This window comes from Pseudomonas sp. GD04091, from assembly GCF_029836165.1.
Classification (GTDB): domain Bacteria; phylum Pseudomonadota; class Gammaproteobacteria; order Pseudomonadales; family Pseudomonadaceae; genus Aquipseudomonas.
This window is the reverse complement of the sequence record NZ_JAOEBG010000003.1, coordinates 112,309-223,686: the sequence shown is the minus strand read 5'-3', so window position 1 is coordinate 223,686 and position 111,378 is coordinate 112,309. Positions and strand designations below refer to the sequence as shown.

At 64.7% G+C, this 111,378-nt stretch carries 113 protein-coding genes and 2 pseudogenes (2 of these 115 cut by a window edge); 34 read left to right on the top strand and 81 right to left on the bottom strand.

The window, feature by feature from the left end; all coding sequences use genetic code 11:
* Positions 1–157, bottom strand: partial view of a Tex family protein gene (locus N7422_RS06060; RefSeq protein ID WP_279805648.1) — the beginning only. Its footprint begins 2,168 nt before the window's first position; only the first 157 of its 2,325 coding nucleotides appear in the window; its start codon is at positions 155–157; its stop codon lies off the left edge, out of view.
* Positions 158–386: 229 nt separating this feature from the next.
* Between N7422_RS06060 and ompR the strand changes: the two genes are divergently transcribed.
* Together ompR and N7422_RS06050 are read left to right on the top strand one after the other, a co-directional pair.
* The gene (gene ompR, locus N7422_RS06055; RefSeq protein WP_279805647.1) at positions 387–1,127 is read left to right on the top strand and encodes a two-component system response regulator OmpR; all 741 of its coding nucleotides are present in this window, start codon (positions 387–389) and stop codon (positions 1,125–1,127) included.
* 94 nt (positions 1,128–1,221) lie between these two features.
* Positions 1,222–2,535 (top strand): ATP-binding protein, encoded by a 1,314-nt coding sequence (locus tag N7422_RS06050; RefSeq protein WP_279805646.1) that lies wholly within the window; start codon positions 1,222–1,224, stop codon positions 2,533–2,535.
* A 57-nt stretch (positions 2,536–2,592) separates the two neighbouring features.
* Here N7422_RS06050 and rimK read toward each other — a convergent pair whose 3' ends face one another.
* Positions 2,593–3,498, bottom strand: a complete 906-nt coding sequence (gene rimK / locus N7422_RS06045; RefSeq protein WP_046857513.1) for a 30S ribosomal protein S6--L-glutamate ligase — start codon at positions 3,496–3,498, stop codon at positions 2,593–2,595.
* A complete protein-coding gene (locus N7422_RS06040) occupies positions 3,495–3,977 on the bottom strand; it encodes an ATP-dependent zinc protease (RefSeq protein WP_279805645.1) in 483 nt (160 codons plus the stop codon). Before N7422_RS06040 ends, rimK begins: the two co-directional genes overlap by 4 nt.
* A gap of 109 nt (positions 3,978–4,086) precedes the next feature.
* On the opposite strand from N7422_RS06040, the gene N7422_RS06035 reads away from it, so the two are divergent.
* Positions 4,087–4,488, top strand: coding sequence for a S4 domain-containing protein (locus N7422_RS06035; protein WP_279805644.1), 402 nt, complete (start codon positions 4,087–4,089; stop codon positions 4,486–4,488).
* 30 nt (positions 4,489–4,518) lie between these two features.
* On the opposite strand, the gene N7422_RS06030 is transcribed toward N7422_RS06035, so the two are convergent.
* The gene (locus tag N7422_RS06030) at positions 4,519–5,319 is read right to left on the bottom strand and encodes a phosphatase PAP2 family protein (protein ID WP_279805643.1); all 801 of its coding nucleotides are present in this window, start codon (positions 5,317–5,319) and stop codon (positions 4,519–4,521) included.
* A gap of 108 nt (positions 5,320–5,427) precedes the next feature.
* Between N7422_RS06030 and hslO the strand changes: the two genes are divergently transcribed.
* The 3 genes from hslO to N7422_RS06015 all read left to right on the top strand — a co-directional run bounded on the left by hslO (position 5,428) and on the right by N7422_RS06015 (position 8,638).
* Complete coding sequence (gene hslO / locus N7422_RS06025) at positions 5,428–6,330, top strand: Hsp33 family molecular chaperone HslO (RefSeq protein WP_279805642.1); 903 nt, start codon at positions 5,428–5,430, stop codon at positions 6,328–6,330.
* A 179-nt stretch (positions 6,331–6,509) separates the two neighbouring features.
* Positions 6,510–8,051 (top strand): phosphoenolpyruvate carboxykinase, encoded by a 1,542-nt coding sequence (locus tag N7422_RS06020; protein ID WP_279805641.1) that lies wholly within the window; start codon positions 6,510–6,512, stop codon positions 8,049–8,051.
* A gap of 152 nt (positions 8,052–8,203) precedes the next feature.
* Entirely contained in the window at positions 8,204–8,638 is a 435-nt protein-coding gene (locus tag N7422_RS06015; protein ID WP_279805640.1) for a thioesterase family protein, read from the top strand.
* Here the strand turns inward: N7422_RS06015 and N7422_RS06010 are convergent.
* The 5 genes from N7422_RS06010 to fdhD all read right to left on the bottom strand — a co-directional run bounded on the left by N7422_RS06010 (position 8,628) and on the right by fdhD (position 14,324).
* Positions 8,628–9,284: a response regulator transcription factor gene (locus N7422_RS06010; RefSeq protein ID WP_279805639.1), complete on the bottom strand. Its 657-nt coding sequence runs from the start codon at positions 9,282–9,284 to the stop codon at positions 8,628–8,630. The genes N7422_RS06015 and N7422_RS06010 overlap by 11 nt on opposite strands.
* A gap of 118 nt (positions 9,285–9,402) precedes the next feature.
* Positions 9,403–10,212 carry a CheR family methyltransferase gene (locus N7422_RS06005; RefSeq protein ID WP_279805638.1) on the bottom strand — a complete coding sequence of 270 codons (810 nt, stop codon included), beginning with the start codon at positions 10,210–10,212 and terminating at the stop codon, positions 9,403–9,405.
* Between the two features lie 208 nt (positions 10,213–10,420).
* Positions 10,421–10,897, bottom strand: a complete 477-nt coding sequence (locus N7422_RS06000; protein WP_279805637.1) for a YMGG-like glycine zipper-containing protein — start codon at positions 10,895–10,897, stop codon at positions 10,421–10,423.
* Between the two features lie 245 nt (positions 10,898–11,142).
* Positions 11,143–13,488, bottom strand: a complete 2,346-nt coding sequence (locus N7422_RS05995) for an FdhF/YdeP family oxidoreductase (protein WP_279805636.1) — start codon at positions 13,486–13,488, stop codon at positions 11,143–11,145.
* A gap of 8 nt (positions 13,489–13,496) precedes the next feature.
* The gene (gene fdhD / locus N7422_RS05990) at positions 13,497–14,324 is read right to left on the bottom strand and encodes a formate dehydrogenase accessory sulfurtransferase FdhD (protein ID WP_279805635.1); all 828 of its coding nucleotides are present in this window, start codon (positions 14,322–14,324) and stop codon (positions 13,497–13,499) included.
* 174 nt (positions 14,325–14,498) lie between these two features.
* Between fdhD and lysM the strand changes: the two genes are divergently transcribed.
* On the top strand, positions 14,499–14,933 hold the full coding sequence (gene lysM / locus N7422_RS05985; RefSeq protein WP_279805634.1) for a peptidoglycan-binding protein LysM: 435 nt from the start codon (positions 14,499–14,501) through the stop codon (positions 14,931–14,933).
* A gap of 69 nt (positions 14,934–15,002) precedes the next feature.
* Here lysM and yrfG read toward each other — a convergent pair whose 3' ends face one another.
* Positions 15,003–15,665: a GMP/IMP nucleotidase gene (gene yrfG / locus N7422_RS05980; protein ID WP_279805633.1), complete on the bottom strand. Its 663-nt coding sequence runs from the start codon at positions 15,663–15,665 to the stop codon at positions 15,003–15,005.
* 64 nt (positions 15,666–15,729) lie between these two features.
* On the opposite strand from yrfG, the gene nudE reads away from it, so the two are divergent.
* Positions 15,730–16,296 carry an ADP compounds hydrolase NudE gene (nudE, locus tag N7422_RS05975; protein WP_194789652.1) on the top strand — a complete coding sequence of 189 codons (567 nt, stop codon included), beginning with the start codon at positions 15,730–15,732 and terminating at the stop codon, positions 16,294–16,296.
* On the top strand, positions 16,293–17,126 hold the full coding sequence (gene cysQ / locus N7422_RS05970; protein ID WP_279805632.1) for a 3'(2'),5'-bisphosphate nucleotidase CysQ: 834 nt from the start codon (positions 16,293–16,295) through the stop codon (positions 17,124–17,126). The genes nudE and cysQ overlap by 4 nt, the downstream gene beginning before the upstream one ends.
* A gap of 235 nt (positions 17,127–17,361) precedes the next feature.
* On the opposite strand, the gene N7422_RS05965 is transcribed toward cysQ, so the two are convergent.
* From N7422_RS05965 to rfbB, 7 genes are read right to left on the bottom strand one after another with little or no spacing between them, the layout of a single operon-like run.
* Positions 17,362–17,817, bottom strand: coding sequence for a YiiD C-terminal domain-containing protein (locus N7422_RS05965; RefSeq protein WP_279805631.1), 456 nt, complete (start codon positions 17,815–17,817; stop codon positions 17,362–17,364).
* The gene (locus N7422_RS05960) at positions 17,814–19,220 is read right to left on the bottom strand and encodes a sigma-54 dependent transcriptional regulator (protein ID WP_279805630.1); all 1,407 of its coding nucleotides are present in this window, start codon (positions 19,218–19,220) and stop codon (positions 17,814–17,816) included. The genes N7422_RS05965 and N7422_RS05960 overlap by 4 nt, the downstream gene beginning before the upstream one ends.
* A complete protein-coding gene (locus N7422_RS05955) occupies positions 19,217–21,031 on the bottom strand; it encodes an ATP-binding protein (RefSeq protein ID WP_279805629.1) in 1,815 nt (604 codons plus the stop codon). The genes N7422_RS05960 and N7422_RS05955 overlap by 4 nt, the downstream gene beginning before the upstream one ends.
* Positions 21,032–21,069: 38 nt before the next feature.
* Complete coding sequence (rfbD, locus tag N7422_RS05950) at positions 21,070–21,930, bottom strand: dTDP-4-dehydrorhamnose reductase (RefSeq protein WP_279805628.1); 861 nt, start codon at positions 21,928–21,930, stop codon at positions 21,070–21,072.
* Positions 21,927–22,472: a dTDP-4-dehydrorhamnose 3,5-epimerase gene (rfbC, locus tag N7422_RS05945; protein ID WP_279805627.1), complete on the bottom strand. Its 546-nt coding sequence runs from the start codon at positions 22,470–22,472 to the stop codon at positions 21,927–21,929. Before rfbC ends, rfbD begins: the two co-directional genes overlap by 4 nt.
* The gene (gene rfbA / locus N7422_RS05940) at positions 22,472–23,344 is read right to left on the bottom strand and encodes a glucose-1-phosphate thymidylyltransferase RfbA (RefSeq protein WP_279805626.1); all 873 of its coding nucleotides are present in this window, start codon (positions 23,342–23,344) and stop codon (positions 22,472–22,474) included. The genes rfbC and rfbA overlap by 1 nt, the downstream gene beginning before the upstream one ends.
* Positions 23,341–24,423, bottom strand: a complete 1,083-nt coding sequence (rfbB, locus tag N7422_RS05935; RefSeq protein WP_279805625.1) for a dTDP-glucose 4,6-dehydratase — start codon at positions 24,421–24,423, stop codon at positions 23,341–23,343. Before rfbB ends, rfbA begins: the two co-directional genes overlap by 4 nt.
* A gap of 189 nt (positions 24,424–24,612) precedes the next feature.
* On the opposite strand from rfbB, the gene N7422_RS05930 reads away from it, so the two are divergent.
* The 3 genes from N7422_RS05930 to N7422_RS05920 all read left to right on the top strand — a co-directional run bounded on the left by N7422_RS05930 (position 24,613) and on the right by N7422_RS05920 (position 29,149).
* The gene (locus tag N7422_RS05930) at positions 24,613–27,513 is read left to right on the top strand and encodes an aminotransferase (protein ID WP_279805624.1); all 2,901 of its coding nucleotides are present in this window, start codon (positions 24,613–24,615) and stop codon (positions 27,511–27,513) included.
* A gap of 145 nt (positions 27,514–27,658) precedes the next feature.
* Positions 27,659–28,765: an agmatine deiminase gene (gene aguA, locus N7422_RS05925; protein WP_279805623.1), complete on the top strand. Its 1,107-nt coding sequence runs from the start codon at positions 27,659–27,661 to the stop codon at positions 28,763–28,765.
* Between the two features lie 186 nt (positions 28,766–28,951).
* A complete protein-coding gene (locus tag N7422_RS05920; RefSeq protein WP_279805622.1) occupies positions 28,952–29,149 on the top strand; it encodes a hypothetical protein in 198 nt (65 codons plus the stop codon).
* A gap of 189 nt (positions 29,150–29,338) precedes the next feature.
* Here the strand turns inward: N7422_RS05920 and N7422_RS05915 are convergent, their stop codons facing one another.
* On the bottom strand, positions 29,339–31,429 hold the full coding sequence (locus N7422_RS05915) for a TonB-dependent siderophore receptor (RefSeq protein ID WP_279805621.1): 2,091 nt from the start codon (positions 31,427–31,429) through the stop codon (positions 29,339–29,341).
* A 541-nt stretch (positions 31,430–31,970) separates the two neighbouring features.
* Between N7422_RS05915 and N7422_RS05910 the strand changes: the two genes are divergently transcribed.
* A complete protein-coding gene (locus N7422_RS05910) occupies positions 31,971–33,290 on the top strand; it encodes an OprD family porin (protein WP_279805620.1) in 1,320 nt (439 codons plus the stop codon).
* Between the two features lie 30 nt (positions 33,291–33,320).
* Here the strand turns inward: N7422_RS05910 and N7422_RS05905 are convergent, their stop codons facing one another.
* From N7422_RS05905 to tssA, 15 genes are all read right to left on the bottom strand, one after another.
* Positions 33,321–34,991 carry an FMN-binding glutamate synthase family protein gene (locus tag N7422_RS05905; protein ID WP_279805619.1) on the bottom strand — a complete coding sequence of 557 codons (1,671 nt, stop codon included), beginning with the start codon at positions 34,989–34,991 and terminating at the stop codon, positions 33,321–33,323.
* Positions 34,992–35,144: 153 nt separating this feature from the next.
* Entirely contained in the window at positions 35,145–35,810 is a 666-nt protein-coding gene (locus N7422_RS05900; protein ID WP_279805618.1) for a hypothetical protein, read from the bottom strand.
* A gap of 2 nt (positions 35,811–35,812) precedes the next feature.
* Positions 35,813–40,186, bottom strand: a complete 4,374-nt coding sequence (locus N7422_RS05895) for an RHS repeat-associated core domain-containing protein (RefSeq protein ID WP_279805617.1) — start codon at positions 40,184–40,186, stop codon at positions 35,813–35,815.
* Positions 40,187–40,195: 9 nt separating this feature from the next.
* Entirely contained in the window at positions 40,196–40,630 is a 435-nt protein-coding gene (locus N7422_RS05890; RefSeq protein WP_279805616.1) for a DcrB-related protein, read from the bottom strand.
* 12 nt (positions 40,631–40,642) lie between these two features.
* Positions 40,643–42,580, bottom strand: a complete 1,938-nt coding sequence (locus N7422_RS05885; RefSeq protein WP_279805615.1) for a type VI secretion system tip protein VgrG — start codon at positions 42,578–42,580, stop codon at positions 40,643–40,645.
* Between the two features lie 11 nt (positions 42,581–42,591).
* Positions 42,592–45,267 carry a type VI secretion system ATPase TssH gene (gene tssH / locus N7422_RS05880; RefSeq protein ID WP_279805614.1) on the bottom strand — a complete coding sequence of 892 codons (2,676 nt, stop codon included), beginning with the start codon at positions 45,265–45,267 and terminating at the stop codon, positions 42,592–42,594.
* Positions 45,260–46,309 carry a type VI secretion system baseplate subunit TssG gene (tssG, locus tag N7422_RS05875; protein WP_279805765.1) on the bottom strand — a complete coding sequence of 350 codons (1,050 nt, stop codon included), beginning with the start codon at positions 46,307–46,309 and terminating at the stop codon, positions 45,260–45,262. The genes tssH and tssG overlap by 8 nt, the downstream gene beginning before the upstream one ends.
* Complete coding sequence (gene tssF / locus N7422_RS05870; RefSeq protein ID WP_279805613.1) at positions 46,273–48,135, bottom strand: type VI secretion system baseplate subunit TssF; 1,863 nt, start codon at positions 48,133–48,135, stop codon at positions 46,273–46,275. Before tssF ends, tssG begins: the two co-directional genes overlap by 37 nt.
* A complete protein-coding gene (tssE, locus tag N7422_RS05865) occupies positions 48,132–48,647 on the bottom strand; it encodes a type VI secretion system baseplate subunit TssE (RefSeq protein WP_279805612.1) in 516 nt (171 codons plus the stop codon). The genes tssF and tssE overlap by 4 nt, the downstream gene beginning before the upstream one ends.
* Positions 48,641–49,060 (bottom strand): hypothetical protein, encoded by a 420-nt coding sequence (locus N7422_RS05860; RefSeq protein WP_279805611.1) that lies wholly within the window; start codon positions 49,058–49,060, stop codon positions 48,641–48,643. The genes tssE and N7422_RS05860 overlap by 7 nt, the downstream gene beginning before the upstream one ends.
* Positions 49,057–49,491, bottom strand: coding sequence for a type VI secretion system amidase effector protein Tae4 (locus tag N7422_RS05855; RefSeq protein ID WP_279805610.1), 435 nt, complete (start codon positions 49,489–49,491; stop codon positions 49,057–49,059). Before N7422_RS05855 ends, N7422_RS05860 begins: the two co-directional genes overlap by 4 nt.
* A 73-nt stretch (positions 49,492–49,564) precedes the next feature.
* The gene (locus N7422_RS05850; RefSeq protein ID WP_279805609.1) at positions 49,565–50,053 is read right to left on the bottom strand and encodes a type VI secretion system tube protein Hcp; all 489 of its coding nucleotides are present in this window, start codon (positions 50,051–50,053) and stop codon (positions 49,565–49,567) included.
* Between the two features lie 183 nt (positions 50,054–50,236).
* Positions 50,237–51,730, bottom strand: coding sequence for a type VI secretion system contractile sheath large subunit (gene tssC / locus N7422_RS05845; RefSeq protein ID WP_279805608.1), 1,494 nt, complete (start codon positions 51,728–51,730; stop codon positions 50,237–50,239).
* Positions 51,731–51,741: 11 nt separating this feature from the next.
* On the bottom strand, positions 51,742–52,257 hold the full coding sequence (gene tssB / locus N7422_RS05840; RefSeq protein ID WP_279805607.1) for a type VI secretion system contractile sheath small subunit: 516 nt from the start codon (positions 52,255–52,257) through the stop codon (positions 51,742–51,744).
* Between the two features lie 72 nt (positions 52,258–52,329).
* Entirely contained in the window at positions 52,330–53,361 is a 1,032-nt protein-coding gene (gene tssA, locus N7422_RS05835) for a type VI secretion system protein TssA (protein WP_279805606.1), read from the bottom strand.
* A 397-nt stretch (positions 53,362–53,758) separates the two neighbouring features.
* Between tssA and tagH the strand changes: the two genes are divergently transcribed.
* From tagH to N7422_RS05755, 16 genes are all read left to right on the top strand, one after another.
* Complete coding sequence (gene tagH / locus N7422_RS05830) at positions 53,759–55,093, top strand: type VI secretion system-associated FHA domain protein TagH (RefSeq protein ID WP_279805605.1); 1,335 nt, start codon at positions 53,759–53,761, stop codon at positions 55,091–55,093.
* 49 nt (positions 55,094–55,142) lie between these two features.
* The gene (gene tssJ / locus N7422_RS05825) at positions 55,143–55,640 is read left to right on the top strand and encodes a type VI secretion system lipoprotein TssJ (protein ID WP_279805604.1); all 498 of its coding nucleotides are present in this window, start codon (positions 55,143–55,145) and stop codon (positions 55,638–55,640) included.
* Between the two features lie 15 nt (positions 55,641–55,655).
* Positions 55,656–56,990, top strand: a complete 1,335-nt coding sequence (gene tssK, locus N7422_RS05820; protein WP_279805603.1) for a type VI secretion system baseplate subunit TssK — start codon at positions 55,656–55,658, stop codon at positions 56,988–56,990.
* A 178-nt stretch (positions 56,991–57,168) separates the two neighbouring features.
* Positions 57,169–58,479 (top strand): DotU family type VI secretion system protein, encoded by a 1,311-nt coding sequence (locus N7422_RS05815; RefSeq protein WP_279805602.1) that lies wholly within the window; start codon positions 57,169–57,171, stop codon positions 58,477–58,479.
* The gene (gene tssM / locus N7422_RS05810; RefSeq protein ID WP_279805601.1) at positions 58,476–61,982 is read left to right on the top strand and encodes a type VI secretion system membrane subunit TssM; all 3,507 of its coding nucleotides are present in this window, start codon (positions 58,476–58,478) and stop codon (positions 61,980–61,982) included. Before N7422_RS05815 ends, tssM begins: the two co-directional genes overlap by 4 nt.
* The gene (gene tagF, locus N7422_RS05805; RefSeq protein WP_279805600.1) at positions 61,979–62,635 is read left to right on the top strand and encodes a type VI secretion system-associated protein TagF; all 657 of its coding nucleotides are present in this window, start codon (positions 61,979–61,981) and stop codon (positions 62,633–62,635) included. The genes tssM and tagF overlap by 4 nt, the downstream gene beginning before the upstream one ends.
* Complete coding sequence (locus N7422_RS05800) at positions 62,632–63,351, top strand: protein phosphatase 2C domain-containing protein (protein ID WP_279805599.1); 720 nt, start codon at positions 62,632–62,634, stop codon at positions 63,349–63,351. Before tagF ends, N7422_RS05800 begins: the two co-directional genes overlap by 4 nt.
* Before the next feature lie 7 nt (positions 63,352–63,358).
* A complete protein-coding gene (locus N7422_RS05795) occupies positions 63,359–66,334 on the top strand; it encodes a serine/threonine-protein kinase (RefSeq protein ID WP_279805598.1) in 2,976 nt (991 codons plus the stop codon).
* Positions 66,334–67,038: an ABC transporter ATP-binding protein gene (locus N7422_RS05790; RefSeq protein ID WP_279805597.1), complete on the top strand. Its 705-nt coding sequence runs from the start codon at positions 66,334–66,336 to the stop codon at positions 67,036–67,038. Before N7422_RS05795 ends, N7422_RS05790 begins: the two co-directional genes overlap by 1 nt.
* Complete coding sequence (locus N7422_RS05785) at positions 67,038–68,240, top strand: FtsX-like permease family protein (RefSeq protein WP_279805596.1); 1,203 nt, start codon at positions 67,038–67,040, stop codon at positions 68,238–68,240. The genes N7422_RS05790 and N7422_RS05785 overlap by 1 nt, the downstream gene beginning before the upstream one ends.
* Positions 68,233–69,999: an SUMF1/EgtB/PvdO family nonheme iron enzyme gene (locus N7422_RS05780; protein ID WP_279805595.1), complete on the top strand. Its 1,767-nt coding sequence runs from the start codon at positions 68,233–68,235 to the stop codon at positions 69,997–69,999. Before N7422_RS05785 ends, N7422_RS05780 begins: the two co-directional genes overlap by 8 nt.
* Positions 70,000–70,077: 78 nt before the next feature.
* On the top strand, positions 70,078–71,004 hold the full coding sequence (tagQ, locus tag N7422_RS05775; RefSeq protein WP_279805594.1) for a type VI secretion system-associated lipoprotein TagQ: 927 nt from the start codon (positions 70,078–70,080) through the stop codon (positions 71,002–71,004).
* A 308-nt stretch (positions 71,005–71,312) separates the two neighbouring features.
* Complete coding sequence (gene sctE / locus N7422_RS05770) at positions 71,313–72,173, top strand: type III secretion system translocon subunit SctE (RefSeq protein ID WP_279805764.1); 861 nt, start codon at positions 71,313–71,315, stop codon at positions 72,171–72,173.
* The gene (locus N7422_RS05765) at positions 72,170–72,595 is read left to right on the top strand and encodes a hypothetical protein (RefSeq protein ID WP_279805593.1); all 426 of its coding nucleotides are present in this window, start codon (positions 72,170–72,172) and stop codon (positions 72,593–72,595) included. Before sctE ends, N7422_RS05765 begins: the two co-directional genes overlap by 4 nt.
* Positions 72,596–72,774: 179 nt before the next feature.
* Complete coding sequence (locus N7422_RS05760; protein WP_279805592.1) at positions 72,775–72,966, top strand: type II toxin-antitoxin system HicA family toxin; 192 nt, start codon at positions 72,775–72,777, stop codon at positions 72,964–72,966.
* A gap of 17 nt (positions 72,967–72,983) precedes the next feature.
* Positions 72,984–73,391, top strand: a complete 408-nt coding sequence (locus tag N7422_RS05755; protein ID WP_279805591.1) for a type II toxin-antitoxin system HicB family antitoxin — start codon at positions 72,984–72,986, stop codon at positions 73,389–73,391.
* Between the two features lie 6 nt (positions 73,392–73,397).
* Here N7422_RS05755 and N7422_RS05750 read toward each other — a convergent pair whose 3' ends face one another.
* From N7422_RS05750 to N7422_RS05735, 4 genes are all read right to left on the bottom strand, one after another.
* Entirely contained in the window at positions 73,398–74,078 is a 681-nt protein-coding gene (locus N7422_RS05750; RefSeq protein ID WP_279805590.1) for an outer membrane beta-barrel protein, read from the bottom strand.
* Between the two features lie 179 nt (positions 74,079–74,257).
* Positions 74,258–75,403, bottom strand: coding sequence for a copper-containing nitrite reductase (gene nirK, locus N7422_RS05745; protein WP_279805589.1), 1,146 nt, complete (start codon positions 75,401–75,403; stop codon positions 74,258–74,260).
* Between the two features lie 475 nt (positions 75,404–75,878).
* Positions 75,879–76,811: a hypothetical protein gene (locus tag N7422_RS05740; protein WP_279805588.1), complete on the bottom strand. Its 933-nt coding sequence runs from the start codon at positions 76,809–76,811 to the stop codon at positions 75,879–75,881.
* A gap of 425 nt (positions 76,812–77,236) precedes the next feature.
* Positions 77,237–77,377 (bottom strand): hypothetical protein, encoded by a 141-nt coding sequence (locus N7422_RS05735; protein WP_186687448.1) that lies wholly within the window; start codon positions 77,375–77,377, stop codon positions 77,237–77,239.
* 392 nt (positions 77,378–77,769) lie between these two features.
* On the opposite strand from N7422_RS05735, the gene N7422_RS05730 reads away from it, so the two are divergent.
* Positions 77,770–78,564: a hypothetical protein gene (locus tag N7422_RS05730; protein ID WP_279805587.1), complete on the top strand. Its 795-nt coding sequence runs from the start codon at positions 77,770–77,772 to the stop codon at positions 78,562–78,564.
* Positions 78,565–79,019: 455 nt separating this feature from the next.
* Here N7422_RS05730 and N7422_RS05725 read toward each other — a convergent pair.
* The 19 genes and pseudogenes from N7422_RS05725 to N7422_RS05635 all read right to left on the bottom strand — a co-directional run.
* Positions 79,020–79,139 (bottom strand): annotated as a pseudogene (locus N7422_RS05725) (integrase); the annotation flags it as partial.
* 893 nt (positions 79,140–80,032) lie between these two features.
* Positions 80,033–81,361 carry an integrase arm-type DNA-binding domain-containing protein gene (locus tag N7422_RS05720; RefSeq protein WP_129933811.1) on the bottom strand — a complete coding sequence of 443 codons (1,329 nt, stop codon included), beginning with the start codon at positions 81,359–81,361 and terminating at the stop codon, positions 80,033–80,035.
* 318 nt (positions 81,362–81,679) lie between these two features.
* A complete protein-coding gene (locus tag N7422_RS05715) occupies positions 81,680–82,822 on the bottom strand; it encodes an integrase (RefSeq protein ID WP_279805586.1) in 1,143 nt (380 codons plus the stop codon).
* Complete coding sequence (locus tag N7422_RS05710; RefSeq protein ID WP_279805585.1) at positions 82,819–83,034, bottom strand: DUF4224 domain-containing protein; 216 nt, start codon at positions 83,032–83,034, stop codon at positions 82,819–82,821. The genes N7422_RS05715 and N7422_RS05710 overlap by 4 nt, the downstream gene beginning before the upstream one ends.
* Positions 83,035–83,152: 118 nt before the next feature.
* Positions 83,153–83,494, bottom strand: a complete 342-nt coding sequence (locus N7422_RS05705; RefSeq protein ID WP_279805584.1) for a hypothetical protein — start codon at positions 83,492–83,494, stop codon at positions 83,153–83,155.
* A complete protein-coding gene (locus N7422_RS05700) occupies positions 83,491–83,739 on the bottom strand; it encodes a hypothetical protein (RefSeq protein WP_279805583.1) in 249 nt (82 codons plus the stop codon). The genes N7422_RS05705 and N7422_RS05700 overlap by 4 nt, the downstream gene beginning before the upstream one ends.
* Before the next feature lie 61 nt (positions 83,740–83,800).
* Positions 83,801–85,483, bottom strand: a complete 1,683-nt coding sequence (locus tag N7422_RS05695; protein WP_279805582.1) for a DNA cytosine methyltransferase — start codon at positions 85,481–85,483, stop codon at positions 83,801–83,803.
* Complete coding sequence (locus N7422_RS05690) at positions 85,473–85,673, bottom strand: hypothetical protein (protein WP_279805581.1); 201 nt, start codon at positions 85,671–85,673, stop codon at positions 85,473–85,475. Before N7422_RS05690 ends, N7422_RS05695 begins: the two co-directional genes overlap by 11 nt.
* Entirely contained in the window at positions 85,670–86,236 is a 567-nt protein-coding gene (locus tag N7422_RS05685) for a hypothetical protein (protein WP_279805580.1), read from the bottom strand. Before N7422_RS05685 ends, N7422_RS05690 begins: the two co-directional genes overlap by 4 nt.
* Before the next feature lie 63 nt (positions 86,237–86,299).
* On the bottom strand, positions 86,300–86,668 hold the full coding sequence (locus N7422_RS05680; RefSeq protein WP_279805579.1) for a hypothetical protein: 369 nt from the start codon (positions 86,666–86,668) through the stop codon (positions 86,300–86,302).
* Positions 86,669–86,718: 50 nt separating this feature from the next.
* Positions 86,719–86,934 (bottom strand): hypothetical protein, encoded by a 216-nt coding sequence (locus tag N7422_RS05675; protein WP_279805578.1) that lies wholly within the window; start codon positions 86,932–86,934, stop codon positions 86,719–86,721.
* Positions 86,931–87,284 (bottom strand): hypothetical protein, encoded by a 354-nt coding sequence (locus tag N7422_RS05670; protein ID WP_279805577.1) that lies wholly within the window; start codon positions 87,282–87,284, stop codon positions 86,931–86,933. Before N7422_RS05670 ends, N7422_RS05675 begins: the two co-directional genes overlap by 4 nt.
* Positions 87,285–87,298: 14 nt before the next feature.
* Complete coding sequence (locus N7422_RS05665; protein WP_279805576.1) at positions 87,299–87,571, bottom strand: hypothetical protein; 273 nt, start codon at positions 87,569–87,571, stop codon at positions 87,299–87,301.
* 49 nt (positions 87,572–87,620) lie between these two features.
* Positions 87,621–90,332 carry a toprim domain-containing protein gene (locus N7422_RS05660; RefSeq protein WP_279805763.1) on the bottom strand — a complete coding sequence of 904 codons (2,712 nt, stop codon included), beginning with the start codon at positions 90,330–90,332 and terminating at the stop codon, positions 87,621–87,623.
* A gap of 14 nt (positions 90,333–90,346) precedes the next feature.
* The gene (locus tag N7422_RS05655; protein ID WP_279805575.1) at positions 90,347–90,592 is read right to left on the bottom strand and encodes a hypothetical protein; all 246 of its coding nucleotides are present in this window, start codon (positions 90,590–90,592) and stop codon (positions 90,347–90,349) included.
* A 71-nt stretch (positions 90,593–90,663) separates the two neighbouring features.
* The gene (locus N7422_RS05650; RefSeq protein ID WP_279805574.1) at positions 90,664–91,038 is read right to left on the bottom strand and encodes a hypothetical protein; all 375 of its coding nucleotides are present in this window, start codon (positions 91,036–91,038) and stop codon (positions 90,664–90,666) included.
* Positions 91,035–91,334 carry an ogr/Delta-like zinc finger family protein gene (locus tag N7422_RS05645; protein ID WP_054895360.1) on the bottom strand — a complete coding sequence of 100 codons (300 nt, stop codon included), beginning with the start codon at positions 91,332–91,334 and terminating at the stop codon, positions 91,035–91,037. The genes N7422_RS05650 and N7422_RS05645 overlap by 4 nt, the downstream gene beginning before the upstream one ends.
* Complete coding sequence (locus N7422_RS05640) at positions 91,331–91,804, bottom strand: YmfL family putative regulatory protein (protein ID WP_279805573.1); 474 nt, start codon at positions 91,802–91,804, stop codon at positions 91,331–91,333. Before N7422_RS05640 ends, N7422_RS05645 begins: the two co-directional genes overlap by 4 nt.
* A 29-nt stretch (positions 91,805–91,833) precedes the next feature.
* On the bottom strand, positions 91,834–92,046 hold the full coding sequence (locus N7422_RS05635) for a DNA-binding protein (protein WP_279805572.1): 213 nt from the start codon (positions 92,044–92,046) through the stop codon (positions 91,834–91,836).
* A gap of 86 nt (positions 92,047–92,132) precedes the next feature.
* On the opposite strand from N7422_RS05635, the gene N7422_RS05630 reads away from it, so the two are divergent.
* The 3 genes from N7422_RS05630 to N7422_RS05620 all read left to right on the top strand — a co-directional run bounded on the left by N7422_RS05630 (position 92,133) and on the right by N7422_RS05620 (position 93,103).
* On the top strand, positions 92,133–92,453 hold the full coding sequence (locus N7422_RS05630; RefSeq protein ID WP_279805571.1) for a helix-turn-helix transcriptional regulator: 321 nt from the start codon (positions 92,133–92,135) through the stop codon (positions 92,451–92,453).
* A 9-nt stretch (positions 92,454–92,462) separates the two neighbouring features.
* Positions 92,463–92,813: a DUF2511 domain-containing protein gene (locus N7422_RS05625; RefSeq protein WP_279805570.1), complete on the top strand. Its 351-nt coding sequence runs from the start codon at positions 92,463–92,465 to the stop codon at positions 92,811–92,813.
* Between the two features lie 128 nt (positions 92,814–92,941).
* A complete protein-coding gene (locus N7422_RS05620) occupies positions 92,942–93,103 on the top strand; it encodes a hypothetical protein (RefSeq protein ID WP_279805569.1) in 162 nt (53 codons plus the stop codon).
* A gap of 38 nt (positions 93,104–93,141) precedes the next feature.
* Here the strand turns inward: N7422_RS05620 and N7422_RS05615 are convergent, their stop codons facing one another.
* The 25 genes and pseudogenes from N7422_RS05615 to N7422_RS05495 form a co-directional block, all read right to left on the bottom strand.
* The gene (locus N7422_RS05615) at positions 93,142–94,419 is read right to left on the bottom strand and encodes a phage late control D family protein (RefSeq protein ID WP_279805568.1); all 1,278 of its coding nucleotides are present in this window, start codon (positions 94,417–94,419) and stop codon (positions 93,142–93,144) included.
* On the bottom strand, positions 94,416–94,856 hold the full coding sequence (locus tag N7422_RS05610; protein ID WP_197866095.1) for a phage tail protein: 441 nt from the start codon (positions 94,854–94,856) through the stop codon (positions 94,416–94,418). The genes N7422_RS05615 and N7422_RS05610 overlap by 4 nt, the downstream gene beginning before the upstream one ends.
* A 6-nt stretch (positions 94,857–94,862) precedes the next feature.
* On the bottom strand, positions 94,863–97,499 hold the full coding sequence (locus N7422_RS05605) for a phage tail tape measure protein (RefSeq protein WP_279805567.1): 2,637 nt from the start codon (positions 97,497–97,499) through the stop codon (positions 94,863–94,865).
* The gene (locus N7422_RS05600) at positions 97,489–97,608 is read right to left on the bottom strand and encodes a GpE family phage tail protein (RefSeq protein WP_081263144.1); all 120 of its coding nucleotides are present in this window, start codon (positions 97,606–97,608) and stop codon (positions 97,489–97,491) included. The genes N7422_RS05605 and N7422_RS05600 overlap by 11 nt, the downstream gene beginning before the upstream one ends.
* An 8-nt stretch (positions 97,609–97,616) precedes the next feature.
* Positions 97,617–97,928 (bottom strand): phage tail assembly protein, encoded by a 312-nt coding sequence (locus tag N7422_RS05595; protein WP_279805566.1) that lies wholly within the window; start codon positions 97,926–97,928, stop codon positions 97,617–97,619.
* Between the two features lie 24 nt (positions 97,929–97,952).
* The gene (locus N7422_RS05590; protein ID WP_279805565.1) at positions 97,953–98,468 is read right to left on the bottom strand and encodes a phage major tail tube protein; all 516 of its coding nucleotides are present in this window, start codon (positions 98,466–98,468) and stop codon (positions 97,953–97,955) included.
* Between the two features lie 14 nt (positions 98,469–98,482).
* Positions 98,483–99,655, bottom strand: coding sequence for a phage tail sheath protein (locus tag N7422_RS05585; protein ID WP_279805564.1), 1,173 nt, complete (start codon positions 99,653–99,655; stop codon positions 98,483–98,485).
* An 87-nt stretch (positions 99,656–99,742) separates the two neighbouring features.
* On the bottom strand, positions 99,743–100,162 hold the full coding sequence (locus N7422_RS05580; RefSeq protein WP_279805563.1) for a phage tail assembly chaperone: 420 nt from the start codon (positions 100,160–100,162) through the stop codon (positions 99,743–99,745).
* A 2-nt stretch (positions 100,163–100,164) separates the two neighbouring features.
* A complete protein-coding gene (locus N7422_RS05575; RefSeq protein ID WP_279805562.1) occupies positions 100,165–101,619 on the bottom strand; it encodes a phage tail protein in 1,455 nt (484 codons plus the stop codon).
* Positions 101,603–102,223: a phage tail protein I gene (locus N7422_RS05570; protein ID WP_279805561.1), complete on the bottom strand. Its 621-nt coding sequence runs from the start codon at positions 102,221–102,223 to the stop codon at positions 101,603–101,605. The genes N7422_RS05575 and N7422_RS05570 overlap by 17 nt, the downstream gene beginning before the upstream one ends.
* Positions 102,220–103,134, bottom strand: a complete 915-nt coding sequence (locus tag N7422_RS05565) for a baseplate assembly protein (RefSeq protein WP_279805560.1) — start codon at positions 103,132–103,134, stop codon at positions 102,220–102,222. Before N7422_RS05565 ends, N7422_RS05570 begins: the two co-directional genes overlap by 4 nt.
* On the bottom strand, positions 103,131–103,475 hold the full coding sequence (locus N7422_RS05560; RefSeq protein ID WP_279805559.1) for a GPW/gp25 family protein: 345 nt from the start codon (positions 103,473–103,475) through the stop codon (positions 103,131–103,133). The genes N7422_RS05565 and N7422_RS05560 overlap by 4 nt, the downstream gene beginning before the upstream one ends.
* The gene (locus tag N7422_RS05555; protein ID WP_279805762.1) at positions 103,472–104,041 is read right to left on the bottom strand and encodes a phage baseplate assembly protein V; all 570 of its coding nucleotides are present in this window, start codon (positions 104,039–104,041) and stop codon (positions 103,472–103,474) included. Before N7422_RS05555 ends, N7422_RS05560 begins: the two co-directional genes overlap by 4 nt.
* 61 nt (positions 104,042–104,102) lie before the next feature.
* A complete protein-coding gene (locus N7422_RS05550) occupies positions 104,103–104,558 on the bottom strand; it encodes a phage virion morphogenesis protein (protein WP_279805558.1) in 456 nt (151 codons plus the stop codon).
* Entirely contained in the window at positions 104,551–105,084 is a 534-nt protein-coding gene (locus N7422_RS05545; protein WP_279805557.1) for a phage tail protein, read from the bottom strand. The genes N7422_RS05550 and N7422_RS05545 overlap by 8 nt, the downstream gene beginning before the upstream one ends.
* On the bottom strand, positions 105,068–105,334 hold the full coding sequence (gene lysC, locus N7422_RS05540; protein WP_279805556.1) for an Rz1-like lysis system protein LysC: 267 nt from the start codon (positions 105,332–105,334) through the stop codon (positions 105,068–105,070). The genes N7422_RS05545 and lysC overlap by 17 nt, the downstream gene beginning before the upstream one ends.
* Positions 105,255–105,623: pseudogene (locus N7422_RS05535) on the bottom strand (LysB family phage lysis regulatory protein); the annotation flags it as partial. The gene lysC and the pseudogene N7422_RS05535, both read right to left, overlap by 80 nt.
* Positions 105,623–106,417 carry an N-acetylmuramidase family protein gene (locus N7422_RS05530; RefSeq protein WP_279805555.1) on the bottom strand — a complete coding sequence of 265 codons (795 nt, stop codon included), beginning with the start codon at positions 106,415–106,417 and terminating at the stop codon, positions 105,623–105,625. The gene N7422_RS05530 and the pseudogene N7422_RS05535, both read right to left, overlap by 1 nt.
* On the bottom strand, positions 106,414–106,728 hold the full coding sequence (locus N7422_RS05525) for a phage holin, lambda family (RefSeq protein WP_054895525.1): 315 nt from the start codon (positions 106,726–106,728) through the stop codon (positions 106,414–106,416). The genes N7422_RS05530 and N7422_RS05525 overlap by 4 nt, the downstream gene beginning before the upstream one ends.
* Positions 106,729–106,761: 33 nt before the next feature.
* The gene (locus N7422_RS05520) at positions 106,762–106,974 is read right to left on the bottom strand and encodes a tail protein X (protein ID WP_197866111.1); all 213 of its coding nucleotides are present in this window, start codon (positions 106,972–106,974) and stop codon (positions 106,762–106,764) included.
* A complete protein-coding gene (locus tag N7422_RS05515; RefSeq protein ID WP_279805554.1) occupies positions 106,974–107,168 on the bottom strand; it encodes a hypothetical protein in 195 nt (64 codons plus the stop codon). Before N7422_RS05515 ends, N7422_RS05520 begins: the two co-directional genes overlap by 1 nt.
* Entirely contained in the window at positions 107,168–107,629 is a 462-nt protein-coding gene (locus N7422_RS05510; protein WP_279805553.1) for a head completion/stabilization protein, read from the bottom strand. Before N7422_RS05510 ends, N7422_RS05515 begins: the two co-directional genes overlap by 1 nt.
* A gap of 105 nt (positions 107,630–107,734) precedes the next feature.
* Positions 107,735–108,433, bottom strand: coding sequence for a terminase endonuclease subunit (locus tag N7422_RS05505; protein ID WP_279805552.1), 699 nt, complete (start codon positions 108,431–108,433; stop codon positions 107,735–107,737).
* 11 nt (positions 108,434–108,444) lie between these two features.
* On the bottom strand, positions 108,445–109,452 hold the full coding sequence (locus N7422_RS05500; RefSeq protein WP_279805551.1) for a phage major capsid protein, P2 family: 1,008 nt from the start codon (positions 109,450–109,452) through the stop codon (positions 108,445–108,447).
* A 33-nt stretch (positions 109,453–109,485) separates the two neighbouring features.
* Entirely contained in the window at positions 109,486–110,340 is an 855-nt protein-coding gene (locus N7422_RS05495) for a GPO family capsid scaffolding protein (RefSeq protein ID WP_279805550.1), read from the bottom strand.
* A gap of 151 nt (positions 110,341–110,491) precedes the next feature.
* On the opposite strand from N7422_RS05495, the gene N7422_RS05490 reads away from it, so the two are divergent.
* Positions 110,492–111,378, top strand: the 5' portion of a protein-coding gene (locus N7422_RS05490) for a terminase ATPase subunit family protein (protein WP_279805549.1). The gene runs 871 nt beyond the window's last position; only the first 887 of its 1,758 coding nucleotides appear in the window; the start codon lies at positions 110,492–110,494; its stop codon lies beyond the right edge, outside the window.

Below are 111,378 nucleotides of genomic sequence, written 5' to 3'. Positions count from 1 at the left end.
GGCGCAGTTGGGTGTCATCCAGGCTGCCGGTCACTTCCTTGCGGTAACGGGCGATGAAGGGCACGGTCGATCCTTCGTCCAACAGGCCCACGGCCGCTTCGACCTGCTGTGGGCGCACGCCCAGTTCCTCGGCGATACGGCTGTTGATGCTGTCCATGAAAACCACCTGACAAATAGTGAATGCAAGGCCGCGGGAGGGCGTTCAGGCCCGGCGACGCAGGGTGAAAGCCGCGCATTATACCCATCGCGCCGGGCTTGCGGTGATGGCGCCGCGCCAGCCGACGACCGCGCCGAACTGGCGTCGAGGGAAAAATCTGCTAACAATGCACACGGCACGCGTGGCAATGGCTACGCCATAATGCGCGGCGATATCAGAGGAGTAATTCATGACCAGCAACGCAAACGCCGCAGAAGGCGACAAGATTCTCATCGTCGACGACGACCCGGGCCTGAGCAGCCTGCTGGACCGGTTCTTCACCAGCAAGGGTTACCGCGTACGTACCGTACCCAATGTCGAACAGATGGACCGCCTGCTGGCCCGTGAAGTGTTCAACCTGGTGGTGCTCGACCTGATGCTGCCCGGCGAGGACGGCCTGTCCGCCTGCAAACGGTTGCGCGCGTCGAACAACCAGATCCCGATCATCATGCTCACCGCCAAGGGCGACGAGCTCAGCCGTATCAAGGGCCTCGAACTGGGCGCCGACGACTACTTGGCCAAGCCGTTCAACCCCGACGAGCTGGTGGCCCGGGTCAAGGCCGTGCTGCGTCGCCAGGCCCCGAGCGTGCCGGGAGCGCCGGGCAGCGAGGAAGAAACCGTCACCTTCGGCGACTACGCACTGTCGCTGGCCACCCGCGAGCTCAAGCGTGGCGAGGAGACGCACATGCTGACCACCGGCGAGTTCGCCGTGCTCAAGGCACTGGTCATGCATGCCCGCGAGCCGCTGACCCGCGACAAGCTGATGAATCTGGCCCGTGGCCGCGAGTGGGACGCCCTGGAGCGCTCCATCGACGTGCAGATCTCGCGCCTGCGCCGGATGATCGAACCCGACCCGTCCAAGCCTCGCTACATCCAGACCGTCTGGGGTGTGGGCTACGTCTTCGTGCCGGATGGAAACGCCGGCAAATGAGCCTGCCGGCTCGTCAGGTTGCAGCAGGGCGACTCATGCGAGTCGCCCTGTTTTCGTCTATGGCGCCCGGCCTTTTCTGCACAGTAGTTGATCGATGAAAACGCCTCTCTGGTTCCCGCAAAGCTTCTTCGCCCGCACCCTCTGGCTGGTGCTGATCGTCGTGCTGTTCTCCAAGGCACTGACACTCGTGTACCTGCTGATGAACGAGGACGTGCTGGTCGATCGCCAGTACAGCCACGGCGTGGCCCTGACGCTGCGCGCGTACTGGGCGGCGGACGAAGAGAACCGCGACAGTATCGCCGAGGCCGCGGGGTTGATTCGTGTCACCGGATCCGGCGTGCCGGAAGGCGAACAGCACTGGCCCTACAGCGAGATCTATCAACGGCAGATGCAGGCCGAGCTGGGCGATGACACCGAAGTGCGCCTGCGCATCCATGCGCCGCCGGCCCTGTGGGTCAACGCGCCGAGCCTGGGCCCGGGCTGGCTCAAGGTGCCGCTGTACCCACATCCGTTGCGCGGGCAGAAGATCTGGAACGTGCTGGGCTGGTTCCTCGCCATCGGCCTGCTGTCCACGGCATCGGCCTGGATCTTCGTGCGCCAGCTCAACCAGCCGCTCAAGCGCCTGGTGTTCGCCGCCCGTCAGTTGGGCCAGGGGCGCAGCGTGCGCCTGCCGATCAGCGACACGCCCAGCGAGATGACCGAGGTGTACCGGGCGTTCAACCAGATGGCCGAGGATGTCGAGCAGGCCGGGCGTGAGCGCGAGCTGATGCTGGCCGGGGTCTCCCATGACCTGCGCACGCCGCTGACCCGGCTGCGCCTGTCGCTGTCCTTGATGGGCAACGACAGTGACCTCAGCGATGACATGGTCCGTGATATCGAGGACATGGATGCGATTCTCGACCAGTTCCTGGCGTTCATTCGCGACGGACGCGACGAGCCGGTGGAGGAAGTCGACCTCAACGACTTGATCTACGAAGTGGTGGCGCCCTACAACCAGCACAAGGAGCAGGTGCGCCTGTGCCTGGAGCCGATCCCGCCGTTCCCGCTGCGGCGGGTGTCGCTCAAGCGCATGCTGGGCAACCTGATCGGCAATGCCCTGCATCATGCCGGCAAGGGGGTCGAGGTGGCGGCGTATGTGTCAGGTGACCAGAGCGCGCCCTACGTGGTGCTCAGCGTGCTGGACCGTGGCACCGGGATCGACGAGTCGGAGCTGGAGACCATCTTCAACCCGTTCATTCGCGGTGATCGGGCGCGAGGCGGCAAGGGCACTGGGCTGGGGCTGGCGATCGTCAAGCGGATCGCCGCGCAGCATGGCGGGAATGTGGAGTTGCGCAATCGGTCCGGCGGCGGGATCGAGGCGCGGGTGAGGCTGCCGCTGGGCTTGTTGTTGCCGCGTAACGCCGTCTAGACGCATCGCGGGGCAAGTCGGGTCGCCGCACCGACCCGACTTGCCCCGCGATTGATTTCAACCTTTACCCTTGGTCCGCGTCTGGTTCGGCCCGCTGTTCTTCTCCAGGTGCTCGATGATCATCCCGGCGACATCCTTGCCGGTGGTCACTTCGATGCCTTCCAGCCCTGGCGACGAGTTCACCTCCATCACCAGCGGCCCATGGTTGGAACGCAGGATATCCACGCCCGCCACGCTCAAGCCCATCACCTTGGCCGCACGGATGGCGGTCATGCGTTCTTCCGGGGTGATCTTGATCAGGCTCGCCACTCCGCCACGATGCAGGTTGGAGCGAAACTCGCCGGGCTTGGCCTGACGCTTCATCGAGGCGATCACCTTGTCGCCCACCACGAAGCAGCGGATATCGGCGCCACCGGCCTCCTTGATGTACTCCTGGACCATGATGTTCTGCTTCAGGCCCATGAACGCTTCGATCACCGACTCGGCGGCCTTGGTGGTCTCGCACAGCACCACGCCGATACCCTGGGTGCCTTCGAGCACCTTGATCACCAGTGGCGCGCCGTTGACCATCTGGATCAGGTCGGGAATGTCGTCCGGCGAGTGGGCGAAGCCGGTGACCGGCAGCCCGATGCCACGGCGTGACAGCAGCTGCAGCGAGCGCAGCTTGTCACGCGAGCGGGCGATGGCCACCGACTCGTTGAGCGGATAGACACCCATCATCTCGAACTGGCGCAGCACTGCGCAGCCGTAGAAGGTGACCGACGCACCGATGCGCGGAATCACCGCGTCGAAGCCCTCCAGCGGTTTGCCGCGGTAGTGGATCTGCGGCTTGTGGCTGGCGATGTTCATGTAGGCCCGGAGTGTGTCGATCACCACCACTTCGTGGCCCCGTTGGGTGCCGGCCTCGACCAGGCGGCGGGTGGAATACAGACGCGGATTGCGCGACAGCACAGCGATCTTCATGCAGCACCTGTGACAGGGGAAAGGGTGGCCACAAAGGCCGGTTTGTCCTGGACGTACTTCAGGCCGGGGTTCACCACCAACTGGCCGTGGATCAGCGCCTTCGAGCCGAGCAGCAAGCGATAGCGCATGTTCTTGCGGCAGGCCAGGGTGAACTCGACTTCCCAGACCCGGTCGCCGAGCGCCAGGGGAGTGCGGATCACGTAGCGGGTCTGGGCGTGGCCATTGGAGCTTTTGATGGTCTTCATCGTCACCAGCGGCGCTTCGCAGCGGCGGTGGCGCAACTGCACCACCGAGCCCAGGTGCGCGGTGAAACGCACCCACGGCTGGCCATCGCGCTCGAAGGGTTCGACCTCGGTGGCATGCAGGCTGGAGGTACTGGCGCCGGTGTCGATCTTGGCGCGCAGGCCGGCGACACCGAGGCCGGGCAGGGCGACCCACTCGCGCAGGCCGATCACAGTCAGATGGTCAAATGTCTTCACAAAGCGTGCCCTGCGGATGAGGTGGTGAACTGTAATGACGGCACGGACTTTTTGCATCCGTCAGTCACGGTAGTACAGTTCCGTGAAAGACAGAGTTCGAGGAAAAACCATGGCACAAAAGCCTGAAGACGACGACAAGGTCCGCCTGGACAAATGGCTGTGGGCGGCGCGCTTCTACAAGACCCGGGCATTGGCCAAGGCCGCCATCGAAAGTGGCAAGGTGCACTGCCGGGGCGAGCGCTGCAAGCCGGGCAAGGAGCCGCGAGTGGGTGACGAATTCGTGCTGCGCACCGGCTTCGACGAGCGCACGGTGGTGGTCAAGGCGTTGTCGGTGGTGCGGCGCGGGGCACCCGAAGCGCAGACGCTTTACGAGGAGACGGCCGAGAGCGTGAAGCGCCGCGAGCAGGCAGCCGAGATGCGCAAGGCCGGAGCACTGGGCATGACCACCGATGGGCGACCGAACAAGAAGCAGCGGCGACAGATCCACCAGCTGCATGGCAGCTTCGAGTGACAGGAGCCGCAAAGCGGCTCCTGTGTCCGGTCAGGCGGCGCGGATCACGCTCATTCGCCCGACCAGCGGCAGCTTGCCGAGCAGACCGAACAGCGGCGCCGTCCAGCGCACCAGTGCCGCACTGGTCCTGGCCACCAGCGGCGTGTGGCAGCTCCAGCCGAGCGCCAGCACGGCCATCAGCAGGCCTCCGATGTAGTCGTCCTGGCCCCAGTGGGCGCCGGCCACCAGGCGCGGCATCATGAACAGCAGCGCCAGCGCCCAGATCACCAGATGCTGGATCAGGCGGCGGCTGAACAGGCTCATGAACAGCGCCCAGATCAGCAGCACCGAGGCATGATCGCCGGGGAAACTCTGGCTGGAGCGGTCCTTGAGTTCCCACTTCGATTCCAGGTTCGGGTAGTAGTCGCTCAGGTGCACGGCGTTGTCGAACACCATCGACGGGCTGTTGTGCTGCCAGCCCATTGCGCTGACCCACTTGGAAAACAGTGCGCGAATCACCACTAAGAGGAGTAGGGTGACCAGGAAGCCGAAAAACGCCTGGCGCACCTGGATGGCCTTGAATACCCAATCGCCGCGGATCAGCAGCGACAACATGATCAGACCGACCAGGATGTCGAAGGGGCGCAGGCTGCCGACCGTCCAGATCGATCGCCAGACCAGGTTGTCGGCCAGCGGGGCGTTGAGGCTGTGGAACAGCCATTCGTCGAAAGTCAGGCACAGGATCTGGCCAACGGGCCACAACCAGAAACACAGTAGTGCGATGGGCAGCAGGGTGCAGGCTGCCAAGGGTCCCCAGGACCACCTTGCTTGGAACAGTGGTCGATTCTCCATAAAATACCTCGATACCCAGCAGGAAATGAGCGCCTCATGAGCGCTCTGCGACGGACCTTTCAGTCTCCTGTAATTATTTTGTAATCATTTTTAGAAAGCCAGACAACCATGAGCGACTTGCCAGATACCGATTTCACCCAACGCTTCCTGTTCGACGACCGCGACGTACGTGGCGAAATGGTCGTTCTGGAGCGCAGCTACGCCGAGGTGCTGGCCAAGCACGCTTACCCACGGCCGGTCCAGTGCATGCTGGGCGAGCTGATGGCCGCCGCAGCCCTGCTGGTCGGCACCCTGAAGTTCGATGGACTGCTGGTCCTCCAGGCGCAATCCCAAGGCCCGGTACCATTGCTGGCCATCGAATACACCAGCGAACACGACATCCGCGGCCTGGCGCGCTATGAAGCCGAGCAGATCAAGGATGACGCGAGCCTTGCCGACCTGATGCCGGGTGGCCACCTGGTGCTGACCATCATTCCGGTCAATGGCCAGCGCTACCAGGGCACTGTCGAGCTGGACGGCAAGGACCTGTCGGAGTGTTTCACCAACTACTTCGTCATGTCGCAGCAGGTGAACACCTGCATCACCCTGGCTGCCGATGGCGCCCGCGCCCGTGGCCTGCTGGTGCAGCAGTTGCCGGCCGAGATCCACAAGGACAGCGAGGAGCGCGAGGAAAGCTGGGCTCACGTAAAAGCCCTGGCCAACACCGTGAAGGCCGAGGAACTGCTCGGTCTGGACAATGAAACCATGCTGCATCGCCTGTACCACGAGGATGCCGTGCGCCTGTTCGACATCCAGCCGCTGCGCTTCAAGTGCAGCTGCTCGCGCGAGCGCTCCGGCAACGCACTGGTAAGCCTTGGCGAGCATGACGCCAAGCAGTTGGTGCAAGAGTGCGGCGGCAAGGTCGAGATCGATTGCCAGTTCTGCAACGAGCGCTATTTCTTCGATGCAAGCGATGTGGCGCAATTGTTTGCCGGTGGTGGCACCGGCGCACCGTCAGAAACTCAGCACTGAAACGGTTAACTACAGGGGAAACTCCTGTCGAATTGCGCAAAAGCGCAGTTCTGACAGGAGGGGCCTACTTTTTTTGGGCGTTTCTGGCATAATCCGGCCACTTTTTTCGCTGTAGTAGTTTTTTCGAGACAACTACAAAACGTTTGGAGCACTCGGCCTCGGGCCGGATGGGGTATCTCATGACGCAAGCCAACAACACCGTGTACACCGACCTGAGCGTCGATGACCTGGTAAAAGAAGCGCTGCAACGCGGTGAAGGTGTGCTGGCCGATACCGGCGCACTGGTCGTCGAGACGGGTCACCGTACTGGCCGTTCGCCGGCTGACCGTTTCATCGTTGACGAACCGAGCACCTCTGCCGCCATCGCCTGGGGCCCGATCAACCGCAAGTTCCCGGCCGACAAGTTCGATGCCCTGTGGGACCGCGTCGAGGCGTTCAACAACGCCCAGGATCACTTCGTCTCCTACGTGCACGTAGGTGCCGCTGCCGAGCACTACTTGCCGGTCAAGATGACCACCCAGACCGCCTGGCAGAACCTGTTCGGCCGTTGCCTGTTCATCAATCCGGCCCAGTACAACCCGGCTGGCCGTGATGAGTGGCAAGTCCTCAACGTCGCCAACTTCGAGTGCGTGCCCGAGCGCGACGGCACCAACTCCGACGGCTGCGTCATCATCAACTTCGCCCAGAAGAAGGTGCTGATCGCTGGCATGCGTTATGCCGGCGAAATGAAGAAAGCCATGTTCTCGGTGCAGAACTTCCTGCTGCCGGCCGCCGATGTGCTGCCGATGCACTGCGCCGCCAACATCGGCGAGGCAGGCGACGTGACCCTGTTCTTCGGCCTGTCCGGCACCGGCAAGACCACCCTGTCGGCCGACGAGAGCCGTTACCTGATCGGTGACGACGAGCACGGCTGGGGCGAAGGCGTTGTCTTCAACATTGAAGGCGGCTGCTACGCCAAGTGCATCGACCTGTCCGAGAAGAACGAGCCGGTCATCTGGAAAGCCATCAAGCATGGCGCGGTACTGGAGAACGTCGTCCTCGACGCCAACCAGCACGCCGACTACGCCGATGTCAGCCTGACCCAGAACAGCCGTGCCGCCTACCCACTGGAGCACGTGGCCAAGCGTTCCGAGAAGAACCTGGGCGGTGAGCCGAACGCGGTCATCTTCCTGACCTGCGACCTGACCGGCGTGCTGCCGCCAGTGTCGATCCTGAACAACGAGCAGGCGGCCTACCACTTCCTGTCCGGTTACACCGCGCTGGTCGGTTCCACCGAAATGGGTTCGGGCGGCGGCATCAAGTCGACCTTCTCCACCTGCTTCGGCGCACCGTTCTTCCCGCGCCCGGCCGGCGAGTACGCCGAGCTGCTGATCAAGCGCATCAACGCCTTCGGCTCCAAGGTCTACCTGGTCAACACCGGTTGGACCGGCGGTGGCTACGGTGTCGGCAAGCGCTTCAGCATCCCGACCACCCGTGGCGTGATCGCCGCCATCCAGAGCGGCGCTCTGGTCGGCGCCGAGACCGAGCACCTGGACATCATCAACCTGGACGTGCCGAAGGCCGTGCCAGGCGTCGAGACCGAGCTGCTCAACCCGCGCAACACCTGGGCTGACAAGGCCGCCTACGACGAAGCCGCCAAGGGCCTGGCCACGCTGTTCACCGAGAACTTCAAGAAGTTCGACGTTTCCGACGCCATCAAGGCCGCTGGTCCGCAGCTGTAAGCTGCTGCCGGTTCGGATGAAGAAGCCGCCCCCCGGGCGGCTTTTTCGTTTCTGCTGGCTGATGCCGTGCAGGGAGTACAGGCGCTTTCGCAATACAGGACGGCCAGAATCTGTTTCACTTGCGTGGCACACCTCTGCAAGCAGATGCCCTCATGACCGAATCCCCCCAACGCTCCGCCTTCTCACACTTGCACCCCATCCTCACTCGCCCGCAGGACAACGACCACAACGGTCACCTTGCCGGCTCGACCGTGCATGCCTTCTTCGAAACCGCCATCGACGCCTTCCTGGTCGAACAGGCCGAACTGGACCTGCGCGACGGCGAGCTGGCCGGCTTCGTGGTGAGCTCGGCGGCGGACTTCTTTGCCCTGCCGGGCTTCCCCGATGTGCTCGAGGTGGGCCTGGGCGTGACCCGGCTGGCGGGCAGCACCGTGGAGTTCCGCCTGGCGCTGTTCCGGCCAGGTGAAGCCGACGCCTGTGCCGCAGGGAGTGTGGTGAAGGTCTTCATCGAGCGGGCCTCGGGTCGGCCGGTGGCGTTGCCCGAAGCGCTGCAAGGGGTCCTCGCCGGGCTGTCGCTCAATCGTTGAGGCGGATGATCCCTTCACGCACGGCGAACAGTACCAGGCCGGGCACATCGTGAATCTGCAGGCGGTGCATGATCTGCGAGCGGTGCGCCTCGACGGTCTTGATGCTCAGGCCCAGCCCTTCGGCGATGGAGCGGGTGGTCTCGCCGCGAGCGATCAAGCGCAGGATCTCCAGCTGGCGGGTGGTCAGCGGCGGTGTCTGGGCCTGGCTGGCAACGCGCTTGCGACTGTGCTTGAGCGCTTGGCCGATCACCATCGGCAGCACCGCCGACGACAGGTACTGACCGCCTCCGCGCAAGGCCTGCAGAGCCTGTTCCAGTTCGCTCACCGTGGCGTTCTTGAGCAGGAAGCCGTGGGCGCCGAGTTGCAGGCAGCTCATCACGTGCTCCAGTTCCGAGCGTGGCGAGAACATCAGCACGCGGCTGGCGGGCGCGCGGATGAACAGCTCCTGCAGCGCCTGCTGGCTGTCCAGTTCGCCGCTCATGTCGAGCACCACGATGTCTGGCTTGAGTTTTTCGGCCAGGCTCACGGCCGTCATGGCATCGCCGGTGTCGCCCACCACGACGAAGTCTTTCTTCTGTTCGAGCAAGGCACGCAGGCCAGCACGGAAGAGGGGCGAGTGATCGGCAAGCAGGATTCGGCAGGGCATGGATAAGGGCCTGTTTCGCAAGGGAAGGGGGGCGGCAGGCCTGCTCGTTCCGAAAGCGCACTGCCGCGCGGGCGCGCGATCAGTCCTTGTCTGCCGGTTGGCGCGGCAGTGCCTCTCATCATAGGCGTTCGAACACTGACGGCAGTAGCGGGCGCAGGGGCAGGCCGAAGGCGTGGATGCTTTCGCTATGACCGATTATCAGCAGGCCGCCGGGACGCAGGTGCGCCAGCAGGCTTTGGAGCACCTCGCTCTTGTAGCGCGGCGCCAGGCTCGACAGCAGGTTGCGCAGCAGGATGACGTCGAAGCTGCCAAGGTATTCAGGCAATGGGCGAATCAGGTTGATCGCCTCGAAACGTACCCGTTCACGCAGGGCCGGCGCCATGCGCAGCCGGCCGGCCATCTCGCCGACGCCACACAGGCAGTGGCGGGCCAGCCAGCCCTCGGGAAAATAGCGAGCCTGGGCGATGTCGTAGATGCCGGCGCCGGCAGTTTCCAGCACGTATCGATCGAAGTCGCTGGCCAGTACTTGCCAGCCCGGATGACGCGCGTGCTCGGCGGCGACCATGGCCAGGCTCCAGGCTTCTTCGCCTGTGGCGCAGGCAGCGCTCCACAGGCGCGCCGGATGGTCGAGCTCGGCCAACCAGCGAACCAGGCATTCGAAGTGACGATGTTCACGGAAGAAGTAGCTGTCGTGGGCGACCAGCAGGCGCAGCAGCTGTTCGTGCTCGTCACCACCCTGGGGATTATCGAGCAGCGCGAGATAGCGCTCGAAATCCGTCAGGCCCAGGGCCTTGAGCCGCTTGTGCAGGCGCGCCGCGACCACGGCCCGGCGATCATCGGCCAACTGCACACCCGTGGCCAGCATGACCCGCTGGCGAATGTTCGCAAAGCAGGCTTCGCTGAGCAGGGGCGGGCGCCGGCTTGGCATCCTTCAGTCTCCCCAGGTTCGGAGAGAACAGGTGGGAGCGTTGAGGTTCGCGCGCATTCCCTGCGTCCTGTGCATGGTCGAAACGGCGATGATAACTAGTGGCCAGTAGCCTCCATATCGGGGTGGCCCCTAATCCTGGTGGCATGCGCAAACGAAAAGGCCCTGCCGGTGAGGGCAGGGCCTTAGGCGTCAGGCGTAAGCCTGGCGATCAGTCGCGCCAGTGGCGCTTGTGCTTGCGGTGCCCGTAATGGTGGCCGCGATCGTAATGGCGACGATCGTCGTAGCCGCGACGGTAGCGGCGGTCGTGGCGCTCGTCTTCGTCGGCCTTGTTGCCCATGTAGTTGCCCAGTGCGCCACCGGCGCCGCCACCGGCCGCCGCACCGATGTAGCTACCGGTGGTGCCGCCCATGGAGCGACCGACGACGTTGCCGCCCGCCGCGCCCAGCGCGCCACCGATGGCCGCTTCGCCACGCTGGCGCTTGTCGGCGCCGACCGCACTACCGGCTGCGCCACCCAGGCCCGCGCCGATGGCCGAGCCGGTGCTGCCACCGATGGACTGGCCGACGACAGAGCCCAGTACCCCACCCAATGCGCCGCCAATGCCGGCCTCGGTGGTGCCGCCTGCCATGGCAACGCCGCTGAGCAAGCTGAAAGACAACAACAGAATCGAGGAGTACTTCTTCATCAAGAGAGCCTCAGAGGGATGACGAGGCGGAATTTGAGGCTCGGCGAAGCGGCTGGCAACGGAAATCCGACGAATAGCACGAATTGTACACAATATTCTAACTTGTTGATTTATGTATGAAACTTTCTCGATTTTCGGCTGTCTGAGCTATTTATGACAAAGCCCTGAACCGTTGCGGAACAGGGCTTTTTTGTGGGCGGATTCTCGGAATCTACGCGGGTCCCTGTAGGAGAGCGGCACACGGCTCAGATAATGCGTCCGTCGTCCCGCGCTCGCTCCAGCTTGATGGCGATGAACTTCGAGGTCGGCGTGTGGCTGCCGTCACCGATGCTCTCCAGCGGCACCAGCGGGTTCACTTCCGGGTAGTACGCCGCCGCCTGGCCGGCGGGAATGTCGAACGCCAGCAGGGTGAAGCCATGCACCCGGCGTACATGTTCGTCGCCCCACAGCGACACGATGTCGACCTTCTGCCCCGGCTGGAAGCCCAGGCGAACGATGTCGGCCTCGTTGGCGAACAGGACGTTGCGCTGGCCGCGCACGCCGCGGTAACGGTCGTCCATGCCATAGATGGTGGTGTTGTACTGATCGTGCGAACGCATCGACTGCATGATCAGGTCCGGCAACTGGCCGCTGGCGCGCACGCGCTCGTCGAGCAGGCTGTCGGGCAGCAGGTTGGCCTTGAAGTTGGCGCGGCCGCTGGCGGTCTTCCACTGACGGCTGCCGGCGCTGTTGCCCAGGTAGAAGCCGCCGGGCAGACGCAGGCGCTCGTTGAAGTCGGCGAAGCCCGGGATGGTGTCGGCGATCAGCTCGCGGATGCGGTCGTAATCGGCCACCAGCCAATGCCAGTCCACCGGCTGCTGGCCCAGGGTGGCGGCGGCGATGCCGGCGACCACGGCGGGTTCGGAGCGCATCTGCCTGGACAGCGGCTTGAGCTGGCCGTTGGAGGCGTGGACCATGCTGAACGAGTCCTCCACCGTCACCGCCTGCGGGCCTTCGCCTTGCAGGTCGATATCGGTGCGGCCCAGGCACGGCAGGATCAGCGCCTGCTTGCCATGGATCAGGTGGCTGCGGTTGAGCTTGGTGCTGATGTGCACGGTCAGGTCGCAGTTGCGCAGCGCCTGAGCGGTGCGTTCGGTGTCCGGTGTGGCCTGGGCGAAATTGCCGCCCAGGCCGATGAACACCTTGGCCCGGCCTTCGAGCATGGCGTGGATCGCTTCGACGGTGTTGTGGCCGTTGTGGCGCGGCACCGGGAAGCCGAAGCGCTTTTCGATGGCGTCGAGCAGGAACACCGGCGGGCGCTCGTTGATGCCCATGGTACGGTCGCCCTGCACGTTGCTGTGGCCGCGCACCGGACACAGGCCGGCGCCCGGCACGCCGAGGTTGCCGCGCAGCAGCATCAGGTTGACGATTTCCTGGATGGTCGGCACCGAGTGGCGATGCTGGGTGATGCCCATGGCCCAGCACATGATCACGCGCTTGCCCCTGCGGTACATGCGCGCCGACAGTTCGATGTCGGCCAGGCTCAGGCCCGACTGTGCCTGGATCTGTTCCCAGGACGTGGCGTCGAGCACCGCCAGGTATTCGTCCACGCCGTGGCCGTGTTCGGCGATGAAGTCATGATCGAAGATCGCCGGTTCGCCGTTGGCCTGGGCTTCACGCTCCCATTGCAGCAGGAACTTGGCCATGCCGCGCAGCAGCGCCATGTCGCCCCCCAGCGCCGGGCGGAAGAACGCGGTGTTGGTCGGACGATCGCTGTTGGTCAGCATCTCCAGCGGGTTCTGCGGGTGCTGGAAGCGCTCCAGGCCACGCTCCTTGAGCGGGTTGACGCAGACCACCTGGGCGCCGCGCTTCACCGCGTCGCGCAGCGGGTCGAGCATGCGTGGGTGGTTGGTGCCGGGGTTCTGGCCCCAGACGAAGATCGTGTCGGCGTGCTCGAAGTCGTCGTAGGTGACCGTGCCCTTGCCCACCCCGACGCTCTGGCCCAGGGCCACGCCGCTGGCCTCGTGGCACATGTTCGAGCAGTCGGGGAAGTTGTTGGTGCCATAGGCGCGCACGAACAGCTGATACAGGTACGCCGCCTCGTTGCTGGCTCGGCCTGAGGTATAGAACTCGGCCTGGTCGGGGCTGGCCAGGTCGTTCAGGTGCCGGGCGATCAGGGCGTACGCGGCGTCCCAGTCGATGGGTCGGTAGCGGTCGGTGGTCGGGTCGTAGACCATCGGCTCGGTCAGGCGGCCCTGGTATTCGAGCCAGTAGTCGCTCTGCTCCAGCAGCGCGCTGACGCTGTAGCGGGCGAAGAACGCCGCGTCCACGCGCCGCTTGGTGGCTTCCCAGTTGACCGCCTTGGCGCCGTTCTCGCAGAACTTGACCATACCGCTCTCGGGCGAGTCGCCCCAGGCGCAGCCAGGGCAGTCGAAGCCGCCGTTCTGGTTGGTCTTGAGCAGGGCGCGGATGTTCTTCAGGGCGTTGTCGCTACCCACCCAGGCCTTGGCCACGCTGCGCAGCGCGCCCCAGCCGCCGGCAGGGCCGGGGTAGGGCTTGTAGCGGGGAGGGGAGGCGGGGGCGTTGTCTGGCAGTTTTTCGTAGGAGGTCACGGCTGTTGCTACTCCGCCGCAGGGCTGAACACCCGCGGTGCGCTGTGTTTGGGCAGGTGGATGAGATTGAGGTTGTGCTTGCGTGCCCATTGCAGGGCCAGGCCGGTGGGGGCCGAGAGACTTACCAAGGTCTGGATGCCGGCGCGCAGGACTTTCTGGATCAGTTCCAGGCTGCAGCGGCTGGTGACGATGGCCAGGCCACCCTCTGTGGCGATGCGCTGGCGCAGCAGGGCGCCGATCAGCTTGTCCAGGGCGTTGTGCCGGCCAATGTCCTCGCGGCCCAGCAGCAACTGACCTTCGCGGTCCATGAACAGCGCCGCGTGCACCGCGCCGCAGTGCTGGCCCAGCGGCTGGAAGGCATCGATGCGCTGACGCAGGTCGTTGAGCCAGTGCGCCGGCGGCAGTGGCGCGCCGGGCAGCACGTTCAGTTCGGGCAATGCCTGCTCCAGGGCCTCGACGCCGCACAGGCCGCAGCCGCTGGTGCCCGCCAGCTGGCGGCGCTGGTTCTTCAGGTTCCAGAACGCGCGGCTGGAGATCTCCAGGTCGGCGTAGAGCGCCGAGCCGCTGCCGGAGAGCTTCACATCGTAGATTTCATCGGTGCCGGCAACGATCCCGCTGCCGACGCTGAAGCCGACGGCGAAGTCTTCCAGGTCGGTTGGGCTGACCAGCATCACCGCCTGGTTCAGGCCGTTGTAGACGATGGCCAGGGCCACTTCCTCGGCCAGCGGCGTGCTGGCGCTCGTCGTGTCGCAGAGCTGGAAATAGTCGTAGGTGTTGCTGGCGGCGGGCAGGGCAAGAGGCGTGGACGCCGCGCAGACCGGGGGCTTGCTGTTCATCGGAGCGAATACCGGCGGCAGTTTGACCCCACAAGCCTAGGCCGCTGGGCAGGTGCCGTCTAATCGCTAGCATCTATGCCGTGATAGAGCGCGTCGATTGGTCGCAGTGGGGCGGATTGGCCGATCCTGGCCTAGACTCCTGCTTCCATGGATTCACCATCGAAGGAGCACCACATGAGCCTGTTCAGTTTCGTGAAGGAAGCCGGCGAGAAGTTGATCGACCTGCTGACGCCTGACAAGGCAGAGGCCGCACTGAAGGATCACGTCAAGAACATCGGCTTGGGCAACCCGAACATCTCGGCCACTGTAGAGGGAGACAAGATCATCCTCAAGGGCGAGGTTGCCAGCCAGGAGGAGAAAGAGAAGATCATCCTGGCGGCGGGCAATATCGCCGGGGTGGCCTCGGTCGATGACCAGATCACCGTCACCGGGCCGGTGGCCCAGGCGGCGCGGTTCGTCGAGGTCGAGAAAGGCGACACCCTGAGCGCCATCTCCAAGCGGGTCTATGGCGACGCGAACAAGTACCAGAAGATCTTCGAGGCGAACAAGCCGATGCTGAAGGACCCCAACAAGATCTATCCGGGGCAGGTGCTGCGTATTCCAGACTGACGTCATTGCGGGTCAAGCCCGCTCCCACGACGAAGCGCTTGTGGGAGCGGGCTTGACCCGCGACAGGGCCTACAGCCCTGCCAACAACTCCCGGTAGTCTTCCACTGCCGCAAACTCCTGGGTATCTCGCGGTTCGGCCCGGCTATCGGGCTGGCGCACCGCCAGCAGATGCCCCACCCCGAACCGCCGCGCACTGCGCAGAATCGCCAGGGTGTCATCGATGAACAGGCTGCGCGCCGGTTCAAAACCGATGTCCGCCTGCAAGGCATCCCAGAACTGCGGACTCTCCTTCGGATACCCATAGTCATGCGAGCTGATCAGCCGTTCGAAATACGGCGCCAGCTCCACCCGCTCGAGCTTCAGCGACAGCGAATCGCGATGCGCATTGGTGATCATCACCACCCGCTTGCCCGCCTGACGCACGGCGGCGAGGAAGGTGTCGGCATCCGGCTTGAGGGCGATGAGGTCGGCGATCTCCTGCTTCAGTTCGCGGATCGGCAGGCGCAGTTCGCGGCTCCAGAAGTCCAGGCAGTACCAGTTGAGCGTCCCGGCATGCTGCTCGAACAGCGGACGCAGCTCCAGCTCGGCCATGGCTCGGCTCACGCCGTGCAGCTCGGCATAGCGCTGGGGCAGGTGCTCCAGCCAGAAGCGGTTGTCGTAGTGCAGGTCGAGCAGGGTGCCGTCCATGTCCAGCAGGACGGTATCGATGGCGGACCAGGGAAGAGCGGGCATGGGAAATTCTCGATCAGTCGGCAAGCCACGGTATAGTAACCCGTTCACGCCAAGGAGCCGCCCCATGCGCCAGAAACCCACCGTCCTCAGCCGCGAGATCGTCGCCAGCAGCCGTCTGTTCCGCGTCGAAGCCGTGCAGTTGCGCTTCTCCAACGGTACCGAGCGCACCTACGAGCGGCTGGTCGGGCGTGGCAACGGCTATGGCGCGGTGATGATCGTGGCCATGCTCGACGCCGAGCACGCGGTGTTGGTCGAGGAGTACTGCGGTGGCACCGACGAATACGAACTGTCCCTGCCCAAGGGCCTGATCGAGCCGGGCGAGGACGTGCTGGCCGCCGCCGACCGGGAACTGAAGGAGGAGGCCGGTTTCGGTGCGCGTCAGCTGGAGCACCTGACCGAACTGTCGCTGTCGCCCGGCTACATGAGCCAGAAGATCCAGGTAGTCCTGGCCACCGACCTGTATGAAGAGCGTCTGGAGGGCGACGAGCCCGAGCCGATGCGGGTCGACAAGGTCAACCTGCGCGAACTCTCGGCCCTGGCCATGCACCCGCAGTTCACCGAAGGCCGGGCGCTGGCGGCGCTGTACCTGGCCCGTGACCTGCTGATCCAGCGTGGGGTGCTGAGCGTATGAACGATCGGCAGTTGCTGTTGGAAGTGGTGAAGCTTGCCCGGTTGGGTGGCGAGGCGATCCTGCCGTTCTGGCGCGCCGATGTGGCGGTGACCAGCAAGGCCGACGATTCGCCGGTGACGGCTGCCGACCTGGCGGCCCACCGGGTCATCGCCGATGGCCTGCAGGCGCTGGCACCGCAGATTCCGGTGCTGTCCGAGGAAGACTGCGACATCCCGCTGGCCACCCGCGAAGGCTGGCAGCGCTGGTGGCTGGTCGACCCACTGGATGGCACCAAGGAGTTCATCGCCGGCAGTGAAGAGTTCACCGTCAACATCGCGCTCATCGAGAACGGCGAGGTGGTGTTCGGGGTGGTGGCGATGCCGACCAATGGTCGCTGCTATTTTGGCGGCCGCGACCTGGGGGCCTGGCGTGCGCAGCGCGATGGTGCCGCGCAGCCGATCCGGGTGCGAAACGCACCGCCGCAGGGTGCGAAGTTCACTGTCGTTGCCAGCCGCCGCCATTCCAGCCCGCAACAAGAGGCCCTGCTGGCCGGCCTGGGTGGCGCGGTGGGCGAACTGGAACTGGCCAGCATCGGCAGTTCGCTGAAGTTCTGCCTGTTGGCCGAGGGCAGTGCCGACTGTTATCCGCGGCTGGCGCCGACCTCGCAATGGGATACCGCGGCCGCGCAGGGTGTGCTGGAGGGGGCCGGGGGTGAGGTGATCGGGCTGGATGGGCTGGCGTTTCGCTATCCGGCGCGGGAATCGTTGCTCAATCCGTTTTTCCTGGCGTTGCCCGGCGCCGCCGAATGGCGACAGGCGCTCGTCGAGCTGGCGGGTGCGATCAAAGCTTGAGCTGTCGGGGCTGCTGCGCAGCCCATCGCGGAACAAGGCCGCTCTCATGGAATAAACCGTAACTTATTGATTTATCTAGGCCCTGTGGGAGCGGCCTTGCGTCGCGAAAGGGGCGCGCAGCAGCCCCAAATTCCGAGCTGCCATCGAAATTGCTGGGGGCTGCTGCGCAGCCCTTTCGCGACGCAAGGCCGCTCCCACAGGGGGACAGTTCCCTGCGCGACAGCGCCCCCCGCTTTCAGCGATGCAGTACGTACTGCCCACTGAATTTCACGGCAGGCTCGTCACTGCCCTCGTTGCTCACCACCGTCTCCAGCGTCAGCCGCGCCCGCCCGCGGCGCTGGTACATCGTCAGGAACCGCTCCCAGGTCTTCTCGTCCGGCGCCGGGCAACGCGCCACCGCCGCCCCGGTGACCGGCAGCGGGTAGCTGATCTGTCCTTCCTGGATGACGATATGCCCGTCATCGATCCCCAGTTCGCGCAGACGCAGGTGCAGCCAGCCCCAACCCACCAGTACCGCGCCGCAGTAAAGGCTGCCGCCGAACATGGTGCTCTTGTGGTTGACGTTGGGGGCCAGCGGCAGCTTCAGGCGCAGACAGTGCTGCTGCCAATCTATGACTTCCATCCCCATCTCGCGGGTCAGCGGAATGTCGCCGTGCAGCACGGCCTGCAGGTACTGGCTATCGGTGCTCATTGACGGTGGTCCTCCTGATCGTCGTGCCCGCCGCCGCCGTCGAAGCTCAGCCCGTGCTTGCGCAGCTTGTCGTGCAGGGTCTTGCGCGGGATACCGAGGGCTTCGGCAAGGCTGCGCATCGAGTTGTGCGGCTGGGTCAGCTCGGCGGCGATCAGCGAGCGTTCGAACTGCTCGACCTGCTCGCTGAGGTTGCCGGTCGGCACGGCTACATGGATGTCATTGACGGCTGGCGCCTGGCCATCGAGGGCCAGCTCCAGGCCGAGGGCGAAGCGTTCGGCGGCGTTCTGCAGCTCGCGTACGTTGCCTGGCCAGTCGTGACGCAGCAACAGGGCGCGTTGCGCCGGCTGCAGGCTGTGGGGCGGCAGGCCGTGGCGCTCGCTGGCGGCGTCGGCGAAATACTGGAACAGCGCGAGAATGTCATCGCCACGCTCACGCAGCGCCGGGATGCGCAGCGGCGCGACGTTGAGGCGGTAGTACAGGTCGGCGCGAAAGCGCCCCTGGTCGGCGGCCTGGCGCAGGTCTTCCTTGGTCGCGGCGATGATGCGGATATCCAGCGGAATCAGCTGGTTGCCGCCCAGGCGCTCGACCACCCGCTCTTGCAGCAGACGCAGCAGCTTGACTTGCACATCCAGGCTCATGCTCTCGATCTCGTCGAGGAACAGCGTGCCGCCGTTGGCGAACTCGAACTTGCCGATACGGCGCTTCTGCGCGCCGGTGAACGCGCCCGGCTCATGGCCGAACAGTTCGCTTTCGACCACCGACTCGGCCAGGGCCCCAGCGTTGATCGCCACGAACGGGCCATCACGACGGCTGGAGAGATCGTGCAGGGCGCGGGCCACCACCTCCTTGCCGGCGCCGGTCTCGCCGAGGATCAGCACATCGGCACGGGTACCGGCCAGGGCGCCGATCTGCTCGCGCAGGCGCTGCATGCCCGGCGACTGGCCGACCAGGCGCGTGCTCAGCTGCTGGCGGTCACTGAGGGCCAGGCGCAGGCTGCGGTTGTCCAGCACCAGGCGGCGCAAGGCCAGCGCGCGGCGTACGCTGTCGAGCAGGGCGTCGCTGGCGAAGGGTTTCTCGAGAAAATCATAGGCCCCGGCGCGCATGGCCTGCACCGCCAATGGCACATCGCCATGGCCGGTGATCAGCAGCACCGGCAGCTCGCTGTCGCGGGCATGCAGTTGCTCCAGCAGCTGCAGGCCGTCGATGCCGGGCATGCGGATATCGCTGACCACCACGCCGGGCCAGTCCTCCTCGATGCGCCCGGCCAGGCCTTGGGCGTCGGCCAGTGGCACGACCTTCAGCCCGGCCAGGTCCAGGGTCTGGCTCAGGGCCTGGCGCAGGTGTGGGTCGTCATCGACCAGGATCACCTGGGCGCGGCTGTCGATCAGTGTCTCGGTGGTCATGCCGAGGTGTCCTCCGAAGATTGCAGGTTGGCGCCGGGCTTGGCCACGCGCAGTTTCAGCGTCAGCTGGGCGCCCCCTTCCGGGTGGTTGCCCAGCAGCAGCTCACCGCCCAGCGCGTGCATCAGGCTTTCGCAGATGGCCAGCCCCAGCCCCAGGCCCTGGGTGCGGGTCTTGGTGGTGAAGAACGGCTCTTTGGCGTGCTCCAGGGCCTGACGGCTGAAGCCGGGGCCATTGTCGCGAATGTACAGGTAGACGCAGTCGTCCTGGCGTTCGGCACTCAGCCACAGCTTGCGTGGGTTGGCTTTTTCGGTGAGGGCGTCGAGGGCGTTGGCCAGCAGGTTGCCCAGCACCTGGCGCAGGCGGGTCTCGCCGGCCTGCACCCACAGCGTGGCCTCGGGCAGGTCGCGCACCAGTTCCACGGCCATGGCCCGGCGCCGCTTGGCCAGCAGCGCGAGGGCGTCGTCCAGTGCCGGTTGCAGGGCCACGCTTTCCGGAGCGTGCTGGTCGCGACGGGCGAAGGCGCGCAGATGGGTGATGATCGAGGCCATGCGCCCGGTCAGTTCGCCGATCAGCTTGAGGTTGCCGCGCACGTCCTCGGTGCGCTGATGGTCGAGGAGGATCTCGGCGTTCTCGGCGTAGCTGCGGATCGCCGCCAGCGGCTGGTTGAGCTCGTGGCTGATGCTCGCCGACATGGTGCCGAGCACCGACAGCTTGCCGGCCTGGACCAGTTCGTCCTGGGCGCGCACCAGTTCCTGCTGGGCGTTCTCGCGTTCGAGCACGGCGCTCTTGAGCCGGGTATTGAGGCCTTCGAGGTCGGCGGTGCGTTCGACCACGCGCTTCTCCAGCTCCTGGCGGGCGCGGGCCTCGAAGTCGATGCGGTCGATGTAGTGGCGACGGCGCTGCATCACCAGGCCTGCCAGGAGCATGGTCACCAGCAGTGCGCCGCCGCCGATGGCCATGACCGTCTGCACCGAGCGGTCGACCAGGGTGCGCGGGGCGAGAATGCTCACCTGCCAGCCGGTTTCCTTGATGTCGCGGGTCTGGGTGAGCCAGGCGTCGCGATTGAGGCTCAAGGGCTGCGGCGCCTGGGTCGGGTAGGGCTGGATGGCGACGATGGCCTGGCGTTCGGCCTCGGTCAGCTCGCGGGTGGCGCGGAAACGCCAGTCCGGGCGCGAAGTGAGCACCACCACGCCGTTCTGGTCGGTCAGCAGCAGCTGTTCCGGCGTGCGGCCCCAGAGGGTTTCGGTATGGTCGAGGTCGACCTTGACCACCAGCACGCCGATCACCTGGTCGCGGTCGTGCACGGCGGCGGCGAAGAAGTAGCCGCGCTTGGCCGAGGTGGTGCCCTGGCCGAAGAAGCGCCCCAGGTGGCCGTCCATCGCTTCGATGAAGTAGGGGCGGAAGGAGAAGTTGCGGCCGACGAAGCTGTCCTGTTTGTCCCAGTTGGAGGCAGCCAGGGTATTGCCGCTGACGTCCATCAGGTACATGACTTCGGCACCGGTCTGCTGGGTGATCTCCTTGAGCAGGCGGTTGGCGTTGGTTACCGCCTCGAGCCTGAACGGGTCGGCCAGCACACTGCGCAGGGCCGGCAGGTCGCCGAGGATCTGCGGCAGGGTTTCGTAGCGGTGCAGGGTGCCGAGCAGGTTGGCGACGTAGAGGTCGAGGGTCTGGCGGTTCTGCGAGGCCAGTTCGTCCTGGTAGTAGCGCTCGGCCAGATGGTGCAGCGGCCACAGCAACGGCGCCAGGCACAACGCCAGCAGGGCCAGGCTGCGCCAGCGGGGACGGCGGGGAGGCGTGGGTTTGGGAATCATGCGATAGGTGCGCCAGTGGAGTCTGGCGCAATTATGCGCTACTTGAGGCAGTCGATGAGCGCGTCTCGCCAATGCGGTTGGCTGACGTGCCACTCACGGGCCAGGCGTGAGCAGTCCAGCCGTGAGTTGAGCGGCCTTTGCGCCGCTGTCGGGTAGGCGCTGGACGGTACCGGCAGCAGATCGGCGCACGCGATGCCGCGAGCCTCGAGCTGGCCCGCGATGGCCTGGGCGAAGCCGAACCATGAAGTTTCCCCTTGGGCGGTCATGTGGTAGGTGCCCCAGGCGCCGGCCTGGCCGTTCTGCCAGCGCTCGACCAGTGCGCGGGTGCCGATGGCCAGGGTGGTCGCCCAGGTCGGTGCGCCGATCTGGTCGTCCACTACGCTCAGCGCCCTGCGCTCCTGCAGCAGGCGCTGCATGGTCAACAGAAAGTTGTGCCCCTGTCGCGAGTAGATCCAGCTGGTGCGCAGGATCAGGTGCGCGCCGCCAACGGCGGTGATCGCCAGTTCTCCGGCCAGCTTGCTGCGGCCATAGACATTCAGCGGGTTGGTTGCATCGTCTTCGCTGTAGGGCGTTGTCTTGCAGCCGTCGAACACGTAGTCGGTGGAGTAGTGGATCAGCGGGGTCCCCAGCCGTGCGGCTTCCTCGGCCAGCACCCTTGGCGCTTCGGCATTGATGGTGTAGGCCTGCTGCGTTTCGCTTTCCGCCCGGTCGACCGCGGTGTAGGCGGCGGCGTTGATGATCAGGTCGGGGGCCATCCGGCGCAGCGGGACGCGCAGTCGTTCCGGTTGGGAAAGGTCGAGCCCGTCGCGACCGACGCATCGCACGTCGCCCAGGCCGGCCAAGGTACACCGGAGTGCCTGCGCGACCTGGCCGCGATGGCCGCAGACGAGAATTTTCACTCGAACAGCTCGGCGTCCCTGAACCAGGTGCCGGCCTCATCCTTGGCAGACAGAATTGGCGGGCTCTGTATTCCCCAGTCAATCGCCAGATCAGGATCGTCCCAGCGAATGCAGCGTTCTGCTGCGGGGTTGTAGTAGTCGGTGGTCTTGTAGAACAGGTCGGCCGAATCGCTCAAAACCAGAAATCCGTGGGCGAAACCTGGAGGTATCCACAGCTGGCGATGGTCGGCGGCGCGCAGACGTGTGGCCACCCACTTGCCAAAGGTAGGTGAACGGCGACGCAGATCGACGCTCACATCCAGCACTTCACCTTGCAGCACGTGTATCAGTTTGCCCTGGGGGTTATCGATCTGATAATGCAGGCCACGCAGCACTGCCCGTTGCGAATGCGAGTGGTTGTCCTGCACGAAGCTGGCCTGAAGGCCAGCTTTTTCTGCAAACGCTCGGGCGTTGAAGCTTTCATAGAAGAAGCCACGGTCATCACCGAAGACCCTTGGCTCGATGACCAGAATGTCGGGGATATCCGTGGCGATGACGTTCATCAGGCTTCTTCGGCCAGCTTGCTCAGGTACTGACCGTAGCCGGTTTTCTTCAGTTCTTCAGCTTTGCTGAGCAGTGCGTCGCGGTTGATCCAGCCCTTGTGGAAGGCGATTTCTTCCAGGCAGGCGATTTTCAGGCCCTGCAGGTGCTCGATGGTCTGCACATACTGGGAGGCTTCCAGAAGGCTGTCGTGGGTGCCCGTGTCGAGCCAGGCAAGGCCTCGGCCCAGGCGCTCCACGCGCAGGTCGCCGCGCTCCAGATAGGCGTTGTTGACGTCGGTGATCTCCAGTTCGCCGCGCGGGGAAGGCTTGATGCCTTTGGCAATCTGCACCACATCGTTGTCGTAGAAGTACAGGCCGGTAACCGCGTAACTGGATTTCGGATCGACCGGCTTCTCTTCGATCGACAATGCGCGGCCTTCGCCGTCGAACTCGACCACGCCGAAGCGCTCTGGATCCTTTACCCAGTAGCCGAACACCGTGGCGCCGCTCGAGTGCTTGACCGCGCGCTGCAGCTGTTCGCTGAAACCCTGGCCATGGAAGATGTTGTCGCCGAGGATCAGGCACACCGAGTCGTTGCCGATGAATTCCTCACCGATGAGGAATGCCTGGGCGAGGCCATCGGGCGATGGTTGCTCGGCATAGCTGATGTTGATGCCGAACTGGCTGCCGTCGCCGAACAGCTGGCGGTACTGCGGCAGGTCATGCGGTGTGGAGATCAGCAGGATATCGCGGATGCCCGCCAGCATCAGGACAGAAACCGGATAGTAGATCATCGGCTTGTCGTAGATCGGCAGCAGCTGCTTGGAGGTGGCCAGCGTGATCGGGTGCAGGCGAGTACCTGAGCCTCCCGCGAGAATGATGCCCTTGGTCATGCGATCGAGTCCTTGTAATCGTTATTGCCCAGTCTTTCACGTTGGTAGCTGCCATCCTGGACGTGGCGGCACCACTCCAGGTTGTCCAGGTACCACTGCACGGTCTTGCGCAGGCCGCTCTGGAACGTCTCCTCCGGAACCCAGCCCAGTTCGCGCTCGATCTTGCTCGCGTCGATGGCATAGCGTTGATCGTGGCCCGGGCGGTCCTTGACGAAGGTGATGAGGTTCGCGTAGGCGGTAACACCGGCGGGATGTCGGGGTGCCAGTTCTTCGAGCAGCGCGCAGATGCTGCGTACGACATCGATGTTCTTCTGCTCGTTGTGGCCGCCGATGTTGTAGGTTTCGCCCACCTCACCCTCGGTGACCACCTTGAGCAGTGCCCGGGCGTGGTCCTCGACGAACAGCCAGTCGCGCACCTGCAGGCCATCGCCGTAGACCGGCAACGACTTGCCTTCGAGGGCATTGAGAATGACCAGGGGAATGAGCTTCTCGGGGAAATGGAACGGCCCGTAGTTGTTCGAACAATTGGTCAGCAGCACGGGCAGGCCATAGGTGCGGTGCCAGGCGCGAACCAAGTGATCCGAGGCGGCCTTGCTCGCGGAGTACGGCGAGCTCGGTGCGTAGGGCGTGGTCTCGGTGAACAGGTCGTCGACGCCGTGCAGGTCGCCGTAGACCTCGTCAGTGGAGATGTGGTGGAAGCGGAACGCCTTGCGCTCTTGCTCACCCAGTGCGTTCCAGTAGCCCCGGGTTGCCTCCAGCAAGCTGTAGGTGCCAACGATGTTGGTCTGGATGAAGTCCGATGGGCCATCGATGGAGCGGTCGACATGCGATTCTGCCGCCAGGTGCATGATGGCATGCGGTTTGAAACGGGCCAGCACGGCGCTGACGGTGGCCTGGTCGACGATATCGGCCTGGACGAATTCGTAGCGGCTATTGTTGGCAATGCTGGACAGGGACTCCAGGTTGCCCGCGTAGGTCAGCTTGTCGAGATTGAGGACTTCATGCTCGGTGTTGCTGATAAGGTGGCGTACCAGTGCCGAGCCGATGAAACCGGCCCCCCCGGTAATAAGAATGCGCATGGCGGGATCCCTTTCCTTCCATAAATGACAGTAGCTTGCGGGCCCATAGCTTGTCGGCTGACAGGGCTGTAGGCAAGTCGAATGCGCTCGGCAGCGCATCCCATACGACGAGCTGCGATTGTACGCTGCTGGCTTGCCAATTTGCCTGGCCGATGGCGATATATCCGAAAAAAAGCGAGGTCTCCGGCAATGTCCCTTTCCACCCTGATCCAGCGTTCCAGCCTGCCCGCCCCTCTGCTTGGCGAGGCCCAGGCCCATGCCCTGCTGCGGGGGCATTACGACCTGGTGGGAAGCGTGCAGTCACTGGGCAGCCAGCAGGACCTGAATCTGCGCCTCGACTGCGGCGAGACTTGCTACGTGCTCAAGGCCTGTCACGCCAGCTATGCGCAGGTGGAGCTGGAAGCCCAGCATGCCGCCCTGGGCAGTCTGCGCGAACAGGGGCTACCGGTGCCTGCGGTGCGCCCTGCCAGCAATGGCGAGGACCTGCTGGCGCTGGATATCGAGGGGCAGGCCTTGCGTGTGCGCTTGCTCGACTATATCGATGGCCAGCCGCTCACTCGCCTCGAGCACATGCCGCCGCGCCTCATGGCTGAGCTCGGGGCGCTTTGCGCGAAGGTTGACCGGGCCTTGGCCGGCTTCGACCATCCAGGCCTCGAACGCACATTGCAGTGGGATCCCCGCCACGCCCAGGCGCTGATCGAGCACCTGCTGCCGGTGCTGAAGGATCCGCAGCGCCATGCGCAGGTCGAGCAAGTCGCCCGTGTGGCGGCTGCGCGTCTGCTGCCGTTGGTCGAGCACTTGCCGCTGCAGGCCGTGCACCTGGACATCACCGACGACAACGTGGTCTGGGCCCGTGATGGCGAACGCCAGTGGCAGGTGCAGGGCGTCATCGACTTCGGCGACCTGCTGCGCACCTGGCGCATCGCCGACCTGTCGGTGACCTGCGCCGCGCTGCTGCACCATGCCGAAGGCGACCCGTCGCGCATCCTGCCGGCGATCAGTGCCTATCACGCCCTCAACCCGCTGCAGGACGCCGAACTGCGTGCCCTGTGGCCACTGGTGCTGAACCGCGCCGCGGTGCTGGTGCTCAGCAGCGAGCAGCAGTTGGCGGTCGACCCCGGCAACCAGTACACCCGTGACAACATCGCTCATGAATGGGAAATCTTCGACACCGCCTGCGCTGTGCCCGCCGCGTTGATGGAGGCGGCGATCCTGCAGGCGGCGGGCCGGGCGCCTGATACCGTCGACCTCGACGGCTGCGCCGCGCTGCTGCCGGAGCTGGCGGGGCAGTCGGTCGCGCGTATCGACCTCGGCGTGCTCAGCCCGCACTGCGAGGCCGGCAACTGGGAGCGACCGGGCTTCGACCAGCGGCTGCTCGCGGCCCAGCCGGGCCCGGCCTGCAGCCTGCACGGCCAGTACCGGCTGTCGCAGACCCATATCGACCGGCCCGATGAGCCCGCGACCTGCGCGCTGGGCGTGGAACTGAACCTGGCGCCCGGTACTGTGCTGCAAGCGCCCGAGGCCGGTGTCTGGCAGCGCCTGGGCGATGGCCGAGGCTGCCTGCGCACCGCACACTGGAACCTGTACCTCGATGGCCTGGAAGCTGCCCCTGCGCACGGCGAGGCGCTGGGCAAGGGCCAGGCGTTGGGCGCGAGCTGTGGCTTTCTCTGCGTGCAACTGTGCCTGGATGCCGAGACCCGGCCACCCTTCTTCGTCCGCCCCTCCCAGGCGGCCGCCTGGCTGGCCCTGTGCCCTTCGCCGCGGGCGTTGCTGGGCTTCGACTGCGACGCCGAGCCGCTGCTCGATCCCCAGGCCTTGCTGGCTCGCCGCGATGCCAGCTTCGCCCGCTCGCAGAAGCACTACTACGCGCAGCCGCCGCACATCGAGCGGGGCTGGCGCAACTACCTGATCGACATGCAGGGCCGTTCGTACCTGGACATGCTCAACAACGTCGCGGTGCTCGGCCATGGCCATCCACGCATGGTCGCCGAGTCGGCGCGGCAGTGGTCGCTGGTCAACACCAACTCGCGCTTCCACTATGCCGCCATCGCCGAGTTCTCCGAGCGCCTGCTGGAGGTGGCTCCGGAAGGCTTCGACCGAGTGTTCCTGGTCAACAGCGGCACCGAGGCCAACGACCTGGCGATCCGCCTGGCATGGGCCTACAGTGGCGGGCGCGACTTGCTCAGCGTGCTGGAGGCCTACCACGGCTGGTCGGTGGCCACCGACGCGATCTCCACGTCCATCGCCGACAATCCCCAGGCCCTGGAGACCCGGCCGGACTGGGTGCACCCGGTGGAAGCGCCGAACACCTTCCGTGGCCGTTTCCGCGGCGCCGACAGCGCCGCCGACTATCTGCGCGATGTCGATGCCAAGCTGGCCGACCTCGATGCCCGTGGTCGCCAGCTGGCGGGCATGATCTGCGAGCCGGTGTACGGCAACGCCGGTGGCATCTCGCTGCCGCCGGGCTACCTGCGTGAGGCCTACGCCAAGGTGCGCCAGCGAGGCGGGGTGTGCATCGCCGACGAAGTGCAGGTCGGCTATGGGCGCCTGGGAGAGCACTTCTGGGGCTTCGAGGAACAGGGCGTGGTGCCGGACATCATCACCATGGCCAAGGGCATGGGCAACGGCCAGCCGCTGGGCGCGGTGATCACTCGCCGCGAGATCGCCGAGGCGCTGGAGGCCGAGGGCTACTTCTTCTCGTCGGCCGGCGGCAGCCCGGTCAGTTGCCGTATCGGCATCGCGGTGCTGGACGTGATGCGTGACGAGGGGCTGTGGGACAACGCCAGGGACGTGGGGCGCCACTTCAAGGCACGCCTGCAGGCGCTGGTCGATAAACATCCGCTTGCCGGCGCCGCCCACGGCTCGGGTTTCTACCTGGGGCTCGAACTGGTGCGTGACCGACAGACGCTGGAGCCGGCGACCGAGGAGACCATGATCCTGTGCGACCGCCTGCGCGACCTGGGGATCTTCATGCAGCCGACGGGCGATTACCTGAACATTCTCAAGATCAAGCCACCGATGTGCACGACCCGCGCGAGCGTGGACTACTTTGTCGACAGTGTGGATCGGATTCTGGATGAGGGATTATGATGTCGATTTTTATCGGTTTGATTTTGTTGGTTATGCGAAATCGGTCTGTGTGTTGCCTTTGAAAGTCGATATTTATCGTATATAAATGTTCGCCATACAGCAGCGGGCCCCTGGCCCTCCGACAGTTGCCATCTAGAGGTCATCGATGAAAACCCTCAACTCGACTCCCCGCGCCGACGGCTTCCACATGCCCGCCGAGTGGGCCCCGCAGACCCAGGTGTGGATGGTCTGGCCCGAGCGTCCGGACAACTGGCGCCTGGGCGGCAAGCCGGCCCAGGCCGCGCACGTGACCCTGGCCAAGGCCATCGCCCGTTTCGAGCCGGTGACCGTGGCGGTGTCCGCCGGCCAGTACGAGAATGCCCGTCGCCAGCTCGACCTGCCGAACATCCGCGTGGTCGAGATCAGCAACGACGACGCCTGGGTGCGTGACACCGGCCCGACCTTCGTCGTCAACGACCATGGCGAAGTGCGGGGCGTGGACTGGGGCTTCAACGCCTGGGGCGGCTTCGATGGCGGCCTCTACGCACCGTGGAACCGTGACGAGGAACTGGCCGCCAAGGTCATGGAAATGGAGCGCGTGCAGCGTTACCACACCGAAGGTTTCGTGCTCGAGGGCGGTTCGATCCACGTCGATGGCGAAGGCACCCTGATCACCACCGAAGAGTGCCTGCTCAACCGCAACCGCAACCCGCACCTGAACCGCGAGCAGATCGAAGAGATCCTGCGCGAGCATCTGGCGGTCGAGACCATCGTCTGGCTGCCGGATGGCCTGTTCAACGACGAGACCGATGGCCACGTCGACAACTTCTGCTGTTACGTCAGCCCGGGCGAAGTGTTACTGGCCTGGACCGATGATCCCCAAGACCCCAATTACTCACGCTGCCACGCCGCGTACGAGGTGCTGAAGAATACCCGCGACGCCAAGGGCCGCGAGTTCGTGGTGCACAAGATGCCGATCCCCGGCCCGCTGTTCGCCACGCAAGAAGAGTGCGCCGGCGTCGATCACGTGGCCGGCAGCCAGGAGCGTGACCCGTCGGTGCGCCTGGCCGGCTCCTATGTGAACTTCCTGATCGTCAATGGCGGCATCATCGCTCCGAGCTTCGACGACCCCGCCGATGCCCAGGCCAGAGCGATCCTGGCCAAGGTCTTCCCGGACCATGAAGTGGTGATGATCCCTGGCCGCGAGCTGTTGCTCGGCGGTGGCAACATCCACTGCCTGACCCAGCAGCAGCCGGCGCCGGTCAAGCGCTGATCCGCCCGTCACCGAGAAGGCCCGTCGCATGACGGGCCTTTTTGTTTGCGGGCGACGGTCGGTGGGGCGCCATGGCACAGCTCTTGTATTGTTTTTCCATTGTGTTTCAGAGGGATAGCGTTACGCCGTTCTGTAACAAACCTTACGTAAGTTAGCCGCTCACGGGCCTAGGGAGTGCGTGTTGAAATGAATGCAGCAAGTGAGTCGGCTTTGCCCCCATCGGCAGTGAATCACGAATCGCTCAAGGTCTTGGCGCAGTGGTTGAAACACCATGGAAGCAACCGGGTCAGGAAGACCGACCCACGACGTCTGCTGGACGGGCGATACCCTCAGGGGCTGATCAGTGATGCCGAGCTTGAGGCTCTGCTGGCTGTCTGGCACTGACCGGGAAGGATCCTGTCGCAACGAAGAACGCCACCGCTTTCGCGGTGGCGTTTTCGTTTGGCGTTCAGGGCTTGCTGCAGGCAACGCGGTGCTTGGCACCGGCTATGCCGGTGTTCGCGGCTAAAGCCGCTCCTACAGGGATCGCGCCAGATTGAGGAGTCCCGAGCAAGCCAATCGCGCTACTGGCCCTCAGAAACTGTAGGTCCCGGTCACCACCAGGCTGCGCGGGTCGCCCACCTGGATCTGCCCGGCACTGGTCGCCGAGCTGTAGTAGGTCTGGTCGGTGATGTTGCTCAGTGCCGCGCGCACGTCCCAGTCATGGGTGCGGTAGCCCGCCAGGGCGTCCCAGCGGCCGTAGCCCGGCAGCTTCACGGTGTTTTGCGTATCTGCAAATCGGTCGCCGACCAACGTCAGGCCGGTTTCCGCATACCAGCCAAGCTCAGGTTTCCACGTCACGAACAGACTGGCGTTGCGTTTGGCGACATCGTAGATGCGATTCCCCTCCTGGCCACTGTTGTCCTTGACGATGGTCGCGTCCTGCAGGCCGACACCGCCACGCACATACCAGTTGCCAATCACGTTTCCGGTCGCCGTCAGCTCGATGCCTCTTGAGCGCTGCAGGCCGGTCAGCAGAATGGTTTCCCGGTCGATCGGGTCGCGGGTACGACGGTTGTACAGCTCGATTTCATACACTGCGAGGGTCGTGCTCAGGCGCTCGTCGAACCATTCGCTCTTGACGCCGATCTCCTTCTGGCGCGTCTGCTCGGGATCGGTGTGGTTGGTATTGCCGGCCGCCTGAGGCGTGACGCCGATCAGGCCACCACCGACAGGCGCATAGCTTCTGCTCCAGGAGGCGTAGAACGAATGGTCCTGCCATGGGGTGTAAACCACGCCCACCCGTGGGCTGACGCTGTTGTCCTCGACCTTTTCCGACAGATTGCTGAGCTTGCTGGTGGTTTCCACTTCAAAGCGGTCGAAGCGCACACCGGCCAGCAGCTGCCATTGATCGTTCAGGCGAATCTGGTCCTGCAGGTACAGGCCGGCGCTGTCGACATTGGTCAGGTTGTTGCTGGAGGCTCGCATCACCCCGTTGTGCTGATCGCGCTCGGTGGCCCCGCTCAGCGGCACCGAGGGCACGTTGACGCCCTGATCGAGTACCGAGTGGCGGCGCTGCTCGCCCACTTCCAGGCCCACCAGCAGCGTGTGTTCGAGGCCGAAGGTCTGCACGTGGCCTTCCAGCTCCACGGTGTTGTACAGGTTGCGGGTGTGCAGGTCCTGCTGCCAGCGCTGGCGACCAACCTGGCCGGTGGCGGGGGTGTAGCCGGTCAGGTAGGTGTTGTCGAAGTCGCTGTTCAGCTCGAACAGGCTGAAGGTGTGGCGCAGTTGCCACTGGTCGTTGAGCTCGTAGTTCAGCCGCGAGCGCAGCGACTGGGCGCGGTCGTCGATGTAGTCGCGCTCGGTGTCGCCGTAGGTGGTCTTGCGGCTGACATCGGCCGGGCGCCCGGTGAGCGGATTGCCGGGGATACCGCGGTCAGGGGTGCGGTTGTAGCGGCTGTACTCGTACTGCACCAGCCAGTTCAGGTCAGGGGTGAGCTGCCAGCTCATGGACGGGGCGAACAGCTGGCGGTGGTTGCCGTCGATGCCGTCGCGGAAGCTGTTCTTGTCTTCGTTTCCCAGGTTCAGGCGCAGGCTGAGGGTGTCGCTCGGGTCGGCGCTGAGGTCGGCGTACAGGCTGCGCAGGTCCTGGCTGCCGCCCTGGGCTTCGATGCTCGAGCGGCGGCCGTGTTCCGGCGCCTTGCTCACTCGGTTGACGATGCCGCCCTGGCTGCCGCGCCCATAAAGCACCGCCGCCGGGCCCTTGAGCACCTCGACCCGCTCGATGTTGTGCAGGTCGCGGGTGTACTGGCTGTCGTCGCGGACGCCGTCCAGGTAGAAGTCGTTGCTGGCTTCGAAGCCACGGATGCGCAGGCTGTCGAAGCGGGTGTCGGCGCCGCTGCTGACGTTGGGGATGCCTTCCAGTGCCTTGCCCAGGTTGCTGCTGCCGTAGTCCAGCACGTTGCGGGTCTTCACCGAGTCGATGGCCTGGGGCACGTAGCGCGCGGGCGTCGAGGTACGGGTCGCGGTGGTCACGTCCTTGACCCGTGGATTGTCCTCTTCGCGGGTGCTGTCGGCGGTCACCGAGGTTTCCGGCAGGGTGGTGGAGGCGGCACTGGCGAGGCCGGCGCTGCACAGCAGCGACAGGCCCAGGGTCAAGGGCGAAAGGCGGCAGGGAGCAAGCATCAGAAGCGTCCGGTAAAGGAGTGAGAAATTGGGCGCGAATGGTAATGCTTGCTATTTGCTGTTGCTCGCCTATTTGTAAATGGTTCTCTTTACATTTGTTTCAAGATGTTGCTATCCGTTTGGATGCTTTTCTCGATGATGACGGTTCCGATCGAGTGCTGTTGCAGGCGTCCGTTCCCACGACATTGCTGGTGATGCAGAGCGGATCGACATGACAGTTTTACGTTTGTCGCCTGCTTTCCACAAAAGAGACAAATTTGCGCTGACGCAGGGCAGATATGCATGGAAATGCACCAGCACGGACCTCGTTTTTGGTTATATCAACCTGCATTTCACGATTTTTTGACATGTATGAGCAGGCAGGGCTAGGATTCGGCGTCTACGCCTGCTGGCCATAACCTGGCCATGCGGCTGCAAGGTCCGCTGCAGAGCACCTGCGGGCCTTTCGGCTTGGATCCGCATAGCGTCGAACCTACGAAGGGGCGTTGGTTCAGGGCGTTCGAATGCAGAGCGTTTTTGATTACGAAATAAGGAAAATAACATGTTGAAAACCAGGATCAGCCTGGTCGCCTTGGCGATGATCGCCGCGACCCAGGCACAGGCCAATGAGCAGGCTGAAAGCAAAGGCTTCATCGAGGACAGCCACGCCAACGTCCTGCTGCGCAATGCGTTCATCAACCGTGACAAGAAGCACCACACCAACGACCAGTCCCAATGGGGCCAGGGCGTCATCGCCAACTTCTCCTCCGGCTTCACCCAGGGCACCGTCGGCGTGGGCGTCGACGCCTTCGGCCTGTACGCCGTGCGCCTGGATGGCGGCAAGGGCCGTAACGGCGGCGGTGGTATCGACTTCTTCAAGCGGCACAACACCGTCGATGCCGACGAACAGAGCAGCTCCGAGCACGACATCGCACGTGGCGGCGCGGCCGTGAAGTTCCGTATCTCCAACACTGTGCTCAAGTACGGTGACCAGATGCCGGCCCTGCCGGTCCTGCAGTACGACGACGCACGTCTGCTGCCGGAAAGCTTCACCGGCACCATGATCACCTCCAAGGAGATCAAGGGCCTGGAAATCAACGCCGGCCGCTTCACCCAGGAAGCGCGCAAGAGTGCCGAACGTCGTGATGGCGGTGGCCTGAAGTCGATCAACGTGCTCGGCGGCAGCTACAAGTTCACCGACAACTTCACCGCGTCGCTGTACACCGCCGACAACGAAGACGTGATGAAGAAGCACTACCTGGGCCTGAACTACGTCTTCCCGATCGCCAGCGACCAGTCCCTGACCCTGGACTTCAACGGCTACAAGTCGGACATCGACAGCAAGTACGTGCGTGCGGCCAAGCTCAACGGTGACTCCAACACCATCTGGAGCCTGGCGGCCACCTACGCCTATGGCCCGCACTCGTTCACCCTGGCGCACCAGCGCAGCACCGGCAGCACCGGCTACAACTACGGCTGGTACCAGAACGATGGTGGCGTGGGTGACGGTGGTTCGACCATCTACCTGGCCAACTCCTACTGGTCCGACTTCAACGCCGAGGACGAACGCTCCTGGCAGCTGGGCTACGGCCTGGACTTCGGCGCCTTCGGTGTACCGGGCCTGACCTACAAGCTGGCCTACGTGGTGGGTGACAACATCAACACCCGCAACGCGAAGAACCCGCAAGGCTTCGGTGAGGGCAAAGAGCGCGAGATCTTCAGCCAGGTTCGCTACGTGGTTCAGGAAGGCCCGGCCAAGGACCTGTCGGTCAAGCTGCGTGGCTCGTTCCTGCGTACCAACAACGCGGTCCAGCAGAACGGCTACAACGACGACGGCAACGAAGTTCGCGTATTCGTCGAGTACCCGATCAGCATCTTCTGATCCTGATCCCGCGTCACCCGCAGCCCCGGCCTATGCCGGGGTTGTTTCTTTGCGGCGCCCGGCGACCGTCGCTGGCGCAGCTTCCATGTTCCCCGTTTCCGGCGCAAAGCTGTCACTGCGCGCCATCCGCCACATCCGCGCATAGAACTCGCTGCCGATCGCGCCACTGAGCAGTTCGCCCGGCTTGAGGAAGGTATGCAGCTGCGAGAACAAGCCGATCTCGCTGGGGCTGATGCGCCGGGCCAGGTGCTTGGGCTTGAGCTCGCTGGGGTGGTCCAGGCCGGCGGCGGCGAGCATTTCGGCCAGGGCATGCAGGGTGTTGCGGTGGAAGCTCGCCACCCGCTCGGCCTTCTCTGGCACCACCAGCGCCCGCTGGCGCAGCGGATCCTGGGTGGCCACGCCGGTCGGGCACTTGTTGGTGTGGCAGCTCTGCGACTGAATGCAGCCGATGGCGAACATGAAGCCCCGCGCCGAGTTGACCCAGTCGGCGCCGATGGCCAGCACGCTGGCGATGTCGAAGGCGCTGACCAGCTTGCCGGCGGCGCCGATGCGCACGCGTTCGCGCAGGTTCAGGCCCACCAGGGTGTTGTGCACGAACATCAGCCCGTCGCGCAGGGGCACGCCCATGTTGTCGGAGAACTCCCGGGGCGCCGCGCCAGTGCCGCCCTCCTTGCCATCGACGACGATGAAGTCCGGGGTGATCCCCGTGGCCAGCATGGCCTTGGCGATGCCCATGAACTCCCAGGGGTGACCCAGGCAGAACTTGAAGCCCACCGGCTTGCCGCCGGACAGCTCGCGCAGCCGGGCGACGAACTGCAGCAACTCCCGCGGGGTGTGGAAGGCGCTGTGGGCGGCTGGCGAGATGCAGTCCTCGCCTTCACTCACGCCACGGGTGGCGGCGATCTCGGCGCTGACCTTGTGGCCGGGCAGGATGCCGCCATGCCCGGGTTTGGCGCCTTGGCTGAGCTTGATTTCGATCATCTTCACCTGAGCATCGGCGGCCTGCGTGGCGAAGCGTTCGGGGTCGAAGCGCCCGTCCTCGCCACGGCAGCCAAAGTAACCGCTGCCGATTTCCCAGATCAGGTCGCCGCCATGCTCGCGGTGGTACGGACTGATGCTGCCCTCGCCGGTGTCATGGGCGAAGCGGCCCAGACGCGCGCCCTTGTTCAGCGCGGCGATGGCGTTGGCGCTGAGGGCGCCGAAGCTCATGGCCGAGATGTTGAAGATCGAGGCCGAATACGGCTGGCTGCATTGCGGCCCGCCGATGCGGATCCGGAACGAAGCCGGGTCAGGCGTCGCCACGGGCAGCATGGAATGGCTGATGAACTCGAAGCCGGGCTTGTAGGCGTCGTTGAGCGTGCCGAAGGCCTTCTCGGCGCTCTCGTTCTTGGCCCGGGCATAGACCAGCGACCGCTGGGCGCGGGAGAACGGCAGCTTGTCGTCGTCGCCTTCGATCAGGTACTGGCGGATCTCCGGGCGGATGGTCTCGATCAGGTAGCGGATGTTGCCCAGGATCGGGTAGTTGCGTCGCACGGCGTGGTGGCGTTGGCGCAGGTCGTTGAGGCCGACCAGGCTGAGCAGGGCGGTGATGAGGGTGAAGGGCCAGAGCCAGGTGTGCTCGAGTAGCAAGGGTACGCTGGCGAGCGTGAAGATCAGGCACAGGAGCAGGCAGGCATAGCGGCTGGGGAGGGAGTCTTTCATGGGTCCATCGCAGGCGGGATGACCCGGCCTAGGATAGGCAAAGCCCGTGCGGGGAAAACCAGGGGTTTTGGTAAAAGACTGTTACTCGAAGCGGAGTTGCCTGGGGTGGTTCACATCGCCAGCTTTGACCGGGGCCCAGGCCCCGGTATCCATTCAGGTGAACTGGATGAAGAAGAAGCCGGCTTCATCGCCTTGCTTGCCGCGCCGTGCTTGTCTGTCGACATACAGGTAGCCGATTCCGTCCGAGAACAATCCCTCGTGGTGCGGGCTGGCGGCGGCCACATCGCTGTCGAGCAGTTGCATCAGGAACAGAAAGCGCTGGGGTTCGTAGATCGGGTCCTGCAGCCAGCAAGGCCGGCCGACGGGCTTGCTCAGGTCGATGCCGTTGTCCTCGTCTTCCAGTTCCTGTTCCTCTTCCTCGTCGCTGAACGGTTCGAACTGGATGTAGGCACGGTCCAGCAAAAGGGCGGTGGCGGGCGGGGCGATCGGCTGGTCGGCCAGTGCGTGCAGGATGACTCGGGTAAAGCCGTTGGCGCGTTTCTCGTCGAGCTCACTCTGCTGGTTGACGGTGTAGTGACGCTGGGTGGATCGACTGAAGCCGCCATCATGCTGACGCGCAGTGATGAACACCGTGATCGCCATGCCGGGCGGAACGAAGGTGACGGGCAGGAACTGTTCGGTCAACGTCACCAGCGGGGTCATCGGCTCACCCGTGTCCGGGCTCGACGGCCACAGCGAGATATCGTTGAGGCGGGCGCTGCCGCCGATCTGGCCGAGCCCGTGATCCTGGTCGGAAAGCACGATCTTTTGCGAGTTCATGGTCAATAGCACCCTTTGCTTTTGGCGAACTTGATGGCGGAGCGCCGCGCTGTTCTGAGCTGTTGCTGGGTGATCTTGCCTTTGACCACCAGCGAGTTGTAGATGGCTTGCGACATCAGCCGGATTTCTGCCCTGCCGCTCTTGAGCATCTGGTTGGGCTTGAGGCCAAGCTGCTTGCGCAGGCGGTTTTCTTCCAGGTGAACCGCGTCATGGTTCTTCGGGCTCAGGGCGATGGAGGGGTTGCCTCGCATGCGCCGTTTCTTCGGCGCCAGGCCGATGTCCTGAAGGTACTTGTTGCGCATCAGTTCATGGGCTTCGAGCCCGTCACCGCGATGCGCCTTGGCGCCGTAGCCGGCGGTTTCACCTTCCTTGAGCAACCCCCAGGGGTCGATCCACGTGAAAGGGGTTGGCGCATATTGGTAGAGATTGAGCCCACCTGCCAGGCCGATGGGGTCGGGTTGGGTGAAACGACCGACATCGGGATCGTAGAAACGGAACAGGTTGTAGTGCAAGCCCGTTTCGCGATCCAGGTACTGCCCCTGGTACCGCAGGTTCTGCTCCTCCAGCAGGCTGCCCACCCGTTGTTCCTGCCAGGTCCCCCCCCAGGTCAGGTGGCGCGCGGTCCACAGCGACTCCCCTTGTTCGTCGGTCAGCTCCTCGGGCATGCCGATGAGGTCGTTGTGGTAATAGCTCAGCTGCTGGCTCGGCCCCTGGCCGTCCACCCGGGCCAACGGCTCATGCTCGTCGTCCCCGTACAGGTACAGTGTGTGCAGGCTATTGCGCTGCTCCGTCAGCAATCGCAGCCCGTCCCAGCTGAAGCGTGTGCTGCACAGGACCTGCCCATCAGCTGTCGAGACCTGCTTTGCGGTACGACGCCCCAGTGGGTCGTAACGCATCTCGACGATTCGCTCGCGTCCGGGCTGCAGGTTGTGGATTCGGACCAATCGGTGATCGGCATCGTATTCGAACAACTGCGTGCCTCGCCTGCGGCTGCGTTTCTCCACCAGGCGGCCAAAGCCGTCATAGCGGTAGCGTTTGTCCTCGTAGGTGATCAGCCGGTTGTGTCGAACCAGGCCGACGCCAGCAAGGGATGGGTCAAGAAGGTTGGCGGCGGCATCATAGGCGAACGTTTCACGCTGGCCCGTCGGGCTGTCCTGCCGTGCACGGATGCGGCCGGTCCGGTCATGCTGCAGTGTCTGCAGGTACTGCGTCCCGGGGCGTTGCACATGACGGCTGCTCAGGTTGTCCGCATCATCCATTTCGAAGCGCTGCTGCGCTTCGGCCGGCAGGTTTTCGGGCAATGTACCGGGATGACGAAGTCGAGCCCTGAGGCGCCCGCTGCGGTCATACAGGCTGCGAGTACTCAGCTGTCCCTGGGTACGCAGGGTTTCACGGTGCAGGCGGTCGCGCTGGAAGTCACAGACCACCCGGCCATCCAGATTGAGCTGGTGCAGATGGCCGCTGCCGTAGTAAAGGCGATTGAGCCAGCGCCCATCGGCCAGGCGTGTGCGCTCGACATTGCCCAGCGGATCGTAGAGATGCTGCAGCGTGCCGTTCGGACCACGTTCTTCGCGCAGCTGGCCGAGGGCATCGTAGGTGAAGTCCAGTTGTTCGCTGTGGCCCTGAACGTCGGTGAAGCGTATGGCCAGTAGCTGGTCCAGCGGATCATGGCGATAGTCGGTGCGGCCCGAAGGGGTATGCCGGGCTAACAGGCGTCCACCGAGGTCATAGGTCATGTGATGGAGGATGGGCGTGTCCTGGCTGCCGGGCGTGGGGATGAACGTCACGTGGGTGAGGTTGTCCTGGCCGTCGTACTGGTATTCCCTGGCACTGGCGTCCACATTGCGCTCAACGACGAGCCGGTCGCCATCATCCCACTCGTAGCCGCTGGTCTCGCCATTCTCGTTACGCAGCGCGAGCAGGCGCCCAAGCGGGTCATAGTGGTAGGTCACTTCGCGCCCGAGTGGATCGATGTGCCGTTCCAACTGGCCACGCTTGTTTCGCTGGTATTGCGTCACATGGCCTGCGCTGTCGACATGGCGGATCAGCAAGCCATTGGCATCAAGCAAGCATTCTTCGCGGCGTCCGTCGGGTAGCACCAGGCCGACCAGGCGCCCCGAGGCATCGTGTCGATATTCGGTGCGCTCGCCCTGCGCGTCGACCAGGGTGTCGAGATGGCCGCGCGCGTCGTAGCTAAAGCGCGTGGTGTATCCCGAGCAGTCGGTCTGTCCGATCAGCAGGCCCAGGTCGTTCCAGCGCAGCTTGCGGGACCGGCCAGCGGCGTCGGTGATCTCGACCGGATTGCCATGGGCATCGTGGTGGTAGCGGGTGTGCTGGCCAAGCGGATCGGTTTCCCGGATGCAGTTGCCGCGGGGATCGTAGGCGAAGGTCCAATGGTTGCCGGCCGGGTCGGTATGGCTGCGGGGCAATGACCAGTGCTCAAGCCAGACGGTGGACTCTTTGCGCCCGAGGGGGTCGATGGTTTCGGCAAGGTTGCCGGACTCGTCGTAGAAGTATTGCCAGTCTGCCCCCCTCGGATCACTGGCCGCCAGCAACTGACGCTCATCGTTCCATTCGAAACGCCAGGTCTGGCCAAGGGCATCGGTGAAGGCGGTGATCTGGTACTGGCTGTTCCAATGGCGCACGCTGGTACGCCCCAGGCTATCGGTGACCTGGGTGATGCCTGCGGCGACATCGTAGGTGAAGTCGTAACTGTCACCCGCGTCGGTCCAGTGGCGGGACACTCTCCAGCCATCGGCATGGCGGGCCCATTCATAGAAGCAGCGCAAGCCGCTGCGGGTTCGATGCTCGACCATGCGTCGGGCCGGATCATAAGCGAAACTGCGCACTGGCCGGCCATCGCCATCGAACACCTGGGCAAGGTCACCCTGGCTGTCGTAACCATAGCTGGCCAGTCGTCGGAGGCTACCATCGGTGTCCTCACGCTCCAGCAGGCTGACACGTTGTGGCCATTCAGGGCTGTAGTGCAGCCGGATGCGCACCAGGTCGAAGGTGTCGCGCAACCGCAGGAGCCTGCCTTGCTCGTCGTAGTCCAGGTGTATGCGGTTGTCGTTGCGGTCACCAAGCTGGCTCAGGCGCAGAATGTCTGGCTGGCCGGGCGTAGGTTGGAACAGACGGTACTGCCCCTCACGACTTTCGGTCAGCAGTTCGCCGTTGAGCGCGCGGCGCACGCTCAGGCCTTCGCCGACGCTGAAGACCGCGTCACCGGGCGCGATCGGGCCCATGTCCACGACCCGTGCCTGCTCGTCGGTCAGCAGCAGCCGCTCACCGTGTTCGGCAGTCGACTCGATGCGCACGCGGACTTCGTACGGTACGCTCCAGCCGGCGCCGAACAGCCCGTCGACACGTTCGTCGTGACTGTTGTAGTAACGCTGCCAGTCCATCGGCAACATGGCCTGCACGCTGAAGTCGAGGTCGTCTTCGGCGCACAGTATCTTTGCGCCGGTCGGCGCGTGCACCGGATTGGGCGAGCCGGCGATTGCCCGGGTCAGCGCGCCGGTCACCTGGCCTGTGATGACGTTGCTTACACCACCGATCAGCATGCAGCCAAACTTGCTGTAGAACTTCCCCCCCCGCCCGCGCAGCAGCATCAGCGCCGTGATCGCCAGGCCGATCCCCGGCGTCTTGCCGCTGCGGATCTCGCGCACCACGATCGGCTCGCCGCCGATGCGCACGTTGTCCGACACCAGGCCGCCATCGACGATCACCGCTTCGCAGGTGCTGCGATCGCCGCTGCGGCAGGCCGGGTGGCCGTTGATCAATACCTTGCTGGACCCCTCGGCCAGGTACTGCGGCGGCATCGGTGGGTGCTTGGTGCACAGCACTTTGTCGTCGGGGGCTTCCTGGGTGTTGGGCGCGGGGCTGGCGACGGTCGGCCGCCACATCTGCGAGAAGAAACCCTTGGCCATGTCGAGGAAGGTCTCATCCGCTTCCTCGGCCTGGGCGCCGCCAGCGCCACCGGGGGCCGGGGCCGAGGGCGCGGTCACCACCCCGGCCGCACGCGCGGCGCGCTTGCCGTTGGTCTTGGTGTTGGGCGAGCCGCTGGCGATGTTGGCTTGCACCGATGGCGGGAACAGGAAGTTGCCAATGCCCTCGCATAATCGACTGAGCCCCGTGTCCGCGCCGGTCTTGGCCATGACCACGCCGACCACCAGCCCGACCACCGCGCCAAGCACGAAGCAGCCCAGGCCACCGGTGGCCACGGTGAGACCCAGCGCCGCGGCGACCGCGGCGGTGGCCAGGGCGCCGATGGCGATGTTGGCGGCGACTTCCAGCACCCCGCCGACGATGTCGGCCATCAGCGAGGTGTGCATCAGCGCGTCGCCTTCGCGGGCGGCCCAGAGTGCGTCGGACATGGTGACGGGTCAGCCCAGGTTGTCGAAGTCGATGGACTGCTTGATCGTCGCCCAGTGCGCCGCCTCCGCCTCGCCCAGCGGGGTCGGCTTGACGTAGCTCAGGGCGAACATCTTGCGCGTGCCCGGCAGCACCAGCGCCAACTGGTACTGGTAGACCTTCTCCTGGCCCTTGCTGAACTGGCTGCTCAGCTCGATCGCCTCGATCGGCTGGGCCGCGCCCACCTGGGTGGCGCGAGCCGGCTGGAACTGCAAGTCCTTGACCTGCTGCCGCAGGCGCTGCAGCTGGCCGTCGAAATTGCTCTGCAGGGTCTCGCCCTCCTCGAGCAGGCTGCGGCTGACGATCAGCGAGGTACCGAGGGCCTCGAAACGCAGGATGTTGATACTGGTGTCGCGCACCTGGGCGTCGGGCAGGGCGAAGCGGAATTCGTTGAGGCGATAGCTCATGGTGGGGTCTCGTTACTTGCCGGTGCCGGGGAAGAGGGCCTTCACCGCGCCGTCGATGGTCGTTTTCACGCCCTGGCTCTGCGGGTCGGTCTGCGCGCCGCTGCCCACGTTCAGGTCAAGGGTGCCGCCGGTGTTGATCTCGGCGTCCGCGTTGGCGTGGAAGCTGAACTGCTCGCAGCTGATGTTGATCTGGCCGCTGGCGTTGAGCTCGATCACGCTCTTGCCGCAGACCAGGCGCAGGTTCTCGCCGACCTCGATGAGGTAGCTGCTGCTGACGCTGTCGGTCTTGCTAGCGCCGACCAGCAGCATGTCGTCGCGGCGCACGGCGCGAATGCGGTCCTGGCCGATGGTGATGGTTTCGAGCATGCCGACGGTCTGGGTGCGATTGACGCCCACCGACAACGTTTCGCTCTGCTCCACTACCGTGTCCATGTTGCGTTCGGCGTGCACGTACAGCTGCTCGGCGCCCTTCTTGTCCTCCATGCGGATTTCGTTGAAGTTGGCCGGGCTGCCGCCCTTGCTCGAGCGGCTCTTCATGCCGCTCTGGGTGGCGCCGCCGGGCAGGTCGTAGGGCACTGTCTGTTCGGCGTTGTACACGCGGCCGGTGATGATCGGCCGGTCAGGGTCGCCTTCGAGGAAGCTGACGATCACCTCCTGGCCGATCCGTGGCACCTGGATTGAGCCCCAGTTCTTGCCCGCCGTGGCTTGCGATACGCGGATCCAGCACGAGCTGTTCTCGTTGGACTGGTCGTGGCGGTCCCAGTGGAAGTGCACCTTCACCCGGCCGTACTGGTCGGTCCAGATCTCCTCGCCGGAGGGGCCGACCACCACGGCGGTCTGCGGCCCTTTGACGATCGGCCTCAGGGTGCTGCCGACCGGGCGGTAGCTCTGCTGCGCGTCGATGCAGCTGAGGTTGCTTTCGAACTGCGCTGCACCGCTGCCACCGCCGCTCTCCAGGCGCTCCTGATGCACGTAGTAGCGGGCGGCGACGATCAGGTACTCGCGGTTCTGGTCCTGGCGGCTGAAGTTGCTCAGGCTGAACAGGTGGCCGCTGCCCAGGCCACGGGCATTGCCGCGCAGCTCGACCCGCTCGTGCAGGCTCTGCAGCGATTCCAGGCGGGTGCGGGCGTAGTGCTCGCCGTCCTGGCTCTGTTCGTAGGCGCCGGGATAGTCGTACAGCGGGTAGTCGCCGGCCTGGTGCGGCCGCGGCATGGCCGAGCGCACGTCGATGCGCGCGCTGGGGCGCTGGAAGTCGTAGTCGTTGAGTTCCAGCGAGCCGGGCTGGACTTCCTGGGCCAGGTGCCAGTCGTTGATATGGTCGCGCTCGCGGTGCTGGCCGTCCGGTGGGTAGTAGGGCACGGTCTCGTAGCCGGGCGCCTTCTGGTGCGCGCCGTAGGCGTCGGCCAGCACCAGCACGTGGCGCTCCTGTTCGTGGCGGAAGAAGTAGTAGATGCCTTCTTCCTCCATCAGGCGGCTGACGAAGTCGAAGCTGGTCTCGCGGTACTGCACGCAGTACTCGCGCTCGCGGTAGTTGCGGCTGAGCAGGTCCTCGAAATCCGAGAAGCCCAGGTCGCGGAACACCTGCTTGATGATCTGCGGCGCGCTCAGGTGCTGGAAGATCCGGCAGTCGCTGGTGCGCGTCAGCAGCCACAGCCAGGGGCGCAGGGTGACCCGGTAGGCGGCGAACTGGCCCTGGTCCACCGACTGGCTGCAGCGGGCGACGATACCGTGAAAGTGCCGCGACGTGGCGATGCTCTGCTGCACGCTCAGGCCCATGGGCTTGCCCAGCAGCTGGTTGAGGTCGATGGCCGGGTCGTCGCTGGTCAGCTGCAGCTCGTAGTCGAACAGGCGGCCGAGCTCCTCGCTGCCGCCCATCTCGGCCAGGATCAGCTTGTCCGGCCCCAGGGGGCTGTTGATCTGCGCCAGGCGCGTGAACTGCTTGAACAGCATGGTCGGTCCTGTCAGTCGGCGGCGCCGAAGTCATAGTGCAGGTCGTTGTCGCGGCGGCTGATGGCGACGCTGGCCAGCGGCTTGCCTTCGAGCATGCGCGTGAGGAACTCGCGGCTCATGTCCGGCAGCAGGCCGTTGGTGAGGATGGCGTCGATCATGCGGCCGCCGCTTTCGGTCTCGGTGCAGCGCGAGACGATCAGGTCGACCACGCCGTCGTCGTAGGCGAAACCGACCTTGTGCGTGCCTTCCACGCGCTTGCGGATGCGCTCCAGCTGCAGGCGGGTGATGGCCTTGAGCATGGCGTCGCTGAGCGGGTAGTAGGGGATGGTCACCAGGCGCCCGAGCAGCGCCGGCGGGAAGATCTCCAGCAGCGGCTTGCGCAGCGAAGTGGCCACGGCTTCCGGATCGGGCAGGGCCTGCGGGTCCTTGCAGATGTTGGCGATCAGCTCGGTGCCGGCATTGGTGGTGAGCAGGATCAAGGTGTTGCGGAAGTCGATCTGGCGGCCTTCGCCGTCTTCCATCACGCCCTTGTCGAACACCTGGAAGAAGATTTCGTGCACGTCCGGATGGGCCTTCTCCACCTCGTCCAGCAACACCACGCTGTACGGGCGGCGACGCACCGCCTCGGTCAGCACGCCGCCCTCGCCGTAGCCGACATAGCCGGGTGGCGCGCCCTTGAGGGTCGAGACGGTGTGGGCTTCCTGGAATTCGCTCATGTTGATGGTGATCAGGTTCTGTTCACCGCCGTACATGGCCTCGGCCAGTGCCAGCGCGGTCTCGGTCTTGCCCACGCCGGAGGTGCCGGCAAGCATGAACACGCCGATCGGCTTGTTCGGGTTGTCCAGGCCGGCGCGGGAGGTCTGGATGCGCTTGGCGATCATCTTCAGCGCGTGGTCCTGGCCGATGATGCGCTTGGCCAGGTGGCTGTCGAGGTTGAGCACGGTCTCGATCTCGTTGCGCGCCATGCGGCCCACCGGGATGCCGGTCCAGTCGGCGACCACCGAGGCCACCGCCTGGTAGTCCACGGTCGGCAGGATCAGCGGGCTCTCGCCTTGCAGGGCGGTCAGGCGCTGTTGCAGGTCGACGAGTGTTTCGCGCAGTTCATGGCTGCCCTGCACGTCCACTTCCTGGTCGACCACGCCGACCTGTTCGCGTAGCTGGGCGCGGGTGGCCAGCAGCTCGTCCACCAGGGCTTTCTCTTCGGCCCAGCGGCTCTCCAGGGCGACCAGGCGCTCGCGCTCTTCGGCCAGCAGGGTGTCGGCCAGGGCCTGGCGCTGCCCGGTCTTCACGCCGATCGCGGCTTCGCGGGCGATGATCTGCAGCTCGACTTCCAGTGCCTCGATGCGCCGACGACTGTCGTCCACCTCGGCCGGCACCGCGTGCAGGCTGATGGCGACACGGGCGCAGGCGGTGTCGAGCAGGCTCACCGATTTGTCCGGCAGCTGGCGCGCTGGGATGTAGCGGTGCGACAGCTTCACTGCCGCTTCCAGCGCCTCGTCGAGGATCTGCACCTGGTGGTGCTTCTCCATGGTCGAGGCCACGCCGCGCATCATCAGCAGGGCCTTGGCCTCGCTCGGTTCGTCGACCTGCACCACCTGGAAGCGGCGGGTCAGGGCCGGGTCTTTCTCGATGTGCTTCTTGTACTCGGCCCAGGTGGTGGCCGCCACCGTGCGCAGGCTGCCACGGGCCAGGGCCGGCTTGAGCAGGTTGGCGGCGTCACCGGTACCGGCCGCGCCGCCGGCGCCGACCAGGGTGTGGGCTTCGTCGATGAACAGGATGATCGGCTTGGGCGAGGCCTGCACATCCTCGATCACCTGGCGCAGGCGCTGCTCGAACTCGCCTTTCATGCTGGCGCCGGCCTGCAGCAGGCCGACATCCAGGCTGCGCAGTTCGACGTCTTTCAGTGCCGGTGGCACGTCGCCGGCGACGATGCGCAGGGCGAAGCCTTCGACCACGGCGGTCTTGCCCACACCGGCTTCGCCGGTGAGGATCGGGTTGTTCTGGCGGCGACGCATGAGGATGTCGACCAGCTGGCGGATCTCTTCGTCGCGGCCGACGATGGGGTCGAGCTTGCCGCTGCGGGCTTGCTCGGTAAGGTCGACGGTGAACCGCTTGAGCGCCTCCTGCTTGCCCATCGCCGCAGGCGCCACGGCGCCGCTGGCCTCACCGGGCGCGGCGGCGCTGAAGCCGTCGCTGGCGGCCAGGTTGTTTTCCGGCGAATCGCCCACGTATTCGTCGAAGCGTTCGCTCAGGGCTTCGATCTTCAGCTTGGCGAACTCGCTGGACAGGCCCAGCAGGGCGTTGCGCAGGCTCGGCGTCTTGAGGATGCCGACCAGCAGGTAGCCGGTGCGCACCTGGCTCTCGCCGAACATCAGGCTGCCGTAGACCCAGCCGCGCTCGACGGCCTCTTCCACCTGGGAGGACAGGTCGGTGATCGAGGTCGAGCCGCGCGGCAGCCGGTCCAGCGCGTCGGTCAGGTCGCGGGCCAGGCGCGCCGGCTCGACATTGAACTGGCGGATGATGCGGTGCAGGTCGCTGTCCTGCAGCTGCAGCAACTGGTGCAGCCAGTGCACCAGCTCGACGTAGGGGTTGCCCCGCAGCTTGCAGAACACCGTGGCCGCCTCGATGGCCTTGTAGGCGACGCTGTTGAGTTTGCCGAACAGCGCGGCGCGGCTGATTTCACCCATGGTCCTGACTCCTTGTGTGGGGCGCGTTGACCGGCTGCTCGGCGTAGTACCGGGCGAGCTTCAGGTCGTTGGCATCGTGCGAGGGTCGGCCAAGCCAGGTGTCGAACCCCAGGCGTCGGCCGGCATTGAGTTGCAGCGCGGGCACTTCGCCCTGCGCGAGGATGAGGTTGAGGTCCCAGTCCAGCTCCTGGCCCAGGTATTCGGCGACCCACGCCGCCAGCTCGACGAACGCCTGCCCGCCGGGGAGCAGGGCGTGGTACTGGTCGAGGGTCAGCGGGCCGAGGCACAGGCGGAACTTGTGCTGGCGGTCCCAGACGTAGCGGCCCAGGCACAGGTCCACGCCCAGGCGGTTGGCGCGCACGCCGAGCTGGCTGCGTTCGGGCAGCTCCAGCCACTGGCCGACGTATTCCTCGAGCGTCACCGGCACGCCGAAGTAACTCGACAGGATGCTGCACAGGCCGTCCGGATAGCGGGTCTGCGCCGCCAGGTGGCCGGACCAGTGCAGCTTGGCGGTGTCGGCCAGCGGTCCCTGGCCTTGCAGTTCCGCTTGGCCTCGTCCACTGAGGGCGGCCAGACGCGCGGCCCAGTAGTCATCGCCGGGGCGGTCGTGGCTGACGGTCGGCCGAGCCTCGGCCCAGGCGCGATAGAACAGGCTCAGCAGGCGGTGGTGGAAGATGTCGAGGAAGCGCTTGCTGGTCGGGTCGGCGTGATTGCGCTGGCGCTCGCGCATGTATTCGGTCAGGTGCAGCGGCAACGGGCCATTGGGGCCGCCGAGGCCGAAGAAGAACTGTTCCAGACGCGCCGGCCCGTCATCGTTGGCGGTGACCGAGGCCAGTGTCGCCGGGGCGAAGCCGCAGTCCAGGCGCTGGCCCAGGCGCACCGGCTCGTCGGCCAGCCGCTGCGAGTGGCCGAAGCGGGGCAGCTCGGGGTTTTCCGCCTCGAGGCGGCGCAGCGCCTGGAAGAAATCGTACTCCCAGGGCTCGGCCTGCATGGCCCGTAACGTGTTCACAGGGTCGGCCTGCGCCCGGGCTTGGCTTTCCAGCGCATGATCTCGCCACGTTCGCTGGTGCGCAGCACGGTTTCGGTGAAGCTGTTGATCGACACATAGCGGGTCAGGAAACGCTCGAAAACCGCCCCCAGCAGGAACACGCCGGTGCCGCGGAACGCGTTCTCGTCGAACGTCAGGGTGATCTCCAGGCCACGGCCGAAGACGATCGGGCCGGGCATCGGCAGGCGTCGGGTGCAGGGCTTGCTGCTGACCTCGCGCAGGCCGTCGATCTGCAACTGCAGGGCGCAGTCCTGTGGGTCGCCGTACAGGCGCAGCAGTTCGCGCAGAGCGGCGGCGCCCTGGCCCTGCTCGGCCAGGGACAGATAGTTCAGCGACAGCTGGCTGATCAGGCGCCAGGCGCGGTTGTCGTGGGCATGGCTGGCCTTGGGCCGACTGGGGCCGGCCAGGCAGCGCACGGCGGACACCGGTGCGCTGTCGGCCAGGCTGAAATCGCTGCGACCGTCGCCGACGTTCATGAACAGCGGCAGGTCGCGGTTGCTGCACAGCGCGCTGATGCCCAGCTGGCGCAGGTCGTGGCGGTACGGCGCCTGGTTGCCGTCGACCAGGCTGACGAAGGTCTCGCTGCCCATGTAGCTGGAGCGCGTGCCGTTGCGCCGCTGCTCGCTGGACAGCACCCGGGGTTCGCGGCGGACGATGTAGTAGGCCTGGTCGCGGCCATAGCGCGATGGGTCGCGCACCGCGTAGAACGGCAGGAACTCCTGGTCCGGCCCGGTGCCATGGCCGGTGACCCGCTGCAACGAGTGGATCTCGAAGTCGGTGGGCCGCGTGCGGTCGGCGATCACATGATGTTCATGGACCCGGTCGGTCAGGTGGAGGCGATCGACCCGGCGCGGGAACAGGTTGATCGCCGGGGTGCAGAACGGCACGAACTGGCCCGGGCCGACGCTGCTTTCCAGGCTCTGGTCGAAACGCTCGAACAGCACCAGCACTTCCAGTTCCTGACCGTCGCAGCGCTTGACCGCACGCTCCAGCCCGGCGAAATCGACGAACAGCAAGCGCTGCGGCAAGGCGAAATACTCCTGCAGCAGGCGGTAGCCCTGGAAGGCCTGGGGCACCACCGGCAACGCCGCTTCGCTGTCATCGAAACCACAGGGCAGCAAGGCTTGCTCGACCGGGATACGCTCGATCCAGTCGGCGCCCGGCTGGCGCACGAACACCGCGCAGGCGCTGCCCAGCAGTTGTTCGTAAAGGCGGAACGGGGTCTCGTCGGCACCATTGAGGTACAGCGGCAGGTGCGTCAGCGGCAGGCTGCTGAACGGGATCTCGGCGCCGCTGCGCAGGGTCAGGCGCAAGCCGGCGCGGGCCTTTGGCTCGCTGGCGGCCAGGCGACCGAGGACCGCGCCGGGGTTGCCGAAGTACTCGGCGCGGGCCACCTGCAGCGGCCACAGGGTGACGTCCTGGGTGCTGCGGAACTCGCAGGGCGTCTGCGAATTGCGTCCCAGGTTGGCGCGCAGCACGCTGTCGCGCGGCAACTGGAAACCGGCGGCCAGTGAGCCCTCGTCGGGGTCGGTGTGCATCTGCACCACGGTCATCGACGGCGTCGGCGCCAGGTAGTGCGGGTAGGCGATTTCCAGCAGGTTGTGGGTGAAGGTCGGATACTCGGCGTCGAGTTTGAGCTGCACCCGCGCGGTGAGGTAGGCGAAGCCTTCCAGCAGGCGCTCGACATAAGGGTCGGCGCACTCGATCCCGGACAGCGTCAGGCGCCCGGCGATCTTCGGGTATTCCTTGGCGAATTCCGCCGCGCCCTCGCGGATGTGCTGCAGTTCCTGGTTGTACAGATCGAGCAGGCGCGGGTTCATGCACGCCTCCGGCGTTCGGCGGGGGCCACGCGCACATGGCCGGACTCCAGGTCGACATCGGTCTGCAGCAGCAGGGGCAGGGCCGCCGGCTGGGCCCACAGGTCGCCCTCGATCTCGAAGCTCAGGGCGTTGGCGTTCATTTCGCCGGGCGCCGCCTGCGCGCGTACTTTCAGGGTATGGGCGAGGATGCGTGGCTCGTAGGTGGCGATGGCCTGGTGGATGATGCGCTCCAGCGCGGCCAGGTCGATGTTCGACGCGCTGTTGCCGGCCAGGGCCGGCAGGCCGTAGTTGACCACTGAGACGCCGGCCGGGGTGTTCAGGGTGTCGTGGCTGTCCAGCAGGGACGTGGTGTTGAGCAGCCAGGCCAGGTCGCGCAATACCGAGGCCTTGAGTTGCTGCAGGCTGAGCACGCGCTTGTCGGGGGCTTCCTGCGGGTTGCCCGGGTCATCGTCGGTCAGGCGATCCAGCAGCGAGGGCTGCAGGCGGTCGCGGGTGGCGATTTCGGCTACCACTGGAACAGCCCCACGAAGTTCTTCTGGTCCTCGACGCCGGTGTCGCACGACGCGCTTGGCGCCGCGATCGAAGCTTCGAGGCCTGTCTGGGTCAGGCGCACGGCGCGGGAGGTCTTCAGGCATTCGCCGTTGAGGGTCGGGTGCGGCCGCACGTGGGTCACCAGCACGATCGGCACGCCGTTGAACTGCTCGACCCGGGCCTCGCCGGCGCGATTCGGGCTCAGGCTGCACGGCCACTGCATGTCCAGCGCCAGGCTCTGATCGCCCTGGCTGAGGACGCACTGGCCGGCCCGTTCGCTCAGGCTGACTGGCGTACTGCCCATCGTGGCCTGGGTCAGCAGCCCCGGGTTATCGGCGTCGGCGCAGGCGCTCAGGCCCATCAGCAGCAGGCCGGCCAGGCTCAGGCGCTTCATGTCAGCTCCCAGAACCAGACCGCCTGGGACTGGTACGCGTCGTCATTGAAGCCCTTGGTCAGGCCGCGGTTCCACAGGTCGATATGATCGCCCGAGCGGTCCTCCCAGCGTTGCCCGTTACGCGCATAGCAATTGCGGTAGAAGATGATCCCGGTCTTGGTGCTGAGCTGGGCGCGGGCCTGAGCGCTACCGGCGATCTTCAGCGGGTAGAACAGCCGCCTTTCCAGCCAGTTGGCCAGGGACTCCGCGCCACGGGCGTGGCCATGGGCGCACTTGGGCTCGGTATAGGTCGACTTGTTGACCTTGATGCTCATCTCGCCATTGAGTGCGATGCTCATGCGGATGGCGCACTGGTTGTCCCAGGGGCCATCGCAGGGTGAGGACACTTTTGGATAGGCGTTCCACAGGTTGATGAAAGAAGGCTTGGCCATGATGTCCACCGTGGGCGGGTGACGTGTGCGGGGAGGGCACCCACGCGGCCTCAGGCAGCGCGGGCGCGGTCGGTCAGATCTTGACGTTGGAGCGGATGTTCCAGCCGTACTTGATCGGGCCGCCTTCCTTGGTGCCGTCGGCTTTCTGCGGTTGATAGTCGACGGTGACCTTGGCGAAGTTCAGGGTCACGTTCTCGGTCAGGCGGTCATCGCTGCCCGAGCCGCCGGTGCTCAGCGAGCTGATGATCACCTCTTCGAGGTTGATGATCAGGTACTCGACCTGGTTTTCCCCGCCGGCCTTGCGCACGGTGAGCTTGACCTTGTCGATGTGCTTGCCGCTGGAGCAGTGGGCCATCAGGTTGGGGCTGGACTTGTCGATGTACTTGGTGATCGACAGGTCCTGGATGTTGACCTTGCCCGAGCCGCCGCCGCTGCCCATGTGCATGTTGCCGGACTGGGACATGCCCCAGCTCCAGTTGAGCACGTCGATTTCGTCCTTGTGGGCCTTGTCCTGGGACTCGCCCTTGATGTCGCCGATCTTGATGAAAATATCTACAGCCATGATGTCCTCGGGATTTCGCGTCAGGTTGGCGGTTTGGTCCAGTTGGGCTGCTTCGCAGCCCTTTCGCGACGCAAGGCCGCTCCTACAGAAGCTGCGTCGGTCTCTCACTCAACACACGACATCGGCCCTCTGTGCAGGAGCGGCCTTGCGTCGCGAAAGGGCCGCGGAGCGGCCCCAAAGTCGTCAGGCGCTCTTGGCCGAAGGCAGCTTCGACACCAGGCGCAGCGACACGGTCAGCCCTTCGAGCTGGTAGTGCGGGCGCAGGTAGAAGCGCGAGTTGTAGTAACCCGGGTTGCCCTCGACTTCCTCGACCACCACTTCGGCGGCCGCCAGCGGATGCTGGGCCTTGGTGGTCTCGGTGGAGTGCGCCGGGTCGCCGTCGACGTAGTTGAGGATCCAGTCCTGCAGCCAGCGCTGCATCTCGTCCTTTTCCTTGAACGAGCCGATCTTGTCGCGAACGATGCACTTCAGGTAATGGGCGAAGCGGCAGGTGGCGAACAGGTACGGCAGGCGCGCGGCCAGGTTGGCGTTGGCGGTGGCGTCCGGGTCGTCGTATTCGGCCGGTTTCTGCAGCGACTGGGCGCCGATGAAGGCGGCGAAGTCGGTGTTCTTCTTGTGCAGCAGCGGCATGAAGCCGTTTTTCGCAAGCTCCGCCTCGCGGCGGTCGGAAATGGCGATCTCGGTCGGGCACTTCATGTCCACGCCACCGTCGTCGGTGGGGAAGGTGTGCGCCGGCAGGCCCTGCACTTCGCCGCCCGATTCCACGCCACGGATGCGCGAGCACCAGCCGTAGTGCTTGAACGAGCGGTTGATGTTCACCGCCATGGCGTAGGCGGCGTTGGCCCAGGTGTACTTGCTGCTGTCGGCGCCGTCGGTGTCTTCCTCGAAGGCGAAGGCCTCGACCGGGTCGGTCTTGGCGCCGTAAGGCAGGCGCGCCAGGAAGCGCGGCATGGTCAGGCCGATGTAGCGCGAGTCTTCCGACTCACGCAGCGAGCGCCAGCCGGCGTACTCCGGGGTGGTGAAGATCTTGGTCAGGTCGCGGGGGTTGGACAGCTCCTGCCACGAGCCCATGCCCATCACCGTCGGCGAGGCGGCGGAGATGAACGGCGCGTGCATCGAGGCGCAGACCTTGGACACCTCGCCCAGCAGCTCGACATCCGGCGGCGACTGGTCGAAGTAGTAGTCGCCCACCAGGCAGCCGTAGGGCTCGCCACCGAACTGGCCGTACTCTTCTTCGTAGAGCTTCTTGAAGATCGGGCTCTGGTCCCAGGCAGTGCCCTTGAATTTCTTCAGGGTCTTGTGCAGGTCGTTCTTCGAGATGTTGAGCACGCGAATCTTCAGCTGCTCGTCGCTCTCGGTGTTGTTGACCAGGTAGTGCAGGCCACGCCAGGCGCTTTCCAGCTGCTGGAAATCATCGTGGTGGATGATCTGGTTGACCTGGGCGGTGAGCTTGGCGTCGATGGCGGCGATGATCTGCTCGATCGAACCGATGGCATCGTTGGACACCAGGTTGGTCTGCGCCAGGGCCTGCTCGGCAAGGGTGCGTACGGCGCTCTGGACGGCTTCCTTGGCCCGCTCGGTCTTGGGCTTGAATTCCTGCAGCAGCAGGCTGGCGAAGTCGCTCGGGTCCTGGGTGGCCGCCTGGGGGGCCTGGCTGTCGCGCAACGGATCGTTCATGGTCGGTCTCCTCAGGCCTTCGGCTCGGTGTCGGCGGGTTTCGGCGCGCTGGCCAGGGCCTGGAGCAGGGCCTCGTCCTTGATCGCCTTGAGGATGATCTCCTCGGCGCCGGTCTTGCCGTCCATGTAGGTCAGCAGGTTGGCCAGCTGGGTGCGGGCCTCGAGTAGCTGGTTCAAGGCGTCGACCTTGCGCGCCACGGCGGCGGGGCTGAAGTCGTCCATGCTTTCGAAGGTGATGTCCAGGCTCAGGTTGCCTTCACCGGTCAGTTCGTTGGGCACGTTGAATGCCACGCGGGGCTTCATGGCCTTCAGGCGCGAGTCGAAGTTGTCGACGTCGACTTCCAGGAACTTGCGGTCGGCCACCGCCGGCAGCGGTTCGGCGGGCTTGCCGGCGAGGTCGGAGAGCACGCCCATGACGAACGGCAGCTGGACCTTCTTCTCGGCGCCGTACAGCTCGACGTCGTACTCGATCTGCACCCGTGGCGCACGGTTGCGCGCGATGAATTTCTGGGAGCTGTCTTTCGCCACGTTGTTCCTCCTGGTCGCCGATGCGGCGGCTCTGTTCGTTGCGGGCGTCGGTGTTTAAGCGGCGTCGAGGCGTCAGTCGCCTTCGGGGCCGCGCAGGTTCTCGAATTGCGACAGACCGTCGGGGATCAGGTCGCGGACGATGGTCGCGAAATCGGCGTCGACCAGGTTCTTCGCCCGGCGCAGCAGCACCGGCAGCGGGCTGGAGGGCTCGTGGCGGGCGTAGTACTGCAGCAGGCGTTCAAGGCTTTGCAGGACGTCGTCGCGGCTGTTGATTTCGCCTGGCCGCGCCGTGGGGCGGGCCGTGGCGACCGGGGCTGGCTGCGGGTCGTCGTCGGCGCCGTGCGCCGGCTCGTCCGTAGCGCTGTCGGCAGGGGCGGCGCCCTCGGGGCTGTAGTCGGCCAGCACCTGCTGGACCAGGCGCAGCGGCTGGCGCAACGCGGACAGGTCGACGCCGCTGGCCGAGCCGACCTGGTCATTGACCCGGCTTTCGATGGCGTCCAGGGCTTCGCGGGCCAGCTGCAGGGCCTGGCGACATTGCGCAAGCTGCTCGGGGTCGGCGTCGCGCAGGGCGGCGGCCAGTTCCTCGGCGCTCAGTTGCTCGCTGGCGAAATGCTGCACGCCCGCGGCATGCAGGGCGGCGCGCAGGGTCACCGGGCCGAAGGCGCGCGAGCGCACCAGCACGGCGTCGCGCAGCAGGGCGATGTTGGTGTCGCAGGTGAGGCCGGCCAGGGCGTTGACGCGCACGGTGGGGTCGTTGTCGTCGGCGGCGTCCAGCTGCGGATGCAGGTACAGCCAGTACTCGCCCAGCAGGTCGCGGATCAATTCGAGACTGGCGGCCAGGCCCGGCAGGCCGTGCAGGGCCAGGTTGGCCTGGACCAGGAAGTGGGTGATGCGCAGGTCCTTGCTGCGTTGCAGCAGGCTGGTGCAGGCCTGGTCGATATCGCGCCACTGGGGCGGTTCGGCGGCCTGCACGGCGTCGCCCATCACGCGCTCGGGGCGGCCCTGGGCATCACGCTCCAGTTGCAGGAAGTCGGGGTCGTATTCGAGGTCGTCGCCGCAGGGAAAGTCTGCGGAAACAGCGGCGAGCAGCAGCGGCGAGTTCACCAGAATTCGATCTCCATATCGGCCCTTGGCGAGGGCTTGCTATGCGCAAAGTTGCAAAGTGTGAACGCGCGCACAAACTTGTCAAAGAATGCGAAGTTGATATCAGTGTGATATCACCATGACACTCTCAAGTTGCGCATTTATGGTTTATTTCCAAATTGCTGTCAAGGTAAGCTAGCCGCCGCGAATAGTGACTGTGAACCAGTTGGCAGGTATTCACGGCCATTGGTCAGGTGCCATCAAAGTGCCTTTCCAATAGGGTTTAATACGACCTTCCGGATGATGATTGATGGTTTGCAGGCCTTTGATTTCAAGGCTTTCAGCGATCAGTAGGGTCGGGCTTGTCCATCCATTCATTTGAATGGATAAGCGCTTCATATATATGCAAGGAGGCATGATGGCACTTTGCCTGACTATTACCAGCTACCACAAGATTACCCCTGGGCAATGCCCGGAGAAGTTGCTGGAAACCGGTGCCATCAGTGTTGGGCGCGCGGCGGATAATGATTGGGTATTGCCCGATCCAGAGCGCCTTGTTTCCTCGAAACATTGTGTGATCCAGTTCAAGGAGGGTCGCTATTATCTGACCGATAACAGCACCAACGGTGTGGAATTGGTGCATGCCGGCATCCGACTGCGGCGTGGCAACAGCGAACCGCTGATGGATGGCGAAGTTATTCGAATTGGCGATTACGAGATCCAGGCACGGATCGATTCCGGCCTGTCGATCCCGCTCGCCGGACAACCCGACGTCCACAGTTTCGAAGCGTTGATGGCCAATCAACTGGCCACCCCGAACGCACCCATCGCTGGCGCGCCCGCCGCTTTCCTGCAAGGCGCGTCGAGCCACGATACCCTGCCGGATCTGTTCGACTTTCTCGGTCCCTCCAGTGTGCCGCCGATCAGCCAGCCCGATCATGTGCCGGCCCAGCAGCATGACTTTCGCCCACCCACGCCGGTTGCGCCGCCGCCCGAGCCGGCCCCCGCGCCAGGTGTGATCCCGGCCGACTGGGACCTGTGCGACGAAACACCGGCGCCCGCCCCACGGGCTGCTCCGGTCATTGCACCGCAGGCGTCTGCCGTCGCGTCGCCCCTGCCCGCGCCTGCTCCTGCCCAACCGGTCCCTGCCCAGCCTGTCGCCAGCGACGCGCTGCTCCAGGCGTTCCTGCGTGGCGCGGGCATCGAGCAGCTGCGCATCGACGCGGCCGACGCCGCCGCGCAGATGGAGGCCATCGGCCGCAGCTACCGGCTGATGGTCGAGGGCCTGATCGATGTGCTGCGCGCGCGCAGCAGCCTGAAGGGCGAGTTCCGCATGCAGCAGACCACCATCGCCCCGGTGCGCAACAACCCGCTGAAGTTCGCCCCCAACGTTGACGAGGCGCTGCTGTTGCTGCTGCGCGAGGGCAACCAGGCGTTCATGGCCCCGGACCAGGCGGTGCGAGACAGCTTCGACGACCTGCGCGCCCATCAGTTGGCGGTCATGGCGGGCGTGGAGGCGGCCATCAAGCACCTGCTCCAGCGTTTCGAACCGGCCCGCCTGGAGGAGCGCCTGGCGCCGGCCGCCGGGCTGGCGAAAATTTTCGGCGGCTCGCGCCAGGCCCATTGCTGGCAGCAGTTCACCGAGCTCTACAGCCAGATTTCCCGGGAAGCCGAGGACGACTTCCAGGACTTGTTCGGCCGCGAATTCAGCCGCGCCTACGAGGCCCACGGCAGCCGATTGCAACGTACCTGAGGCCAGCGCCCGGGATTTAGGAAGAACACAAGACGTCATGAGGACGAGCATGAGTGCAACACGACTGATCGCAGCCCTGGCCATGGTGCTGCTCAGTGCCTGCAGCAAGGACACGCCGAGCGAGGCCGCCCCCGTCGAGGCAGCGGCGGCTTCGGGCATCACCCTGTACTTCAGCGCCGCCGCCGGCCTCAACCCTGGCGCCAGCGGCCTGCCCGCGCCGGTGCGGGTGCGCATCTACGAGCTGAAGAACAGCGCCGCCTTCGCCCGCGCCGACTACTTCGCCCTTGCCGAACGCGCCCAGGCCACCCTGGCCGCCGACCTGATCGACCAGGACGAAGTCCTGCTCCAGCCCGGCGAGCAACTGCGTCTGGAGCGCCCGCTGGACCCGGCCACGCGCCAGGTCGGCCTGGTGGTCGGCTACCGCGAGGTCGACCAGGCCCAGTGGCGCAGCGTGCTGCCGGTGCCGCCCCGCGACTATCAGATCAGCCTCGATGTGCGTGCCGTGCGCAGCGCCGTGGCCACCCCACAACCTGAGCCTGCCCGCTAGGCAATCGGAGAAACCATGTCCTGGAACAATCGCGTGGTCTGGTCGGAAGGGATGTTCATCACGACCCAGCACTTCCAGCAGCACGACCGCTACCTGGAAAACTTCGTCGATGCCCGCAGTCGGCCGCTCAGCGCTGCCGCCTGGGGCTTCTGCGAGCTGCTCGTCGACCAGGGCCTGCTGGCCCAGGGCAAGCTGGCGATCCTCAGTGCCCGTGGCCTGCTGCCCGACGGCACGCCGTTCGATATCCCGCGCGACGACCTGCCGCCGGCGCCGCTGGAGATTCCCGACGCGCTGCGCGACGGCGTGATCTACCTGGGCCTGCCGCTCAAGCGTGCCGGCGCCCGCGATACCGTCGATGACGGCGACGCGCTCGATGGCGCGCGCTATGTCAGCCGTATCAGCGAAGTACGTGACGACAACGCCCCGTTCGAAAACCGCGCGCCGTTGGCCCTGGGCAGCCGCGCCCTGCGCCTGCTGCGCGCCGAGGATGGCCTGAGCGACTATGCCGCGCTGGGGGTGGTGCGTATCCGCGAAAAACGCGCCGACCGCGCCCTGGTGCTGGACGACAGCTACATCCCGCCGCTGCTCGATGTCTGCGCCAGCAACGTGCTGTCGAGTTTTCGTGGCGAGCTGCTGGGCCTGCTGCACCAGCGTGGCGAAGCCCTGGCCGGGCGCGTGGTGGCCTCGGCCAACGGCGGCGCCTCGGAGATCGCCGACTTCATGCTGCTGCAACTGGTCAACCGCGCGCAGCCGTTGGTCGAACACCTCAACCAGCTGACCCCGCTGCACCCGGAGCGCCTGTATAGCGAGCTGGTGGCCCTGGCCGGTGAATTCGCCACCTTCACCCGTGACGGGCGTCGCCCGGAAAGCTACCCGGTGTACCAGCACGACGACCTGGCGGCGACCTTCGCCCCGGTCATGGCCGCCCTGCGCGATGCCCTGTCGATGCTGATCGACAGCAAGGCCGTGGCCATCCCCCTGGTGGAGAAGGCCTACGGCATCCACGTCGGCATGCTCGCCGACCGCAGCCTGCTCGACAGCGCCAGCTTCATTCTCGTGGTGCGCGCCGACGTGCCCAGCGAAACCTTGCGCAGCCGCTTCGGCCAGCAGAGCAAGATCGGCTCGGTGGAACACATCCGCGACCTGGTCAACCTGCAACTGCCGGGTATCGGCCTGTTGCCGCTGCCGGTGGCGCCTCGGCAGATTCCGTTCCATGCCGGGTCCACCTACTTCGAACTCGACCGGGGCAGCGAGCACTGGAAGCAACTGCAGCATTCCGGGGGCTTCGCCTTCTACGTCGCCGGCGAGTTCCCCGGCCTGAACCTGGCCTTCTGGGCGATTCGGGGGTGATGCCGTGATGTCGGGTGCTCGACTTGATAATGCCGGGACCGCGTTGCGGTCCTTTCGCGACACAAGGCCGCTCCTACAGGGGAGCGCGAACGCCTGTAGGAGCGGCCTTGTGTCGCGAAAGGGCCGCAACGCGGCCCCCGATGCCACCCCCTATCCAAGGACCGGAGACTAAGCCGCGATGCAATCGGACGATCCGTTGGCCAATGACCGCACCCAGTTCATGCCTCGCCCCGGTGGCCGTGGTCCGCAGCCGGCCACGCCGGCATCGGCCGCGCCACCGCCGCCGCTGAATGTGCCCGCCGAACCGCTGGCGCCGGGGCAGGCCACGGGCCTGAACCCGCTGGAACAGGCGGCTGGCCCGTTGCTGGCGCTGCTGACGCGCCTGCGCAACACCATCGCCCACCCGGCGCCGGCCAGCCTGCGCGCGCAGTTGCTGGCCTACCTGCGCCAGTTCGAGGAGCGCGCCGAGGCCGCCGGGGTGCCGCGCAACGAGGTGCTGCTGGCGCGTTATGCGCTGTGCACCGCGCTCGATGAAGCGGTGCTCAGCACGCCGTGGGGCAGCGCCAGCGACTGGGGCAAGCAGAGCCTGCTGATCACCGTGCACAACGAGGCCTGGGGCGGCGAGAAGGTGTTCCAGCTGATGGAGCACTGCCTGCAGAGCCCGCGTGAGCGCCTGCACCTGCTGGAGCTGCTGTACCTGTGCACCAGCCTCGGCTTCGAAGGCCGCTACCGGGTGATGAACGATGGCCGCGCCCAGCTCGAAGCCCTGCGTGAGCGCGCCGCCGCGACCATTCGCAGCGCCCGTGGCGAGCTCGAACGCGAGCTGTCGCCGCACTGGCGCGGCGTGACCGTGGCCCGTGATCGCCTGGCGCAGTTCGTGCCGCCCTGGGTCGGCCTGGCGGTGGCCCTGGCGCTGCTGTTGCTGGTGCTGTTCGGCCTGCGCCTGAAGCTGGCGGCCGATGCCGAGCCGGTGTTCCGTGGCATCCATGCGCTGGGCGAGATCCCGGTGCAGGCCATGGACCGCCCGGTGGTGCAGCCCAAGCCTGTCGAGCGTCCGCGCCTGGCCGGCTTTCTGGCCGAGGACATCAAGGCCGGCCGGGTCGCCGTGGAGGACGCGGTGGACCGCTCGGTGGTGACCATCCGTGGCGACGAACTGTTCGCCTCGGCCAGCGCCAGCATCAAGAGCGACTTCCAGCCGCTGATGCTGCGCATCGCCGAGGCCGTGGCGAAAGTGAAAGGCAATGTGAAAGTCACCGGCCACAGCGACAACCAGCGCATCGCCACGATCCGCTTCCCGTCCAACTGGGCGTTGTCCCAGGCCCGCGCCGAAGAGGTGAAGGACATCCTCGCCGCCCGCACTGGCCAGCCCGGGCGCTTCACCGCGCAGGGCCTGAGCGACACCGAGCCGCTGGCGTCGAACGACAGCGCGCAGGGCCGGGCGAAGAATCGCCGGGTTGAAATTACCGTTCTGGCGGAGGGCGTCGAGTGAAGGCGTTTTTCAATGTTGTCATTCGCTGGGTGGTCCCGGTGCTGGGCCTGCTCGCCCTCAGCCTGATCATCTGGTTCCTCGGCCCGCTGCTCGATGCGCTGGTGCCGGCCGCGCCACGCGTGGTGCTGATCGTCCTGCTGTTCGCGGTGTGGATCGCCTACCGCGTGTGGCGCATCGTCCAGGCCCGTCGCCAGGCGGCCAAGGTGATGCAGAGCCTGGCCGCCGAGACCACGCCGGACCCTGCCAGCGTGGCCACCGCCGAGGAGCTGGCGACCCTGCGCCAGCGCATGGACGAAGCTCTGGTGCTGCTGAAGAAGGCGCGCCTGGGTGGTGACGAGCGGCGCAACCTGTACGAGCTGCCGTGGTACGTGATCATCGGCCCGCCCGGTTCCGGCAAGACCACCGCGCTGGTCAATTCCGGCCTGCATTTCCCGCTGGCGGCGCAGATGGGTGAAGGCGCCATCCGTGGTGTCGGCGGCACGCGCAACTGCGACTGGTGGTTCACCGACCAGGCCGTGCTGCTCGATACCGCTGGCCGCTACACCACCCAGGACAGCCACGCCCAGGTGGACAAGGCGGCCTGGCTGGGCTTCCTCGACCTGCTCAAGACTCAGCGCTCGCGCCGTCCCATCGATGGCGCGTTCATCGCCATCAGTCTGTCCGACCTGCTGCTGGGCAGCGATGCCGAGCGTGCCGCCCATGCCGCGGCGATCCGTACCCGCATCCAGGAGTTGTACAGCCAGCTGGGCGTGCGCTTCCCGATCTACCTGATGCTGACCAAGCTCGACCTGGTGCCGGGGTTCATGGAGTTCTTCGACAACCTGAGCAAGGAAGAGCGCGCGCAGGTGTGGGGCATGACCTTCCCGCTCGACGACGGCCAGCAGGGTGACGGGCCGTTGGCGCAGTTCGGCAGCGAGTTCGCCTTGCTGGAGCAGCGCCTGAACCAGCGTCTGGTCGAGCGCCTGCAACAGGAGCGCGACCCTGCCAGGCGCGACCTGGTCTACGGCTTCGTCCAGCAGTTCGCCGCCCTGCGCGGCAACCTCAAGACCTTCCTCGATGGCGTCTTCAAGCCCAACGCCTTCGAAGAGCGCGCCCTGCTGCGCGGCGTGTACTTCACCAGCGGCACCCAGGAAGGCAGCCCCATCGATCGCCTGATCGGCAGCATGGCCCAGAGCATGGGCCTGGATCGTGCTCACCTGGCGCGGCAGAACGGCACCGGGCGCAGCTATTTCATCGAGAAGCTGTTCAGCGCCGTGGCCTTCGCCGAGCGCGGCCTGGTCGGCAGCAACCCGAAGGTCGAGCAGCGGCGCAAATGGATCGCCCGGGGCGCCCTGGCCCTCAGTGTGGCCTTGGTTCTGGTGGTGGGTACCTTGTGGACCCTGAGCTATCGCGCCAACCAGCAGTACATCGCCGAGGTCGACAGCCGCCTCAAGCCGCTGGGCAAGAGTGTGCAGGAGCTGAGCCCGGCGCAGCGCAACGTGGTCGACGTGCTGCCGTTGCTCAACGGTGTGCGCCGCCTGGCCGAGGATCCGCCGGGCTGGGCCGAGGGCCTGGGGCTGTACCAGGGCGACATGCTCGAAGGGGAGTCCGACAGCGTCTACCGCAAGCTGCTGATCGCCATCTTCGCCCCGCGCCTGGTCACCCGCATCGAGGAGCAACTGTACGCAGGTGGCCCGTCCGACTACCTCTACGAAGGGCTCAAGGCCTACCTCATGCTGGCCGATGGCGAGCACTACGATCCCGAGTTCATCAAGGCCTGGATCACCCTCGACTGGGAACGCAGCCTGCCCCGGGACCTGGCCCCGGACCTGCGCCAGGCCCTGGAGCAACACCTGGTGGCACTGTTCGACAAGCGTCCGCCCAATGCCCGCCTCGATCAGCGCCTGATCGACGACACCCGCCGCCAGCTCCAGCAACTGCCGGTGGCCCAGCGTGTCTATGATCGGGTCAAGCGCCAGAAACTGCCGGCCGGGGTCAGCGACTTCCGCGTCAGTGACGCAGCCGGCCGGGATGCCGCGCTGGTGTTCCGTTTCAAGAACGGCAAGCCGCTGAGCGAGCCGCTGCCGGGCATCTTCACCGTCGAGGGCTATCGCAAGGCGTTCCTCGCCGCCAGCCTGGCTCACAGCGAGACGCTGGCCGAGGAGCGCTGGGTGCTGGGCCGCGAGGCCAGCGAGTCGGGCGACGCCAAGCGCCTGGCCGACGATGTGCTGCAGCTGTACTACCAGGACTACATCCGCACCTGGGACGCGCTGCTGGCGGACCTGGACTTCGTGCCGATCACCAGCGTCGGCCAGGCCGCCGATGTGCTGCGGGTGCTGTCCGGGCCGAGCTCGCCGATGAAGAAACTGCTGCAGGCGGTGGCCAAGGAAACCAACCTGGCGCAGCCGAGCACCCTCGACAAGGTCCAGGCCAAGGCCGAGCAGGCCGGTGTCGACCAGCTGCGCCAGCGTCTCGGTGGCCTGCTCGGCGACGCGCCATTGCCCAGCGACAACTCGGCCGCCCGCGAGGTGGACCCGGTGACCGCGCACTTCGCCGAGCTGGCCGCGTTGGTGGAAACCGGCGAGGGCACGCCTGCGGCCATCGATGGCCTGCTCACCGATCTCAACGCCCTCTATGTGCAGGTCAGCGCCATGGTCGGCGCCAGTGGCGAGGCGCTGCTGGGCGAGGCCAAGAACCAGGCCCAGGCCGCCGCCCAGCGTGTCGCCCTGGGCGCCGCGCGTCAGCCCAAGGTGGTGCAGAACCTGGTGAGCTCGGTGCTCGGCTCGACCCACAACATCGTCATGGGCGGGGTGCGCAACCAGCTCAACGCCGCCTGGACCAGCGAAGTGGTCAATGTCTACCGCCAGTCCCTCAGCGGTCGCTATCCGCTGGTGGCCGGCAGCTCGCGGGATGCCACCCTGGAGGACTTCGGCCAGTTCTTCGGCATCGGCGGGGTGATGGACAACTACTTCCGCAAGTACCTGCAGCCCTACGTCAACACGTCGAGCACACCGTGGAGCTGGCAGCCGGGCGCCGCGCAGAAACTGGGGATCAACAGCAACGTGCTGTACACCTTCCAGCGCGCGGCGAGCATCCGTGACGCGTTCTTCCGCAACAGCAACGGCGTGCAGCCCGGCGTGCGCTTCGAGCTCAAGCCGGTGGCGATGGACGCGAGCATCACCCAGTTCCTGCTCGACCTCGATGGCCAGCAGGTCAGCTACGACCATGGCCCGAGCCGGCCGGTGGCGCTGCAGTGGCCCAATCCGAACAGCATCGGCGTGGTGCGCCTGTCGATTTCGCCACCCTCGGCCACCGGCCGTTCCGGTCTGACCGTGGAAGGTCCCTGGGCCTGGTTCCGCCTGCTCGACCAGTCCGATCTGGTGGCCGGAAGTTCGCCGGAGCGCTTCAACCTACGCCTGCGCGTCGATGGCGCCAGCGTGTCCTACGAGCTGCGTGCCAGCAGCGCCTTCAACCCGTTCCGCAGCCGAGTGCTCAGCGGTTTCAGCCTGCCGGAGCATCTGTGAACGACGTGGGGTTCTACGGAAAACTGGCCAGCCGCGGTGACTTCGTCAGCCGGGGCCTGCCACGGACTTTCATCCAGCCCTGGGACCAGTGGCTGGCGGCGGGGATGCAGGCCAGCCAGCAGGCATTGGGCGAGCGTTGGCTCGAGGCCTACCTGGTCAGCCCCCTGTGGCGTTTCGCCCTGGCGCCGGGGCTGTGCGGGCCCGAGGCGGTCATCGGCGTGCTGATGCCGAGCATCGACCGGGTCGGACGGTATTTTCCGCTGACCGTGGCCCAGGTGCTGGAGCCGGGACAGCCGTTGGCGCCTGTGGTGGCCGGGGCCGAGGAAGGGTTCGAGGCGGTCGAGGCGGCGTTGCTGGCGACGCTTGAGCCGGGTGCGGCCTTTGAGGAGTTTGAAGCTGCTTTGCAGCCTTTTCGCGGTGCGAGGCCGCTCCTACAAGGACCGCGTTTGGCTGTGGGTGGGTTGCAGCGGTTGGATGCGACGACCCCGCAAGGGCGTGCGCTGGCCTTGGCCGAATGCGCCTGCGAGGGCATGAGCCTGTGGTGGGGCAGGGGTTCCGAACGTATCGCCCCGGGGTTGATGCGCTGTGCGGGCTTGCCCCGCAGCGAGGATTTCGCCGGGTTTCTACTGGGTAGCGAGGCGCGCAGCGAATGACCGACATGCAGTACACAGCGGCCAGCTACAGCCATGTCGGCATGGTGCGCAAGATCAACGAGGACGCCTGCCTGGAATTGACCTGGGCGGGGCTGTGGGCGGTGGCCGACGGCATGGGCGGGCACGCGGCGGGCGACTATGTCAGCAGCCTGGCGATGGACAGCCTGCGCAGCCTGCCGATGCTCGACTCGCTCGACGACTTCACCGGCGAGGTGCGCGACGGTCTTGCCTGGGTCAATGGCATCGTGCGCGAGGAAACCGTGCGCCGCGGCGTGGCGATGATGGGCAGTACCGTGGTGGTGCTGGCCGCCCGGGGTGAGCAGGCCATCGGCCTGTGGGCCGGCGACAGTCGTCTGTACCGGCTGCGCGAGGGTCGCATCGAGCGCCTGTCCCACGACCACAGCTACGTCCAGGAACTGCAGGACAGCGGCCTACTCAACGAGGCCGAGGCGCGGGTGCATCCGCGCGGCAACATCGTCACCCGCGCCATCGGCGTCGAGGATCACCTCGAGCTGCAGGCCGTCGCCCTGCAGGTGCGGCCCGGCGACACCTACCTGCTGTGCAGCGATGGCCTTAACAAGACCGCCGAGGACCACGAGATCGCCGACGTGCTCGGCCACGCCGATCCCTACGAGGTGGTGCGCAGCCTGGTGCACCTGGGCCTGACCCGTGGCGCTCCCGACAACATCACCGCCGTGGTCGTGAAGGCGAACTGAAGAAAACATGGACATGCAGATCCCCGGATTCGACATCGACAGCGAGCTTGGCCAGGGCGCCATGGCCAGCGTGTACCTCGTCACCCAGCGCTCCCTCGAGCGCAAGGTGGCGCTGAAGATCATGGCGGCGAGCCTGGCCGCCGACCCGACCTTCTGCGAGCGCTTCCTGCGCGAGGGCCGCACCCTGGCGCGGCTGGCGCACCCGAACATCGCCACCATCCACGACATCGGCAATGTCGGCGAGCTGTACTACATGGCCATGGAATACCTGCCCAGCGGCACGCTGAAGGAGCGCATCGCCGCGGGCCTGACGCCCGAGCAAGGATTGCTGTACGTCCGCCAGATCGCCCAGGCCCTGGGCTATGCCCACGCCCAGGGTCTGGTGCACCGCGATGTGAAGCCGGCCAACATCCTGTTCCGCGCCGACGGTACCGCCGTGCTGTCGGACTTCGGCATCGCCAAGTCGCTGGATGACCGTACCCAGTTCACCCAGGCCGGTTTCGCCGTCGGCACGCCGAGCTACATGAGCCCGGAGCAGGCGCGCGGCATGGAGATCGACGGGCGCGCCGACCTCTATGCGCTGGGCGTGGTGCTCTACGAGATCCTCGTCGGCAAGCTGCCGTACAACGGCACCGACGCGCTGTCCACGGCGCTCGCGCACCTGACCGAGCCTCTGCCGGAACTGCCCATCGAACATGGCCGCTACCAGGACATCCTGCGTGGCTTGCTGGCCAAGGATCCGAACGAGCGCTTCGCCGATGCGGCGGCGTTGCTCGCCGCGCTGGACCGCCTGACGCTCCAGGCGCCGATCGACGAGAACGAGAGCACATTGGTCCGCCCGCTGCCGATCCCGCCACCGGCTACCCCGAAGCCGGTGTCCATCGACATTCCGCAGGCCGCTGTCGTGCCTGAGCCCAAGCCTGCGCCTGCGGTGAAGTCCGGGTCGAACAAGCCCGCCAAGGCCGTGCTGGCGGTGGCTGTCGCGGCGGCATTGGGGCTGGGTGGCGCGTTCTTCTGGTTGCTCGGTGACAACGCGCCCGTGCCTGACACGCCTGTGGTGCAGGCGCCCGCCGACGGTGTGGCCCCGGCCGAGCCGAAGATGACGCCCGTCGCCACCACGGACGATGGCCGCCCACTGTTGATGCCAGGCAAGAAGACCCTGTTCCAGCGCGTGCTGACCAAGCCAGACGCCCAGCTGATGGCCCAGCCAGGTGACGCTTCGGGCGAGCAGTTGCCGGCCTTCTCCGTGCTCTACGTCTACCAGCGCAAGGACGTCGGTGGCCAGGCCTGGGTCCAGGTCGGCGCCGCCAGCGATGGCCAGCGCGACGGCTGGCTGCCGGCCGACCAGACCAGCGACTGGAAGCAGAGCCTGGTGCTCAAGTTCACCGAGCGCTCCGGCCGTTCGCCAGTGATGTTCATGCGTCAGGCGAACGACGTGCAGCACTTGCTCGACGACACCGGCAAGGCCCGCGACAGCCTGCTCAAGGCGCAGAACAACCCGGCGCAGGTGCCCCAGGTAATGGCCCTGGAGCCAGCGGCCAGCGCCGTGCCGCAGAATCAGTTCTACCTGATGCCGATCTTCGACTACCGCGAAAGCTTCGATGAAAGCGGCCAGCCGGTGCAGTTGCTCAACATCGCTTCCATCGACCCCGGCGCCAGCGCCCGCGATGGGGCGCCCAAGGCGGCTGGCGTGGCGGCGGTCGGCGACAACAGCTTCCGCACCGGCATCGTCCTGGTGGTGGACACCTCGGTGTCGATGCAGCCCTACATCGACCGGGTGCGCCAGGTGGTCAGCGAGTTGCAGCAGCAACTGGCGGCCCGTGGCGAGCTGGACAGCGTCAGCTTCGGCCTGGTGGGCTTTCGCAACAGCGTCAAGCGCACCCCGGGCCTCGACTACCTGAGCAAGACCCTGGTCAGCCTGGAGGAAGGCCGCGATCCGGCGCGTTTCCTCAAGGCCGCCTCGCAGGTCAAGGCCACCAGCGTGTCCAGCCACTCGTTCAACGAGGACGCCTTCGCCGGGGTGATGCAGGCGGTCGAAGGCATGGACTGGTCCGGCTATGGCGGGCGCCTCATCCTGCTGGTCAGCGATGCCGGCGCGCTGCGCAAGAACGACCCGTTCAGCAGCACCCAGATGAACGAAGCCGAAGTGCGCCAGGCCGCGTTGAGCAAGCAGATCAAGATCTACGCCCTGCACCTGCGCACCCCGGCCGGCGTGAAGAATCACGGCATGGCCGAGACCCAGTACCGCGTGCTGACGGCCGACAGCAACCCGCAGATCGGCGACCTCTATGTCGGCGTGCCGGGCGGCGAGGTCGGTGTGTTCGGTGACCGTGTGCGCGAAATCGGCTCGACCTTCGCCGAGCTGGTACACCAGGTGCGCAACCAGCAGCCACAGCCGGTGCCGTTGCTGACCTCGGCCTCGAGCCTGGCGGCCAAGTCCCAGGCCATCGGCTACGCCATGCACATGGACTTCCTCGGCCGCCACGGCGCCAGCCAGGCGCCGCAGCTGGTCAGCGCCTGGACCGCCGATCGCGACCTGACCAACCCGGCGCTGCCGACCCTGCAGGTGTGCGTGATGCTCACCAAGCTGCAGCTCAACGACCTGCAGCAATCGCTCAAGCTGATCGTCGATGCCGCGCGCAAGACCCGCAGCTCGCCGGGTGACTTCTTCAACGAGATCGCCAGCGCCAGTGCCTACATGAGCCGCGACCCCGGCGCGTTGCGCAAGGGCACCAACCTCGCCCAGGGCGGCGTGCTCGGTGAATACCTCGAGGGTCTGCCGTACCGCAGCAAGTCCCTGAGCATGACCCAGGACCTGTGGCTGTCGCTGTCGGTGGCCGAGCAGGAGGACTTCATCGACGAGCTGGACTCGAAGATCCGCTTGTACGAAACCTTCCACAACGACATGGCCAACTGGGTGCGCTTCGGCAATGCCGAGCCGGGTGATGCCCTGTACCGTGTGCCGCTGTCGACGCTGCCGTGATGATTCGCCTGGACGGGGTGCGCAAGACGCGCGGGCAGGGCGCCCAGCGTTACAGCCTGCGGATCGACCAGCTGCACCTGGCCGTGGGCGAGCGGGTGGCGCTGGTCGGCGCGAGCGGCTGTGGCAAGAGCACCTTGCTCGACCTGCTGGCGCTGGTGCTGGCCCCGGATGCCGCCGACGCGTTCACCCTGGGCGGCGAGGATGTCGCCGGGCTGTGGCGCGGCCGGCAGCTCGATCGCTTGGCAGACTTGCGCAGCCGCAACCTCGGCTACGTGCTGCAGGCGGGCGGGTTGCTGGGCTTTCTCGATGTGCGCGGCAATATCCGCCTGCCGCGCCAGTTGCTGGGGCTGGACGATGACGGCAGCGTCGAACGCCTGGCCGCGGCGCTGGATGTGCACGATCAGTTGGGCAAGAAACCCGCCATGCTGTCCCTCGGCCAGCGCCAGCGGGTCAGTTGCGCCCGTGCCCTGGTCCATGCCCCGGCCTTGCTGCTGGCCGACGAACCCACCGCGGCGCTGGACCCGGTGAACGCCGAGCGGGTGATGCAACTGCTGCTGCGCGAGGCCGAGGCGCGCCAGGTGACCTGCGTGGTCGCCACCCATGACGAAGCCCTGGCGCGCAATGCCGGGCTGACGGTGCTGCGCATGGCCTGCCGGCGCGATGCCGACGGCGGGGTCACCGCGACCCTGGAGAGGGCCGCCTGATGCGCCCGTTGCTGATCGCCGGCCTGGCCTGGCAGGACTACCGCAACGACGCGCGGCTGTCGGCGTGCAGCGTGCTGGCGCTGGTGGCGGTGATCGCGCCGCTGCTGGTGCTGTTCGGCTTGAAGTTCGGTCTGGTCGGCAGCCTGACCGAGCGCCTGCAGCGCGACCCAGGGGTGCGCGAGATCGTTCCGCTGGGCGGTGGGCGTTTTCGCGACGAATTCATTCAGGAGCTGGCGCAGCGCCCGGGCGTGGCCTTTGCCATCCCGCGCACCCGGCAGATCGCGGCCACCGCCGAGCTGCTGCTGCCCGCCCAGGGGCGCGGCGTGACGGTCGAGATGCTGCCCACTGCCAAGGGCGATCCGCTGCTTCAGCAGGTTGCGCCACCCAGCGAGCTACAGCAGGTGGTGCTGAGCTTCACCGCCGCGGAAAAGCTCGGCGCCAAGGTGGGTGACGCACTGTGGGCCAGCTTCAGCCGCCAGCAGGCCGGTCAGTTGCAGTGGCGACAGACACGCCTGCAGGTGATCGCCGTGCTGCCGCTGGCCGCCTTCGAGCGCGATGGCCTGTTCGCGCCGCTGGCGCTGCTCGAGGCGGTGGAGGATTACCGTGATGGTCGGGCCGTGCCGGCGCTGGACTGGCAAGGCGACGGGCAGGGCAGCGACCTGAAACGGGTGTACCCGGCGTTTCGCCTGTATGCCCGCGAGCTGAACGACGTCGAACCGCTGCGCCGCTTCTTCGCCGAACGCAAGCTGCTGGTCGCCACCCAGGCCGCGCAGATCGCCCAGGTGCAGTCGCTGAGCCGCAACCTCGACCTGGTGTTCTGGATCATCGCCAGCCTGGCCGTGACCGGGGCGGTGGCGGCCATCGCCGCCGGTGCCGTGGCGGCGGTGGAGCGCAAGCAGCGTGAGCTGGCGGTGCTGCGTCTGCTCGGCTTCGGCACCGCCGCGCTGCTGCTGTTCGTGATGCTCCAGGCGCTCTACAGCGGTGTGCTCGCCGCTGCCGTGGCGGGGCTTCTGTACCTGCTGGCCGAACACGGCCTGAATCGACTGTTCATGCAGGTGCCCGGCGAATTCGCCAGCCACCTGCTGCCCATGCACTACCTCGTCGCGCTCTGCGCCGTGCTGCTGGCCAGCACCGCCGCCGCCGCCCTGGGCGGCTGGCGGGTGGCGCGCATCGAGGCCAGCCAAGGAATCCGTGATGTCTGAGCGTCGCCTTGGGGCCGTTGCCCTGATCCTCACCACCCTGACCCTGGGCGCCTGCTCCCCGGCCGATGGCGACGACAAGGCAAGGCCGGCTGCGCAGTCCCAGCCCGGTGCAGACGGCAAGTTCGACAATCCCAAGCCGCTGCCGGGTGATGTCAGCCTGCCGCTGCCCTGCGGCGGCGAGCTGGTGTTCCGTAGCGTCTATGTGCTGGCCCAGGGCAGCCTCGACGACCGTGAGGTCAACCTCGGCTACCCGTTCAGCGAAGGCGAGGCCGGCTACAAGCAGTCGTTCATCTCCGGCTATCGGCGCGACTTCATCAACGGCCAGTTCAGCCTGCAGGACCTGGCGCCGCAATGGCAGAAGGCGGTCGGCCCGAGCCTGCCGAAGGTCGACAAAGGCAGCCCGCTGACGCCAATGATGTACTTCATCGGCAAGTACGAAGTGACCGCCCGCCAGTACGCCCAGGTGATGGCCCAGGCGCAGTCGCTGGCCAGTGGCGACGCGGCGCCGGCCTGCGAGACGACCAGCGACGCGGCGGGGCGCCTGCCCAAGGTCAAGCTGTCGCGCTTCGAGGCCGAGCGCTTCGCCGCCGTCTACAGTGCCTGGCTGATGAAGCATCACCGCGACCTGCTGCCGGTCAGTGGCCGTGGCAGCAAGGCCGAGGACGGTGGCACCGGTTTCGTGCGCCTGCCCACCGAAGTGGAGTGGGAATTCGCCGCCCGGGGCGGTTCGGCCGTCAGCCGCCAGGAGCTGGAAGGGCGGTTGTTCCCGCGCAAGGTCGAAGGCGCCGACAGCGAAGGGCCGCTGGCCGACTTCGCGGTGTTCAACCAGGTCGCCGGTGGCACCGGGCAGGCGGCGCGGCTGATGCCGGTCGGCACCCGGCAACCGAACCCACTGGGCCTGTTCGACGTGATCGGCAACGCCGCCGAGATGGTCCAGGAGTCGTTCCAGCTGGTGCACGCCGGGCGCCTGCAAGGCGCCTACGGTGGCTTCGTGGTCAAGGGCGGCAACTACCTCGAAGGCGAGGGCACCTTGTTCACCGGCATGCGCCGCGAGTACCCGCTGTTCGGCGCCGACGGCACCGAGCAGCGCAACGAGACCACCGGATTTCGCGTGGCCATCGGTGCCCTGTCGGCGCCGCGTTCGCGCTACCAGGAACTGTTCGAGCAGTGGCAGAAGGAAGGCCGCCTGGCCAGCCTGACCGACGACATCGACGCCGCCCAGGACCCGACCAAGCGCCTGGACAGCATCATCGCCGCCGCCACCGACCCGCGCCAGCAGGCCGAGCTTGGCCTGGTCAACGAAGAGCTCAAGCGCAATGTCTCGCTGATCGCCCGCCAGCGTGAAGAGGCGGCCGGCAACCTGATCCAGTCCGCCGCGTTGGTGGCCGAGACCATCAACAACTACAACATCCGCCTGACCAACCTGCGCAACACCCAGGCCAAGGCCGAAGCCGCGGGCGATCAGACCAGCGCGCGCATGTACGGCGCCGCCATCGCCAATGGCCGCGCCGCCCTCGACGGCGCCGTGGCGATCTACATCGACAACCTGTCCAGTGGCACGCGCTACACCGACGCGGTGATCCAGGCGCAGTTCCAGCGGGTCAGGGAAGAGCTCAATCGCAAGCCGGTCCTGGGCAACAGCCTGGTGACCCGCGCCACCCTGTTCGTCCGCCACGTCGGGGAGTACCGCCAGAACCGGCGGGCCGATCCGGCGACGATCCTCAAGGAGCTGCTGGCATCGGCCGCCCCGCGACCCTAAGGACAGCTTCCGCAGAAAGGACTCCCGGGTGGCACGAGGCCCCCGGATACCGAGAAACCCAAGAAGAGAAACCAGACCATGTTCACCCGCAAACCCCTGATCACTGCATCCCAGGCCCGTACCGCGCTGCTGCTGGCAGCCGGTTTCAGCACCGTGCTGCTGAGCGGTTGCGCCAGCTCGCCGGCTTCCAAGGTCGGCGCCACGACCAAGGTCGAGTACTACCCCAACTGCTACGAGCCGGTGCAGCACCTGCGCTCCACCGACGGTGACATGACCCGTTCGGTCGCCACCGGCGCACTGCTCGGCGCGGTCGGCGGCGCCCTGACCGGCGCGCTGGTCGACAAGGAAAACCGCGGTCGCAACGCCGCCATCGGCGCGGCCGGCGGCGCCCTGGTCGGCGGCGCCGCCGGTTACTACACCGAGCGCCAGAAGCAGATCAGCGACGACAAGCAGCGCATCGCCTCGTACGCCACCGACATCGACAAGAGCGCCGCCGACATGGACCGCACCACCGCGTACGCCAAGTCGTCCCAGGCCTGCTACCAGCGCGAGTTCGCCAGCCTGATCCAGAACCGCAAGTCCGGCCGCATCAACGACACCGAAGGCCGCAAGCGCCTGGCCGAAATCGTCGCCGGCCTGCAGGAGTCGAACAACCTGCTGAGCACGGTCAATGGTCGTCTGGGTGAGAACCTGAACAACTACACCCAGGCCTACGAGCAGGATCTCAAGCAGGTGGGTGTCGCGCGTACCGAAGTGGTCGCCGTGGCCGAGCCGCCGAAAGTGGCGAGCACCGGCAAGAAGAAAGATGTGAAGAAGGCCCAGCCGGCCAAGACCAATACCAAGGTGCCGCAGGAGGCCGTGGCCACCGAGAAGACCCTGCAGAACGCCAACGGCAAGAAAGCCGAGGCCCAGCAGGTAGCCAAGGCGGGTGTGGACCAGGTCAACGCCATGTGCCGCAACCCGGACATGGGTGACTGGGCTCCGGTGCCTTGCCCGAACGTTTGATACCGCGGCTGTCTCGGTAAGCCGGCTCCCACAACCACCGCGCGGCTCATGTAGGAGCCAGCCTTGCTGGCGAATCCGGCGACGCGGTGCCTGGCACCGGCTGTGCCGGTGTTCGCGGCTGAAGCCGCTCCCACAGGGATCGCGCCCAGTGCCAGCGGCCTGTGCTGTCTCTGTGGGAGCGGCGGTGCGCCGATGCGACTTGCCCGCGAAAGGGCTGCCTGGCAGCCCCGACGGCCCTGATCTTTGCGTAAGGAAATCGATTCGTGACAGACCTGCTCTCCAGTCCCCTGGGCAATAGCTCGCAGTTCATGGCGCGTCAGCGCCTGCAGGGTCGTATCGATCAGCAGAAGCTGTTCAAGGCCATTGATGCTGACCCTGGTATCGTTGGCGCTGGTGTCGTGTACATCGATGCCGACTACAACGTCATGACGCTGCGCGAGTTCCAACCGATCTGCAGTATCAAGCCCAAGCGCATTATTCTGCGTGAGGCGCCGCGCTACACCTCGCCCGAGCAGTTCATGAACCAGTTGCAAACCAACCCGCGCGAAGCGCGAGTGGTGAAGGAAGCGGTCAACACCACACTGTCTTGCGCCGGCGCAGTGCTGGGTTGGATCGTCATGTTCAGCGGCACAATCGCCGTGCCGTTTTCCGGTGGCGCGAGCCTGGCTCTGACCGTCGCCGGCTACGCCGCCGCCACGGCCAGCACCGCGCAGTGCGGCATCGGCCTGGTACGCACGGCCTTCGAGGCGACCGATCCGTCGCTTAACGATGCCATGGACCAGGAGGCGTGGTACCAGGCGGCGACACCGGTGCTCGATGCGGTATCGCTGATGGGCGTGGGCGCCTCAGGCCTGACGACCTTGAAGTTTCTTCAGGTGCGCAAGGCCGCTACCGGTACCAGTTGGTATCAGCTGACCCGCTCGCTGAGCCGCCAGCAACGCAAGGCGTTAACCACTGAGTTGTTGACCATCAAGCATCCAGCCTTGACGGCCAAGCAACTGAAACTCAGGCAGAGCGCGGGTGAACTGGTCAAGCGCTATACGCCCACCCAGATCAGTCATTCCACGCAAACGCTGATCAAGGATTCGGTGGGTGGGTTCATCGGCCTGTCTGGCAGTGGCACGGTGCAAGGATTGGCCGTCGGGCTTTACGAGGAGCTCAGCGAATGACACGGCAAGCAGAACTCAAGGCGTTTCTCCGGCGCTACTTTGGTGTATTCATCGGTGCATTCTTCGCTTCGATCATCGCCGTCGCCTGGACCTTTGCCCTGGCCTGGAGCACCTATTGCCGAAGTTGCTCCCAGGATGGCCTGTTCCCCCTGGGCCTTTATGGCCTGTTTGCGCTGTTCGTCCTGGGCCATGGTGCTGTGGTACGTGGGCGAGCCTGGGGGATGTGGCTGGTGGCCGGGATGTGCGTCGCCTGCATGATGATCACCGTGCCTATCTACGGGCACAGACCGAACCTGTTCATCTACACCGGCAGCCTGCTGGCGGCGTTGGTGGCCCTGCTGCTACTGAACAGCCGGCGTTATCGGGAAATGCGCCTGCGACTGGCGGAGTATCGGCAGCAGCGACGCCAGGCGCGTCGCTAGGGGCGTTGGAGGACTTTGCCGCCGGCAAGATCCCGCATCACTTCTCTGGTCCTGTCTCCAATTCCCCTCACCCTACTTGCCCTTGGGTCGCCCGCTCGTCGCCGCAGTGGGTATGGTGTTGATAACTTTGAATCGGTGGGTATACTAACCACCATTCGGCTAGCCCAAGGAATGGGTTCATGAACAGCCGTGAAATGATTTCGCTGATCAAGGCGGATGGTTGGTACTTGGTGCGTTCGAAAGGCAGCCATCACCACTTCAAGCACCCCGACAAACCCGGGCTGGTGACCATCCCGCACCCGACGAAGGACCTGCTGCCGGCCACCGCCGCCAGCATCCTGCGCCAGGCGCGGATCGGTTATGCCAGCTGAAGAGGAGACCCACTGCCATGTTGTTCCCCATCGCGATCCTCCCCGGTGACGACCAGCACGCCTGGGGCGTGGAAGTCCCGGATATTCCCGGCTGCTTCTCGGCCGGCGACGACCTCGACGACGCCATCGCCATGGCGCGCGAGGCGATCGAAGGCCACCTCGAACTGCTGGCCCAGGACGAGCAGGAAATCCCCAAGGCCAGCACGGTCACCATGCACGCGGCCAACCCCGCCTACGCGGGTTGTACCTGGGCACTGATCGATATCGACATCACCCGCTACCTGGGCAAGGCCGAAAAGCTCAATATCACCCTGCCGGCCTACCTGCTCACCCGCATCGACGCCTACGTGCAGAACCATCCGGAGCACAAGAGCCGCTCGGGCTTCCTGGCCGAGGCGGCGCTCAAGGTGTTGCAGGGCAGGTAGGTCCCGTCAGAGGGCGATGCGCATTTCGACGAACAGGCTCTGTTCGCTGAGCTTGCCCTTGAGCTGTTCGTCACGGGCGTTGATGCGGTTGGCGAAGGTATTGCGGCCGGTCTCGATCCTGCCCATGTCCACAAAGCGATAGCCACCACCCAGGGTGATCCTGTCGCTGAGGGCGTAGTCCAGGCCCAGGCCCAGGCTCCAGGCCAGGTTGTTCTGGCCGTTGCGGGCGAACTGACGCGATGGGTTGCCTTGATAGCCTTCGGACTGCACATGGGCCAGGCCCGCGCCTGCGCTCAGGTACCACGAGAGCGCGTTGGTCAGGGCGAAATCCTTGTAACCGTTGAGCATCAGCCGCTGGCTGTCGACTTTCATGCGGTTGACGTTGGCATCGAAGGGCGACCAGTAGGAGTCGAACTGGCTGTTCTTGCGCATGGTGTATTCGACCTCCAGGCGCCATCCCCCGTCGAAATGCTGCCCCAGGGCGATGGCACCGTTGAGGTCGCGATCGCTGCCGGGGCTCTTGATACGCTGATCGACACGAGGGCTGGTTAGCTTGGCATCGGCGAGCTTGTGCTCGGCGCCCTGCAGGCGCAGCGCCAGGTAGGTGGTGTCATCGGCCAGCGCCGGGACGGCACTGGCCAGCAACGCCAGGGCCAGGCCGTGGAGGGCGAAAGTCTTCTTGTTCATGAATCGGTTCTCGCAGGTAGCCGTTGGACGGGCAACGGTAAGGCGCCGGCGCCAGCGAGGGCTGTAGGGGTATTCGCCGATGGTCAGTGAATGTTCCGACGAGTGGGTGCGATTCGGTGAGGCGTTTGCCCGTCACGCACCGCCGAGGTTGCCAGCGGTGCGCAAGCTATCGTCGATCGCTAGCGGATCGGCCCAGGCGCCTCTAGTTGCTTCATCAAATCGTCGTTCCACTGCCCCTCGACCTGCACATGGGCGGCGGCACCGAGCATCACCGCCTCGATCAGGTTGTGATTGAGGTAGGTGTACAGGCCGGGCTGGCGGAAGGTGTACAGCGCCGCTCCCGCCGCGCCACCGGGGATGAACCAGGTTTCGAGGTTGCGCTGCGGCGGATTGGCGAACTTGCCCGAGGCCCAGACATAGTCGCCGTGACCACCGATCAGGTGCGGGCGAGTGTCGCGATTGGCCTGGGAATGGACGATCAGCACGCTCTCGCCGACCTTGGCGGTCAGCGCCTGCTTGCCGGTCAGGGCACCGACGCTGCCGTTGAACACCACGTGGGTCGGGACCAGCCCTTTCATCAACTGGCTCATGTCACCGAAGCTGGCCATGGGGTTGGCGTAGCGCTTGTACTTGCCGTCCTTGTCGCGGGGGATGTAGTAGTCCTGCTCGCCGATGTACCAGACCTTGTCGTATTGCAGTGGCCGGCCCTCGGCGTCCTTGAGGCCGTCGCGCGGCAGGACCATGATCGCGCCGTTCATGCCACACACCACATGCCAGGGGATCATCGCCCCCCCGGGCGCGCAGTGATACACGAACACCCCGGCGCGGTCGGCCTTGAAGCGCAGCTTCACCTGCTCGCCAGGCTTCACATGGGTCAGCTCGCCGCCGCCGAGGGCGCCGGTGGAGGCATGGAAGTCGATGTTGTGCATCATGCTGTTGCTGGCCGGATTGACCAGGGTGAGTTCCACGTAGTCGCCTTCGTGGACCACCATCAGCGGGCCGGGCACCGAGCCGTTGAAGGTCATGGCGTGGATGTAGGCGCCGGCGCTGTCGACGGCCAGTTCCTTCTCCTCGATGACCATGCGGAACTCGACGATCCGAGGCTGGCCCGGCGCACGCTGCGTGTGGGGATGGACGTATGGCGGCGCCACCAGCTCGACGCTCACCCGTTCCAGCTTCGCCAGGTCAACGGCCGGGGCGGCGGCGGGCGAGGAGGCCCCCGCATGGGCCAGGCCCACGCCCAGCACCGAGGTACCGACGCCAAGCAGCACGGTACCGGCGAGCATGCCACGCCGGGTCAGGGCTACACCTTCTTGCTCACTCATGGGACTTCTCCTTAAGTCGACGAAAGCCGTCGGGTGCAGGAATAGCCGCTTTGAATGTGGGGTTTATTGAGCGAAAACAAGAAGTGGAAGGTGTGGACAATCTGTCGCAGCAGGGGAGGGGGGGCTGAAACGAAAAAGCCTCGACAGATGTCGAGGCTTTTGGAGATGGTGCGGCACCAGACGAACGGCTTCTTGCTGTGAGGGCAGGGGATTCGCGGGGCTGGAATTCGGTGGAGTTTTTGGTGTACCTCAAAGAGGTACTATAAACAAATCAGCTAGTTATGGAATCTAGTGGAGTCAAATTGGGGAGTTATTAATCGTCATCCACGATGAGAATTATGAATGCATAACGCCGGGCACTCCCCCTGACTAGTCGTAGGCCATAGTCCTTGTGAAGGGAGATATCGCTGACTTACTCCAACCTGCCTATCGGCTTTCGCCTGCAAGTTGGTTTGTCGTAACGGGGCTCGTCGCTTCAAAAAATCTCGTTATCTTCTGGGCGAGAGTATATCTGCTCCGTATCTGTGGCGGTCTTTGTAGCATGTGGATCAGCGTCTCCTTCCTCGCTCTCTTCATCATCGCTCTCGTACCAACGACTAGTGTCAACAGTGAGGCTGCCCTGCACCATTTTGAGTGTTTCCTCGCTGGGGTTTGCAGCAGGGCAAATCATTTTGCAGATGAACGGGAAGGAAATATCGATCTTCGCACCGTCTCCACTGCGCCAGTCAGAGTTGGATCCGTATTGCAATTCGACTCCGACCATGCCTGCAACGTCGAAATGAACGGTGTCATACGTGATTCGGATTATCGTCTCGTCTACGTAAATCTCATCGATGAAATGATGAGTCGCCAGCTCGTCTATGGCCTGGATGGTATCGCGCAGAACCTCCTCCACCGCAGCATCATCAATCGCCTCGTGAAGCTTGTAGACGATGTCGTCATGGCAGCGTTTGATCGCATCGAACAGACCGGCAAAGGACTCGGTTGTCTCTTGGGCTAGTGCTTCTACCTGCTCAACAGGTAAATCAAAGACGTCTTCCTGGATATGCGTGTATCTGCTGAGACTGTCGATTGCGACCTTCAGGCGCTTGTTCATCTCACTGAGGTCGAGGCCCAAGGTCTCGTCCACGTACTCTTCGGAAAGACCACCGTGGACGGCGTAGGCAGCCCGTTCTGACCTAGCGATTTTTCCTTCTTCCTTGGTAATGTTCTTATACCAAGGGCACTTCACAACTTCAGCGTCAGGAGCAAGCCGATGCAAGAAATGCCTGCTGAGCTCACGCATCGCATAGGCAAAATTGTTGAATCGAAGCTGGTTACCTGTATCGGACAGGTTTCGCAGTGCGGCCGAATACAGGCTGTGTTCGAAGCTGCTGCCAGCGACAAGATTAACTATCCGTTGATCCATTTTCTCAATAGCTCCTAGTTTCGTAGATGTCTTCAAGCCTTAAAGATGGCTTGCTAAACGGATTATAAACTCGATCGCTTACGGATACGCGGCGTGACGGGTGAGCGCCTTGGATCTGCAAGTGCCTCCTAGGCTTTTTTGCGTTAGTCATTACTCCAACTGTGGATAAAAAAAGCCCCGCGTAAAGCGGGGCTTCTTCTTATCGCTTATGTTTCGTTCTGTCGACCAGAGTATAGGTCTGCCCTTTACCTGGCGTCGGGGGAAGCGGGGATCCCTTAGTGGCAGTTATTTCCGTCTTTGTCGTATCGTTGCGATACTGCCCTGAGACAGGAGTGGTGGTGCCCGGGTGAAGCTCTTTAGTGGATGCCATTATAGCGTTCCTCTGCGATGGTAGAACTGACGCCCTTAAGGGCGCCAGTATGCGGTCAGCGTTTCCGGCGGATCACGATTCGAAACGGCTGGCCATTGGCCCGCCGAATCACCTTTCCAGACTTGGTGCGGATCGTCATCCTGTAGATAACTTCGCATTCATCATCCGGCTGGCCGAACATGTCGAGCTGAGACATGGTCATACCCCTAATGGTGTGTTGGGCTCGAACACGAAACTCGCAACCTTGCATCGGCAATCAAACCGCATTACCATTACAAAGCTTTTCCCAAAAGCTAGCGAGAGACCTCTGGAGCCCTTTCAGATGTCTTTTACCCACCGGCCAAGTTGGCGCTTGGCCGGTATCCTCCTTGAAATTCCCTCTTCACTTATGCTTTCGAATCCAATCGAAGGCGTACCCGTGGGCTGGTCCTTCGTACTGGTTCCTCCAGTCTTGTCGCAAGTCTACCTTTCTATTTTTGCTCGTCAAGAGAAAAGTGTTTCTTTGGAGACTTGGCAGTCTTCCAAGTCTTGTTTGGTTCTTTGGTGTGTTGTAGTGTTGGCATGTCAGAAACCTTTTGGAGTCACATCATGGCCGTAAAGCAGCGTAGTCCGTCCTATCCCGGTATCACACTAGAAGCTGCGGTGGCGCGTGCCAAGGCCTTCCATAAGGCTGAGGGCAAGCATGAGGCGCTCGTTACTACCGCGGTAGCGCATTGGAAATATGGCCCCAAAAGCAGCGGTGGGCTGGTCACGGTCTCGTCCCTCAAGGCTTATGGTCTTATGGAAGATAAGGGAAGCGGACCTGATCGAAAGGTTTATCTGACTGCTTTAGGGCTGTCGATCGTTCAGGACGAGCGCATAGTCTCCCCAGAGCGTGATGCCGCCATCAAAACTGCAGCGCTTTCGCCCCAGATTCTCGCGGATTTATGGAATAGGTACGGTCTCGATCGGCCATCGGATGACACCGTGGCTCACTACTTGAGGGTAGAAAGGGAATACACAGCAACGGCCTCGACCGAGATCATCAAGGTCTACGAGGCGGCGATTAGCTTCGCGAAGCTGGATCGCGAGCCGCCAGGGTTAGTGGAGCCTGATAATTTCGATGATGAGTTGTTTGAGCAGGAGGCCGATGCAGAGCCTACCGCTATTAGAGATCATGCCCAGAAGAAGTCATCACCTGCGTTACAAGAGCTGACTCTGAGACCGGCCGTTTCACACGATGGCGAGGAGATCGCCAATGTGCGCGTATCCCGCAGTACTACGATTCGTTTGATCGCCAACGGTCCTTACTCCCGCCAAAGCATCGAGGCCTTGGTGGCACAGCTAAAGCTTGGCCTTGAACTCGGCTCGTATGATGACCTTGAGGAGGGCACTGACAGATAGGCCGTAGTTCAAGCTCGTAGGTGACGAGTGATGCGTCTTATAGCTATGGCAGTGAATGAAGAATTTTTCGAACGGAAAGGCAGGGTCAACGAAGTTTCTCGATGTCGCACCTGCCCTGCAGTATAGGTTCCTTCTGCGCGAGGCTTAGATGCGCGTTACGAGGAGTACCCGGCTTCTCCCAGTTCAACAAATTTCCCGTTACGAACGACCTTCACGATGTCGATAATCTTGATGATGTCGGTATGTGGCTAGCTTTCTTAGGTTAGTGGCATTCCGAGAGCTGGATCGCCCCTAGTTTCGTAGGGGCTCGTAAGCCTCAAGGGTAGCCTGCTCGGGCAGTTGCGAAACCCCCCGTTTGGGGCGTTCCTTCCTGCTCATCCTCATTGGAGGCTGTAGATAGTCTCGGGAGTGGGGCTGTCCCTGCCCAAAAACCGAAAACCCACAACACCTCCAGGCGCTTTGACCGTACCGTAATGTCCATCACCGAACATGCCTTTCAGCGCTAGCGGCCCTGCGTAGCTCAATTGTCTGCCGTAACCGAAATTGCGGCCATCGCGTCTACCCACCAATGCCATGTCGGTCACCTCATCTCTTGCTCTCCAGTCCTCGCCCCACGTCATCCCGCCAAGAATGCTGAGTGTTATCAGGGATCAAGGCCCCTGCGACCTGTGGGGAATGTCCACTACGCGGGACTGGCGGCTCCTTACGTCCGGGAGCTAGGGCATCTCATGATCTGGCCTCCTGAACACCGTTACCGGTGGGCGGGTGGAGGCAGCACTGGCTGACGAGACCAGCGCCTGAAGATCCTGAGCCATGTGCAAGCAGCAATGCGATGACCGGGGCATACCTGACCGTCAGTCAGGTGCAGTCCATTCCGTGGTCTGCGGCACCATCATCTACATCGCTGTTGCTGGTGACATCGGCGTTTGTCACGCCGATTGTCACGAGGGGGAATCCCGCAAAGCTATGTGCGATCAGGGCTGCAGCAGTGGTAGAAGTGCCCGTCTCTTTCTAGAGAAAGAGACGGGCACAGGTTGGCGCAGGATTCGGCCAAGCGGATAGGTTGCTGCAGGGCAGCGAGGTACGGTGTAGCTGGCGCACGAGCGCCATAGGATTAGAGAGCATCCATCACCGGGGAGGTGACCGGGCGAGCTGCCGGATGCGAATCGCCCTTGGGGAGAACCACCGCAGGAGCGGCGTGACCTTGAAGGCTCGGGTCACCTGGGGTGCTGTCATCGACAGCGCTTGCAACGTCAGTTCTACGCCTGTGGATAATTTTGGTCAACGCTCCAATTCTCGTGGCCTCTGGGGCTGTGCATGAAATTATCCACTGGTGGAAATCAGTGGTATCCAAAGGATCTGTGTCGGCTTTTAGCTTTGCAAAGCGAGGTCCATCCAAACAGGGCGGCTTTGCAGCCCTGTTTGGATGGACCCGAATTAAAGAGCGGCCAACAGCGATCTGGCGGGTTCACCGACGATTGAATGCGCCACGCCCACTTGGTAAGGGGGTGATGTTGTCCCCAGATGGATGGGCAAACTCATGTGGAGTGACATGCCCCGATCTGTTGGCATCGATGTAATTGCTCCACCACGCCATGATCAGCCTGCGCTGCTCCAAAAATTCGGCCTTGTGGATATAGGCGGCGCGCACGCGATTGCGTTCCTTGTGGCTCATCTGCCGCTCAATAGCCGCGTCTGTCCAAAGCCCTGACTCCAACAAGGCGCTACAGGCCATGGTCCTGAATCCATGTCCGCATACCTCCTTGGATGTGTCGTAGCCGACGTTGCGCAGCACCTGGTTAACCGTGTTCTCTGACATCGGCTTCCAGTACTTGTGGTCGCCGGGCAACACCAGTTCGGAAAAGCGACTCAAGCCGCGCAGCCGTTCAAGGATCGCGATGACTTGGGGAGAGAGCGGCACCATCTGTATGTCTCCGCTCATCTTGGTACCACGAGTGGAATTGCGCACGCCGTCGATTGGCTTACGGGTGTCCGGGATCTCCCACATCGCCCTTTGCAGGTCAAACTCATCCCAGCGCGCAAAGCGCAGTTCGCTGGAACGCACGAACACGTGCAGCGTCAGCAGTACAGCCAGTTTGGTTAGCTCACGGCCGTTGTAGTTGTCGATCCGGCTGAGTAGTTCGGGGAGGCGGTTGAGTGAGAGGGCAGGGCGGTGCACGGTACGCGGGGCATGAATCGACCCTGCCAGATCGAGCGCCGGGTTCTGGCTGATCTGCCGCGCCCGCTTCGCGCCCCGCATGATCGTGGAGAGATAATTCTGCACGCGCAGGGCAACGTCCATGGTGCCGCGCTCTTTGATACGCAGGGTGACCTCAAGCAGATCATGAGTATCGAGTTCAGCAATGGGGCGTTGGCCGATCAGGGGGAATACGTGGGTGCGCAACCGACTCATGACGGTCTTGGCATGTCCCTCCGTCCAGCGCCGGGACATTTCGGCGTGCCACTCCAGGGCGACGGTTTGGAAAAGCAGGGAGGCTCGTTGGGCAGCAAGCTTCGCTTTCTTCTTCTCTTCCATCGGGTCTAGGTTGTCGAGCAACAGCGCCTTGGCTTCATCGCGCTTGGTCCTCGCGACAGCCAGCGAGATGATGGGGTAGTTGCCGATGATCAGCGTGCCTTCCTTGCCGCTGGGCTTGAAGTAGCGCAATCGCCACGTTTTCACGCCGTTGGGTTTCACGAAGAGATACATGCCGCCACCGTCGAACAGCTTGTAGGCACGTTCGCGAGGTTTCGCCGTACGGCATTTGAGGTCGCTGAGAGGAACGGCTAGGCGTGGCATAAGGGTACGTTCTCCATGCAGGCAAGACGCTGTACCCTAAAAATGCCCCCGGGGATGGGGTATTTTGTTGGATCCCGACGGAGGGTCCTGGAACGAAAAAACCCGCCAAAGGGCGGGTTTTAGGGGCTTCCAAGGCATTCGGTGGAACGCGATGGAGCTGGATATGGTGCCGGCACCAGGAATCGAACCCGGGACCTACTGATTACAAGAACCCTGCTTACAGCATGTAAATCAATAGGTTACGTGTCTTTCTGGTACGTGCTGGGTGCGCGGAAAGCCAGAAACCATGCAGTCTCTGGCTGTATTGGTACGCGGGAATCAGTCGGCGGAAGGGGATACGCGGGGGAGGCTGAAGTCGTAGATGTCGAGCATGGCTTCATCGCGATGGCCGCTGGCGTCCTGCTTCTGCTTGCGGTCGCCAGGTGTGTCGGTGATGCCGCGACGTTTGAGGTCGTGCAACGCGAAGCGCTGCTCTTCGGTGATGACGCCGTCCTTGATCGCCCTGGTGATGAATCGCTGCCAGGCGCTGTCCAGGCTGCTCTTCTGCAACTGCCCGCCGTGGGCCGCCACTATAACGAAGCGGCGCTCGGCCAATGCTGGAATAGGGTAGGACTGGCTGGCCCATATACGACGCCTGTACGACTTGGCGCCCTCCCAGGCAGCGCGGAGCCTGGGCGTCCAGCACACCACGTTGTCACGGCTGCCCTTGCGCCTGTTCGTCTGGACGCCGTCATCCAGCTCGTTTGCATCGGTGAGTGTGACGGCCTCGATACCGCGCAGGCGACATAGGTAGGCCAGCTCCATCACGTAGCCTAGGTAAGCCGGGCAGGCACCAGGTTGTCCCCGTGTGAGCTGCCCCATGGCGTGTGCCCGTGCGATCAGTTCGCCCATGACCTTGGGGTTCGGAAGGCGGCGCTGCTTGCGCTCGGCCGGCGCCTCGATGCCCTGGGCGACATTGATATCAAGGTAGCCGCGGTTGCGGCCCCACTGCATGACCAGCCGCAGGTAGCGAAGAACGTGCGCGGCTTTCGAGGGGGTCCCCTCGTCGGCGATCCGGTCGACCAGGCGTTGCACTAGGGCCGATGTGAACTTGCGCACTGACAGTTCGCCGAGTGGCTTCTGCAGTTTGGTCGGTATCGCCAGCAGCACGTCGCGGGAGTATTCGTAGTCGTCGCGGGTTGTCTTTGCCAGCCGCTTGAACCGCGCGCTGGCGTGGAACTCCTTACACAGGTGGTTGAGGCTTTCCCGATCGATGCCGTTCCTCTCCTCCATGATCCGGTGCAGATCCCCGAGCGTCGCGGTACGGCCGGCGATGTTCATCCGCTTGCGGTTGCCGCCCTCGTCTCGCCAGGAGGTGTACCAGACGCCTTCCCACCGGTGGTCAAAAAAAACGGCCGCCGGAATGGCGGCCTGATCAATGTGAGCGGGGATGTGCGGGTTGTGTTTACGGGTCCGCCTCATAGGATCTCGCTGTCGTATTTCTCGGTGACCGGCGTCTTGCCGCCGGCCTGGTTGACCAGGTCAATGGTAGTCCAGGGACCATGGCGCCCCCAGAACCAGCGGATGCCCTGCTTTCGCAGGGCTTGCTCCACACCAGACCGACGAGTGTAACCCGTGAGTCGTTGCAGATCCTGGAAGGTCAGGATCGTGCCAGGTTGTTGGTGAGCGATCATACGGCTGGTGGCCCTTCGTCAGCGACTAGAAGCTCTCCCCGGAGTTTCTTGGCAGCTTTCGGCGGATGAACAGGACACGGCCAGCGCAGTGAGCCGTCGCCGGATGGGCAGGTGCAGGTCATTGCGTCACCTGCTTGCGGTAGCCGGCGTCGTAGAGCCGCATGGCTATTCCGCAGCCAGCAGTGCCCTGGATTACTCCAAGCACTTCGCACATCTCATTGATCTCCAGTTCGCGCCGCTCAGCCGCGATCTGCTCAGGCGTGCGGATGGGGCGGAAGAAGGAATGTTCGGCGCAGGCGCTCCACGTCCCACACTCGTAAGTGAACAGCGCGCTGGTACTACCGTTCACGTTCGGTTTGACCGCGAACACTTCAACTTTTTCCCATCCGCTTCCGCGCTTGTACTCGCACACCGTGCCGACCGGCGGCAGGCCTTTGCCATTCCAAAATTCGCTACTCACAGCTGATACCTCTCATCATTCCAGGCCGCTGGCGCGGCAGCGGGTGTTGGTTCGGGTTGGGTTTCGTGCGGTGAGAGCTGTTGCTCGCTGCTGGCCTGCAGTTGGCTGTCGGGGATGCAACTGATGCCGACGCCATTCAGCAGGTAGCAGGTAACGCCGCGCTGGCTGTCGTGCTGCACGTCGATGACGTTCTCGGCTGCGCTGGCTCCGGTGGCCAGCAGGAGACAGAAGGCGAGGCGGGTCATGGCTTTACCTCGGAAGTGGCTACAGCGGACGTTGTTTCGGCTGCCATGTCGGCAAAATAGATCAGTCATACGCCACCTCTTGTTGCGCAACGCTCAGGCCTACCGCGACTGGGCGAACCCAGATCGGCATGCTGCTAAGCATGAATGTCTCGCCCTGGGCGGCCAGGAGCAGGGTGGTGCCCATAACATGGGCGATTGCTTCGGCCGCCGCCGGCGGCACTGCGTTACCGATTCGCTCGCGCCAGGCCTGGTCGCTGAGACCGTCCAGTTCAAGCTGCTCTTCGGGCTCGACCAGGCTCTGCAGCGCTGCCAGTTCCAGGGTGGTGAATGGGCGATGCCAGGTTCCGTCGAGCGACTCGATTACACAGGTAAGCCGGTCGTCCGCCTCGGGAAGGCGAGGATCTGCAACACTCCAGCGGCCATTGTCGTGCATGGCGCTCGCTGACACGGCGCCGGCCGGGCCAGTCCAGGGCACGACGCCATAGTGGCCGCCAGTCAGGTAGGCATCGCCCTTGGTGCGGCGCATGCCCGGGCGCGGGTCCTGAACAGCAAATGCGCCTTGGCCTGTGGTGCTGCCAGCGATCACTGTGCCGGCCGAGCTGGCGTATGGGGTGACCAGGTACTTGCCGAAGCCGTTGCCCGCCCGCCGAGGGTCAGCAACGCTGAACGTCCCTTGGCCCGGGCTCTTGACCCCGATCACCGCGCCGCTGGTGTCCTGCCAACGTCGCACACCGTATTGCTGGTACTGCAGGGCTCCGGCCTTGGCGCGCGGGTCTGCCACAGAGAACTTGCCATTGGTTGGTCCGCTGCGAGCCGCCACGGTACCGGCCGACTCGGCCCAACCGTTCACGCCGAGGAAGCCGTCGCGGAACTGGGGCACGATGATCAAGTCGCGCAGATAGCCATCCTCGATCGCCAGGTCGTTCAGACTGCGCCAGTCCTTGCCGGCTTCGACCAGGGCGAGGCGAACCCAGGTCTTCCATTGCAGGGCCGGTACCCGGTGCATCGGGCCGGCCTGTTCGATGTCGCCGGCCAGCGGCATGCGCCCGAGGATGTCGCCAACGGCGCGGAGGTTCTTTTTCTCCGGCTCGTAGAGGAAGGGCGGCACCTTTTCGACATGGCGTGCCACCAGCAGGAAGCGCTTGCGGCTCTGGGCCAGGCCACCGATCACGCCACAGTCGTGGGTGGTTTCGGCAACCGCATAGCCGAAGTGGCTGAGCAGTGCGCCGATCTGGTCCAGCAGGTGCCGGCCGCGACTGGCCAGGCGCGGGACGTTCTCGAACACCAGCAGCGGTACCGGGTCGTCTTTCCAGGCTTCGCCGAACAGCCAGATGCAGCGCAGCGTTAGCTCGTTCAAGGCCTGGTACTTCGGGGTCAGGCTCATGGTTTCCGACAGCAGACCGCTTGCCCCCTTGCACGGGGAGCTGATGAAGACGGCGTCCGGCCTGCGGCCACCTGCTGCACGCCGGATATCCTCCGGCGTAGCCTCGCGCCAACCTGGTGGCGGCTCTTTGCCGTGAAAGCGGATGTACTGGTCGCGGGTGAACAGATCGATGAGGGTGCCCTTGACGCCCGACAGGCGCTCGAAGTCGGCCAGGCCGGCTGGGTCAACGTCCACGCCGCCGATGCACTCCCACTCCGCCTGCATGTTGCCGACGATGGGTTTGGCCCGGTTGAAGCCTTTGGCTCCGCCTCCCAGGCCGCAGCACAGGTGGAAGTGGTAAAGCTTGCGCTTAGCGAGCATTGCGACGGCCCCCTTGTGCCCGTTTGGCCTCGACGTTGGCCATGTAGGCTGACCAGTACGCAGATTGGCGCTGTTGGCGGAGCTGGCTGCAGCGCTGATGATTCCCGTGGGAGCGGGCCTTGTTGCAGATGTCGCAGTGGTTGGGCAGGTCCAGCGAGTGGCTGGCCAGGCGTGGGCGGGTCTGTTTCATTGGGTGCCCTCCTTGGCGGTGTAGAGCTTGGAGACCGTGTAACCCTCTTCGCCCCAGGCTTCGGCCAAGTTCGCATCCTGTGTCCAATCCATCACATGGCCGTCCTGCAGCTGGACGAACATGAAGGGCACCCGCTGCTCTGCCGGTTCGAAAGCAAGAAGCAGCCCAGCCATGTAGTCGATGGCTTGCATGGCGTCGTCGTCGCTTTCGCCGAACACCTCGCGAGCTGTCGCCTCAGCCCGTGAAACAGCAGCTTTCCAGCCTGCAGGTGGCTCCTCGGCAACCACATCGGCCTCCCAGCCGAGGGCACGACGTCGGCGCATGAGGTTGAGCGCGTCGGTGGCTCCCTGCGCCAAGCCGTGCCAGCTGCCTTCTGCCAGATCGTCCACGAACACCTCCAAGGCGTCCATGGCTGCCAGGCCATGGCCCAGGCTCCAGGCCACTACCTCGCCGCCGTCAACTTCACGGGGAACGGTCCGGCCAACTGCGCCACGGATTACAAGGGTGTCATAACGCAGTGTGTTAGCCTTCTGCGCGCCGACTTCGGGGGTTTCTACTTGCATGTCGTTTCTCCTTGGGGTTGGTCGGCGCCGGGGAGTTGCAGCTCCTCGGCGCCTCCCTTCTGCTTACTTGAGCTGGGTTGGCTTGCCGTCCGTGACGACGAAGAGGTCCACGTCGCGCAACCGGTACACACCACCCGGTCCGCCGACCACGACGTATTCACCGTGGGTAGGCTGCCCAACCGCTACCGGGAACAGCTGGTCGGTCTGGTGGGCGTACTCGCTGCATTTCTTGATCTGTGCATAGAGCTGTTGCCCACAAGGCATGCAGCCGTCCGGGCCATGGGCGGCTTCGAAGCCGAGCCAGGCGGCGCGCGTTTCGATGTTGGTGAGCGCGCCGTCGGCGCCAATCTTGAGGTCGTAGCCGCGATCCTCGGCCCAGACCTGAAAGGCCAGCTCCACGTTCAGGGCGTTCAGCGACTTGGTGTTCTGCATGTCGTTTCTCCATGGGGGCGCCTAGCAGTTGCAGCTGCCCGGCGCTTTGGTTACTGGCTGGCCGCGGTGGCCTGCATGTCGTTCTTGATGATCTCGATCACCTGGTCGCGGTCATCGGCGTAGGCAAAGGGCAGCGAGGAGCCAGGGCGAGTCACCGGGTACCGCGAGTGCGGCAGGCGACACTCGGCAACCGTGTAACCGCTGTCGGAGATCCAGCAGCGCGGGATGACCTGGTCGTCCGCGTTGCGCTTCGCCTGCCACTTCACGCCCAGTACTCGCGCAGCTGGTTGAAGATCATCCGGCCCCGCGGCAAGTAGTCCTGGACCGCTCTTTCGTTGAGGAAGGCCAGGTAGAGCACGCACAGGCAGTCCTCAAACACGCCGATGTCGAGGCTGCGCAGATCGGTAAGTGCAAAGGGGTGTGTTTGGGCGTCGTGCAGACCGAGTAAGAAACGGCCAACGACACGGCTTTCGCATGTTTCGCGTAGCGCGACAGGCACGAGGCGCGCGAGCGCCCGCGGCCCAGCCTCCAGAAGTTCCGTGCGCGTCTGGGCGCATTGGTACTGCACCAGGGCATCGAACAGGTTTTTCTCGCCTGCTGGTTGGGATTGGAGCATATCGTTCACCTTCATCAGTTGGCCGCGACGGCGTGGACGGTGACGCTGTTGCAGATGCGGTGTTTCACTCGGCGGAGGAACGCGAGCTGTTCCTCTCGGCATTCGTCGATGCAGATCACCTTGAGTCCACGTAGAGCAAGCTGCAGGACCTTTTCTTCGAGTTCCCGATCCGCATAGGCGGTACCAACCAAGATGTTGCTTTCCTTGATCCCTGCATTCTTCGCCGTTTGCCTGAGGCGAATGGTCTTGCCAGTGGCGGGAGCGCCGCGAGAAATGTGTAGTTGCATGTCGTTTCTCCTTGGGTTGAGCCAGGCGTTGCAGCGCCCGGCGAGTAAGTCAGGGCTGGAAGATCCAGCACCGAACGGTTTTGCCGATGAAGTCGCTGTCGTGGCGGCCGGAGTTGGTCGGTTTGTTAGCCTCCAGGAACTTCGGCGACTTGCTGGTCTTGAGCAGGCGTTTCAACTCGCCGAGCGCGGCGGGCATCTGCTGGCGCTCGTTGGCGGCTTTCTTCACGAACTCGTTGAGGTTCACTGCGATCAAGCCCTTGTTGCGCGAGTGGTTGAGCCCGTCGCCTTCGCCATCGAGGAAGTCGTAGAGGTCCCAGAACTCGCGCACGACCTTGTGATCCGCGTTGATGGTCTCTTGTCGCTGTACAGCCATCCGGCACAGTTCCTGGTGCACCAGTGCCCGGCGCTCCTCACCCAGCGGTACGACCAGGGCCAGGCCGTCGGTGATGCTGCGCAGCTGCGCGTGGTTCTTGGCGATCCGCACCGTGCGGATCTCTGGCATGGCCAGCAGCTCCTGCTCGTAGCCCCTGGTGCGTTCCTCCAGCAGGCGCAGGATCTCCTCCTCCTTCTGCAGCGCCTTGATGAGGAACCCGCTGATCTTCTCCATGGGCATGCACTCCAGTTCCTCGGCGTAGAGCTTCGTTTCCGGGGTGTGGTGCTCGCTGTTCAGCAGCACCTGGGCGATACGGGTCAGGATCGGGTTGGAGGCGGTGACCGCGTTGTTCTGGGCGATCATCACGCCGGCACGGAAGGGCGGCTCGCGGGTTTCGTTGCCGTTGTTCTTGACGCCAGTCGAGCGCACCGAGCGGCCGTTGTAGGTGGTCTTGATCTCGTCCCAGTCGTAGTGCTTGACCGGCGCGCCATCCTGCTGCTCGCGCTCAGACTCGATCAGCACCACCGGCAGGTTGGCCACCTGGGAGAAGTTGCGGGCACGGCCGGCAGCGGTACCTTTGGTGGGGTCGAAGCCTTCGTACTCGATGCGGCCGACGAGCTTCCACAGGAACTCGATCAGCGTGGACTTACCCGAGCCGCCTTCGCCGACCAGCTCCAGGAAGCACAGCGTTTTCTGCAGCTGGCGGATCTGCTCGGCGTGCAGGCAGGCCAGCCACCAGACCAAGACAACGGTGCCGCGCCCCCCGAAGCACTTCCAGAACGTCTCGAACCAGCCTGCGTTGTAGGCGTTCAGGTCAGTGTTGATGACCAGGTTCGGCGACATGCTCTGGGACTTGATGCTCAGCGGGCCAACGTCGAAGAAGTCCTCCTCGTTGAGCTTGTAGACGTTGCCCTGCGAGATCGCGATCTCGTTGAACACATAGGTTTTGTGTTCCTTGGAGTAGCCGATCCAGTCGATGGTGTTGACCTGTTTCAGGTCATCCATCTGCGGCTCAAGCAGTCGGATCAGTTGGGCGGCGCTGCCCGTGTACCAGCCGCCGTTGGACACGTTCAGCAGTCGCTTTGTGAACTCAGGTGCCGAGGCGAGTTGGGCTGCGGTGAAGGTGCTCTTGGTCACCGGCTTGCCGGGCCGCTCGATACGGAAGTAGTACCAGGCCTCGTCCGTCTGCTCGTTGCGCATGTTGTAGAGCGCCTGGAAGTAGCAGTTGGCGATACGGACCACAGAAGCCGAATCGCGCAAGGCCTTGTCCCGCTTCTGGCGTTCGGTCAGCGTGATGTCTTCTTGGTTTTTCGGGTTTTCCAGCTCGATCATCTTCCTGTCGAACCGGGCCATGTCGAACTTGAACCAGTAGAGGCGGCTGGCAAACGAGAAGGAAAACTCGCTCCGTGACTGCCAGTCGTACATGAGCAGGCCCTTCTCCTCTGGCGACTCGGCCAGCAGCAGGGCACCTTCATGGCGGGCACGTTTGAGGTCGGCCTGCACTTGGTCGTCGCGCTTGTCATCGTCCAGGTACTTCCAGCGCAGGTGAAGGTCGTTCCAGTCCACCTTTTTGCTGTCGGGCTGCGGGACCAGCGCGGCCTCGCACTTAAAGCCCATTTCCCGAGCTTCCTTCGCCCAGCGGCGGGCGTTGGCCTTGGCTACCGGCTCGTTATCCAGGGCCCAGATCAACTTGGGCGGGCGCCGGCCAGCCTCCTGGCAACTGCTCAGCAGGGCCTTCAACGACTCAGCTGGGAATGGGGAACTGGACATCATGGACACGGCATGGGCGCCGTTGTGCAGCAGGGCGATGGCGTCAAAGATCCCCTCGACGATCCACAGCTCGTCCACCTGGAGCAGGTCAAGGCTGGGCGGGCACCACCAGACACCGCTGTAGCCCGTCTTGCCTTCTCCAGTTGGCCGGAAGCGAGCCTTCATTTTTCCGAACCGGCTTGGCCTGTCGATCAGGCGCTCCCAGTAGCCACCCTTGTCGAGCGGGAAGCGGACCGTTGCGCTGCCGATCCCGAGCTTGGGGTCCCAGTACGTGTCCTGCGTGTACCATCCCTTGATCAGCTCTTCGCGGAAGCCGCGGTTGAATTCGAGGTACGCACGCGCGGTGGCGCTTGGGTTCTCATCCGTTGCCGGCGCGAGCTTGCTCCAGTCGTTGAACAGGTCGTCGTACAGGTCTTTGACATGCACGCGGTGGTTGCACTTCTCAGGCCGGCCGCAGACCAGCACCCAAGGGGCGTCATAGAAGGTGTACAGGGTTTTCTGCCCGCAGCCGTGCGCAGGGCATTTGCCCTTGCGCATGAACTTGGTGCCAGGCATGTGCTTGAGGCCGAAGTCGCGCTCCAGGCGCTGCTGAACGTCCTGGAGCAGCTTGTTCTCCATGGGGTGGGTCGTGGTCACTGCGCACGCTCCACCGGCACCGGGCCGAGGAGGTCCGCGAGCGCCTTGCTGGTCCTGCAGATGCCACGCAGGTGCGGGATGTCCTGCAAGACCTTGCGGCCCCGCTCGCCGGTCGGCACGTTGCGGTAGCAATCGGAGTACCAGACCCCCGCCATTTCGTTGGCATACTGCCCGGCAAGCCACAGCTGGTACTGCTTTGCCTGCTGCTCGTCGAGCGTGATTTGGATGGTGATGTTGCTCATTTCGGCCACCAGTGGAATGCAGTTTCCCCTTACCCACGCAGAACGGGGCATCGGGAAGGGGTTGGATCGGATTACTTGGAGGTGTCGCGGTGTTGCAGCAGGCGGCGCGGCAGGTAGCGTGCCGGCACCTGGTAGCGGTGCTGTGTCATGGTGTCCAGCAGGATCAGCTTCGGTCGGAAGATCCCGCTGGTGGCGCAGATGCCTACCAGCTGCAGCCGCTTGGTGGTCTTGCTTTCGAACTCAGCCACGGCCAGCTCGGCGATCCGCTGTACCAGGTGTGCAGGGACTTCCAGCGACTGCACCAGGTACTGCCGGCAGTTCTCGAACACCTGGTGGTCACCGGACAGGTGAAGACCTTCTCGGCGGAACAGGTACGCCACCGCAGCCTGCTGCATGGCTGCGCGGTAGTCGGTTTCAACGGTCGAGATCGATGCGATAGCGTTCATGCGTTCACAGCCTCCATATCCAGTTGGTCCAGCAGATCCGGGTGATCGTCGCCAGTGGCAGACTTCATCGCTTGGCGGCGCAGGGCCACGGTCGCAACAGGCAGGCGAACCGACGGGTTCGGCATGCCGCTCGGGCTCATTTCATGGGTCATTTCGAACTGGGCACGCACGGACCAGCCGCAGGCCTCGTTCACGCACTGCAAGTACGCAACGCGCAGAAAGATGTGTGTTCCCTCGCTGGTACGGATGCGCATGCGACCGCCGCAGTGAGGGCAAACGAGCTTGTAGGTGCTCAATGCACACCCCCTTTGCTGTGCAGCTGGATCGTCGCCATGACCTCCGCTTGGCGTGCTGCCAGATACCGGGTATGGGCTTGCATGATCGCCTTCGCCTCGTCTGGCTCGATGACGCCATCATCCAAGGCCTTGTCGATGATCTGATCGACCACGCCACGCTTGGCCGCGGTGCTCACTGCCCGGGCGTAGAGATCGATGTTGTCCAGTTTCTCCGGCCGGACGAGCGGCACGAACATGCCGCCATACAGGTGGGAAATGAACTCAGGGAGGAAGGTCGTTCCCGTGTCCCGTTCCAGCTGATGGATCTGGTCATAGCTCAGAGGCCGGCTGCCGGCGTTCTCGTAGACGTGGTTATCAAACCGTTTCAGCTCGTAGCCGAGCCGAGCCGCGGCGCTTTCGCGGCCGCCAGGGAATGCGCAGATCACTGCGCTAACCACCTGGCGAAGGGTTTCTAGAACTGGACGCTTCATGTTCTGGTTTCCTCCTTGAGCCAGGGGGCCTAGCTTGTTGTCACGGATTTCTTGATGCCCAGCAGCACTGCGGCGCGGTGGGACTCGCCTCGCAGGCACTTCTTCTGCCGATTCAAGACCGCATAGACGGTGGAGGGGTTTAGGTCGTTCTTCTCCGCCCATTCCTTGACTGACAGCCCTTGGCTAGCCAGGCGCTGGCGGGCCTCTGCACATGCTTGCTCGCTGGGGTAGGTGTTGTGCATAGTTCCGTTTCGTGTGATTTCGTGTGATTTCCAGAGAAGACTATTCAACGAATGTTGAATCGTCAAGCTCTTAAGGGGTCGTTTTGTTGAAAATCGGTGAAAGGCTGAGGGACGAGCGTGTCCGACTAGGATTCAACCAGTCGGAATTTGCTGCTTTCGCTGGGGTAGCCAAGACCTCGCAGTTCAACTACGAGAAGGGCGACCGAAGCCCTGATGCCGCTTACCTTGCGGCAGTGGCTGAGAAGGGGGTCGACATCCTCTACGTCGTCACTGGGCAGCGCTCTCCCACTGCTGAGGGTGCGCTGTCGGCCTCGGAGCTGGAGATCGTCCAGCAGGTGAGGTCACTGGAAGAAGAAGACCTCGGAGCGTTGAAACGCCTGCTCATGGCGTTCAGCAAGAAAAACTAGGAGCAAACAGTGAGAAAACGGAATTCAACGATCTGCCTGGCGACGGCATTTGTGCTGCTGGCTGGCTGTGGGGCTGGTAGCGACAAGAAAGAGACTGTAACGAGCAAGGAGTATGGCGAAGCCTGGCCGTTCACCGTGGACAGCGTCGACCTGCTTTGTGAAGGGCCTTCGCCGAAAGCCCTGGCACGCACAGCTGATGGAACTGTGTACGCGCTGAACGGCAGCGCACGCAGCCAGGCGAAGGAGAAGGGCTGGGCGGATGGGCAGACCATCACTAAGCCAAATCCGAAAATTCCGTCGATCAAGATGGACTACAGCGATATCGTGCAGCGGGCTCAGGCCCTTTGCGGGAAGCCGTAGGACCAGGCTGAATCTCTTGGTGGGGCTGGTGGCACGCTCGACCAAACCGAAAATCACTCCTTCCTAGGGTGCTTTGGTCGGTACCGATGTTGGTACCGGGCGCCCGAACGTGTGAAATGGAGTGAAACATGTCGGTAGTGAAACAGGTGGAGACCAACCAGCCCAAAGCAGTCGAGTCGCTTGAGCTGAACCAGCGCGAACGGATGGTCGTGCAGATGTTCAGGCAGCTTGATCCGCAAGGACGCGAGGACATCATCCGGTTCCTGGATGCTCTTCTCGCCGCGCGATAGACAAGGAGCCCGGCCGTGCGCCGGGTTCTTTGTTGATGCTACTGGGCTTGCTGCTGCATGCGCTTCCATTCGCGGTCCGCAGCCCGCCGCGCATTCTTCTCGTTCACGTACACGCGGCGCAGGCGCCTTGGCTTGGTCTGATCGCCGGCAGTGACTGACTTTTCTTTCCCCGAATCCTTGTCGCGGTAGAAGGCGATGACCCCCGTGTACTTGATCTTGCCGCGCACGCCGTCATCAAGCAGGCCTTCAACCGTGTCCTCTGGCAGCTTGCTTTCCAGCTCCAGGCTCATGGTGTAGCCGGCGTCGGCCGTCAGGCTGTGCTGGACGTTCCCGCCGTACCAGATGATTTCATCGATCTCCGACTTCACCCCCTGGAGCGTGTACGTCAGCTCCGGGATCAGGTCCGGCCGGCCCTTGGCCAGCGTATAGCTGAGCGTGGCGGCGCCTCGCTGCAGCCGGTTCAGCTCTGCCCGGGCGGCGCGCAGGGCAGATTGCTGGTCGCTGTAAGTGTGGCGTAGGTCCTTGAGGTTCTCGCCGCCACCGGCAATGGCCTCCTGTTTCTTGGCGCTGTTCACGTCGTAGTAGTAGGCCCGCACACCGTCATAGCTGTCGCGGTCGGCCTGCAGGAACCGGTGCTGGTCGCCGTCGGCGCGGGTGAGGGTGATGTGGGGCAGGTCCAGGCCGCTGGCGGTCTTGCCGCCGCCGGCCGGCATGCACACCAGGCAGCCGGCTTTCACGGTGGCCACCGCGTCGAAGTCCTCGCCCAGACGCGTCAGCAGGTTTGCGTCGGACTCATTGGCCTGGTCAAGCTGGGGGATGGCCAACCCGTCCAGGGCGCCGGAGATCGTCGCGGTGAGCCCATTGCCTTGGGCGATGTCGCCCAGGACTTCGCCCAGCGTGGTCGCGCTCCAGCTGCGTTCGCGCTTGGTCTTCAGGCCTTTGCGCAGATCCGCGGACCTGGCCCGGATACTGAGCACGTCCGGCGCGCCGCTGTGCTCGGTCTCGTCGACGATGTAGCTGCCCTTGTCCACCAGGCCGGTGTCGCTCCAGCCCAGCCACAGGCGCACTACGGCGCCGCGCGGGGGAATCACCAGCAGCCCGTCGTGGTCGCTGAGGGTCAGGTCCAGCTGGTCCGCTTCGAGGCCGCGATTGTCGGTGAGCTGCAGGCTCATGAGGCGCGGGCTGATCAGCTGAGCGATATCGCTGCCGTTGACGGTGATTCGGAATGCCGGCACCGGATACGCGGCATCGCGCTGCAGCCCGTCGTAGGTGTTCCGCAGGAAGCCGGTGACCTTGGCGATGGCGGCTTCGATCACAGCAGCTGCCTCAAGATGTTCACACCGCCAGCGATGCCGGCGCCGAGCATGTCGATGCGGCCGTCATCGATGCGCTTGAGGTTGAGGGTGAAGTCGATGCGCCGAGCGGCGCCGTCCTGGAAGAACAGCGTTCGGTTGTCGCCGAGGCTCTCGATCACCCACAGTCCCAGCAGGCGGCCGGTGCCCTCGACCAGAGGCCAGGCCTTGCCGGTGTCCGCCATATGCCGCAGGGCATCGAGCGCCGACGGAGTACCGGCCAGCTCCGGTAGGAGAAGGCCGGGGAGGGTGATGGAGTCCTCGCCACGGCCGAGGAACTGCCGGGACGGCTGTGCGCCGATGCGATTGCTGGCGGCATGGCGCCACTCGGTTTGCCGTTGCATCTCCTGGTAAGCCAGGGTGTGCAGGCTGAAGACGAACATGCCCAGGGCGAGCATCATGACGGGTTACTCCTGGTCGGTGAGACGGCTGCGCTGGCGGGCGGCCTTCTCGCTGTCAATGCGGGCCAGCTCGGCGCGGACCGCCCGGCCGATGGCCAGCGCGTCCATGCCCGGAGTGGGATGTATGTTGATCTCGTATGTGTCGTGGCTGTCGTAGCTCGCGGCCGGTGCTGCGCCCAGTGGTGCCCTGTCATCCATGGTGATGGGCGTGCCACCAGCGGCAAGCGGGCCACCGCCGTTGAACTCCGGTAGCGTGCCCTTGAGCGCGAATGTGCCGGCGTCCGTCAGCTGCTGGCCCATGCGGTTGACTGCCTCCAGCGGGGCCTTGGCACCGTCGTCCAGGCCCATGGCAAGGCCCTCGGTGGTAAACCCGCCCAGTTCGGCGAACACGCGGGAGGGGCTGTGAATCCCGAGCTTCTCCTTGAACCAGCCGATGGTGGAGTCGCCCAAGGCGGACACGGCGTCCTTGATCTGGCCCAGGCCTGACATCAGTCCGTTGACCAGGCCGTTGACGATCATGTTGCCGAACTCGGTGAAGCGGCTGGGCATGTCGACGCCCAGGTAGTTCAGCACTGCGGCGAAGGCCTGGTAGATCAGGCCGATGGGGCTGAAGTTGGCCAGCACGGTCAGGATGCCGCCGATGCCGGCGCCGAAGCCTGCGCGGATCTCCGTCCAGGCGTTGGAGAAGTACGCCTTCACCTGGTCCCAATTCTGGTAGATCAGGTAGGCGGCGCCGGCCAGGGCGGCGACCACGGCCGCAATGGCCAGGGCCACCGGGTTCGCTGCCAGGCCCCAAAGCGCGATGCTCACGGCGCGAATGGCGGTCAGCAGGCCGCCTTTCATCACGCCGACTAACCGGCCAACCACCGAGAACATGCCGGAACTCTTCACGCCGAACAGCGCCATGCCGTAGCGCACCATCGCGAATGGGCCGAGCAAGCTGGCCATGGTGATGGCCAGGCCGCCAAAGCCTGCAGCGAGCACCGCTACAGCAGCCACAACCTTCACCAGACCGCCAGCCAGTGCGGGGTTCTCCCGTGCCCAGGCGCCGACGCTCGCCGCGATTTCGCCCAGGGTAGTGATCAACTCCTTCAGCTCGGGGGCTACAGCTGCACCGAACTCTGCCATGGCGTTGGTGAAGCTGCCCTCGGCCGCCTCCATGACGTTGCTCAGTGTGTTGAGCTGCTCGTTGACGCGGGTGCGCAGGTCGGCCTGGTCCTTGAGTTTCTGCTGTACCTCCTGATAACCGGCCAGACCCTTTTCCATCATCTTGTTAAGGACGGTCATGGTCTCGGCGTCGTCGCCGAACAGCTTGTTGATCGCGGCGGTGCGGTCTTCGTCGTTCAGGACCTTGAGCTTGTCGATCTGCTTGTAGAGGTTCTCCAGCCCGGCAAAGTTGCCATCTTCGTTGGTGAAGCTGAGCTTGATGTTCTGCTTTGCCAGCAGCTCGTTGGCACCGTCGACCTTGTCCTTTTTCAAGCCGGCCTGGAAGATCTTGCGGAAGGCGTTGCCCGCAGCGCCACCTTCCATACTGGCTTGGTCCATCATCACCAGCAGTGGGCCGAGTTCGTTGACGGCCTCGATGCCAGTCTTCTTGATCACGTCCATGACTGGGGCGATCTTGCTGAAGCCCTGCATCATATTGTCGGGGTCGACGCCGGCATAGAATCCACGCTGGATGACGTCCATTAGCGCCATCATGTCCTTTTCGGTGGTGCTGGTTGCATCCTGCATCTTGGCGGCGAACTCGGCCGCCTCTTCCACTGGCATTTTCAGCTGCACGCCCAGATAAGCAGCGGCTTCTCCTGTCCCACCGAGAATGCTTTTTGCGCTCAGGCCCTGCCGGCGCAGCATGGTCATCATGTTCTGGAAGTCGGCAGTCGTGCCGGGCAGGCGGTCGCCGAGGCTGGTGGCGAGGTCGCTGATCTTCTTGAAGTCCTCTGCGACCTTGCCGTTGCTGTCCATCATCGAGACCTTCAACTGCGTGGCCGAGTCCTCGTTCGGGGCGAAGGCGCCCAGGACAGCTTTCACCGGCTGCGCTGCGGCATACCCCGTCGCCAGGCCGGCAGCGCCCGTGCCGGCCATCTTAGCGGCCAGGCCCTGGGTCCGTTCGAGGGCTGCACGGGCTTTGGCCAGCTTCGCTTGTCGGCTGGCCAGCTCCTCCATACGCCTGCTCTGGGTGCTGATGGCTTCGTTCGTCGATGTGATCTGTTCGCGCAGCTTGCGCTCATGGCTGCCCAGGTCACGGGTGCTGATGCCGGCGCTATACAGCTTGCCGCGCAGCTGCTGGAGCTTCTCGGCCTGCTGTTGGTGCTCCGTCTTGAGCCGCTGTGCCTCGCGCACCGCCGTGCGCATGTTGCTGGCCATGGCCTTGGTGGGCGCCCCAGTGGCGGCCATCTCCTGGGCGATGGCGCGGACCTTCGCCCGGGCAGCCTCCAGCGCCTGGGTGGTCTCTTGGGTCTGGGTGAGCTGGGTGCGCCAGGCGCTGACGTCCTTTTGCTGGGCGTTCAGCTCCTTGAGGCGGTCACGGGCCGCCTTGAGCTGCCGGCCAGCCTCGAGACTGGCCTTGTCGATCTGCTTGAGCGGCGCGGTGGCCTGGTCGATGGCGTCCAACAGCACCCGCAGGCGCAGGTCATTTGCCATGGTTGTTACTCCTGATCCGCGCTCGCTCGCGCCAGTCCATCAGCTCGCAAACGCTGAGCCTGTCCATGTCACCGGGCGACCAGTGAAAGACGATGGCCACGTCGGCCATCGCGTCCTCTACGCAACGAGGGATGCGTCCGTCTTCATCCGCTTCTGCAGCAAAAAACTGGCGACCTTCGTGCCGATGGCAAACAGGTCGGCGGGGTCCAGGCGGCTGGCTTCGTACTCGTTGAGATCGGTGATACGCGGGATCAGCTTGATCAGGCTGGCCACGTCGATTTGCAGCAGCTCAGACAGGTGCAGACCGCGCAGCTCGCCGGAGGTGGGTTTGCGCAGAGTGACGAGCGCGATCTCGGTGTCGCCGCGCTTGATCGGGGTATCCAGCTCGACCTGGTTGTCGTTCAGTGGGGTGGCTTCGGTGGTCTTCATGGTGGCTCCAGTGGGGAAGGGGGGTTAGACGCCCAGGGCTTTACGCTGCTCGGCGAGCATGTCTTTGCCGTCGATGATCTCGATGAAGTTGAGCAGGTCGATCTCGACCAGGACCTCGCCGTCCACCGCCAGCTTGTAGTAGCTGCAGGTGGTGGTGATGCTGTGCTCTGTGTCCTCGCCGGGCGTGGCTTCGCCCATCTCAATGGTTTCGTGGCGACCGCGGACGACAACCTCCACCGCCGAGACGGTGCCGGTGTCGTCCTGCTGGAAGCTCCCGGCGAAGCGCAGCATCACGCCGTCAGCCTTCACTGCGCCGAATTGGCGCAGGGCCAGCAGGTCCAGGCCGCCGGTCTTCCATTCGAACTGGATGCCGTCGTCGGAGAAGCCCAGGTCGGCTTTCACCGGGCCGTTCATGCCACCCCCGCGATAGCCTTCCATCTTGCGGCTCAGCGGCGGCAGGGTGCAGGACTTGCACACGCCCAGGTAGCTGGTGCCCTCGTTGAAGAGGTTCATGTTCTTGAGTTTGCGCGGCATGGCCATTGTGGCGGTCTCCGTCAGCTGTTGATGCGGCTGGCGAAGTCAGCCAGGTATCGATCGGTGATGCGCTGGCGGAGGGTCAGGTCCTCCAGCGGCGGTACCGGCGTGTAGTCGTAGTCGATGTAGAGCTTGCCGGCCTTGAGGGTGGTGGCGCTGTTGATTTCCTCGTCGTACCAGGCACTGCCGCCGATCAGGTAGCCGCCGGCCACCAGCTCGCGGAACTTGGCGTTGATGCCCTCGATGATGTCGCGCACCAGGGACGGGTGTATGGGCTTGTCCATCGCCCACATGTGCGCCTCGGCCATGGTGTCGGCCAGCACCTGGGCGGTGCGGGTGTAGTTCTCGAAGGCGAACAGCGGGTCTTCGGTGCAGGTGCGGCTGCCCCAGAAGCGGAAGCCGTCGGCGTTGATCAGCGTGGTGACCTCGTTGCTGTTGAGGTAGTTGGCGTCGGTCGCCGGGTTCTGCAGGTCCCAGAACACGTCGGCGCTGATGCCGGTCACGCCGTTGACCGGGATGTTCGACAGGGTCTTGTGCCAGCCTGTGTCCTTGTCGATCTTGGCGCGCAGGCCCAGGGCGCGGGCCACGGCCGGCGCGGTGACGGTGGCGTTGCTGGCGGTGCTCCACTGCTCGAAGTCCGGCCAGATGACCATGGTTTCACGGGCGCCGAAGTTCTCGCGGTAGGCGACGGCCTCTTCCTTGGTCTTGCAGCCGCTCGCGCTGACGTAGGCGAAGCCGCGCAGCTGCTGGGCAATCGCGGTCAGGGCGGTGGCCACCGGCAGAGTGTCGAGGCCTGGCACACCAAGGATGCGCGGGGTGACCTTGAGGCGGGTCTTGGCGGCCAGCAGGGCTTTCATGCCGGTGTACTTGCCGGTTTCGGTGGTGGTGCCGATCAGGTTGCTGGTGGTCTCGGCGTCGGTCGCGCCCTTGGCCACGCGCACTACGACGGTCGCAGGTTGGGTCTGGTCGGCGATGGCCTGCAGGCTGGCGGCCAGCGTGCCGGTGTCGCCGGCCTTGCCGATGGCGCCTTGTACGCTGGTCAGCAGGACGGGCGTGTCGAGGGGGAACATAGCCGGATCGGCGTCGTCTGCGGTGCAGACAAGGCCGACCACGGCGGTGGAGACGGTGCGGATTGGGCGGATGCCCTCGTTGATTTCGAGGACCCGGACGCCGTGATGGTATTCGTCGGCCATGGTAGGTGCCTGTGCAGTGGGGTGACACTGCACAGGCTGCCGCGCGCGCGATGCCACGGCGAGCGCAGCACCCTGTAAAGCCCTTGCCTACATGTCCAGAAACGTCGGCGCTGCTGGGCGCTGCTGCGCGTCTGGAAAGAGGTTCGAGGTCGGCCAGTCGCGCAGCGCCTGCATGTAGCCAAGTAGGTCGCTGAACTGCTCAGCGGTGAATGTGGTGGGTCGTTGCATGTCGAGTTCGTCGCGGTGACGATCACGGAACCCTGCGATCCGGGTCAGCTCAGTATCACGCCAGGCCCGCTCAGCGGCCTGCGCGTCGAAGTCCGATACAAGCGGGTGCTTGCTGATGGTGCCGGCAGAATCGATCTTCCAGACCCCGTCAGTTTCCTTGATGGTCTGCAGCCACAAGTCGTCGGGGACGAGTACTGCGGCCTTTGTGATGGTGTGAATGCCTTCGATCAAGCGCGCCTTCAATGCCCCGTCCTGGCCGAATTCAATGTACTTTTTCATGCTCAGCTCCCAATGGCGATCCAGCGCGAAGAGACCGACTGGTCTGCCCGTTTGTTCTCGAACGATGCGAGGAAGCTCGACTCGTCGAACAGGTTCAAAGCAACCGCGCTACTGCTTGCTTCCGATGTGCCGACGTGAACAGGCAGGACTGTAAATGCACCATTCGGGAACTGGATCGGGAAGTACGACCGGTGGGTTATCGAGCCGATGGTTCCCGACAGCAGGTCTGCGGTCACCCCCCATTGAATGATCAACCCGCCGAGCCACTTGGGCAGAACGATGTAGCCATTCGATCCCTTGAGGATCTGGAATCCGAAGCGTGCTTTCTTGGGCGTGATTGCCGTTGTGTCATCAGTACCGGCCTCAATCTGCGCCTGGGTCGCGATCTTCAACCAGCCGAAAGCAGCTTCGGTGGCTTGCACCAGGACCTTGCTGATCGCCTGCCGCACCCGCAGCGCGCTCATGGGCTTTTCGTTGTCAGTTCCCCCTTCGGCGTCGTCCTTACTGGCGAGGGGCACGCCGTAGCCGTCAAGGGTCACAGGGCGGCCGCTGATCGTTGCGAATGGCACCTCCGCTGCAGGTGATAAACTCGCAGTCAGGGCGCCGGTTACATTGACGCCGAGTGGTGTTACGCGCACGCCGTTGCCGGTCGCCCAGGCCGTTGGTCCGAGTCCGAGGTATGCAGAGCGCATTTGCTTCTTGTTGCCCCAGAATCCAAGGCTCGCGTAAATCGTTCCCTCTGGGTCAGCAACATGCACCCCCGCGGCCCAGCTTTCCGAGTCTGCTGGCGTGACCGCCACACTCCATCCCTGATCGAGGAACAGGTTGCCTTTCAGTGTTCCGCCCCTAATTGGCAGTGCGTCGTCGATGCCATACTCATGAAGCTTCGTGGGATTTTTGCCTTCCTGAACGATGCCTCTTTCATCAATTCGCACTTGGGTATAGGTGCCAGCAACCTTGCCCTTCGGCAGCACCGCAATGATTGCGCTATCAACGTATTCGCGGGTCGCCAGCACCACGGACGGGTCAATTTTCAGTTGGATGTTCGCGCTGCTGGTGACGATCAAGTTCAGCCGCACTACCTGGGTCTTGCCAGTGCCTTGGCTGAGCAGCGGCTTGAAGCTTGGTGCGCAGTTGGCTACGGCGATCAGGTCGCCGTCGATGTCGTAGAGGCCGATCTCGCGGATCCACCAGCCGCCAACATCCGGCGGGATGACCTGCTCCGCGATGATGATGTTCGGGTTGGCCGGGTCAACCTTGAGCTGATTTAGCGGCGCACGGCGGCGCTCGCCGATCAGCATTGTTTGCTCGCGGCGCGGGATCGGGTCTGCCCCGTTCGCATCGCCGACGCCCATGGCGAAGATTTTCCAGGGAATGCCCAGGGCGTCGGCATTCGCCTGCTTGGCTTCGCCGATCGCGGTCAGAATCGCGAAGAACTGGCTATTTTGGTCGGTCATGATAAACGTCCAGGGTTTCGATGATGTGGCCCCGGCCGGCGTGGCCGAAGGTGCCGGTGACTTCGATGTCGCGGGAACTTGGCGGGTAGACGTCGATCTCGTCGCCTTCGTAGACGGTGGCCGCCAGTTTCACGCTGCCGGTTGTCGCCAGGACGATGGCCAGGCCAGACAGATGGCGGGTCAGGGGCTTTGCGTCGTCGATCAGCCAGACGAGTTCCTGATACATCTCATCTGTGATGCCCGTGTCGAGCACGCCAATTTTCAGCGCGAATGTGCCTGGTACGCCCTCCGGCACAGTGTTGAACCACTCGACTACCTCGATCAGGTAGCCCAGCGGCTCGACGACGCGTCGGAGCGCACCGATGGTGCCCTTGCGTGCGTGTATGAAGAACGATGCGCGAATGGCACGGCGCTTTGCGGCCTCCGGCCATCTGCTGTCCCAGCGGTCGACGGAAAATGCCCAGGCCAGGTAGGGCAGCAGCTGCACGGGGCAACGCTCGGGGCTGAGCAGGTCGCGTATCGGTACCGGCACCCGTTGGATCTGGGACAGCGCTTGCGCGGCTTGACGCTCAAGCGCTGTGGCGTTGCCTGGCAGCAGGATCACGCGGAATCACCCTGGGTGAGCATGATGTCCGTGCAGAAGGGGGCCTGCGCCAGCGTGGCGTTGATGTCGGACCAGTCGATCAGCTCGACTTTGCGCACGCCCTCGACGTGCAATGCGGCGTGTATGGCCGATTCGGAAACCTGCATGCCGAGGCGGCGGCGCTGGCTGACGTAGGCCCGCAGTTTCTGCTCGGCGGCGGCGATGATCGGCTCGACCTCTGGCCCCTGGGAAAGCAAGTACAGCTTGGCGGTTACCTGGTATGGCAGCACCTGAGCGCCGTTAACAGTGAGGCGGTCAGCCACCGGCCGGCGATCCTCGTCATTGAGGTAGCTGCGCACCAGGTCCAGGAGATGTGCATCGGCACTGCCGTCGCCGTCGATGGCCTGGATGGTGACGACCGCGACCGCAGGTGACGGGCTGTCGGCAGAAGCGTCCGCCACTCGGCCAGCCGCCGAGCGGGCGTGGAAAATGTAGGCATTGCGCGGCCCGGCAGTGCTCAGCCCTTCAAACGCCATCTGCGCTCGTTCGCGCAGTGCGTCATCGCTTTCCAGCACTTGGGGCACGGGCGGCACCGCCTGTGGATTGGCCGCCTGAATGATCAACCGCTTGACGTTGTAGTTGCCCGCAACCTGGTCGAGGTCGGCGCCCTTGGCGTAGGCGAGCAGTGTGGCGAGCGAGGCTTCGTTGACGCGTTGCCGCCACACCAGCTCCCGGTACGCATTCTCCTGCAACAGCTTCGTCAGCGGCTCGGACTCAAGTTCAAGGCGTCCGGCAATCTCAGCCTGCTGATCCGTAGGCCAGAGGCTGACCATGTAGGCCTTTCGCTCGGCGAGGATCTGTTCGAAGTCTATTTGTTCGACGACATCAGGCGCGGGCAACTGGCCCAGGTCGATGGGCAGAAAGGTGTTCATACGCTGCCCCCAAGCTGCAACGGTGTGCGGATGTTGAACGGTTCGTTGGTGTCCACCAGGACGCCGGTCAGGCTCAGTTCAGCGCGGCCGCTGAGGTCGCCGACTACCAGCTCGACCTGGGCCAGGCTGATCCGCGGTTCCCAGCGCATCAGCGCCATGGCAGTCGCGGCGTACAGGCGCAGGCGGGTGGCGGGATTGAGCGGCTGGTCGACCAGCTCGGGCAGCAAGCTGCCGTACTCGCGGCGCTCCACGCGTGTGCCCAGGCGGGTTGTGAGAATGTCCTCGATGGACTGGGCGATGTGTTCGAGCTTGCTCAAGGCAGCCCCGTTGCGACGGTTCATTGTGGTACTCCCGTCTGCCCAGGCCCTGGCATGACGCCGCCATGAACGTGCTTGACCAGGCTGATTTCAGCCGCAACGACGTCGACGGAAACCGTGACGGTGCCGGTGACGACCTGGTTGCCGGTCTGGGTGTAGTCGCCCTCATGGGTGATTGGGCCGACGATGTGGATGCCGCCCGTGCTGGTCAGGCTGGTGGTACCGCCGTCGGGCAGTGTCGCGCTGAGGTGGTGGGCAACACTGTCGTACTCGATCACCGCGCCGTCGCGGTAGGTGCGGCGGTGCAGCCCTGGGCGGTCGCCGTTGGCAGGAATGGCGTCGCTGAACAGGCCGGTGAAGACGACGCCGTTGGCCATCTGCCCGCTGGGGGAGAGCAGCAGCACCTGTTCGTTCACGGTGGGAGGGTCCCATTCCTGGTCTGCGCCGGCCCGCCAGGCCATCCAGGGCAACCAGGTCGTCAGGTTGCCGCCGGTTTTCACCCTCACCCGGGGCGGCTTGTGCTGCACCTCGGCGATGGTGCCAAAGCGGATCAGGTTTTCCAGCAGGCGGTTCAGGTCGGCGATGTTCATGCCGGCGATGGTCGCGCCACGCGCGCGCGGGTGCATTCGCGTGGGCTTGTAGGGAAGGGCGTTACAGGGTCAGGTGAGCCAGCAGGGTGTCGCGGAGGTGGTCGATTTCAGCATCGGTGAAGCCCAGCAGCTCGCGCTGTTCGTACTGAACAACCGCGCCACCACGGGCCACACGGTCTTTCAGCCCTTTCTGGTGGACATTGGCGATCCTGGCAATCCGACCGGCGAAGCCCACCGACGCGCCGGCGGCGTCCCCCTGGGCTTTCAGGTAGGTGGCGGTGCGCATCTTCTGGAACATCTTCACCTTGCGCCGCACGCGGCCTTTTTTGCCTCTCAACTGTCGGGGTCTACGCGGGGCGTAGGGTGAGCCGTCTGGGTTGCGCTGGGCAATCACGCGCTGTTGCTGGCTGCGGCGCAGGTCCTTGGCGACGGCCCTGGCCAGCTTGGTTCGAGCGGCTGGTTCTATGCGTTGCAGCAGTGGGCCGACCCAGTGCTCCAGGGCGTCTAAGTCAGCCATGGTGTGGTGACTTCAGATGAGGGGTGACCAGGGCCATGCCGTCGGGCGCGGCGGGCGGTTGCCAGGATGCAAGCGGCTCGCCGTTGGCATAGAGGGCAATCTCGCCCTGGTCCTCGTAGGGTTCGTACTGCGGCTCGCCGGGGTGGGTCACGTCGAAACCGCCGCCAGCAAGGCGCTTCACCACCACCCGCTCTGTCAGCGGCAGGGTCAGGCTGAGGTCGACTTTGCTGCGGTCGAGGAGATCGGCCTCGAAGGTCAGCCCCTCGGCGGACTTGTCGAGGTTTACCAGCAGCTCGGACTGGTTGACCCGCAGCCAGCCGAGAATCGGCAGCATTACGCTGTCGGGATGGCCGGCGAAGTCGGTCAGGATGATCTGCAGCGTGTAGGCGTACTCGAACGACAGGCTGACGGACGCGGTGCAGCGGACCTTGCCGCTGTCGATGAACATCAGCAGTCGTTCGGGGTTGCGAGCGAGGTCGGGAACGGCGGCGAGCAGGTGCTCGCGCAGGCTATCGGGCTTGTTCATGTGTCACCTGGTGCTGATAGACGCGGTCGACCTGGGCGGCGCAATCGGCCCAGGCCAGTTCGGTGCGCTCTTGGTCAGTGAGTAGCTGGCCGTTGCGGGTCGGTGCTGTCGCCGGGAGCTGGCACGGGACGACTACCGGACAGCCACTGACGATAAGCGTCGGCGCCGGTGAGGGCGGGGCGCTCGCGCAGCCGGCGAGCAGCGTCAGGCAGAGGCTGGTCAGCCCATTCGCGAAGTTGCTGGTTTTCATGCTTGAGGGTCTCGATCACGCGTTCGCGCTGGGCAAGGCCTTGGCGCAGCTCGCCTTGAAGGGCAAGCAGCTTGGCCTGGCTGGCACGCTCGTTCGCCAGTTCGGATTTGAGTTGGTTGGCCGTGGCCAGGTTCTGGTCGCGGTCCTGCTGCGCGTGGCCGAGCTGCTCCTCAAGCCGTTTGTTGGCCTCTTGGGCGGTGGCCACCTTGTGCTGCTGGCCCCAACCCCACAATGCGGCGCCGCCGGCCGTGAGCAGGGCGAGGGCAAGCAAGCCGCTGCGCAGGTCCATCAGGCCACCGCCAGCGCGCGGTCCTGGTGCCGCTCGAAGGCGCGCTCCAGCTTCACGTCGTACAGGTTGCGCTTGTAGTCGGCGCCGTTGTACAGCTCGGCGACCTTGGCCCATTTCAGGGCCTTCAAGGCCTTGTGGAGGGTGGGGTCGGTCTCGATGAAGCGGACGAAGGCCTCCAGGTGTTCGGGCTCGCTGCGCGCCATGTGGTCGACGAAGTCCTGCACGTTGGTGTAGCCGAGCCGCTCCCAGTGGAACCCCATGATCTGGAAGGCGCCCCAGCTGGCCGACTCCAGGGCGGCGGTGTCATCGAGCTGGCGGGCCTGGGCCAGGCGCTGATGCTCGGCGGTACCGCCGATGTATCCGCCGGGCTTCGGATTGACCAGGGCAGGGTTCAGGCGCGCGAGTTCGTCGGCGCGGGGCGCCTGCAGGCGCTTGTACATGACATGGCGCTCGAACAGGATCACCGGCTTGCCGTTGTCCAAGAACCCGCGCCCCTTCGATTCGACCTCGTTCAGCGCGTAGATGGCCGCCACCGGTACGCCCAGGCGTTCGGAGGCCTTCACCAGGTCGGTGTGCTTCAGCAGTTTCTGGGTGTCGGCGCCCAGCAGGCTGGCCAGCGTCTTGGAGCCCGCCACGCCGTCGGAGACCAGGCCCGTCTTGAGCTGGTAGTTACGGACGGCGGCCTCGGTGGCGTCACCGTAGATCCCGTCGGCCGACAGCTTTGCGCCGTGGTCGTTGAGCTTGCGTTGCAGGTCGCGGACCGCCTGGGAGCGGTCGCCGTGGCGAAGGGTCATAGGGTCCTCTCCTTACGGGTGAAGGTTTTCTTCGCGGCTGCCCGGACAAACTCGATGCCTAGCAGGCCGATCAGGCCGCCGAAGAAGGGCGCGGCGGTAAGTGGGATGCCGATCAGCGACAGCCCGTGGCTGGCCGAGAGGGCGACGAACCCGCACAGCGGCGCTTCGATGACCAGCTGGCGGATCTTCCCGCCGCCGTAGATCACCCGCAGCGCGGCGATGAGGGCCGCCAGTAGCCCGGCATACAGGCCGGGCCAGTTGTGTTCGAGCCAGGAGGCCAAGAAGGCCCAGGTTTCGGGACGGTCAGGCATGTTGGTCCTTCCTTGGTTGGGTGGTCGCGCGGGTCAGTCCCATAGGTTCACCATCGGTCGTTCAGGGGCTGCCGTCTGGAGTTCGGGCAGGGTGACCAGCAGGCCGGCCGGGAGCACGGCGCCGTGATCGGCCAGGCCAGGGTTGGCATCGAGCACGGCCTCGACCACGCCGGCTGTGCGGCCGTAGTGCCGCCAGCACAGGGCGTCGACGGTGTCGTGCTGCTGGGTACGGCGCTGCTCGGCCATCACCTGGGGTCATCGGCCATGTCGTCGGGGTAGATCCACGGCCCGTCATCGCTGACAACCGCTCCAGGTGAAGTGCCGGTGGCCGGGTCGCGGCAAACGGCGAGGCCAAGCGGGTGCATGATTTCCCGGTTGATTCGGACCAGGAGGCCGCGCTGGGAGATCTCATTCCAATCAATGGTCTGGTGCTTGTTCATCACAGCAGCTCCACGGTAGTACGCGGTGTGCCCAGGAAATCCCGGATGGCCCAGCGCTGGTCGCGCCTGTAGTCGTCGATGGTCGGCATGGTGTCGTCGGCGTTCCCGTTGCCGCTGCCGCTGCTGTCGTAGCCGCGGTACCGCTCGCAGACTTCGGCGCCGGCCGCGCACTCAACGGCGCGCAGGTACAGGTAAACCTGTTGGGATTGGCCATTGATCTGCGTACTGGGCACGTCGGCCAGCGTCTCGGCGCCATTGGCCTGTGCCTTGGTGCGCCAGTCGACCAGGTCGCGGTTCACGGCGATCACGGCGGCGATCACGGCAGTCTCGAGCCGGGCCGGGGTGACGCTGGAGTCGATGCGCAGGGTCTCGCGGATCTGGTCCAGGCCAATCGACGGCCAGAAGGCATCGCTGTTGATGTGACCGCCGGGTACGGTACCGCCGGGGATGAATCCGCTCATGGTCGCCTGCTCTGGAATAGGTCGGCGGTGGTCGGGACTTCACAGCTTGGCCAAGGAGAAAGCCGCTGATCCGTCCCGAGCCGCCGGGTTGCGTGGGACGCTCGGTTAGCCGGCAGTGCCGGTGTGTTTCTTGAGGAGGCGCTCGGCGCGCTCCAGGTCTTTCTTGCCGCCGCAGCTGCTATGCAGCTCGATGGCGCGGCGCAGCAGATCAACACCCGCCTGGACCTGGCCTGGTTGGCCAGGGTTGTCTTCGTCCAGGTCGGTGAGGGTGGCCTTGCCGAGGGCCAGCATCAGCTTGGCGCGTGCCTCGTCAGGCATGTCCTCTTCGGCGGTCAGCTCGGCGGTGCGGGTCAGGATCTCGAGGGGGAAGGTTTCGCCGGTCTTCTGAGCCTTGAGCGCAGCCTCGGCGATCTCTTCGGCCACGATGCAGCCGGTGGAGCGCTCGAAGCGGTCGGGCATCTTCAATCCGTGCCGCAGCACGTACGCCGCAACGTCGAGGCCACCCACCCAGTCGCCCGCGTCGAAGCGCCAGATCATCACGGTGGTCAGCACGTCGTCCTGGGCGCCATGGCCGGCCTCGATCACGCCCGCCACATAGGGCTCGTAGGCGGGCAGCAGCTCGACCTTGAGCTTACCTTTGCCTTCCCGCGACTGGATTGCGGACAGGCGCTGGCGGTCTTGGTGGAGCTGGGCGAGGTGCAGTTCGTACTGGGTGGCTCCTTCCATGGTCTGTTCAGGCGCAGTGGCTGCTGCGGCCTGGGCCGCAGTGACGCGCTGGAAGTGCCGCCGGCAGGGATTGGTCATGGCGGTATCCCTCACGCGATCTCGATGTTTTCGGCGAACGCGGCGCAGCCCAGGTCCTCGATGACGTAGGCCTCGTTGACCGACTCGAAGTTTTCGATGCGGTCGCGGGCGGCGTTGTCGACGACGGTCTTGCGGCGGCTGCCTTCCTGCCAGTAGTACGACAGGTTGTCCAGACGGGTCACGAACAGGCCGTTGGCCGGGAAGTGCGGCACACGAACGGCCGGCAGGTTGCCGATGCGTTTCTGGCTGGTGACGATGTCGGCCGCCAGCATTTCGGTCGGGGCATTGGGCTTGTTGATGATCGGGAAGTACTTGTCGGCCAGGATCTTGCGACCACAGACCACCACCAGCTCGGTGTCCTCCTGGTACCAGGGTTCGATCAGCTCGTTGACCATGGCGAACACCAGGGCGTCGATGTTCTCGAAGTCCTTGCCGGCGCCGATGGCGATCTTGCCGCTGCCGTCGACTACCTCTTTCATCACGCGCGCGGCGTTCTCACGGCGCATTTTCTCCAGCCAGCCGATGTTTACGTCCTGCAGCAGTGGGTTGGTCGCGGGGTTGGAGGTGGCCGCGCGGCTGGTACCGTTCCAGCCGATGCAGATGCGGTTCAGTGCCATCAGCTTGATGATCGCGTCACGAATACGGGCCTGGAAGTCCGGGAACTTCGACCAGGCGTCGAGCTTCTGGTACTTGAGGTGGGTGTCGTAGTTGGTCTGGGTGCAGACGTAGCCGCGGTCGTCGAGGCCGGTCGGGTCACGGGTTTCGCGGGCTTTGACGTCGGTGTCGGTGGTGCCGGCGATGTTGCCCGTCACGCCCAGGCCGATCTTTTCGCCCATCTGCTCAGGGACGCCATAGCTGTTGATCATGCCCAGGAACTCGCTGGACTCCTGGATTCGGCTTTCGAGCTTCTGCGCCACCGACGGGTTGGCGGTGAATTTGGTAGTGACGTCAGGCACGCCGTGGAGCTTGGCGAGCTGTGCCAGGTATTCGTTGAAAAGCAGGCGGGTATCGTTACGCATAGTGGTCTCCGGTGTTCCTTGATCCGTTGTCGATCAGCAGTCGGTGAGGTCGCGACCGCTGCCACCGGGAACCGATGGGCGATCCTTCTGGGTGTGGTCCTGGGTGTAGCTCAGGCGCTTGACCAGGGCTTCGTGGTCAGCGCTGAGCTTGGCGAACTTGGCCTCCAGCTCGGTGAACGCTGCCTGGCCTTTGGTCACCGCCTCGGCCTGTTCGGCGCCGTGGGTAGCGAGCTGCTCGATCAGTTCGCCCAGGGCGGCGAAGTTGGCGGCGTCCTTGCCTTCCTTTTCCTTGCTCTTGCTGAGGAGGCCACCGACCTTGTCGCGAAGCGCCGCGAACATGCTGGGGCCGTCCGTCACCTCCTCGAATTCGAGTTGCACCTCTTCAGCCGCGGTGAACAGGGTGTCCTTGTTCTGCTTGCGGCCGGTCAGGGTGCCGTGCTGGGCACTGAACTGCAGGGCTTCGGTGCCCAGGCTGGCCGGGGTGTCGGTGATCGCCAGGCCAACCAGATAGGCTTGGCCAGTCTTGGCGAACTTGGGATCGATCTCGACCGAGGTGTAGATCTTCTGGTTCTTGGCGTTCAGGGCGAGCAGGGCATCGTTGGGTTGCAACTGGGCGAACAGCGCGAGCCGCTGCTCGCCAGCGATCTCGACCTCTTCAGCCTTACAGGCCAGCACATCACCGTAGGCACCGAACTCGCCACCCGGCCAGGCCCACTTGATGTGCTCGCAGTTGATGCGGGCGCCGTAGGTGTTGGGGCTGTACTGCGCGGCCATCTGTTCGATCCAGGAGCGTTCGATGGTGCGCCCGTCAGTGGTGCCCCCTTCCACGGCAACCCGGAACCACTTGGAGCGGAGTTTTTTTGCAGGGGTGTCGGTCTTGTCGGCCATGCCGGGAATCCTCGTTGCGGTGGCGGTGTGCCTTGCGTTGAGGGCATGGTCCGCAGCGCGCCGGTCGGCAGCAATGCGCGGGGTTTGTAGGGCAGGAGGCTACAGGCAGCGCCAGTAGGGGATCGCGCGCGCGAACGGCAGCATCGGCGCCATGAACGCTATCGCCCAACCCACCACTGACGCACGCCGCCAAGCCAAGTTCCTCTACTGGACCGGGTGGCGTATCACCGATATCGCCGATTTCCTGGGCGAGAAGGAGAAGACCGTCCACAGCTGGAAGGCCCGCGACGAGTGGGACCGGGCGGACAACGTCGAGCGAATCGGCGGTGCCCTGGAAGCGCGCCTGGTGCAGTTGATCCTCAAGGAGGGCAAGACCGGCGGGGACTTCAAGGAAATCGACCTGCTGCATCGGCAGTTGGAACGCCAGGCGCGGATTCAGCGATACCAGGGCGGCGGTACCGACACCGACCTCAACCCCAACATCGCCAAGCGCAACGAGGGGCCGAAAAAACAGGCGGTGCGCAACGAGCTGGACGAGCAGCAGATCGAGACGCTGGTCGAGGCGTTCCGCGACAGCTGTTTCGAGTACCAGATGGATTGGTACCGCGCCGGCAACCAGCGCACCCGCATGGTGCTCAAGAGCCGTCAGATTGGCGCCACCTTCTACTTTGCACGCGAGGCCCTGATCGACGCGATCACCACCGGCCGCAACCAGATCTTCCTGTCGGCGAGCAAGGCCCAGGCCCACCAGTTCAAGACCTACATGCAGACCTTCCTGAACGAAGTCCTGGGCGTGAAGCTGACCGGCGACCCTATCGTGCTGTGGAACAACGCCGAGCTGCACTTCCTGGGGACCAACTTCCGCACGGCGCAGGGGCGCTCCGGCAACTTCTACTTTGACGAATTCTTCTGGGTGCATGGCTTCAAGGAGATCAACAAGGTCGCCTCGGGCATGGCCCTGCACAAGAAGTGGCGCAAGACCTACTTTTCGACCCCCAGCAGCATGGCCCACCCGGCGTACACCTGGTGGACGGGCGA

Excerpts from the sequence above, each read along its gene's own strand:
- N7422_RS05740 (WP_279805588.1), bottom strand. The coding sequence starts at position 76,811 with ATGGATCAACGGATAGTTAATCTTGTCGCTGGCAGCAGCTTCGAACAC.
- N7422_RS05600 (WP_081263144.1), bottom strand. The coding sequence starts at position 97,608 with ATGGCCGACGTGGCCATCGTCTTTCACTGGTCGCCCGGTGACATGGAC.
- N7422_RS05920 (WP_279805622.1), top strand. The coding sequence starts at position 28,952 with ATGAATGCAGCAAGTGAGTCGGCTTTGCCCCCATCGGCAGTGAATCAC.
- N7422_RS05510 (WP_279805553.1), bottom strand. The coding sequence starts at position 107,629 with ATGAGCGGATTCATCCCCGGCGGTACCGTACCCGGCGGTCACATCAAC.
- N7422_RS05585 (WP_279805564.1), bottom strand. The coding sequence starts at position 99,655 with ATGGCCGACGAATACCATCACGGCGTCCGGGTCCTCGAAATCAACGAG.
- tagH (WP_279805605.1), top strand. The coding sequence starts at position 53,759 with ATGGCACTTTGCCTGACTATTACCAGCTACCACAAGATTACCCCTGGG.
- nirK (WP_279805589.1), bottom strand. The coding sequence starts at position 75,403 with ATGAGTGAGCAAGAAGGTGTAGCCCTGACCCGGCGTGGCATGCTCGCC.
- N7422_RS05890 (WP_279805616.1), bottom strand. The coding sequence starts at position 40,630 with ATGAGCTATCGCCTCAACGAATTCCGCTTCGCCCTGCCCGACGCCCAG.
- N7422_RS05550 (WP_279805558.1), bottom strand. The coding sequence starts at position 104,558 with ATGGCTGACTTAGACGCCCTGGAGCACTGGGTCGGCCCACTGCTGCAA.
- N7422_RS05505 (WP_279805552.1), bottom strand. The coding sequence starts at position 108,433 with ATGACCAATCCCTGCCGGCGGCACTTCCAGCGCGTCACTGCGGCCCAG.
- N7422_RS05655 (WP_279805575.1), bottom strand. The coding sequence starts at position 90,592 with ATGAGCAACATCACCATCCAAATCACGCTCGACGAGCAGCAGGCAAAG.
- tssK (WP_279805603.1), top strand. The coding sequence starts at position 55,656 with ATGTCCTGGAACAATCGCGTGGTCTGGTCGGAAGGGATGTTCATCACG.
- N7422_RS05560 (WP_279805559.1), bottom strand. The coding sequence starts at position 103,475 with ATGAACCGTCGCAACGGGGCTGCCTTGAGCAAGCTCGAACACATCGCC.
- ompR (WP_279805647.1), top strand. The coding sequence starts at position 387 with ATGACCAGCAACGCAAACGCCGCAGAAGGCGACAAGATTCTCATCGTC.
- N7422_RS05965 (WP_279805631.1), bottom strand. The coding sequence starts at position 17,817 with ATGAGCACCGATAGCCAGTACCTGCAGGCCGTGCTGCACGGCGACATT.
- N7422_RS05500 (WP_279805551.1), bottom strand. The coding sequence starts at position 109,452 with ATGCGTAACGATACCCGCCTGCTTTTCAACGAATACCTGGCACAGCTC.
- N7422_RS05515 (WP_279805554.1), bottom strand. The coding sequence starts at position 107,168 with ATGAACAAGCACCAGACCATTGATTGGAATGAGATCTCCCAGCGCGGC.
- N7422_RS05680 (WP_279805579.1), bottom strand. The coding sequence starts at position 86,668 with ATGCAGAACACCAAGTCGCTGAACGCCCTGAACGTGGAGCTGGCCTTT.
- N7422_RS06015 (WP_279805640.1), top strand. The coding sequence starts at position 8,204 with ATGACCGAATCCCCCCAACGCTCCGCCTTCTCACACTTGCACCCCATC.
- hslO (WP_279805642.1), top strand. The coding sequence starts at position 5,428 with ATGAGCGACTTGCCAGATACCGATTTCACCCAACGCTTCCTGTTCGAC.
- N7422_RS05730 (WP_279805587.1), top strand. The coding sequence starts at position 77,770 with ATGGCCGTAAAGCAGCGTAGTCCGTCCTATCCCGGTATCACACTAGAA.
- N7422_RS05640 (WP_279805573.1), bottom strand. The coding sequence starts at position 91,804 with ATGAAGCGTCCAGTTCTAGAAACCCTTCGCCAGGTGGTTAGCGCAGTG.
- N7422_RS05690 (WP_279805581.1), bottom strand. The coding sequence starts at position 85,673 with ATGAAACAGACCCGCCCACGCCTGGCCAGCCACTCGCTGGACCTGCCC.
- N7422_RS06005 (WP_279805638.1), bottom strand. The coding sequence starts at position 10,212 with ATGCCAAGCCGGCGCCCGCCCCTGCTCAGCGAAGCCTGCTTTGCGAAC.
- N7422_RS05710 (WP_279805585.1), bottom strand. The coding sequence starts at position 83,034 with ATGATCGCTCACCAACAACCTGGCACGATCCTGACCTTCCAGGATCTG.
- N7422_RS05815 (WP_279805602.1), top strand. The coding sequence starts at position 57,169 with ATGCAATCGGACGATCCGTTGGCCAATGACCGCACCCAGTTCATGCCT.
- N7422_RS05620 (WP_279805569.1), top strand. The coding sequence starts at position 92,942 with ATGTCGGTAGTGAAACAGGTGGAGACCAACCAGCCCAAAGCAGTCGAG.
- lysC (WP_279805556.1), bottom strand. The coding sequence starts at position 105,334 with ATGAAAACCAGCAACTTCGCGAATGGGCTGACCAGCCTCTGCCTGACG.
- N7422_RS05910 (WP_279805620.1), top strand. The coding sequence starts at position 31,971 with ATGTTGAAAACCAGGATCAGCCTGGTCGCCTTGGCGATGATCGCCGCG.
- N7422_RS05695 (WP_279805582.1), bottom strand. The coding sequence starts at position 85,483 with ATGCTCGCTAAGCGCAAGCTTTACCACTTCCACCTGTGCTGCGGCCTG.
- N7422_RS05700 (WP_279805583.1), bottom strand. The coding sequence starts at position 83,739 with ATGACCCGCCTCGCCTTCTGTCTCCTGCTGGCCACCGGAGCCAGCGCA.
- N7422_RS05760 (WP_279805592.1), top strand. The coding sequence starts at position 72,775 with ATGAACAGCCGTGAAATGATTTCGCTGATCAAGGCGGATGGTTGGTAC.
- N7422_RS06000 (WP_279805637.1), bottom strand. The coding sequence starts at position 10,897 with ATGAAGAAGTACTCCTCGATTCTGTTGTTGTCTTTCAGCTTGCTCAGC.
- N7422_RS05850 (WP_279805609.1), bottom strand. The coding sequence starts at position 50,053 with ATGGCTGTAGATATTTTCATCAAGATCGGCGACATCAAGGGCGAGTCC.
- tssH (WP_279805614.1), bottom strand. The coding sequence starts at position 45,267 with ATGGGTGAAATCAGCCGCGCCGCGCTGTTCGGCAAACTCAACAGCGTC.
- N7422_RS05915 (WP_279805621.1), bottom strand. The coding sequence starts at position 31,429 with ATGCTTGCTCCCTGCCGCCTTTCGCCCTTGACCCTGGGCCTGTCGCTG.
- N7422_RS05860 (WP_279805611.1), bottom strand. The coding sequence starts at position 49,060 with ATGAAGCGCCTGAGCCTGGCCGGCCTGCTGCTGATGGGCCTGAGCGCC.
- lysM (WP_279805634.1), top strand. The coding sequence starts at position 14,499 with ATGAGCCTGTTCAGTTTCGTGAAGGAAGCCGGCGAGAAGTTGATCGAC.
- N7422_RS05900 (WP_279805618.1), bottom strand. The coding sequence starts at position 35,810 with ATGAACTCGCAAAAGATCGTGCTTTCCGACCAGGATCACGGGCTCGGC.
- N7422_RS05755 (WP_279805591.1), top strand. The coding sequence starts at position 72,984 with ATGTTGTTCCCCATCGCGATCCTCCCCGGTGACGACCAGCACGCCTGG.
- N7422_RS05750 (WP_279805590.1), bottom strand. The coding sequence starts at position 74,078 with ATGAACAAGAAGACTTTCGCCCTCCACGGCCTGGCCCTGGCGTTGCTG.
- N7422_RS05790 (WP_279805597.1), top strand. The coding sequence starts at position 66,334 with ATGATTCGCCTGGACGGGGTGCGCAAGACGCGCGGGCAGGGCGCCCAG.
- N7422_RS05960 (WP_279805630.1), bottom strand. The coding sequence starts at position 19,220 with ATGACCACCGAGACACTGATCGACAGCCGCGCCCAGGTGATCCTGGTC.
- N7422_RS05545 (WP_279805557.1), bottom strand. The coding sequence starts at position 105,084 with ATGAACAAGCCCGATAGCCTGCGCGAGCACCTGCTCGCCGCCGTTCCC.
- N7422_RS05590 (WP_279805565.1), bottom strand. The coding sequence starts at position 98,468 with ATGGCCATGCCGCGCAAACTCAAGAACATGAACCTCTTCAACGAGGGC.
- aguA (WP_279805623.1), top strand. The coding sequence starts at position 27,659 with ATGAAAACCCTCAACTCGACTCCCCGCGCCGACGGCTTCCACATGCCC.
- N7422_RS06020 (WP_279805641.1), top strand. The coding sequence starts at position 6,510 with ATGACGCAAGCCAACAACACCGTGTACACCGACCTGAGCGTCGATGAC.
- N7422_RS05720 (WP_129933811.1), bottom strand. The coding sequence starts at position 81,361 with ATGCCACGCCTAGCCGTTCCTCTCAGCGACCTCAAATGCCGTACGGCG.
- N7422_RS05930 (WP_279805624.1), top strand. The coding sequence starts at position 24,613 with ATGTCCCTTTCCACCCTGATCCAGCGTTCCAGCCTGCCCGCCCCTCTG.
- N7422_RS05525 (WP_054895525.1), bottom strand. The coding sequence starts at position 106,728 with ATGCCTGACCGTCCCGAAACCTGGGCCTTCTTGGCCTCCTGGCTCGAA.
- N7422_RS05795 (WP_279805598.1), top strand. The coding sequence starts at position 63,359 with ATGGACATGCAGATCCCCGGATTCGACATCGACAGCGAGCTTGGCCAG.
- tssJ (WP_279805604.1), top strand. The coding sequence starts at position 55,143 with ATGAGTGCAACACGACTGATCGCAGCCCTGGCCATGGTGCTGCTCAGT.
- N7422_RS05800 (WP_279805599.1), top strand. The coding sequence starts at position 62,632 with ATGACCGACATGCAGTACACAGCGGCCAGCTACAGCCATGTCGGCATG.
- N7422_RS06030 (WP_279805643.1), bottom strand. The coding sequence starts at position 5,319 with ATGGAGAATCGACCACTGTTCCAAGCAAGGTGGTCCTGGGGACCCTTG.
- cysQ (WP_279805632.1), top strand. The coding sequence starts at position 16,293 with ATGAACGATCGGCAGTTGCTGTTGGAAGTGGTGAAGCTTGCCCGGTTG.
- rfbC (WP_279805627.1), bottom strand. The coding sequence starts at position 22,472 with ATGAACGTCATCGCCACGGATATCCCCGACATTCTGGTCATCGAGCCA.
- N7422_RS05650 (WP_279805574.1), bottom strand. The coding sequence starts at position 91,038 with ATGAACGCTATCGCATCGATCTCGACCGTTGAAACCGACTACCGCGCA.
- tssF (WP_279805613.1), bottom strand. The coding sequence starts at position 48,135 with ATGAACCCGCGCCTGCTCGATCTGTACAACCAGGAACTGCAGCACATC.
- N7422_RS05635 (WP_279805572.1), bottom strand. The coding sequence starts at position 92,046 with ATGCACAACACCTACCCCAGCGAGCAAGCATGTGCAGAGGCCCGCCAG.
- N7422_RS05555 (WP_279805762.1), bottom strand. The coding sequence starts at position 104,041 with ATGAACATCGCCGACCTGAACCGCCTGCTGGAAAACCTGATCCGCTTT.
- N7422_RS05765 (WP_279805593.1), top strand. The coding sequence starts at position 72,170 with ATGACACGGCAAGCAGAACTCAAGGCGTTTCTCCGGCGCTACTTTGGT.
- nudE (WP_194789652.1), top strand. The coding sequence starts at position 15,730 with ATGCGCCAGAAACCCACCGTCCTCAGCCGCGAGATCGTCGCCAGCAGC.
- rfbB (WP_279805625.1), bottom strand. The coding sequence starts at position 24,423 with ATGCGCATTCTTATTACCGGGGGGGCCGGTTTCATCGGCTCGGCACTG.
- N7422_RS05780 (WP_279805595.1), top strand. The coding sequence starts at position 68,233 with ATGTCTGAGCGTCGCCTTGGGGCCGTTGCCCTGATCCTCACCACCCTG.
- fdhD (WP_279805635.1), bottom strand. The coding sequence starts at position 14,324 with ATGAACAGCAAGCCCCCGGTCTGCGCGGCGTCCACGCCTCTTGCCCTG.
- N7422_RS05605 (WP_279805567.1), bottom strand. The coding sequence starts at position 97,499 with ATGGCAAATGACCTGCGCCTGCGGGTGCTGTTGGACGCCATCGACCAG.
- N7422_RS05595 (WP_279805566.1), bottom strand. The coding sequence starts at position 97,928 with ATGAAGACCACCGAAGCCACCCCACTGAACGACAACCAGGTCGAGCTG.
- N7422_RS05735 (WP_186687448.1), bottom strand. The coding sequence starts at position 77,377 with ATGTCTCAGCTCGACATGTTCGGCCAGCCGGATGATGAATGCGAAGTT.
- tagQ (WP_279805594.1), top strand. The coding sequence starts at position 70,078 with ATGTTCACCCGCAAACCCCTGATCACTGCATCCCAGGCCCGTACCGCG.
- N7422_RS05955 (WP_279805629.1), bottom strand. The coding sequence starts at position 21,031 with ATGATTCCCAAACCCACGCCTCCCCGCCGTCCCCGCTGGCGCAGCCTG.
- N7422_RS05895 (WP_279805617.1), bottom strand. The coding sequence starts at position 40,186 with ATGTCCGACGCACTCTGGGCCGCCCGCGAAGGCGACGCGCTGATGCAC.
- N7422_RS06010 (WP_279805639.1), bottom strand. The coding sequence starts at position 9,284 with ATGCCCTGCCGAATCCTGCTTGCCGATCACTCGCCCCTCTTCCGTGCT.
- N7422_RS05520 (WP_197866111.1), bottom strand. The coding sequence starts at position 106,974 with ATGGCCGAGCAGCGCCGTACCCAGCAGCACGACACCGTCGACGCCCTG.
- N7422_RS05495 (WP_279805550.1), bottom strand. The coding sequence starts at position 110,340 with ATGGCCGACAAGACCGACACCCCTGCAAAAAAACTCCGCTCCAAGTGG.
- N7422_RS05785 (WP_279805596.1), top strand. The coding sequence starts at position 67,038 with ATGCGCCCGTTGCTGATCGCCGGCCTGGCCTGGCAGGACTACCGCAAC.
- N7422_RS05530 (WP_279805555.1), bottom strand. The coding sequence starts at position 106,417 with ATGACCCTTCGCCACGGCGACCGCTCCCAGGCGGTCCGCGACCTGCAA.
- yrfG (WP_279805633.1), bottom strand. The coding sequence starts at position 15,665 with ATGCCCGCTCTTCCCTGGTCCGCCATCGATACCGTCCTGCTGGACATG.
- N7422_RS05685 (WP_279805580.1), bottom strand. The coding sequence starts at position 86,236 with ATGCAAGTAGAAACCCCCGAAGTCGGCGCGCAGAAGGCTAACACACTG.
- N7422_RS05665 (WP_279805576.1), bottom strand. The coding sequence starts at position 87,571 with ATGCAACTACACATTTCTCGCGGCGCTCCCGCCACTGGCAAGACCATT.
- N7422_RS05885 (WP_279805615.1), bottom strand. The coding sequence starts at position 42,580 with ATGCTGTTCAAGCAGTTCACGCGCCTGGCGCAGATCAACAGCCCCCTG.
- tssC (WP_279805608.1), bottom strand. The coding sequence starts at position 51,730 with ATGAACGATCCGTTGCGCGACAGCCAGGCCCCCCAGGCGGCCACCCAG.
- N7422_RS05660 (WP_279805763.1), bottom strand. The coding sequence starts at position 90,332 with ATGGAGAACAAGCTGCTCCAGGACGTTCAGCAGCGCCTGGAGCGCGAC.
- N7422_RS05565 (WP_279805560.1), bottom strand. The coding sequence starts at position 103,134 with ATGAACACCTTTCTGCCCATCGACCTGGGCCAGTTGCCCGCGCCTGAT.
- N7422_RS05855 (WP_279805610.1), bottom strand. The coding sequence starts at position 49,491 with ATGGCCAAGCCTTCTTTCATCAACCTGTGGAACGCCTATCCAAAAGTG.
- N7422_RS06050 (WP_279805646.1), top strand. The coding sequence starts at position 1,222 with ATGAAAACGCCTCTCTGGTTCCCGCAAAGCTTCTTCGCCCGCACCCTC.
- N7422_RS06035 (WP_279805644.1), top strand. The coding sequence starts at position 4,087 with ATGGCACAAAAGCCTGAAGACGACGACAAGGTCCGCCTGGACAAATGG.
- sctE (WP_279805764.1), top strand. The coding sequence starts at position 71,313 with ATGGCGCGTCAGCGCCTGCAGGGTCGTATCGATCAGCAGAAGCTGTTC.
- N7422_RS05905 (WP_279805619.1), bottom strand. The coding sequence starts at position 34,991 with ATGAAAGACTCCCTCCCCAGCCGCTATGCCTGCCTGCTCCTGTGCCTG.
- N7422_RS05610 (WP_197866095.1), bottom strand. The coding sequence starts at position 94,856 with ATGATGCTCGCCCTGGGCATGTTCGTCTTCAGCCTGCACACCCTGGCT.
- N7422_RS05575 (WP_279805562.1), bottom strand. The coding sequence starts at position 101,619 with ATGACCGACCAAAATAGCCAGTTCTTCGCGATTCTGACCGCGATCGGC.
- N7422_RS05715 (WP_279805586.1), bottom strand. The coding sequence starts at position 82,822 with ATGAGGCGGACCCGTAAACACAACCCGCACATCCCCGCTCACATTGAT.
- N7422_RS05670 (WP_279805577.1), bottom strand. The coding sequence starts at position 87,284 with ATGCTCCAATCCCAACCAGCAGGCGAGAAAAACCTGTTCGATGCCCTG.
- N7422_RS05580 (WP_279805563.1), bottom strand. The coding sequence starts at position 100,162 with ATGAAAAAGTACATTGAATTCGGCCAGGACGGGGCATTGAAGGCGCGC.
- rimK (WP_046857513.1), bottom strand. The coding sequence starts at position 3,498 with ATGAAGATCGCTGTGCTGTCGCGCAATCCGCGTCTGTATTCCACCCGC.
- rfbA (WP_279805626.1), bottom strand. The coding sequence starts at position 23,344 with ATGACCAAGGGCATCATTCTCGCGGGAGGCTCAGGTACTCGCCTGCAC.